The sequence below is a fragment of the Leptospira gomenensis genome, assembly GCF_004770155.1.
GTDB classification, from domain to species: Bacteria; Spirochaetota; Leptospiria; order Leptospirales; family Leptospiraceae; genus Leptospira; species Leptospira gomenensis.
Window position 1 is genome coordinate 288357 of sequence record NZ_RQFA01000080.1, and the last position, 82067, is coordinate 370423.

The window sequence follows — 82067 nt, forward strand, 5'->3', positions numbered from 1 at the left end:
GACGGTTTTTCGGATGTATTGATCGGGGCCCCCTTGACCTCGACGGGAAACGGTTTTGTTACCCTTTCTTTGGGAGCTTCCGGAGTTCCGACCTTGGATTTATCCTCTTCGACGGCGAATTCGATTTTGATCGGCGAAACCGCCAGCGACCAGTTCGGAACATTTGTCTCTCACGGAGATCCAAACGGAGACGGATTTGAGGACGTCTTTGTCGGTGCCTACGGTTATCCGGCCGCAGCCAATCAGGGAAAATTGTACGGATTTTCCGGAGGACCGACGGGGATTTCCAGTTCCCCGGCTTCTGCGGCCCCGATGATTCTAACGGGAGAATCCGGTACGTCCCAATTCGGCTATTCTACCGCGTTTCAAAACGATCCTTTGCGGGGGTACGAATCTTGGAAACGTTTCGATCTACTTTCGAATTTTACAGGATCCGTTTCGAACTTTTTCTTAATTTTAAATTGACGTCAGAAATCGGTACGCGAATCTGACCTCAAGATTCCCGGTGACTATAGAGAGAGGGCCACACCCGTTCCCATCCCGAACACGGAAGTTAAGCCTCTCATCGCTGATGGTACTGTGTGGTTCGCTGCATGGGAGAGTAGGACGTTGCCGGGTTTTCTTATTTTAGGACAGAAAATCGGTTCTGACGGTTTTCCTCCGGTCGTTCGGGCCTTCCCAGGGTCTCCCTGAAACTTTCTCAAGAATAGAAAAACCCGATTTCGACAAATTCACATTCATCTGGAATGTGAAATGGTTGACTTAGACTATTTTCAGAAAGCTCCTGTCAGAAAGAGTTTTGAATTCTTTCTTTAGGAAAGAGTTACGCAATCATTAACGCCAATCAGGGATAATTATGAAAAGAAATTACCAGCCCAGCCGAGTTAAAAGAGCGAGAACACACGGATTTCGCGCGAGAATGGCTACTGCCGGGGGAAGAAAGGTTCTTTCCCGCAGAAGAAAAAAGGGCAGATACAAACTGACTGTTTCCGACGAAAAACTCGGTAAAAAATACTAAGAATTAAGTCATCGAAGAGACATTAAAATCCAAGAAGGAGATTCAATCTCTTTTTAAGGTTGGTAAAAGAGTCTCCCGCTTCCCGATCGTTCTAGTATATCTTTCCAATTCCTCATCGAAAAACCGTTATCTTTATTGTCCGGAACGAACGGTAAAGACGGCGGTTCTGAGAAATCGGATCAAAAGGAAACTAAGAGCGGTCCTACACGAGGAAGAGAAGAACTTTCTGAAAGGCTTTGATATAGCGATATTAGCCAAAAAAGAAATGTTAACTCTCGAGCACGGGGAACTGGTTAAGATTCTGGTCTCTCTGATCCACCGAATCCGATGAACCGACTTGCAATCAAACTGATTCAGCTTTACAAACGGCTAATCTCCCCTTTGCTTCCCCCCGCTTGTCGGTTTACTCCTACTTGTTCCGAATATGCAGCACAAGCGTTTCAAGAATACGGATTCTTCCGAGCGTTACAATTAAGCGTTTGGAGAATTCTGCGGTGTAATCCGCTTTCCAAAGGGTTTGAAGATCCCCTACCACCGAACTTAAAAAGGATGAATCATGGAAGATAGACAAAGTAGATTATTTTTAGCGCTGATTCTCAGCATGGGAATTTGGATGGGGGTGAATTACTTTTTCTTTCCTCCCGCCCCGGCCAAAAAAACTCCCGAGGCGCAAGAAACGACCGCGGGAAAAACTTCCGAAACCAAAAAAACCGATTCCGCGACGGCTCCAAAAAAAGAAGCGCAGATTTCCGCTTCTCCCGTGAAAGAAATTTCCAAAACACAGATTCCCACCGATGTGAAAAAGGCGTTTCTGGTGACCGACTCCTACATCGTGGAATTCAGTTCTTTGGGCGGTAGAATTTCCAAATTTTTCGTAAAAGATTACGTCGGGCCGGACGGACACGTTACGCAAGTCGCCCGCAAAAATCCCGAGACGATCACGATCGACGGCAAAAGTTATCAAGCCGTGGAGCTTTCCCGAGATAACGGATTCGATTTTAATTTTTCGGATTCGTTGGAGGAAGTCTCCGACTCGATGTGGAATCGCATTCAATTTTCCTTAACCGAAGACAAAACCAATCATACGATCGCATTTACGGCGACTTCTCCGGATAAATCGTATCAGTTGAAAAAACAGTTCCGTTTTTTTCCCGGCGAGAATTACTTCAAACTCTCCATCGCTCTCGTAAACCTTAGCAACGAGAAACGCGCCTTCGCTTCTCAAAAAAACGTTCAGTATCTGCGGACGTTCGGAAGTTTGGGACCGTATCCGAAAGACCGCGCTCTTACCGATCGTGATACGGCTAATTTTTTCCGTTTTTACCATTTGGGCGGTTCGTTTCAGGATACTTTGGACGGAAGCTCTTCGGTGGGATTCTGGTCCTCCGTCGGGAATTTTTTTACGGGAAGTTCCGGCTCCGATGAAACCTTCAGCGTAAAAACGAACAAAGACGGGGGGGTTGATTTCGCGGGAACCGGTTCCCGGTATTTTATCGCGGTTGCGGATCCTTTGGATCATAAACCTCAGGGGATCGTTTTGGACAATCGCCCCAAAAACGAAACCGGCGCTGTATTAGTATATGATAATATACTCCTCAATCCCGGAGAAACGTACACTCTCGATTTCGCTTCTTATGTGGGAATCAGAGAAAGCGAAGGTATGGCGTTCCGTAATCCGGAGTTCGATCCGAATCAGGCTAAAAACAGCCCGTTTGCCGGTTTAAGCGCCGATTTGAACAAATCCTTCAACCAAGGAATTACTACTCCGTTTAGAAACGGAATCATCTGGGTTTTAAAGCAGATCTACCGCTTTACGATTCCGAACTACGGTTGGAGTATCATTCTTTTCGCGATCCTTTTTAAACTCGTATTTTATCCGCTCAATCAAAAACAGGCGGACAGTATGAAGAAGATGCAGGAACTGAGTCCTCAGTTAAAAACTATCAATGAAAAATACGCGAACGATCAGAAGATGCGTCAACAAAAGACGATGGAACTCTATAAAAAGAATAACGTCAATCCGGTGGGCGGATGTCTTCCGATGTTGATCCAGATTCCCATCTTTATCGCGTTGTATACGGCGTTTTCCGATACGATCGATCTTTGGAATTCGCCGTTCCTATGGGTTAAGGATCTCAGCGAACCGGACGTGGTCTGGACTTCGCCCGCGATTCCTTATTTCACGCAGACCGGCATCGGTCTCAACCTCCTCGCTCTTTTAATGGTAGGAACCCAGATCTTTCAAACGAGAATGACCTCCGTTTCCATGGATCCGAATCAGAAGGTTCTGCTTTACGTGATGCCCGTGATGATGCTTTACATTTTTTGGAATATGCCTTCCGGCGTAACTCTTTACTGGACGTTCCAGAATATTCTTTCGATCGGCCAACAGTGGATCACCAATCATCTGAAAAAAACCGAAGAAAAGAAAAAGGCCAATGCCTAACCCGATAATCGTTGCGAACTCATAATCGAGGATATACACATGGAAAATTACATCTTTGAAGCCGAAGGAAAATCGAAATCCGAGGCCGAAGAGTACACTCTCAAAACTCTCCGATTGGATTCGGATGAGGTTCGTTTTGAAACCGTCGATTCCGGAAAGGGAGGCTTTTTCGGAATTTCCCAAAAGAAACCTGCGGTCGTACGCACCTACGTGACTTCCCGCGATTTACCCGCGGAAAAGATCATTCACGGAGTCGTTCTTACCGTTCTTAAAAAAATGGGAATCGAGGCGGAAGTGATCGGAATGGGCGACGTGGACGGAAAAATATACGTCGAAATCGCGAGCAAAGAATCCGGTCTCGTCATCGGTAAACGCGGAGCAACGTTAGACGCGCTTCAATTTATCCTCAACTTGATGGTGGATTCCAAAATCAGACACGGAAGAAAAATCGTTCTGGATATCGAATCGTATCGTGATAAGCGAGAATTATCCCTGGTTCGTCTCGGAAAATCCGTGGCCGCAACGGTCGCCAAGTCCGGTAAATCCAAGCTGTTGGAACCGATGAATCCGTTCGAAAGACGGATTATCCACATGGCCTTACAGGAGAACGATAAGGTATTCACCCGTTCGGAAGGAAACGGCACCTACAAAAAGGTAAGAATCATCCCGATGAAGGACAAACACAAATACAAAGACGTCGTCGAAAAAGGTCCGAACAACGACCTTCTCGAAGAAGCAAACTTTGAATGATACGATAGCAGCCGTATCGACCGCTTCCGGATCCGGGGCCATTGGAATCGTCCGGGTTTCCGGACCGGAAGCGCTGAAACTCTCCTCTTCTTTTCTTCATTCCAAAAATCGAATCCTATCTCCCGAAGAAATTCCTCCGAGAAACGCGATCCAATGCGTTTTTCAAGTCGGGGAAAAAAAATTGGATCAGATTCTTTTTTTGTATTTTAAAGGTCCGAACTCCTACACCGGCGAGGATCTTTGTGAATTTCATTTTCACGGAAACCCCATCTTATTACGAGAAGCGTTAGACGCTCTTTTTAGAGCGGGCGCGCGTCCAGCGAAACAAGGAGAATTCTCCCGTAGGGCTTTTTTAAACGAAAAGTTGGATTTAACCGAAGCCGAAGCGATCGGGAGATTGATCTCCGCGCGTTCCCGTTTCGAACTCGAGTTGGCGCAGAAAAACGTATTCGGAGAAGTTTCGCGTTTCACTTCCAATTTGAGAAGTCAGTTAATTTCCCTCAAAGCCGAATGTGAAGCGGAAATCGATTTTTCCACCGAAGATCTTACCTACGAATCTTTGGAGGAGCGGAAGGGGAGAATCGAAACGGTGAAGTCCCTTTGTCAAAGCGTTATTTCCAAATCGGATTCCGCGGAGAAATTGATTCAACAATTGAGGATCGTTCTTTACGGAGAACCGAACACGGGTAAATCGAGTCTGATGAATCGTCTGTTGGGAAAGGATCGTTCCATCATTTCCGAAATTCCGGGAACAACTCGGGATTATATCAGCGAAGAGATTTTGCTCGAAGGAATTCCCGTTCGACTTGTGGACACGGCGGGGGTTCGGGATACCGAAGATAAAATCGAAAAATTAGGAATCGAACGAAGCGAGAAGGAATTTCGAGCCGCGGACATTCGCCTTGTTTTGATCGACGTTTCTCGAAAGGAAAATTGGAAGGAATTCATCAAACGAGGTCGGGATCGTTTGGAGGGTTCCGTTGTCGTAGCGAATAAAATCGATGTTCGTGATTCTTCTTGGGATCGGAACGCGTTTGCGGATCTCAACAATTCGATCGTCTGCGAGATTTCCTGTAAAACGGGGGAGGGAGTTCCCGCACTTCTCGAAACGATCAAGGAAAGGGCTGGTGCCGTAGGACATTCGGAGGATTATGTCCTGTTGGAAGAACGACAGAGATATCATTTCGAAACGATCGTTCGCTCTTTGGAAAATACGCTTCGGCTCCTCACAGAAGGAGCTCCCGCCGAGATTTACATAAAAGAAATCGATTACGCGCTTTCCGAAATCGGAGAGGTCAACGGAAGAGTGGACACGGAGGAGATTCTCGGGAGAATCTTCAGCAAGTTCTGCGTTGGCAAATGAAATGTTATCGTCGCAAGTTCTGATTCAAAAAACATGGGAAAAATCGTATGAGGGAAAAGTCTCTAGAATATCACGCGCTTCATCCTAAGGGAAAAATAGAAGTAGTTCCTACAAAACCGACTCAGGATTCTTTCGATCTTTCCCTCGCTTATTCTCCCGGAGTCGCCTATCCTTGTTTGGAGATCAAGGATGTTCCCGATTTGGCCTACGAATACACCAACAAAGGCAATTTAGTCGGAATCATCACCAACGGAACCGCGATCCTCGGACTCGGTGATATCGGCGCATTGGCCGGCAAACCGGTCATGGAAGGGAAAGCCGTTCTTTTTAAAAAATTCGCGGGTATCGACGTGTTCGATATCGAGGTCAACACTAAGGATCCGGACGAATTCATCAACGCGGTGAAACTTCTCGAACCTACGTTCGGCGGAATCAATCTGGAGGATATCAAGGCTCCGGAAAGTTTTTATATCGAAGAACAACTCATCGAAAAGATGAACATCCCCGTCTTTCACGACGATCAACACGGGACGGCCATCATCACCGTTGCCGGTCTTTTGAATGCCTTTGAAATAACTGGCAAAAAATCCTCCGAAGTGAAAGTTGTCATTTGCGGAGCGGGCGCCGCAGGGATCGCGATCGCGGAACTCATTCAACATATCGGAATCAAAAAGGAACAGATTTTTCTGGTCGATACAAAGGGTGTGATTCATCACAAACGCACCGATCTCAACGATTCCAAACGGAAATACGTTCAAACCACCGAAGATACGACTTTGCGCGACGTCATGAAAAACTCCGACGTATTCATCGGAGTTTCCGTGGAGAATATGGTGGACGAGGATATGGTTCGTTCTATGGCGAAGGATCCGGTCATCTTCGCGCTTGCAAATCCGGATCCGGAAATTCCGTATCACGTAGCTAAGGCCGTACGTTCCGACCTGATTATGGGAACCGGAAGAAGCGATAATCCCAATCAAGTAAACAACGTATTAGGATTTCCTTTTATTTTCCGGGGAGCCTTGGACGTGCGCGCTCGTCATATCACACTCGAGATGAAACTCGCTGCAGCAAAGGCTCTTGCGGAACTGGCCCGTCTGGAAGTTCCGGAAGCCGTAAGCCTGGCCTATGGAGGAGCACGCTTTCAATTCGGTCCGGAATATCTGATTCCGAAACCGTTTGACAAACGGGTTTTGTTTCATGTCGCTCCTGCTGTGGCCGAAGCCGCCGTAGCAAGCGGTTCGGCGAGAATTCCTTATCCCGGCCGGGAAAAATACCTCGGTTTTTTGGAAGGAATTATCCGTAGCTGATTTTTTTTCCTAAGTTCCGAAACCGATATTTATAAAGATAAGTCCATTCCGTAAAAGTCCGTACGTTTCCTCCGAAATCTACGGTTTCTCTTTTTCGTTTGGAAACTTATGATTGAGTATTTTTCGGGAATGGAAATCCGGTTTTGGGACAAACAATATTCGACTTTTCCGATTTTCCGCAGTCTCTTAACAATGTGCCCTTACGGGGCCGGATAATTTATGTCCAAATCTGAAAATCAAATTCCCACCCCAGAAACTTTCGCCGCCGCTCCGGAAGAAACGGAGGATATGATTTCGGACCAGGAGCTCAAAGTCATTATGCTCCAATTCAATCCGGGAGCGTTTAAGGACATCGATTTGGTGGAAAAGGGAGTTGAAAATTATTTCCTTTTCAATCATTCTCCGTTCGCACTTACGAAACTCGAACAACTACAACATCTCAAACTGAACGATCTGAAATTTTTGGAGGAGCGTCGGGGAATCCAATCCTATCAATATCTTCTTTTTCAAAAGGAATCCCGCGAACTTCAGATCGCGAACGTACTCATTCGTCCCGCCTCTTTGAAAGCGGAACAGATCGTAAAGGTGAAACGCGGTTGTCTTTTACAGAGTGTCGCCGCCGTCCTGGAAATGGTTCACGCGAGGGATCAATTCATTCTGAACGTTTCCAAAAATTCGGAGCTCGAAGAATGGGTTCTTCACAACTACGTGAACGTAGACGACAAAGGAACGCCGATCAATCTTGCCGATTCCAAATTTCTGGAAAAGTCCATGCAGAATTTGGAATCTCTTTCTCTTGAAACCTCTTTGGAGAGGCTTCAAGTGCGAGGAGATTTATTCAGTCATATCTTTCAACTTCTCGATCAGAAGCCGGGTGAAATTCTAAATCAACTTTCCGTGATCAAAACCGAGTCCGAGGTTTTGTCCGTTTTGGAAAAAAGAGGATCGCGCTCCCCTTTGTTGCAGCTTCATCCTCGGTTTCATCTTTTTCAACCTTCACTCGAAGAGTTGTTGAGTTTTAGAAATGCGACCAAGGAAGAAGAACCGAAAAAAACGGAACTCGAGATCGTGTTCGATCTTTTTACCGTGATTGCACGTAAGATTCTTCTTCAGATTCTTCCCGGAGAAATTTCCTCCTGGATCGAGTTGACCGGAAACGCACAAGCGGAACGTTACGCCCAGGAATTAAAAAAACATCCGGCGTTTACTTCCGGAAAAAGTTGGAACGGAGGCGGGGATTTTATCAAAGCCTACGAAGTGCTCATCCAAACGATTCGCGCGCTTTCCAATCTTAAACGGGAATCCTTGATCAATCTTATCACCGGAGAAAATCTACTTCGTTTTAAGGAATCGAAAGAGCCGGTTCAATTCGACCTTTCCAACTTTGAGGCGGACGACGGAGCAGTAAAAAGCGCGGGCATGAGTAGGCTTGAACTTTTCCGGGAAGTGCTCGAACGCATTCGTGCACGCGAGGATTTTTTAAAAAAGGAACGTAAAGGTCACGAAGGCGAAACGATCGGACTTTTGATTCTGGCGAAGAATATGATTCTACGTTCTTTTATCGAAGTGCGTCCGAGGAGAACCTCGATCCACAATTTAATCCGACAAAACGGATATACGCGGGGAATCTACGAATTTTTGCGGGAAGTCTCCGACGCCAAAGACGGCCAATCGGCCGTTGACGAACAGATCCGTCTGAGCAAGGCCATCGCCGAATGGGAAGAGGACGTCGAAAAGGAACGGATCCGTGCGGAACGTGCTTCCAAATCCATTTTCGAAAGGATCATCGAATTCATATTGGGGCTTTTCGGAATTTCGATTCCGTCGAAGGAAAAAGAAACTACTTCGAAATTCTCCGCGAAAAAGGAATCGAAATCCTCTGCGGACAACGGGCCTTCCACCGAAACGATTAAACCGAAAAAGAAAACCTCGTTGGGAGTCATCGTCGGTCCGAAGGAAAAGGAGCTGATCGTTCCCGCCCGTCTGCAAAAAGCGATCGACTACGTGGATCGTAAAAATAACGGACTGATCTGGTTGGACGAAGTTGTCGCCGCCGTGTCCTCTCCAGAATTCGGAAAAGACAAAGTGGCCGACCTCATGTACTATGACCAGAAGCGGAGATTTCTGGAAATCAGGGCGATGAACCAGGTTCGACACGTTTTTATCAGAAGGGAATTGGAATCCGATCCTACTTGGATTCAGTCCACTCTGGATTACCTCGATAACGTTTCCGCTAAAAAGCCGGAGTTTTCCGCGTTGGCGGACACTCTGAGACGATTCCAAGACGAATGACGTAATCCGGAAATTCCGAAGCATTCAATACTTTAGAATTTTCTAATTAACGGTTCTTTCCGTTTTGGGTTATAATATTTTAATCACGAATAAATTTTCGGAGGATTCATGAAAACCAGGATCGAAACGGATTCAATGGGCGAAATCGCCGTAGACGATTCCAAATATTGGGGAGCGCAAACGGAAAGATCTTTGCATCACTTTCATATCGGAAACGATCGATTTCCGAGGGAAATGATCCGCGCGCTCGGCGTCTTAAAAAAATCGGCGGCTATCGTAAACGCCGAGCTCGGTCTTTTGAGCGTCGAAAAGAAGGATCTCATAGTTCGAGCTGCGGACGAGGTGATTTCCGGAAAACTGGACGAGCACTTTCCGCTTTCGGTTTGGCAGACCGGTTCCGGAACACAAACCAACATGAATTCCAACGAGGTGATTTCGAATCGCGCGATCGAGATTTCCGGCGGAGTTATGGGTTCCAAAAAGCCGATCCATCCGAATGACGACGTAAACAAGGCCCAGTCCTCCAACGATACTTTTCCGACCGCGATGCATATCGCCGCGGCCGAACAATTGAACCTTAAATTGATTCCTGCTTTGACCCAACTCAAAGACACTCTGAAAAAGAAGGCCGGCGAATTCCAAGATATCATCAAAATCGGGAGAACCCACTTGCAAGACGCCACTCCTCTGACTTTGGGACAGGAGTTTTCGGGATATGTGCAACAATTGGAATATAATATTTCCAGAGTGAAGTCGTCCTTGCCCGCGGTTTACAGACTTGCGTTAGGCGGAACAGCGGTAGGGACCGGTTTGAACACTCATCCGGAATTCGCCGTAAAGGCCGCGGCGCAGATATCCAAAGAAACCGGTCTTCCTTTCGTAAGTGCGGAAAATAAATTCGAAGCGCTCGCGGCTCACGACTCGTTGGTGGAAGTAAGCGGGGTTTTAAAAACCGTCGCCGCTTCCCTGATGAAAATCGCGAATGATATCCGTTGGCTTTCCTCCGGTCCCCGTTGTGGAATCGGTGAAATCAGTATTCCAGAAAACGAACCCGGTTCTTCCATTATGCCGGGAAAGGTGAATCCGACCCAATCCGAACAGATGACGATGGTCGCCGCGCAGGTGATCGCCAACGACGTCGCGGTAAATATCGGAGGTGCTTCCGGGAATTTCGAATTGAACGTGTTTAAACCGTTGATCATTCACAACGTTTTGAATTCGATCCGACTTCTTTCGGATTCCTGCGTTTCTTTCGAGGAACATTGCGCGCGCGGTATTACGCCGAATCTCGAACAGCTCAAAGAACATTTGAACAATTCTTTGATGTTGGTCACCGCTTTGAATCCTCATATCGGATACGATAACGCGGCAAAAATCGCAAAGAACGCGCATAAGAAAGGCACTACCTTGAAGGAATCCGGAATCGAACTGGGCCTTTTGACGAGCGAGCAGTTTGATCAGTGGGTTCTTCCGGAAAAGATGATTTCTCCTTCCGCCGATTAAACGTTTCCGCGAAAAGGGGTTCCGCTTTCGATCGTAAAAGATATACGCGGAAACAATACGGAAAAGCCCGTTCGAAAGAGCGGGCTTTTTTATTCGACAGAAACGACATAGGTAGGTACGAGCGAGTTTCGGAATCGTTCTTACATACGCCTCCCTAAGAATCGGATATCTTTTCGAACCAAGGTAAATCATTTTAAAAAACTGTAATATTTGTTTCGATTTCGTTTTAAGGAAAAGAGAAGAAAACATCGAGGAGGTCGGGTGAGCGACCTACTAACTGGGAAATTTCAGACTCGCGAGAAGGGACAAAAAAGGCGATGATTGCTCATCGCCCCTTTGAATCAGATTTCTGATTGAACGTTTTCGGTTTATTGTTGTGGAGCGGAAGTCGCAAAACGGAAGGTTACTCTTCTGTTTTTGGCGTCCTTAGCGTCCAAACCGGAAACCGGCTCGGAGGATCCTGCACCTTTCGTAACGATACGATTCGCGGGAATTCCTTGTTTGATCAGGGCTTGTTTCACTGCGTTAGCGCGTAATTCGGAATAATAGATATTTCCTTTTTTATCCCCTTCGGCTTGCTCCGGACCGACCGCGTCGGTATGACCCGTGATTTCAAGAGCGAAACTGTCCGGAAGTTTTCCAAGACCTTCTTTGATTACGGGAGTGTTCACTTTCGCCCAGTCGCTGAAATCACCTGCGTTTACGTCCGCTTTTTTGTAGCTGAATCCTGGACGAGTCAGTCCGTCCGGATATCTGAAGTCCTTCAGTTTTTCGTTGAGAGAATCGGCGATCGCTTGCGGAGAATCTACGTCCACACTTCTGTTCGCTGCGGCAGATTGCTCATTTTGAGAAGGCTCCGGAGCGGATTCTTCTTTTTTGTCGGCAGAGGAGCAAAGAGTGAATGAAAATGCAATTGCACCGAGCAGAATCAGATTCAAAATTTTTTTGACCATGTTTCTTTCCTTCCTTAGATCTAAGGGGTTGGGTTTCAATGTGTCATATTAAGTCGTAGGAATGAAAATGGAAACCGTTTTTTTAGAGTGCTAAAATTGGTCTCGATAAAAATCTGGGATCTTCCCCATATTTCCGATGAACTTGGAACTGAAAGCAGAGGTCTTAGAAGAATTTTCGGGAAACCGTCTCGATCGATTTCTCAAACTATCTTTCGGCGATGAGGTTTCCCGGGCGTCGATTCAAAAATGGATCGAGTCGGGATTCGTTCGTAACCAAGACGATCGCATTCAAGACAAAAGTTCGATCAAAGTAAAAGTAGGGGATCGGTATTCCGTTTCCGTTCCTCCTCGACCTCCTCTTAATTTGGAACCGGTGCCCATGGACCTACCGGTAATTTTGGATCGAGAGAATTATCTGATTCTACACAAACCCGCGGGAATCGCAAGCCACAGCGGACCGGGAGATCGTTCTCCGAGTTTGGTCAACGGTTTGCTCTTTCACTTTAAGGAATTATCCAAGGCGGGTGGAGAATCCAGGCCAGGAATCGTACATCGACTGGACAAACCTACGGAAGGTTTGATTCTTATAGCGAAGAACGATCGTGCCCACGGCAAGTTGTCCGAGTTATTTCGAAAACGTGAAATTCAAAAAAAATACTACGCTTGGGTGCAAGGACATCCTCCCGAGGAAGAAGGGACGATCGATCTCCCCATCGCGCGCCATCCGGTCGAACGTTTGAAAATGACGATTTCTCCGAAAGGAAGACGTTCGATAACACATTACAAAGTTCTAAAATATATCAATTCCCGCTCCGGACGAAAATTCAGTTTTGTGGATATAGGATTGGAGACCGGAAGAACCCACCAGATTCGCGTTCATTTTCAAAGTCAAAGATGTCCCGTCGTGGGGGATTTATTGTATTCGAGAGCCGGAGCCCAGTTCGAATCCTACGGATTGCAGCTCTTGTCCTATTTTTTAAAATTCAAGGATCCTTTTACGGGAGAATCGATCGAGGCGAATCTTCCTTTGACGGAACGTTTTCTTAGGTTCGAGAAGAACGCACCGCTGTTCTGACTTCGATACTTTCCGGAGTTCTTCGATCCGATAAAACCGGAAAATTTTCCCTGTATTCCGAGATCCTTTTTTTATCCGCTCTATAAAAAAGAACCGTTTCCACGTTTTCTCCCGCGTCCGTAAAATCGCCGTTCGGTTCGATTGCCAGCGAATGTCCGTTATGCGGAATACTTTTGTTGTAACCGGCGATTCCGATCCGATTGACCCCGAAAACGTACGCCTGATTTTCCACGGCCCTCGTTTTTAGGATCAGCTCCCAGTGATGAATCCTTGGAACGGGCCAGTTTGCGTGAACCGTAAAGATATCCGTTTCCCCGGCCAGTCTTCGGAAGATTTCCGGAAAACGGATATCGTAACAGATAAACGGAGTGATTCGAAATCCGTTTAGATCGTAACTTACGATTTCCGAACCGGCGCTGTAATGACGATCTTCTCCTCCGAACGTGAACGGATGTATTTTAGAATATCTTAATACGATTTCTCCGTCCGGAGCTACGACGCTGACGGTGTTGAACGGTTTTCCCCCGGGATTTTTCCGGATCCAGCCCGCGCATACGTGTGCGCTCGTATCGTTCGCGATTTTTTTGAGGAAGGTTTCGGTAGGACCGCCGTCCGGTTCCGCGATCCGCTCGGATCGCATCGTAAATCCGGTAGCAAACGTTTCCGGCAAAAGAATCAGATCCGTCTGTCCGGGGAATGTTTTCGAGGAATTTTTAAGAAGACTTTCTACACGTTCGTAGTTGGCCTCCTGATTTTCCCAAGATAAATCGCATTGTACGAGTGCGACATTCAATTCGTTCGGATTCATCGTTATTTACGTTCGGTTTACCGCTCCGCTTCCGAATTTCGATTTTTTCTTTGAATCGGTTTTTTGGAAATTTTATGATATCTCGGACGAACTGTGATTTCCATAAAACCGGAATTCTCCTTACCCGAAAACGCGAACTCGAACGCGTTTAAAACGTCCGATACGTTCAAATACGATCCTGGATCGGGATCTTTTTCGAAATCAAGGGTCTCGTAAAATTCGGTGTCCACGACGTCGGGATTGATGCTTATCAGTTTGACTCCCGATTTTCTGATTTCTTCGAATAAATTTAAACCGAAGTGTCGTAGTCCGGCCTTACTTCCGGCGTAAGCCGCTCCTCGGACGGATTCCTTGAGCGCGGTCACCGAATGGATTTGAAAAATCCAACCTTCGTTTTTCTTTAAATCCCGAAGGAATAAACGGGTCAAAAGAACCGGAGTCACGAAGTTCAAAATCAACATCCTTTCCAAATCCTGAACCGGAATTTCCTCGTGCGGGGCAAACGCTCCGATTCCCGCGTTGTTAACCAAGATTTTTACGGGGGGTTCGTTATTTATAATATTATAAACTTCGGATTCGATTTTTTTCGTGTTCGATAAGTCGCAATGAACGTGACGATAAAGTTCCGATGTCGTAAGCGATCGAGATTGCGGGGCGGTCCTGGATATTCCGATTACCTTATATCCTTGCGATACGAGGAATTCCGATATCGCAAGGCCGATTCCCCGGGAGGAGCCGGTTACGATTGCGGATGTGTTTCGGTTTTGTCCGTTTTCGTTCATAGTGGTCGGAGTAGGTTTTCGTTTTTTCAAAGAGTTTCGTTTGCGATCAGTCTGTGAATCTTTTCTTTCGCGACGAAGGATTCCAATTCTTTTTCCAATGCGGAAAACATTTCTTTTTCCAATTCCTCAGGATAGGATTTTACGGAGGAACGGGTTTCCATCGGAAGATAATAGAGGTAGGAATCCGATCTTCTTTTTTTCGAGTTCTTAAAGTATTCCGAGTTCATCCGAAATACTCCTAAACTTATCTCCTTCAACGTATCTCCGGGGATCTCTCGGAAAACGTCGCGGACGAATTCTCCATAGACAGTTTTCCAATCCGGAACGTCCAAAATCGGATCCAAACAAAGTCTCACTTGCCATCCGTTTTCCAAGGCTTGTTTTACGTTTTTAAGTCGGGAGGTCAGCCTCGGGGTCAACGGTTCGTGTTCCTTTATAACCGATTCCGGAGACAACGTCCAGGCAAGAATCACGTTAGGCGTCGGTTGAAGGGAAGCGATCGATTTAAAGTTTGCGCTTTTTGTTCTCAGTTCCAGGATCAGATCCGGACGGGAGCGGGCGAATTCGATCCATTCTTTACAATATCCTAATATATTTTCCAAAGCGAGTAGATCCGTATCGTACGAAATACACAGGTACAACGGTTTGGAAAGTTTCAAGCGCTCGTCGGTTTCACGGAAGTAATCCTCGTTGTTTACGAAAACGACCACGTTTGCGGAAGGATACATCCCTTGTAGGTAACAATAGGAGCAATTGTAAAGACAATTCAGAACCAAGGCGTTATAATAAAAATGACGATAACCGAAATCGGGGGCGATTCCCGATCCCGAATACAAATACTGATCCTTACGTTCGGCGAGTATGAGTTTGGGACTTCTTTTTTGGGCCTGAAAATTTTGAGCGGAGGGGTTAAAAACCTCTTTGTAGGATTCGATTAAAATCACGGAAGATTCGGGAAACTTGGACAAAACCTCCCTAGTTTTCGGATGATTCTCCGCCGATCGTTCGACGTAAATATGAGAGAACCGTTTAGGAGCGATAAAATTTTCGGAGGGCATTCAATCCTTTCTTTCCTTCCTCTCTCGTCCGTACCGTTTCGTAGGAAGGATCTACGATCGGGGTCGCTTTTAAATATTCTACCGCGCGATCGGGCGATAACCCGGTGCGGATCTTATATCCCAACATCCAATCCTTGAGTTGAAGTCGTTCCGTTTCCGATAAACGGAACAACTTCGTAAAAAAAATAAGCGTTTCTATTTCTTTCGGTAAAAGTTCCGGTCCTTGTCCGTTCGGATTAGGAACGGTTAGGATCGAAACTAGATTCGGCAATGAAGTAGTGATCGTTTCGGAAATTTTTTCCGCGGCGTTCGATTCTTCCGTAGTCCGAATCCTTTCGAAATGATCGGAAACGGTTTTTACGATCCGGATTCGTTCGGATGTAAAGAACTTCCGAGAGGTTTGAAAAAAACCGGAGGCTTCCATGTCAACTAACGTGTTCGGTAGTTCGGAAATTTGGTCCGCAAAAACGGGTTTGTCGTATGTGATTAAATCGGATTCCGGAAGATCGGATCGGAAAAGAATGTCAGGAAAATAATTTTTTCCGGTGCTTGCGTCCGTTACCTTGTTTACCAAATAGGATTCTCCCGTTCGAAACGATTCTTTCGGAGCCCCGCAGATTCCGAAATTGAAAATCCAAGATGTCGGTGAGATTTCCTTTTCGTACTTCGCGAGTAGAAACGCGACGGACGCGGCGGAAAAAACCTTCCCGATTCCTGAAACCGTAAGTATATGGGTTTCGTTTCGATAGACGGGAAACACGTTCGATTCCCTCGAAATTTTGAGTCCGAGGATTTGGATCAAAGGTTTTGCTTCCGGGAAAAGAGCGACGGAAATAAAAATCATCTTTCTTTCTTGATACTGAAACGTAGAATTTGGGACAAGAGAGAAATCGTTGAAAATCCGGAAAAGGAGCGATTATGGATCTGATCGAAAAAGTTAAAAAGGAATTCTGGCCTAAATTAAAATCCGTCGTTTCCAAGATTCCGTTTACGGAAGATTTGGTCGCGTTGTATTACGCCATGATGGATTCCGAAACTCCGTTGCGTACGAAGTTGATCATCGCCGGGGCGCTCGCGTATTTTATTTCCCCTTTGGATGCGGTTCCCGATTTTATTCCGGGAGGAGGATTTCTGGATGACGCGGGCGTGATCGCGGCAGTACTGGCTAGTGTTCAATCCGCGATTCGTCCCGAACATCGGGATAAAGCGAGAAAGGCCTTGGAGAAGGAATGAGCTTAGACAACGAAGTCAAAATCCGATACGACCATTTCCTGAACTTCGTTCCGAAGGTGATGGAATTTTTGGCGACGACTCAAGAAGAAAACGATCTCGACGTTTCGTTCAAGGGAGAAATCGAAAGCGACCTTGTCACTAAAGCGGATAAAGGTTCCGAGGAAAGGATCATCTCCGAAATCGAAAGGATGTTTCCTTCGGATTCGATTTTAGGGGAAGAAGGTACGAACAAAACTGGAAGCTCCGTCTTTAAGTGGATCGTGGATCCGTTAGACGGAACCGTCAATTACTCTCATAGACTTCCTTTGTATTGTCTTTGTATCGGACTTGAAAATCAGGAAACGAAAGAAGTTCTAATGGGAATCGTTCCCTTCCCCGGTACGGGCGATGTGTATCACGCAATCAAGGACCAAGGCGCATTCCGCAATAAAAAAAGGATTTACGTTTCCAAAACGAAAGAGTTGAAACAATCCCTCTTGTGCACGGGGTTTCCTTATGATCGGGAAAAAAAAATCGATCGGTTGATGTTCTATTACCGTAATTTTTTGCTTAAATCTAGAGGAGTTCGAAGAACCGGCGCCGCTGGGGTGGATCTTTGTTGGACTGCGGAAGGTAAATTCGACGCCTTTTGGGAAGAAGGATTGAAACCCTGGGATATGGCGGCCCCGTCGGTGATTCTTGCCGAGGCAGGAGGAAGATTGTCCACATACGACGGAAACGTATTCACTCCTTATATTCCTAATTTGATCGCCAGCAACGGGATGCTACACGATAAGATGTTGGAGGGAATGCGTCAATATCTACATGAGCTGATATGACTTTAAAAAAAAAGAATATCTTATTTTTTGAATACATTGGAAACGTTTCGTAGCTCGACGGAATGGATCGAGCAGGCGATTTTCGATTTATAGGTCGGAACCGATCTACGCGGTTCGCTGACAATCACGATCCGACGTATTTTTTTTGAATCGTTTTTTCGATCAATCGGAGCAGTTTTTCGCGAACGGTCCTGGGGTTGAAGTTCAGCCGTACGTATTCTTTACCGTTCTTTCCCATCGCGACCGCGTCTTCCGGGTGATCCAGGATATAACCCAGAGTCGCGAAAAAACTTTTCCGATCCGAATAAAACAATCCTCCGTTACTGCGGAGGCAATGACCTTTGAGAACGTCCGATTTTCCGTTTACCAAAACCGGCTTTTCCATAAGCCAGGCTTCCATCAAAACGATGGAAAAACTTTCCATCGGGGACGAATTGACCAAACAGGAGCATTCGTAAAGTAGATCCAGTTTGGTCGTTTCCTCCACGAAACCCAGAAATTCTATATCATCGTTTTCTAATATTTTTGCGGGAATTTTGGACGCCGTTTTGCCGACGATTTTGAGTTTAAAGGAGGATCCAGATTTTTTTTTCCATTCGAGGAACCATTCGGCCATTTCCAAAAATCCTTTTCCTTGGTCCACGCGGCCGATATAAAGCAGGAACGGATTTTCTTTCGAAATCGGATCGTGGCCGGACTTTCGTTTTTTTCTGTTTTCATATTCCCGATCCGTTTTTTCCAGATCGAGATTCATTCCGACGATCGAATACGAACTCGGTTTATATCCCAGGATATTTTCGAAAACGGATAATTCTTCCGGAGTATTGAACGAATACGAGCTTTGGTCCGTTAGAACTTCCTTATAAATCGGAAGATAGGCCGGAGCTTCGTCGTGAAAGGTCGGGGTGACGATTGATTTTTCGATCACGGAGCCGATTCCGAAAACGAGCGGATAATAAAGGTAACTTACGAAGAGGAAAATCTCGTATTCGCTTTTGTGCGCTTCGATGAATTGTACGAGTTCGGGAACGTACGGTCCTTGTTCCTCCAGCCAAAGATTCACGTTTTCGCGATTTTGAAGGGAAGGTTCTCGGAGAATTTTTTCGGACATACGATTGAAACGATCGATGTTCCTCTGTTTTTCGACCGTGAACTGAAACAGTTTGTATTTCCCGCCGGAAGAGGATCGTCTTTCTTCAAAACGAATCGGCTTGGAGCGTCCGCTCCATTCCTGATAAAGATCGTTTTCGCTTACCGAGATGGAATTTTTCCAAGTAACGTAATCCAGACTTCGAGTGGTGAGTACGGTCACTTCGAAATCTTCGGAGAGGAGTTCCACGAATTGGTAGATAAGTTTTTCCGAACCTCCGGAAACCTTATCCGAAAAAATCGGAGAAACTACAGCGATCTTTTTAAGCGAGGCTTTCAAGCGCGCTCCCAAGAATCGTTTTCGATTCAGTCCGTTTGAATTCCTCCAGACGTTTTTCCTGACCTTCCAAAATCCTAGCTCGAAAGATTTCGTCTTGCGAGAAACGATTTAGTAAAACTGCAAGTTCCGGAAAATTCTTTCGTGAAAACAAAACGCCGGCGCCGTTTAAGGTTTCCGGAACGGCCCCGCCTTTGTACGCAAGGATCGGGATTTTGTGAACCATCGCCTCGATTAAGGGTACACAAAAACCTTCGTGTTCGCTCATCGAAACGAAAACGTCCGCTTCGGAATAGAGATGATTGAGTTCCTGATCGGAAAGAAAGTCGGTGATCAGGACGTTGTTTCTGAGGTCGTAAAAATCCAACATCCGTTCCAACTCCTCTCGATAAAGATAAAGTTCTTTGGAACTGAAACCCGCGAGGTAAAATTGAAATCGATCCGAATATAATGATTTATACGCGTGTGCGAGTCGTATCAAATCGTCCTGTCTTTTGTTCGGAGTGATTCGGCCCACAAACAGGAATTTTTTTATTTCCGATTTCGGTTTTTCCTCCCGTTTAAAAGAAGCGGACGACAATTGATATGTGATCGGAAGAATTTTAACGTTTTGAAATCCGAGTTCCTCCAATTCCTTCCGATTGAATTCCGAGACGGCGAACACTATGTCGAAGCGATCCTTCATCAAGGAAAGTTCCTCCCTTCCTTTTTTCAGTAGGTAACTCATCTTTAGATCGTAGGATTCCAGAAAGTGATGCGGGGTTACGTTGTGATAGATCAAAATTCTCGGCGATCGGAACGTTCTTAGGAATTCGAAAATTCCCGAGTGAATGGAATGATGATATATCAGAACGTCTTTGGAGGAGCGTAGGTATGTTTTGTATTTTTTCACGAAGGGAAGTTTTGCAGCACCGATGTTTTCGGAATAAATGTCTCCTTTATATTCCAAATCCTTTAAGTAGTTTCGGAGCTCCAGCATCTGGTTGCTGATGGCGTCTCCCGGATTAAAACCCGCCGAAAATTGTTGCGCCGATCTCATGCCAGTATTTTCTCCCGGAATACCGTTTCGAAAGGAAAAAAATTATATCCTTCCACCACCTCTCGTTCCGTTTCGATCACGTTTTGCCGAAAGGATTTTTTTTCCAAAAGGGAATCGATCAAAGCGGCGAGCGCGGTCATTGCCGGAGCGGATTTGTCCTTAAATAAAATTCCCCCGTTTTTCATCGTTCCGGGAGTCGCCCCCGCGTAATACGAAAGGACGGGAATTCCCGCGCCGAAAGCCTCTAATACGGGAATGTTGAATCCTTCGTGTTCGCTCATACAAACGTAAAGATCCATAGAGTTCAAAAAATTCTCCATTTCAGAGTCGTTCGGGTCGAGTCTGATTTGGACTTTTCCGGTCAGTCTTTTTTGAAGAATCGACTTCTTTAGAAAAGAATAATATTCTTGAAAAACGGAAGGTATGTTTCCGCAGATCATTAATTGGACGTTTTGTCTGAATCGGGAAACGTGCGAGGTCAGTTCGAGAAGATCCTCCATCCTCTTGTTGGGGGAAATCCTTCCGATAAAACCGATCGTAAATTCGCGTTTGTCCCTAGGAATTGCGGCGCGGATTTTGTATTTTCGAACGATCGGAAGAACGATACGATTTTTAACACCTAACGAATCCAAAAACTCGTCGTTGAACTCGGAAGAAGGAAGAAAAAGGTCCGCCTCGTTTTTAAGCGAATACAACTCCAAGAGGGAACGTTTTTCTTCGAGTTGAAGCGTGTTGTAAATTTCCGAACTTACGAAATTCTTAAAGTAGATTGCCGGGGTAAAACTTTGATATCTGATGATCTTTTTTCCCGGTAGATCGCGAAACCATTCCAAAGGATAACCGCATCCGCCGTAGTTCAGGATGTGAACGTCGTTTTTGAAGAATTCGATCGGAACTGGATGCGTAAAAACCCGAACGTTGTCCTTGGAAAAATTTTTGAGACATACGATCGAATTGGGAATCCCTAAATTCTTCAAAACGGAAGCGATTCCCTTGATGTCGTTTCCGATTCCGTCTCCGTCGCGGAATTCTGTGACGTGTTGATAGACGTTCATTTTCTAAAGGAAAGAATCGTAAAACCGTCTTCCGATTTTTTTTCTATGATGTTTCTAAAGCCGAGTTGTTTGAGATAATCGCGGATCAGAGGTTCCTGGATTTTGGTGAGTCGGAGCGGTAAAAAAGGCGAGGGATAATTCGAATTTTCGTTGGAATAGCGGAATCGGATTTCCGTTCCCGATGAAACGTTCCGGCTCAGCGATCGAAGAGCTTTTTCGATGAGCCAGTGAGGATGGACGGAAAGATTTTCAGATATTATAATTTTAGAATATTCTGAACAATCTTTCGGAATTGAGCCGGGTTCCTCCAGACGGATTTCCGTCGTAACAGAGGTTCGGATAAAATCAGCGCAGGATCGATTCCAACTGACCGCATCGAACCGCGATCCTTGTTTCAAAAGTTGTTTGAGGATTTTTCCCCAACCGGGCGAAAGGACCAGGATTTTTTCCGAAGGATTTACGGATTCCAGCAGAAAGGTTTCGCTTTCTTCCGGATTGTTTTCAGAGTATAAATTCTCATTGGCCCAAAGAAATTCCGGGCGAACTTCCCTGCCGATGGCTTGGTTCCATTCCAAAAATTCGGAATAAAACGCCTCCATCTTTCTTTTTAAATTCTGGTTTTCGGAACGGATGAGGATCAACTCGTGAAGAACGCTGTAAAACGCGCGCGTGCGGTTCTCGGAAAGTTTTTTATCCAGGAAAGAATAAAATTCCGCAAACCGGATCAAAAGCCATTTTAGAGGACCGCGTACGAACCAAAGTTTCGGATTGGTGAATTTCGGAGCGGCGATTCCCTTTTCAAAAAGATGCGCGATTTCGGAAGGATCGAAATCCCGATATCCTTCCGGACCGGGAGGGGAAAATTTCCAATGAGTCAGTTTATCGATTTCTTCTTTTGTGGAAGGATTTTTTTTCAGCTTGGATTCTATTTCTTCCATGATCTCCCGGACGTTGATCCGAGAATCCCTGATTTCGAATAGTTCCTGAAATTTATCTTCCATGCGCGAGGAGAGGGAGAATTTTATTCGATTGTTTTTTATACATTTTCTAAAACAACAGTAATTTTACGGAAAAGCAAGAATTCTATGAAATGCCTTATAACAGGAGCGGCGGGCTTTGTGGGTTTTTATCTGCTCAAAGAGCTCAAGGAATCCTATACGGATTTTTTAGGGATCGGAGTCCATCCCGGACCGAATCCCGATTCGGATCCTGAGCTTCCCCGTTCGTATCGATCCGTTATTTGCGACATCCGAGATCCGGAACAAACCAGAAAATTGATCGCTGACTTTTCACCGGATACGGTATTTCATCTTGCGGCACAACCGTTCGTTCCCAGAGCCGTGGAAGATCCGGGGGAAACTCTGGAAATCAACGTTCACGGAACGTTGAACATTTTGGAATCCCTGCGTTCCTTGAAAAAGAGGGTTCGTTTTGTTTACGTTTCCTCTTCCGACGTTTACGGTAACGTTTCCGAGTCGATGCTTCCCGTATTGGAATCCGTTCCCGTTTCTCCGCTAAATCCGTATTCTTCCTCCAAGGCTTGCGCGGAAATTTATTGCCTGCAATATCATAAATGGATTCCGGATTTGGAAGTTGTAATCGCGAGACCGTTCAATCATACCGGACCGAGACAAAGTCTGAATTTTGTGATCCCCAATTTCTGCGAACAGGTGCTCGGCACTTTTAAACAATCCGCGGAGGAGCGGAAAATTTTAGTAGGGGATCTTTCTTCTACGAGAGATTTTCTGGACGTACGCGACGTGGTTCACGCCTATCGCGTGTTATCCGAAAAAGGATTTCCCGGAGAAGTTTATAATATCTGTTCCGGAAAGGAAATCGCGATCCGGGAAATCTTAAATCGTATCATCTCCGTTTCCGGAGAGAATATTCCCGTGGAAATAGATCCTTCGCGCTTTCGTCCCGCCGAAATGAAACGTCTTAGCGGGAATAACGGCAAATTACGGAAATTGGGTTGGGCTCCCCGTTTCGAATTGGCCGATACGATTCGCGACGTGTACGAATGGGTGGGCGGTCTTTCTCCCCGCTGAGTCCCCGCATTATCGTTTGATCGTTCCTCCGACTTCGGTTTAAAAATTCCGTCTTAAATCCTTTTTATCCATTTAAAATACTGTAATAAATGAATTTTGAATGTGATTTCGAGTCGTTACTTGTTTATCGAATCGTTTTTTATTTTCCGGAACCCGACGAAAAGTCGGTCGTATCTTCGAAATTTCGAAACGGAAATCTCCGAACGAAAATGGAAATTTCCGCCGACTAAAGGACGGAACCTTTCCAGGTTTTAATTCCGCTTCCTTCGATCGGAAACGGGTTTCCTAAATACTTAGGAGTGGTCTTAAAAAGATTCATATCCACCCAAGCGAGCGTACGCGCGAGAAATTCCCGGGATCGGCTGAACGGTCCGCTCGTATAAATTCTCCGGTCCGATTCGAAGGCTTGGAATTGAAGTCCTATTTTTTTCGCGAGAAACGCAGCCCTCGGTTGATACACGCGCTGACTTACAAAAATCATATCCCGCACTCGGAAAATCTCTTTGGCGCGGACCAATGTGTCTAACGTTCTAAAACCCGCGTGATCCACGAATATGTCTCTTTCGTTGACCCCGTTTTTCAAAATATACGTCAACATCGGTTTTACTTCGTTGTAGTAGATGGAGCCGTTGTCTCCGGAAAGGAGAATTTTGCGGACCTTGCCTTGGTGATACAATTCCAAAGCGCAATCCAATCGATCCTTCAGAACGGGAGAAGGTTCGTTTTTATATACGGAGGCGCCGGGAACGACGGCGACGGTGGCCGGTTTCGCAAACCGATAATTTCGATACCGATCGGTTTTCAGATAGGATTCTTCGAAACCGAAATCGATGGCGATCGGAGCCGCGAGAAACAAAATCAAGCCGAAAATCAGCCAAGGCGAAACCTTCGATTTTTTGATGAAATTCAGTTTTAACACCGGCTTTGTTCCGCTTTACAATCGATCCTTTTTTCGATCGTATCGGCGGAATTCAAAGTTAAAATTCCTTTTTTTGTTTTCAAAGGATCGGATTCCGTAAAAATTTCGGAAATAGGAAAACAAAGCCTTGGACTCTAGGTCTTATCATTTGAGCAAAACACTCATGAATCTCCTGAATTCATTTGTCAGAATTACCGTCGCCGGATGTTTTCTAACTCCGGCGGTCGTTTTTTCTCAGGAAGCGATGGGGCTTCGGCCGGGAACCGATTTCAACAATCCTCCGCCGGTTCGACAATTGGCCCCGATCCGTCAGTTGCGAAGTTTCGGACTCGTATTCGGAAACGTGGATACGGTTCGGGAACGTTTTGCGCTTTCGGAAAAACAACTCGATCAAATTTCCAAAATCAACGAAAAACACAAACAGGAACATTTCCGCTGGCTTCAAAAAATTTCTCCGATTGAAATTCAACTCGAAGGTCTTTTGATGGAGCCTAATGTGGATCTTTCCAAGATCCGGAGATTGCTCGTCGAAATCGGAAAATATACCGCAGAGATCCGCATCAATCAGATCTCTCATCGTATCGAATTGGAAAAAATTCTCACCCAGGACCAAAAGTCCAAGATCAAGGAACCGTTGACGCCGTCAGAGCCGGGATTCCCTGTGAATCTTTTTTCTCCCGATAAAATCATACTACCTATACAAGGAATCCTACACTGAGGTAACCATGGATCAGAAAGAATTTACCGACTTGATCGATTCTACGAAACATATCGTACTTTCGGCCATTAAGAAAAACCTTTTCGACGAGTTTCACGATTCGATAGACGACGTAGTGCAGGAAACGTATTTCCGCGCTTACAAAAGTTTAGCGGCCAATAAATTTCGCGGAGATTCCGCAGTTAGTACCTGGTTGTATACGATCGCAAGAAACGAATCTCTGAGGATGAATCAAAAACGTTCCAGACAAACGGCTCTCGCTAGTAAATTGAAGGAGAAAGTCATTCAAGACAACGCGATTCAGGAAAAGGAGGCGGCCGCCGCCAGCTTTACCGATTTCGAGCTGAAGGACATTCTCGCGATGCTTCCTTGGAAGTATAAATCGGTTTTGAGTCTTGTCGGAGAAGGTTACAAGGAACAACAGATCGCGGAAAAATTGAGTATCCCCGAAGGAACGGTTAAGTCCCGTGCCTTTCGAGGAAAACAGATGCTCAAAAAATTATTCGTAGATAAATAAGAAGAACGGTTAGAGTGGTATGAAATCGAACGGACTCGACAAAGAAATATCGGATAGACTCGATTCTAAAATATGGAGCGCTAAAATCTGTGACGCGGTTTATAAACGTCGTAGGTGGAAGTTCATTCAACTGGGCCTTGCCGTTTTTTTCTCCGCGTTTTTTTCCTGCTCTCTCGTATGGATGACTTTCTTCGAGAAAGAAGGGGCGATCGCGAGAAACGAATTGCAGAATTGGGTTCAAGAGCAGATTTACGGAACCGCTTTCGAAGCGGAAACGACCGCGAAAAGCGTATTTTCTCAAGAGGAGGAAACGGCTCGAAATATGTTACCCGGACCTCCTCCTTTTGACGTGGATACCCTGATCGAGGCTTCTTTAGATCGTCGTTAATCCTACCGTTGAACGGCGGTTCGACTGAAGATTTTTTCTCGGCAAAAAAAATTCTTTTTTTTAGAAAACGCCTTCGGGCGTTTTCGGTTCGAGCGTGGGAACTCCCACTTTCGGACAAAACATACAAAACAAAAAAGCGGACTTCCGGGATCGATCGGTAAATCCGCGGTTTCGATTCAGTGTTTCGGCTGGATTCCGGAGTTTTCCGGAAAAATCAAACTTGGAGAATCCCATGTTTTCTTTCCTTTCCAGTCTTTCCCCGCGTAAAAAAAAGCCCGCATACAAAACCCCGCCCGGTTCGTACGGATTGTTCGCTCTCAGGCATCTCTTTCAAATGCGAAGGGACGTGATCGGCTTTTTTCAGGACATGAAGCGGAAATACGGAGACGTTGTACTTTTCGGAATTCGGAAGACGAAAATTTTTATGATTCAGAATCCGGAGGACGTTCGTCACGTACTTCAGGAAAATAGTTCCAACTATCAGAAAAGCGTATTCTATCGCGAACTCAAACGCGTTTTGGGAAAAGGTTTACTTACGTCCGAGGGAGATTTCTGGAAAAAACAAAGAAGGCTCATTCAACCGGCGTTCCATAGACAGAGAATATCAGAATTTACTAATATAATGGCCGAGGAGACTTCCAATCTTTTCCGCGAATGGGATTCCAGAACCGAAAACGGTGTTCTGCGCGCGGATCTTTCCGAGGAGATGATGCGCCTCACGTTCGCCATCGTTGGAAAAACGTTGTTTCGTTCCGACGTAAAGGAATATTCCGAAATCATCGCGGAAAACGTGGAAATCGCCATGGAAGAATTGACGAAACGTCTTACGATGATTTTTCCTCCTCCGATTCATTGGCCTTTGCCGGGGAATCGTCGGCTTTTAAAATCCGTCGATTCGATGAATCGCGTCATCTACGAATTGATCGATCAAAGAAAGAAGAGTCCTTCCAACGATTTGATCAGTATGCTTCTGCAAATTCAGGACGAAGAAAGCGGAGAAACCATGAGTCTCGAACAAGTGCGGGACGAGGCGATTACGTTGCTTCTCGCAGGTCATGAAACCACGGCCAATGCTCTGACTTGGGCGCTTCATCTTTTGGCGGATCATCCGGAAGAATATTCCAAATTACAAAACGAAGCAAGGAACGTGTTAGGTGATAAGTTGCCCGTTTTGGAAACGATCGGAGCTCTTCCCTACGCAAGAATGGTTTTGGAGGAATCGATGCGTTTGTTTCCTCCGGCTTGGACGGTGGAACGTTACGCAGTCGATCACGATACGGTCGGAGGTTACGACGTTCCTCCTGGAACCAACGTTTCGATTTGTATCTACAGCATTCACCGCGATCCGCGTTTTTGGAAGGAGCCGGAAAAATTTCATCCGGAACGTTTTTCCGAGGAGAATTCTAAGGAAAGGCCGAAATACGCGTATATACCGTTCGGCGGCGGTCCGAGAATCTGTATCGGAAACGTTTTTGCGATGACGGAAGGAATTTTGATTTTGAGTATGATCGCCCGAAAATACGATTTACGTAGGGTTTCCGGTCATAAAGTCGAAATGGAACCTTTAGTCACATTACGTCCCAAATACGGAATGACCATGGACTTGGTTTCCACTTGACCAATCTTTCCCCGGAATAGACTCTTTCTTTGGAGTCTATTCCCATGGAAAAAGAAATCCGCAAACGGCTGGATCAAGTTAAGGAAAAAGGTCATCAAAGACTCACCGTCCTTTTGATTCCTCACGGATTCGATAAATCTTTTCATTTTCAAATTTCCATTTTCACGATCGTCTTTTTGTTCGGACTACTCGTTTCCATTTTAGGAATCGCAGTGTTCGGAATCGTAAAATATAACAATACCAGAAAACAGATCAACGCGCTCGCACAAGTTTACGGTAAATACTTCGACGAATACATAGAATATTCGGAACAATTGGAAGGAGTACAGGACGACTTTCTTGCGTTGAGCGAAAGTTTGGAAGAGATCTACTCCTTGATCGACGGAGAACGCGAGGAAATCCTAAAACTTCCGGACGAGTCTGATATAGAATCGATCGCGCTCGCCGAGTTAAAAACGGAGGAATCGGCGGATAAGGATCTTATGTTGGGTCGAAGTTATCTTTCCGAAATTTACGGTTATCGAACGACGCGCGTTTATATGGACAAACATCGTCCTTTGATGGATACGGTTTACGATTTTCTAAATTTACGATATGATACCATGGACGGAATCCCGATGGGAGAACCGGTTCTTTCCTACAATCTGACTTCCTATTACGGAACGAGACGTTCGCCTACTACCGGTTATATGGAGTATCACGACGGAATCGATCTTGCAAACGTACCGGGAACGCCGATTTATGCGACCGGTAACGGAAGGGTTCACCGTGTGGTTTATTCCAACCGAGGTTACGGAAACCACGTCGTCATCCAACACCCGAACGGCTATTATACCCTTTTCGGACATTGTACGAAAATTTTCGTTCGCGACGGACAGATGATCCGCAAAGGATATCCGATCGCCACGGTCGGAGCTACGGGAAACGTGACGGGTCCACATTTGCACTACGAAGTTTGGATCGGAGAATCCAATCGGACCGATCCTATGGATTACCTTAAAGTTTCCGTATATTAAAATTTTCTTATATATGGCGAAAAAGAAAACAAACTCCGAAACGGATCTTGCGGAGAAGGATGCAAAGGCCGAGATCGATAAACTCTCCGAAGAAATCCGTCTTCACCAATATTTATATTACGTAAAAAATAAGGCGAAAATTTCGGATTTAGAGTTCGATCGACTTTTTCGCAGGCTTCAGGATCTGGAGGAGAAATTTCCTCAGTTTAAGGATCCTGCAAGTCCAACGCTCGTGGTCGGTTCCGATCTGGATAAGGACTTCGAAAAGTTTCAGCATAAACTTCCGGTATTATCCCTGATCAACACCTACAACGAAGAGGAACTGTTGGATTGGGTGAATAAGACCGATCCAGAAGGGATTTATTCGGTGGAATGGAAAATCGACGGCGCCTCGATTGTCCTATATTATGAAAACGGAATACTTCGAAACGGAGTCACTCGAGGCTCCGGCGGAATCGGAGACGACGTTACGGATAACGTAAAGACGATCCGAAATATTCCTCTGCGACTGCCCGAGGATTTGACGGTTCATCTTCGCGGTGAAGTTTTTATGACGTTTAAGGATTTCGACGAATACAACGAAAGTTCCTCCGGGAAATACGCTAATCCGCGAAATCTTTCGGCCGGTTCGATCAAACAGAAAAATTCCTCGGAGACCGCGAAACGGCCTCTGCGCATTTTCACCTACGACGCCGTTTTTCCGGATATATCAAAGAAATTTAAAACTCATCAAGAAATTATTTCCAAGCTGGAGAAGCTCACGTTTCCCGTTCCACCGGATACGGTTTTCGTTGTCGGTTCTAAAATCGCGAAAACGATCAAGGACTTCAAAAAGAAAAAGGATAAACTCGGATTTCCTACGGACGGTTTAGTGATCAAGTTGAACGACGTTGCCAAACGCGACGCTCTCGGTTATACTTCGCATTCTCCGCGATGGGCGCGCGCTTATAAATTCGACGCGGTGATGAAGGAAAGTAGGATCGTAGATATCACGTATGCGGTGGGCAGAACCGGAAAGATCACACCGAGGGCCGAGATAGAACCGATAAGTTTGGCCGGTACGACCGTTACCTTCGCAACACTTCACAATCAGGATTATATCGACGAACTCGGTATCGGAATCGGAGCGGTCGTTCGCGTCGCAAAACGCGGAGAAATAATTCCTGCGGTGGAGGAAGTTGTTACTCCGGGAAAGGAGATTTTTAAGATTCCGGATCGATGTCCTTCCTGCAAAACCAAAACGATCAAAAAGGAGAATCTAGTGGATCTGTTTTGCCCCAATCCGGATTGTCCGGATCGGGTAAAAAACGGAATCATCTTCTTTTGTCAAAGAAAGCAGATGGACATCGAAGGGCTTGGCGAAAAACAGGTGGAGTTTTTATACGATCGCGAGTATGTCAAATCCATAGCCGATTTATACGATCTTAAGGATCATAAGGAAAAGCTAATGGAGGAGGAAGGTTTCGGCGAAAAAAGCGTCGCCATAATTTTAGGCGGAATCGAACAATCCAAACAAAAGGATTTTCGATTCGTACTTCCTTCCATCGGATTACCGGAGATCGGCCATAAGGTCACTGAACTTTTGATCGAACACGGAATCGATTCCATGGACCAGATACTTTCCATATCGAAGGACGGAACGAAATTGGAGGCGCTTTTGGAAATTCCGGGTATCGGTCCTTCCACCGTCGAAGCGTTTCGCGAAAATTTCGCCGATAAAAGAATTCTAAAGTTAATCGAACGTCTTAAAAAATCGGGACTAAAACTGAAAGCCGATCCTGTGCGAGTCGCGGATCGTCAACCCTTTGCCGGTCAATCCTGGTGTGTTACCGGATCTTTTGAAAATTTCCAACCGAGGGACAAGGCAATGGATCTGATCGCGTATTACGGCGGAAGAAAGGTCAGTGCCGTGAGTTCCAAAACGACACATCTTTTGGCGGGACCGGGCGCCGGATCTAAATTAGAAAAAGCGAATGAATTGGGGATAGAAATCTACGACGAGCCGCGCTTTTTAGAGCTTCTTAAATCGTTACGAATCGATCCTAAGATATAAATCGCCTTCGATTTCCACGGACTACAGCCGATCTTCGATCGATAAACATATGTTCACATCATGGTGAACACATGTTCCCAAAAGTCATTTTCGTTCGGATTTTCAAAAAGAACTTGATCGGTCGGATTTTATTTCTATTCTTCTTGCCGAATGAGAACAAACGACTGTGAGAGGTTGTGTTTTGGAAACCGGGTTTAAACACTTATACGACTTACTCGCCCTTTCTTCGGAACGATTTCCGGACAAGGAAACTTTTTGTAAACGGACGCCGACAGGAATTCAAGGCAGAACGTTTGCCGTTTTAAAGAAGCAGGTGGACGAAATGACGGCAGGTTGGATTGCGGAAGGAGTCGTCCTGGAAGATAAGATTCTGTTTTTATGCGACTCAAGCACGAATTGGTTTTTCGCGGATCTGTCCATCATCACATCCGGAGCCGCTTGTGTTCCGAGGGGAACCGACGTGGTGGACGAAGATATTCTTTATATCGTAAATCATTCGGAAAGCAGATTCGCGGTCGTTCAGAGAAATCAGGATAAGGAACGTTTGATCCGTCTTGCGGAACGGATTCCTTCCATAGAAAAAATTTTCGTTTTAGAGGACGATCTCGGTGAATTAAATTCGGGCGAGGACGGCGCTCTCGCTTTGATGAAAAAAGGCAGGGAATATCTTATCGAAAATCCGAACGCGATTCCGGATCGTCTACGTCAAACTTCTCCCGATCGATTGGCGACCCTGATTTATACTTCCGGAACTACGGGAGCACCCAAAGGCGTTATGCTCAACCAAACCGGTTGGATCGCCGCAATCGATAACGTGGTCGGCTTCGCGGGTTTATCCTCCGAGGATTCCGGAGTAAGTCTTCTTCCCCCTTGGCACGCGTTCGAACGTGCGATCGAATATTGTACTGTCGCCTTGGGAGTTACATTCTTAATTTCTAATATTACTTCCCTTAGGGACGACCTTCGAGATTTCAGACCGACTTTGTTTCCTTCCGTTCCCCGTATTTGGGAATCCCTCTACAACGGAATCATGACGAAAGTTTCCAAAGAATCAGCGTTAAAGAGAGGGATATTTTCCTTTTTTTTGAAAGTGGGCGAGGTTTGGGCGCATCATAAATCGATTTTTTTCGGATACGATTTTAGAATAGAAAAACCGTCCTCTTTTGTTCGTATTTTTCGCAGGTTGTTTTCTTTATGCACGTTAGTCGCCATTAGTCCTTTGAAACTGGGAGCCGTCGCGGTTTTTTCGAAAGTGCACCAAGCGTTGGGAGGAAGACTTCGGATTTCCGTTTCCGCAGGAAGCGCTTTGCCGAGTTCGGTGGATAAATTTCTTTCCGCCATCGGTTTGATCGTTCTCGAAGGTTACGGGATGACGGAAACCTCCGCGCTAACTTCGATTCGAAAGCCGGATCGCCCGACATCGGGTACGGTCGGAATTCCAGTGGAAGGTTACGAATATCGATTGAAAGACGAAAACGGAAATTCCATTCCGAACGGAAGCGGTGAAAAAGGAACGCTTTGGCTGAAATCGAAACAGATTCTTACCGGCTACTACAAAAGACCGGATCTCAATGAAATCGTTTTCGATCGGGACGGTTTTTTCGATACGGGCGATATCATGCGGATAAATTTCCGCGGGGAGCTTTGTTTCGCCGGTAGGGCAAAGGACACGATCGTACTCGCGGGCGGGGAAAATGTCGAGCCTGTTCCCATAGAAGATCACTTGTTGAACTCACCTTACATCAATCAGGTGATGGTGACCGGTCATGAAAGCAAACATCTTGTCGTTTTAATAGTTCCAGATTTCGATAGAATGAAAACGGAAATACGGGGCCTTCCGGAAGACGTAAAACTTTGGAATCAGGATACGAGGGTTCGCGAGATATTTAGAAAAGAACTTTCTTCGAGAATTTCCAGAAAGAACGGATTTAAGGCTTTTGAACTCGTTCCACAAAACGCGTTTTACGTTCTTCCGCGTCCGTTCGATCCGGATAAGGAAATGACCAGAACATTGAAAATGAAACGAAACGAAATATTAGAAAGTTATAAAAAAGAAATCGCGGAGTTGATAAAATAACATGTCGTTTTTAAACCCTTATTTAAAAGGCGAAGAAGAGGATTTTTACAATACGGTAAAGGACTTCGCCAAAGTGAAAGTTTTTCCCAGTGTCGAACAAAGAGACGAAGAATGTACTTGGGACGACGACCTTTGGAAGGAAATGGGTTCTATGGGACTTCTCGGGATTCCCCTTCCGGAGGAATACGGAGGACAAAGCGGAAGTTGTCTGCAATGTTGTCTCGCTCAGGAAGCGTTTAACGCGGGTTCGCTGGACGGAGGGTTCGGGCTTTCTTGGGGCGCGCATATGATCATCGGAACGCTTCCGATTCTGTTTCAAGGAACGGATGTCCAAAAGCGGAAATATCTTCCCAAACTCGCCTCCGGAGAATGGATCGCAGGTTTAGGTCTGACCGAACCGGATTCGGGATCCGACGCGGCAGGAATGAGAACCTTCGCCGAAAAAACCGAAGGCGGTTTTATTTTAAACGGAAGTAAAATGTATATCACGAACGGCCCGATCGGTCATGTATTCATCATTATGGCTCGAACCACCAAGTCAAGAGGACCTATGGGGGTTTCCGCGTTTATCGTCGAGGCGAATTGGAAAGGATTCCAAGTTTCTAAAGTACTAAAGAAGCTCGGGCACAATACTTCCACAACCGCTGAACTTTCCTTTCACGATATGTTCGTTCCGGATGAAAATCTTTTAGGTCCTTTGAATTCCGGTTTTTTAAGAATCGGAAAAGCTACGTTGGAATGGGAACGGACCGTACTTCTTGCGGCTCTTATGGGAGGCATGGAAAGCGCGGTGGAAAGTTGTATTCAATATGCGTGGACTCGTCAGCAGTTCGGCAAGCCGGTCCTATCCTTCTTTGCTATAAAGGAAAAAATCGCGAGAACTTGGGCGTATCTTTGCGCTTCCAGACGTATTCTTTATTTCGTTTCGCGAAAAAAAGATAACGAACCGAATGTAAGTCTTCCTATGGAGAGCTCCCTTCTTAAGTTGTTCGCTTCCGAAGTCGCCGAGGAAATCGCTTCCGACGCCGTACAAATTTTCGGAGGAATGGGTTATATGCGGGAGGTTCCCGTGAGCCGATTTTATAGGGACGTAAAATTGGGAACCATCGGAGGAGGAACCTCCGAAGTGCAAAGAAACATCGTCTCTTCGACGTACGGCGGTTATGATAAATTTCTTAAAAGTTTAGAAAGCGCGGTTCCTAAGGAAACGAGAAAACTCGCAGACGAAAAAACCGGAGTAAACACGGTCTCCGAATTGATCGATTCGTTGGAAAATTTGATCCGTTCGGTCGGCGACAATCCGGAACGTAGAAAAAAACAATCGTTGGAGTTCGGTTTTGCGGATCTTCTCACAGTAACCGTAACTTTAAAGTTGAGCCTCTGGGATCTTACGGAGCAAAGCGGAAACTACGCGAAAAAAGATAAGGAAAGAGATATTAAAATTTTAGCATATTATATCGTTGCGCGTTATCTCCGCGGAATCGTTTATCTCAAAGAATTGGACAAAGGAGCAGTTTTGAAAATCCTCAACGCATTCGGAAATTTGTCCGTTCCCGAAACGGAGATCGAGGATTGTATCGAATTCCTAAAAGAAGGGATATTGGGTGCGGCGGTTTCGGCGTAAACGATCGGGAGAAATCGGAGAATGTATCAAAAAGGGAAAACCTACGAAGAAATAGAAATCGGGGATAAGGCGAGTTTTTCGAAAACGATTACGGAAACGGACATTTATCTTTTTGCAGGAATTAGCGGAGATTTTAATCCGCTTCACGTCGATGAAGAATATGCTAGAAATACGGTTTTCGGAACGAGGATCGCGCACGGGGGATTGGCGGCTTCTCTTCTGGCGCCGGTATTGGGTATGAAACTTCCGGGACTCGGAACGGTTGCTTTGGAGACGATAACGAAATTCAGGAAACCGGTTTATCCTGGAGATACGATCACTTGTTCCGTGGAAGTGAAAAATAAAATTCCCAAAATGAAACTGGTCGAAATGAAAATCCTTTGGACCAATCAAAAAGGCGATACGATCGGTAAGGGAGAATGTAAGGTTCTTCCGCCCGGATCTTCCGCTCGAAACGAAACATAAATTTAAAATACGGAAATTATAATCATGACAGTCAATCCAGTTTTACTCGGAGTGAGCGATTCGATCGCCTCCGATTTTCCGAACGAATACAAGGAATGGTCCGGAGAAAAAAAAGTATTAGAACATTATAAAAAATCGATTTCTAATCTTCTTGAGTTTATCGGGATGAGTCAGGAAACTCTCCGTGAAACGATCACGGACTTCGTTAGTATAGAACCCGCTTCTTTGGGGAAATCCGGATACGGACACAGCGTTCGTATCGCGAACGAATTGGGTTATACCGGATTCCGTTCCCACCTTATCGATTTGGGCGGAGCGAGCGTAACCGGAGCGATAGGGCAGGCGCGGACCATTCTCCTTTCCGATCCGGAGGCAGTCGTATTAATAGCTGCAGCCGATATTCCGAAGTCGGCGTTCCGTCAAGTTTCCGATCTGAAACGTTTGAACGAAACCGTTTGTCATCCGATACACGAATTGAATTACGGCGCTACTTTGATCGCAATGTACGGCTTGTTGATGAAACGTACGATGTTCGAAACGGGTATCACACAAAAAGATCTGGAGACTATCACGAAAAAATTCAGATCCAACGCGATCTCAAATCCTAGGGCGAACGTTTTCGGACAAGAGATCACCGATAAACAACTTTCGAGAACCGTCGCCGATCCGTATTCCGCTCCTATGATCGCGATCGTAACCGATCACGGTTTTGCTACGCTTTTGATGTCCGAAAAAAAAGCGAAGTCTTTGCAGTCGAAAGGGAAGTTGAAAAAAAATTCGGATCCGATGTTTCTAATCGGAGCGGGTCACGCAGCACATGCGGAATATTTTATTCTTAAAGGAGATTTCGAAACTCCCGCCGGGAAAGCCGGAGAACTCGCTTTCGCTTCCGCGGGAATCGAACGGGAAGAAATCGATTACGCTTGGATTTACGATTGTTTCACCGGAATGGTGATTCTCCAATCCTCGGAGTATTTCGGCATTTCGAAAAAAGATGCGGCCGAACATTTGAAAAACGGAGAACTACGATTGAAAAACGGAAAGACGATTCGAGTGAACGACATGGGCGGAATTTTGAATTACCAAGCCGCGATGTCTATGTCGGCTGCGACCGGTTTGATCGATCTTGCGGCCCATTACGGATTGTATTCCCACTCGGTTCCGGGAATTCAGATCACTCGCCCCGAAAAATCGTTGTTAGGTGGAAACGGCGGCGTGGACAGCATAAACTCGGTTGCGATCTTTTCCTCTTCTCCTTCGGAAACGAAACCTAGAATTCCCGAAACAAAATCCCTTTTTCTCAATCGGATCGGTGCGGAAGAAAACGAAATCGGAATCTTATTCTCCTCCACGACGGTAAACATGAACCCCGGTTCCTTTACGAAGGCGCCGTATTCCCTCGCGCTGGTAAAAATGGATTCGGAACGATACGTAATGGTGAACGTGTTCGATTCGGACGGAGAACTCATAAAGACGGATCGAACGCTGGAAATCGATCGTTCGAAATTAAAAATCCTGAATGAAAAGGGGTTTTTAAAGGGAATTTTATCTTGAACTGAAAGAAATTTTTAAGATCATAAGTCAGTACATTTTCCGAAGATTCCGCGAAAACGATCGTCCAACAAAAGGAAGATTTGCGGAGTTTCGGAAACGAAAAATAAGTTCTAAACTTCTATTCGTCGTTTCAGCGAGACTATCTGAATTTCGGCTCGTTCTTTTTCGTTTTTTTTTGAAGCGGATTCGAGCGCACCGAGAGAGTGAACCTCTCAGGGTTGAATGATCGATGCACATAAAGGCTGAGAATATACAGACCGGTCAAATTCGAATCTTTAACGGTTCTGATTTGATTCTAATCCCGGATTCTTCCAAAGAGGAAGAGCGTGGAACTTTATTTCTACACGGTAGAAAAGTAGAAAATTGTCTCGATCTCAGAAAGTATTCCACCTTTTTCGTCGTTTCCGATTCCGTATCGAAAACCGGATTTCCGGATCAACTCAAACTTCAGGAATTCGGTCCGGACGGTTCCGTTTTGGAAATTTCCGAAAGTAAGATGGATTGTTATCGTGTAATGGGAATATTTTTGGAATAAAAATCGCTTTCTGCTGGATTCGTTCACTGATTCCGTAGAATCCTGCGCACAATTTCCAAAGAGGTAAAGTAAATGGTCCAAAAGAAAAAGGCCAAATCTAAAAATCCCGCGCCGAAGAAAAAACGCGCCTCGACCGCCCCATCGATCCGCAAAAATGATATACGTATTTCCGAAATGATCGATCTTGCAACGGAAGAATTCCTGAAAACGATCGAAATGATGGCTAAGTTATCCGCGGGAAATCGGACCAAACTCAAGAACACCGTAAAAGCCGCGGTTAAGAATATTCTAAAAGACTAAAATTCCAAAAAGTAAAACCGGCCTTAGGTTGTGGGGACGCCTTGCTAAATTTCCGGATTATACGTATGATTTTTCAAAAGTTGCACAGTTTTTTTTAAGTTAACAATTTTTTTCCTTAAAAACTGAGAAATAAAATCCGAAGGGTTTGGAAAAAAATTTCCAAAAAGGATCGATTTTTTTCTAAATCGTAGTCCACTGTACGTATGGAAAACTTATTTCTGATCACGATACTATTCCTAATTCTTTTCGAGCAGTATAAAACCAGGGTTTCCCGGGAGAGAATTCCTATCCGCGCGTTAAAACAATACGTTCATCGTTAGTTCTAAACGTTTTAGGGCCGGGAAGACGGAATCCGTCGCCCGGTTTTTTCTTTTGTATTCCCGCCTTTTTCCCGGATTCAGCCGTAAATCCAGTCTTTAGAGAGTTGAAACAATCCGATTCCGCTGGTACGTTGTCTAAAGACCGAGGAACGTATGTATAAGAAACCGATGACTCCGACTCGAGCGGTGGAAACTTTTATTCGTAATAAAAAGAACGGCGAACCGATTCCGGAAGAAGTATTTTTGGTTTTGGATTCCTTTCCAAGCTGGAACGAAATCGAATTGACGGGGTTGTTGAACGCTTCGTTTTATTTTCCGGATTTATTCTCGGAATTTCGAACCGAGAAGGCGATCAACGATCTTCTCGAAAAATTCAAACAAAGAATCGTGGAAATTCCCATTCAATGAGCTCTTTTACCGAACCTAAAACGTTATACCAAGAAGCCAATCCGTACGGAACGTTTACGGCTTATCTCGAAGACGACGGAAGAACCGTTTATCTTTATCTGCAAGGAGAACAAAATCCCGAATTCGGAATCAAATCCGTATGGATCTGCAATCGTGTCGCCGCACCCGAAAAAAGAAATCGGGAGGACCTTGCGGACGGATTGGCTCCCATTCTCATTCAATCCGAAGTCACCGATCCTAAACCGCATCCCGTCTTCGAAGAAAAGGACATTTATTTTATCTGGACCGAAGAAGGGGACGGGGTGGCGCTTTTTTATAAGGAAACTCTCTACGCATTTCTTCCTCCTTGGTCCGGCGTGGACGGATTTCACGGTTATTCCATCCATGCAAAGATCGACGCGCTAACGGCGTATCCTTTGGGAAATTCCCAATTCGGAGCGATTCCGGATCGTGTCCAGGCTTCGCGAGACTATTGGGAAACCCGTTCTCAAACAGGTGCTTGGAAGAACATCCAAGAAAAACGACTTCATTTTTTGGAATCGAAGTTGGGAAAACACGATAAATATTGGTCGGCCGATGGAGGAAAGTATCCTCAACTCGGAATCGTTCGTTTTCGATCCGAAAAATTTCCGGAGCTTCTGATTTACAGTACGATCGGAATGAGCGCACAAAATATGCCGAGCGTCGAACTCTTCCACAAAAATTACGAGGAATTCGCGAGGATCGAATTGGTTCTCGCGGTAAAAATCGGCTCGGAAGGTTTGGAACGATCCGAGTCTTGGGTTCCACATTTGATCGGAGAATTGATTCGATTCCCCTGGAATATGGCCAAATGGTTCGGTCATGGGCATACGATTTCCATGACGAGAAAGGATCCGGAGGCGTTGTATTTGGATTTCACTTCCGTATTATTCCGGGATTTGTCCAGTTTTTCCGCGGAAACCGCGCCGGATCTTTCCGGGTTGATTTCCGAAAACGGAAAACCGATTCGATTTTTAACCTTATTGCCTTTGAGTGAAGAAGAAAAAGAATACGCGCAAAAAGACGGAATCCGGTCCTTCCTTGAAAATTGGGATCGAAACGGTCTGCCTTGGTATCATGACGCAGAAAGACAATCCCTTGTTTAATTCGAATTCGAATCGAACCGAAGATATCCTCCGTTCGATTCGGAGTTATTCCGGTCGATCCGCGGTATTATCCACGTTAACCGCTCTTGCCGTTGTTTGGATGACTCTTCCTCTTTCCGTTTTGTCGGAAAGTACGGATCCTCTCGCTCAGGAAACGCAGGAGAAGATATGGCAGGAGATTTATAATCGGGATTTTCATTCCTCGAAGAAGTTAGTCCAGCTTGAACTGGCGAGAAGTGGTAAAAATGAGACAATTCCTCTTTTATCATTATTGGAAATTTCTTTAAACGGACTTCAAAGACACAAACAAGCGGACGAGATTCGCAGAAAGATACTTTCGATTTGGGAAAATAAGTTCAAGAAGTCCTTTTTGGATGAGAATTATCCGATCAATCTTTCCACTTGGACGAGAATGGTCGTAGTTAAGCCGGATTCTTTGTTGATAGGAGCCGAATATTTCATTCCGTATCCGATCAACGCTTCGAAAGACGGTTTTTATTATCATAAGTTCACGTTGTACAATCGTTTTTCCAAGAAGCCGTCGCGGTTTTTCAAACTCGAAAAATCCCCTTCCACACAACAAGAATATCGACTTTATGAGATTGAAGCGGACGGTGAATCGAAACAGATCAAGGTTTACGGGGATACTCTACCTGAAATGAAGGATGAGATGAGTTTTCTAAGCGGATTTTTAGGATTCTAAGCGTAAATCCGCCGGATTTAAAGACGAATACGCATTAATTTGAAGTGATTAAAAGAAAAAACCCGCTTCGAAAAGCGGGTTTTAAAGATTCATCCCTTCTTAGAATGAAAGTGTGTTGTTAGAAGCCTTATTTCTTCTTCGCAACTTTCTTTTTAGCTGCTTTTTTCTTCGCAACTTTTTTCTTAGCTGCCTTCTTTGCTGCTTTCTTTTTTGCAACCATTGACTCTTCCTCCGTGTTACTAACATCAAGTTCTGAACGTTGCTCAGAGCTAAATGCCGTGATTAGGGACATAATTAATGGATCAAGATAAAAATGTAAAGTGTTTTAATAAATTTTTACATTTTTTTTTAAAATTTATTTCCGAGTCGTTTTCTTAGAAGTTTTTATTCTCATTCATTCACTTGAAGACATATAAACGAAATGTCATCGCTAGGATCTTTCTTTCCTCGAAAGTTCTGAATCGTTTTTAAAACTAGATCCGCTAAATCTTGTGGATCAAGTTGATGATGTTCCGCGAGAATCTGAATAAACTTTTCATCTCCGAAGATCTCGTCGTTATCGTTGAACGTTTCGGTTACTCCATCGGTGAATAAAATAAGTTTATCTCCTGCATAAATCGGAATCGTTAGGTGTTTATATTCGGTAGGAAGCACGCCTAACACTCTTTGTGTCTCGGTTCTGAGTTCGATTTTTCCGTTTTTTCGAATACAGATCGGAGAGGAATGACCCGCGTTGATGTATCGGAACGTCTCCTCGGAGGAATTATATTCTCCGCAAATGAACGTCATGAACTCGCTTCCTCTGTATCTTTCGATCAGAAACGAGTTGATGACTTTAAATATGGATGATAGATCCGATTTTTTGCGGATTTGATTCTGAATGATGCCGCGTATCGCGCTGACGAGATATCCGGTTCCCAATCCGTGACCCGAAACGTCTCCTAACGCGAGCATCATCCTATTTGAGCTTAATTTTTGGAGGTCGAGATAATCTCCGGAGATTCCCACAGCTGGAATGGAAAAAAAACCGATTTTTATGCCTTTGATCGTTCCTCCCTCGGCCACATGTAGGGTTTTATCGATGATCGAGGCCATATTCAGATCTCGGACGATTCTTTTTTTCTCTACTTCCTCCGCCAACAAAGCGTAATTTTGTAGAAGCATAGAAGCCATTCTCGTGCATTCCTTGAGAAAATGAAGTTCTCCGAGATTGAAATTTTTACGGTTCTTCTTCTCGCCGACTAAAAATACTCCGAGTACTTCTTTTCCTCTGGAATAATTGAAGATCGGATACGCCAGTTGAATTCCGGATCCTTGCAGGAATTTATAAACGGATTCGCGGATTCCCAAACCGTAGGCAAGGTGGGTCGTAACGGTAACTTCCGTGTTTGACGCAAAATACTGCCAGATTTCGGAAGTGGAGGAAATTCGGATGAAATTGATGTTCTTTAAATCCGTCCTCGGAAATTTATCGGCGGGAATGAGAACTAGAATTTTGGTGATCTCGAGACTTTCGGAAACCATTCTCATAAGACTGTTGATCGTTGCACGCATCGAGATCGGAGCGCTGATCATGGACGAAACGGTCTCTAACGCGGAATGTAGTCTTTGATTCCTTTTGAAGCTCCACGTATCGACCAGATTGGAAAGCCTTCGATTGACCGAGCCTAACGTATAAACCGATATCGAAATAAAGAGTAAGTTGAATTCCTGCAGATACTTATCCGCGGCCGCCGGGTTGAATTTGAAAAAGACCGACAAAAGAAAAAGATATCCTCCCGCCAAAATCAGAATCAGGTAAATCGAAGTTAAAGAAGAACTAAACGCGATCTGAACGGGAACGATCGAATACATAAAGGTTCCGTAAATGATCAATGCGGGAAAAATCACGAAAGCCGAAACGATCAGTAGTTTAGAGACGGCGGGAGATATAACTTCCGAAAATTCGACAGAAACGAACGGTATGATCGATATGACGCTGAAGGCCGCGATTAAACTCAACTTTTTGAAAAGACTTTGTAGTGGAAAAAGATTGCGGATCGAATCTGCGATAAGAAATAAAATACAGATCAAGGAGCAGAAAAGGATAAAGTAAACTCCGTTCGTGGCGAGAATTCCGAATATCTGCGGATCCGCCTTTTGAGATTTTCCTACGAAACCCGCTATGAGCGAGAATATGATTTCAGGTGCGAACCAGCGCGTCGGCAGTTCCTTTCCTCTTAAGCGAAACGTAATATTCAAAATAACGAAAGCCGTGAAGTAGAGAAAAAAGAAGAACAAGAAATGGAAATCGTGGAATCCAACTAGGAAAAAATTAAACAGACTTAAACAGGACAAGGATCCGAACAGAAGGACCATATATAGATCCCTTGTGTAGAAGAAAAACCAGATCGCAACGGAAAGATACAAAAGGGAAATCAAGATATCCCGCGTAAAATCGGCAAGAACGGAATACGGGGATTTTGGCGTGAGGATCACCGGGATCGTTTCGCTTACGCCCTTGTCGTACACGTGAATTCCGTTTTCATACGATTGACCCGATTCGGCCAATTTGACGGCAATTTCCAGTTCCAAAAGATCCACCTTTTTGCCGAGAACGCCGGGGAAGTTTTCGTCGCTTTGTATGATCGTTCCGTTGGGATAGTAATAAAACGGAGGACGCAGACTTTCCGACGTCGTCTGAAGAAGTCCGATCAAGAGTGCGATGCTGAACACGATCAGCGAAATGAAAAGAAGAAGGATGTTTCTCACGAAGGAAACCTCAGATCGTAAAACGAAACCATCGGCCGATTTCTCCAGGTTAGTACCAGCGGATCACTTCCGATTTCCTCTTCCACCTCCCAGCCGATGGACAAAAGATTTTTTCCGAAGTTGGAATTACGATGCACCTTGAAGTTTTTTCCGGAACTACGGAGCGAAATCGAACTGTCGGATCTTCGGATCGCTCCGACGAGAAGATCGTATTCCTCGTTCCAGGATATCTCTTTGAGATAGGATTCCACGAGGTTTTTGATGTAGTTTAGGCTTTGGACGGAACGGGAGCTCCTCGAAGAATATAATATTCCTAGCATATAACAAAGCACTAATACCGAAATCTGTGTCGTAATTCCGAGTTTTAGTATGACGAAATAGGTTTCGTCACCGTCGGAATTCAGGAATTCCAGCAATTCTCCCGGCTCGCGCGATAGGATTTCGGTGCGGATATTTCCGATCATCGGAGGTTCGGCGGGTTCCAGAAACTTTCTTATCTTTCCCGCTGTTTCCAATTCCTTTCTGTATTTTTTGTTTTCCGCGACTTGAGAGGAAAGTATATGGTTGTGAACCGCGATTCCGCATTTTCCTGAAAGAAAACTCAAATCCTGTCGTACGGAATCTTTGGGGATGTTGGATACGGCCAAAAATCCGAAAAGGGTTTCGCGGTATACGAACGGCAGGATGAAATTCGCCCGTAAACTCACGAAGTCTTCGTTGATTTCGTGGTTCTGATCCGGTTCGCCTATAATTGCTCCATTCTTTTTATTTAATATATATTTCAGAAGTTTTGCGTCCGGATTGATTCCGTCGTGTGTGATCACTTTTCTCTGTTTTTTTTTGGCGTACGTATACAACTCGAAAGTCCGTAGATCGTTGTTCAAAAGTGCGAGTTTTCCGTAATTGCTTTCGGTGAGTCGCACCAAATCGGGAAATACGTTTTTAATCAAACCTTCGTGATCGAATCGACGGTAGGCGATTCGAGAGGAGCGCGGGTCGTCGCTCAGATATTCCGAAATCAAAACCGACTTCAGCACTCCGCTTAGTTTTTCCTGAAGAGGGAATATTATAAAAACCGCGAAGATCAAAGTGGAAAGAAGACTTACTTCCATATAATATTCGATCGCAGCGGGAATAAAAGATAAAACGACGAAATAAATTCCCAACGCGATCAGGATCGAAATCCCTTTTGCGAAAAGGTTTATGATTCCGGAAATAAGATAATAATCCGTTATCAGAGAACGGAAGTATTCCCGAATTCCGGATCCGGAATCGTCTCTTTCAGGTTGTATAGTAGGCATTCTCTTCTATGTATTTTTCCGTCAGATCGCAACCCCAAAACTTTGCGGAAGTAGTCCCGACATTCAACACCACATTCAAAGAAATTTCAGTATTATTTTTCAGGTATTCCGACAACTTTTTTAGAATTTCAGGCGTTGCCCCCTTTACGGGAAGTTCTCCGAAATAAATTTCCAAACCTTCGAAAGGAATCGGTTCGTCGAAAACTTTACCGATCGCCATCACAAGTCTTCCCCAATTCGGATCTCCTCCGTAAATCGCGGTTTTTACCAAAGGGGAATTGAGAATGGACTTACCGATTTTTTTCGCCTGTATTTCGTCTTTCGCAGAATTCACTGTGAGTTCGATCAGTTTCGTCGCTCCTTCCGCGTCGATCGCGATCTGTTTGGTAAGATCGACGCAGATTTCTTCGAGCGCACGCGAAAATTCCGCTTCATCCGCTTCTCCCGCAAGCCCGTTACAAAGAAGAGCCACCGTGTCGGAAGTGGAAGTGTCGGAATCGATCGTAAGACAGTTGAAACTTTTGTCCACGGAGGATTTCAAAACGGAATATAAGTTCGTATTCTCCGGAAGGGAAACGTCCGAAAGTATATAACAAAGCATAGTCGCCATGTTCGGTTCGATCATTCCCGCGCCTTTTGCGATCCCGAAAATCGAGGCTTCTCCCGATTTCGTTTTAATTTTTCGAAAAGAAATTTTTTTCCGAGTGTCCGTCGTCATGATCGCTTCGGCCACTTCCTCCAGATTTCCCGGTTTTAAAAGTTCCTTTGCATTTTTGCAAGCGGGAAGTATCACCTCCATCTTCAACGGAACTCCTATCACTCCGGTGGAGGAAGGAAGGACTAACGTTTCCGAAATTCCGAGAGATTCTCCGATCGTTCTGCATATTTCCCTGGAATTTTCGACTCCACGTTCTCCGGTCGCTACGTTGGAATTTTTGGAATTGATGACGATCGCCTGTAAAATTCCGGATCGAACGTGTTCTTTTCCCACGATCACCGGGGCGCCCGGGTAATTGTTTTTGGTGAATACGGCGGCGGCCTTACAGGGAACTTCGGAATAGATTACGCCGAAATCCTTCGTTTTATCTTTGATTCCGATATTGATTCCGAAAGAGTAAAAGCCTTTGGGCAAGGTCATAGAATCCCTCAACGAGTTGATTGGATCTATGTTTAGAAAATTCTTTCTGCGGGAAAGAAGAATTCAGGTGGTTTCCGGTTGATACCGTATCGGAATCGTAGCCGAAAAGATCGTTCCGCCTTCCGGATTATCGAAAACCTTCACGGTTCCGTGATGCAGTCGAACGATATGTTTTACGATGGAAAGACCCAAGCCGGTCCCACCTTCCTTTCGGGAACGGTTTTTATCGACTCGGAAAAATCGTTCAAAGATTCTTCCTTTGTCTTCGTCTTGAATTCCGATTCCTTGATCGATGACTTGGAATTGAACCTGATCCGGTTTGACCGGAACGATTTTCAGAGTGATCGTTTTTCCTTCGGGAGAATACGAAGAGGCGTTCGAAATCAGATTCAAAAGCATGTGTTCTAGTAAAACCCAATCCGCGTAGATCATCAAAGACTCCGGCATGTCCACGACGAATTTCTGGTTTTTGGATGAGATCACACCTTCGACGGTATACGTGAGGTTTTCTACGAGTGATTTGAGGGAAAATTCCTCGTCACCGGAGATCGCCGTCTGATTTTCGATCCTCGTAATCGTGAGCATATCTTCCACGATACGAACCATACGATCCGTGTTCCTCGAAATCGCGTCGAGAAATCTTTTTTCGTGGCTGTCCGGAGACAACTTTAAACGATCCAAAAGTGTTTCGGTATATCCTTTGATCGAAGTGATCGGAGTTTTGAGTTCGTGAGACGCGTTTTGAACGAATTGTTCCCGAATTATATGCGACTGTTTTTCCTCGGTGATGTTTCGGATAACGCCGATATACATCAGTATTTTCCCGTTAGTACGCAAAGGATACATTTTGATCGTGTAAAAATTCTGCCCTAAATCGAGTTCCATTTTCGAATCGCCGGAGCCGCTCAAATGACTCAGTACGAATTCCAGAAGTCTCTGATCTCTAGTCGCGTCGCTTACCTTTCTCGATCTCGAGTTGGGTTCTATGAGCGACCCCGGAATACTTTTGTTTTGAAAAAGAATGGACGCGCTTTCCGGATCGATCGCGAATACTCCTTCTTTCAAATTTTGTAATACGGAATCGAATTTTTCCTTTTCGATCGTAAGATCCACGAACTGACTTTTCAATCGCGTGGACATTAAGTTTATGGAAGAGGCAAGATCCGCTAATTCCCTGATGTCGGGTAACGTAAGTTCGGAACCGAAATCTCCCGCGTTGATATCGCCCGTTTTTTTTTCGATCCGGTCCAAAGGTTCCGATACGCTTTTCGCAATCGAGTAAGACATATAAAACGTACCGAACATGGCGAAAAGGATGTAAAACGAAAAAAGGAGGATCTTAAGATCCGGATGAAGAAATTTTTCGACAAAAAGAACCCCTCCCGCCGCGACAAGGAGCACGAGAAGGAGTAACCAGTTGCTTAGGAGCAATTTTGAAAATAAACTACGCCTCATTGAATCTATAGCCGATTCCGCGTATCGTTTCGAGTCTTTCCTTTTCATCCCCGAGTTTATCGCGCAATCTCTTAATATTTACGTCAACCGCTCTGTCCGTGACGTAAATATCTTTTCCCCATACCCGATCCAATAATTTATCCCTCGTAAAGGCCACTCCCGGGTTGGTCATAAAAAGATTCAAAATTTTGTATTCGATTAGGGTGAGATCGACTTCCGAATTATTGATGAAGGCCTTGTGCGCTTTTAGGTTAAGAAAAATATTTCCGATGGTGATGTTTCCTTCGAATTGTTGTTCTTCTTCCCCTTCTTTGGATCTTCTGAGAACCGACCGGACTCTCGCGATCAATTCACGAGTGCTGAACGGTTTTCGAACGTAATCGTCCGCGCCCAATTCCAAACCCAGAACGGCTTCGGTTTCGCCCGATTTGGCGGTGACCATGATGATGGGAATCGAATATTTCTCCTTGATCTTTTTACAAAGGTCCATTCCTCCAATGCCGGGAAGCATCAGATCCAGAATGACGAGATCGGGCGTGTTTTTTTCCAGTTTGGGAAGCACTTCCAATCCGTTTTGACACGTATCGACTTGATAGCCGTTTTCCTCGAGGTGGAATCGTATCAGTTCGGCGATATCCTCTTCGTCATCCACAACGAGAACTTTTTGACCAGGGTTCCCCGATTGATTTTTCATGAATTCTATCTTCCGTTTTATTTCCCGGACCGATCGAAGCCGGTCGCAGCAATTTCACTTTCCGAAGGGAAAACGAAACACAGGTCCGATTCAAACAAAACCTTTATCATTCGACCGGATAAAGTTTATAATCCTTAATATTACAGAAATCCGTTACAATCAGAATACGAAAACGTTACAAACTACAGAAATTCGATTCCATCTCCGCGCTTTCCATGACGGAGAGAAAACAAAAATTATTCCCCGTCATCGAGCCGCGCGTTGATCTTTCGAATCAGAGCCCGTTGTCTAAAAATCGAAAAAACCAAAAATCCTCCGAGTAATAAGGAACCGATCAGATATACTTCGTTTAAACTTTTGAGGCGGGCGTGTTCCTCTTCGATCGCTTTGATCGACTCCAGATGCGAAATCAGAAAGTAAAATTTATCAGAGTCCTTCCAGTTTTTTTTCGCTTCTTCCCGGATTTGAGTGATTAGAATCGCAGCTTCCTCTTTTTTCATCTTTTGAATGACGGGAAACACACGGTCCAGATCCGCTTTGAGATAATCCTCTGCGCTCATCACAGGTTTCGTTTGGGAAGAATCCGCCGCTGCGTCCGCAAAAGCGGTGTTCGGCGAGATCAGGGAGATTAGGAGTAAAAGGGAAAAGATCGAAATTTTAATATTGTTCGGGTTCATTCAAAAAAGCCTAATTTGTTTTTCCATTCTTTCGTATATGGGTTTCTATAATGGACAAGATAGATTCCCGCCAAAATTGCGAAAACACAAAAGAGAACGCTGCTGGTCACCAAAATGGGAGCGAGCAAACCGGTCTGAATCAAAAAATCCAAGTCCAAAAAAAACAAAACGCTCAACGGGGAAAAACCCAAAAGAAACAATCCGGAAAGTATGATTTTAAAATGGCGCACGGGAATGATATGGAACATCACCTTACGTTTTAAATGCGGAGGAACCTGCGCGTTCGTCGGAATATCCGTGGGTTCTCCTTCGAAAAAATGCAGTTTCTCCTCCAACTCCGAAAAATCGGCACGCGAGGAAGGAATCGGAGAAGGGGATTCATTCTTTTTTTTCATTTTCTTCCCTATTCAACCAATCCCTCATGATTTCTTTTCCCCTGAAAATATAACTCTTCAAAGTGTTCATTTTCAAGTTTAATTTTTTTGAAATTTCTTTATAGGACATATTCTCGAAATAATGAAGCGCAATGGGTTTCCGATACAATTCCGGAAGGTTCTGAACTAGGTCGCGGATTTTTTCCGAACTTTCCTGTTTGAGAAGTTTGTTTTCCTGTTCAGAGGAGACTTCGCTTTTTTTTTCCTTTTCTATTTCCGCCAATAAAAGAGCGTCCAAGCCGGAAATTTCGGGGTGTTCCTTGCGATATCTGCGGATGATTTCGTTTCTGGCGATGGTAAAGAGCCAAGTGGAGAATTGGGATCTTCCTTGAAAGGTCGATAAACTTTCGAACGCTTTTAGAAAAATATCCTGCGTAAAATCTTCGGCTTCCGTTTCGTTGCGGAACGCTTTGATCGCTTGGGAATAAACGAGTCCTTGATAACGATTCATCAACTGTTCGAACGAATCGAAATCGCCATGAAGGACTTTTTGAATACAATCCCAATCTTCAGGATTGCATACGATGGGAGAATTTTCCCTCATCGAAAATATTTATAATAGCAGAGCAATCCTAAGCCGGTTCCGAGCGGGACAAGTCCTCCGAGCATCGCGAGTGATTGGCCTAGGACGGAAATGAAACCTATCGATAAAGCGATTCCCACAAAAGTAAGAATCAAACCTAAAAAGAAAGAATACGTTCTAAGATCGAAATGTTCTTTTTTATAAAGTCCGGCTTTGATGATTTCGATCCGTTGTCTATACCACCAATAAAAAACAAAAAACAACAGAGCACAACCGAATACGATTCCGAAAATGGGAACCAAATACAACACCACTTTATAGTCGGAACCCGAGCCGGAACCTTGCTCCTGAAGATGTTTCAGAATCAAATCCAGCGTCTGTAGTAATTTAGTTTTTTCTTCCGGTGTCATCTTGCGATTACTGTCTCTTTTTTATCGGCCGCTTTAGTTTTGAAATAAGGGAATCTTTTTTCGATGCCTGGTCGGTTGATCAGCGATTGATACCATTCTTCTTCTTGAAAACTTTCCTTTAAGAACGAGTTTCTCATTTCCGATTGAAAGAAGTCTTTGAGTCGTTTCATAGTTTTACCTCCTTATAAGATTATGTCCGATATAATTATCGGCGAGATGCGAATATTCCGTCGCATTATTTTATCCACATTCTTGAGACGGGAAACTAACTGAAGAAAAAAAAGTCTTTTTATTTTTTTTTGGAGAATTTACGCAACGGGTCGAAAAAAGGAGGTCCGGCCAGATTCGGTTCAACGGCGACGGGATTTCGTTCGAATCCCACGTACTCGCGTAGAAGTTGTACGATCATTCTTCCCGTAGCTCCCCAAAGTAATCCTTCTTCCAAGTCGAAATAATAAATTTCTATCTCTTTGGCGCTCGTTCTTCGAATTCGGATCGAATAGAACGGTTCGGTTTCCAATCGATGTAAATCCAATAAAATGAAACGTTCCACTTCCGCAGGGTTTGTGTTGAATTCGAAATTGCCTTTGTATCGAGCGACGAACGGTGATATGTGGAAACCCGTATTCGTAAAAAGACCGGAATATTCTCCGAGAATTTCCAATACGGCACTGGATTCCCCCATTTCCTCTTCCCATTCCCGAAGAGCGGTTCGCAATAAATTCTGATCGGAAGAAGAATACGCTCCGCCGGGAAAGGAAATTTGTCCGGGATGCGCTTTGAGGTTGGGGTTCCGCTTTTGGAGAATCAGCCCTTGTGTTCCGTCCTCCTTTTCGTAAATCGGGCAGATCACCGAAGAAGCTCGGGAAATTTCCTCTCCGAAAAAAGGAGGAGGAACTTCCGTGAATTCCTGTTTCGGTTTCGCGAGTTTTTCCTTTAACGTTTGAAAGTCGAATTTCATCGCGAATGTATATGCAAAAGTTGGAATGTTTTTATTCGAACTTTTTATTGATCGGTATCAATCCTTTGATGTTCGATTCGTACGGTACGTTTTGCAAAGCCGCGAGTATGGACGGACCGTAGTGCGCGACTTTCCATTCCGAAAACAGATTCATTTCCTTTAATTCCTCCAACGTTTTCGGATTTTTTTGCGCGAGTTCCGCGATCATTTTGTTGGAAGGCATCATTTGATGACTCATCCTGCGGATGGACATGATCGTTTCTCTCCAGATCCGAAGCCGTTTAAACCGTTCGCCTTCCTCGTCGTTTAGGTTTTCTCCGGGTTTTTTGAAAAGTTCGGATTTTTGTATAGGAGGCCCGCTCGGATTGGCGTAGATTTGGAACAGGGTTTCCGCGTCTTTTTTTCCTAAGACCTCGGTTAACTTCGACATGTCCCTTCTCGCCTTGACGAGTTGAACCACCTTTTCGTTGTTAAAGACTCGAAACGGAGCTTTGTTGAGTTTTCTCGATTTGTCGTCCCGAAAAACAAGTGTATCGTAGATAAAACGTCTCTCATCCGCGCTGAATTCCAGGATTTCCGGGAACTTATCCAGAGATATGGAATTTCCCTCCGAACCCGGTTCCTCAAGCGCGATCTTTTCGAATTCGGAAACGGCCTCCTCGTAGAGATTTCTTTTGGTCAATTCCTCTTTCATCTTTTCCCAAATACTTTCGAGGTAAACCGTATCCAAGGCCGCGTACTGGAGTTGGCTTTTTTCAAGAGGACGTTTTTCCCAGTTGGACTTCTGCTCTTTTTTGGAGAGTTTGATTTTGTGATAATAATCCACGAGGTAGGTTAGGGAATATTGATCGTGATCCAAAAGGCGGGAGCTGAATCCCGTGTCGGCGATATTCTTAAAGCGAAATCCGAAATCTTTTTTCAACGCTTTGATATCGTCTATGGCGGAATGGAAAATTTTCAGGATTTTTTCGTCTTCAAATAACGATCCGAGACCATCTAAGTTTTGTAGCTTTAAGGGATCGATGATGTAATTTTTTCCCTTTGCGGAAATTTGAATCAGACAGACTTTCGAAAAATACGTATAATAGCCGGATGATTCGGTGTCGATCGAGATCGAGTCGGCCTGACTCAAATTAATGAGAACTAATTGTAGGCTTCGAAGAGTGTCTACGACGATGTAATCGGAATTTATTTGCATGAAAAACGCGACCTGAGATTTTAAGCTTAAGAAGGCAGAGAATGAGCTCAATTCCCGATAAATCCAGTGTAAGAAAAAAGGCCCAGGATGACAAACCAAAAGATGAATGTGCGATTTTTGGAATTTTTAACACACCGGAAGCCTCTAATTTCACCTATTTAGGCCTGTATTCCATGCAACATCGAGGTCAGGAATCCAGCGGGATCGTTTCCTCGGACGGAGAACATCTTTATCGTTATGCAGGAATGGGTCTCGTAGCCAATATTTTTACGGAAACCAAGCTCAAGGAACTGCAAGGGAATTCGGCGATCGGACACAATCGATATTCCACGACCGGAGCCAGTTTTTTACGCAACGCTCAGCCGCTTCGTGTAGAATCCCATCTCGGGGCGGTTTCTCTCGCCCACAACGGAAATCTTGTGAATTCTTGGGAACTCAGAAGCCAACTCGAAAAGGAAGGAAGTATTTTTCAGACCACAATCGATTCCGAAGTGATCGTACATCTGATGGCTCGTTCCGGAGAAACCGATTTTCTTTCCGCGCTTTCTTCCGCGCTCAAAAAAGTGCGGGGCGCTTATTCGCTCGTCATTTTAACGAAATCCCAGTTGATCGCCGTCCGTGATCCGAACGGATTCCGTCCTCTCGTGATGGGACGACGGGAAGACGGCTCCATCGTATTCGCTTCGGAAACCTGCGCCTTCGACATTACCGATACGAAGTACGAACGCGACGTGGAACCCGGCGAAATGATCGTCGTGGATAAAAACGGAGTCAATTCGTATTATCCCTTTCCGAAAGCCACTCCGAGTCTTTGTATATTCGAATATATTTATTTTGCAAGACCCGATTCCAATATTTTCGGGGAATCCGTTTATAAGGTCCGCAAGAATCTCGGAAGATTTTTGGCCAGAGAGTTGCCCGTGGAAGCGGACGTGGTCATTCCCGTTCCGGATTCGGCAAGCATCGCCGCCTTGGGTTATGCGGAGGAGTCAGGTATTTCTTATCAATCCGGTTTGATTCGTTCGCATTATATCGGTAGAACGTTCATCGAACCCGATCAAAAGATCCGCGATTTCGGAGCAAAGATAAAATACAACGTCGTGCGTAACGTGGTGGAAGGAAAAAGAGTCATCGTCGTGGACGATTCCATCATGCGCGGAACGACGAGCCGTAAGATCATCAAAATGATCCGCAACGCCGGGGCTAAGGAAATTCATCTTCGCGTTTCCGCGCCTCCCACGATTTCGCCTTGTTATTACGGAATCGATATTCCCACTCACAACGAACTGATCGCCGCAACGCATACCATCGAAGAAATCAGAAAGTATCTTCGTGTGGACAGCATCGCTTATCTTTCGGTGGAATCGATGAATCGCGCCGTTTTGGATCACAAGGGCGGTGGATTTTGCAACGCTTGTTTTACCGCGCAGTATCCCGTGGAGTTTCAGAGCGAACTGGGAAATCAGAAAAGTCTTTTTAAGGAATATCAAGTCGAGGAACGCGTCGTTTATTAAACGAAGTCGTTTATGATTCGGGTGCGGGCCGCTGAACGCGGTGAATCCTTTGATACCTTGGCGTCAAAGGTAAAAGTCGGTTTGCGGTTCGTAAAAACGAAAAATCCGAATCGATAATCGATCGATCCGGATGAAAGCTCGAGTCCATCGAAAGGTTTTTGAGAAGAATTAAACCTTATCCGGAGTAGGGTGTTCCTTATCGAGTTTGATCTTAATATTGTGAAACGGTCTCTCGATGATCAGATATAAAATCCAACAAGATAGAAAAATCTTTAGACAAACGATCGTATAGATCGAAAAAAATCCGGACCAAGAAGTGTTGTCCATTCCCTTTCGAACGAATCGGATCGCCAGAATTCCGTGCCAAAGATAAATCGTATAACTCAATCTTGAAATCGGTCTGAAAAACGGAAGCGCGAAAAATTTATAAATCAGGCTTGCCGGTATCATCGCCGAAATCGTCAGAAGGATGAAAACGAGATGGTATAAATTGTAGCTGATCGTAGTTTCCAAAATCGGATTTCTTCGCAGTAGGACGCCGGAGAAAAAAAGTACTACGGCCGCTAAAAAGGCGCCGAACGCGTGTACGCCGGTCCATTTGGCGAAGTATTTTCTATTAAAAATTTCGAATACGATGATTCCGAGGAACAACGCGTCGAAACGAGTATGTGTCGCGTAATAAATCCCCGCGCCGTCCCCGTTGAACTGATGATAAAACCGGAAAAAAAGCGGTAAAATATAGATTCCCAGAAGAACCAACATTCTCCTTTGAAACGGGAGTTTAAATAAAACGAACAGGCAGAGAAACGGAAGAACGATGTAGAAATGTTGTTCGAGGGAAAGCGACCAACCGAATTCGAACATCCGATCCGAATTGTAATTGGAAACTAGGAAGATATCCGTCCAAGGATTGGAGATCGCGTTCGCCGCACGATTTAAAACGAAGGTTTCTATTTCGTTGGGGTTCGGTTTCGCCTTCATTTCCGAATAGATCACGAGCGAAAAAAGAAACGTAATGATTAGAATCGTATAATATGCCGGATAAATTCTCAGAATTCTTTTGATATAGAATTCCTTGATATTGATCGTGGAATATTTTTCATAAACGCGGAAGAGGCCCGCATAAATCAGAAGTCCGCTTAATAGAAAAAACAGATCCATAAAGTGGATCATGCTCAGGATAGATTCGAGCGCTCCTTCGGTGATTAGGCCGAGTTTTAAAAACTCATGCGTGTTGTTTTCCCATAAGTGAAAAAAGAGAACGAGTAAAATCGCAAAGGCCCGTAAGCCGTTGAGGGATTCGATCTCTTTTGGATCTTTTTTAAAAACGCCGAAAATATAATCGAGGATCTTTGTCTTCATCCGTAATCTTTACCGAAAATCGTCCCTAATTCTTTCTGTGGAAACTTCACCTTGGTCGTTCTAGGATACAGCGTCAACTCCAAACCGGATGGAATTTAAGTGGCCGTATCGGAGCGGATTGACGCCGTTTCGGAAGGAAATAAATTCTCATCGAAACGTTATCGTTGTTTTTACGCGGACATCAAAAAGTATTCTTCAATTGAGCGACTAACTTTCCTAACGTTTTGATTTTTTCCTCCACCTTCGACGTGAATCGAATTGCACCGCTTAAACGAAGGAAGTTTCGGAAGTTGCCGGTTCCGGAAAAGATGGGGCCGGGCGCTATGGAGATATTGTGTTTCCACGCTTCGTTTTGTAAGAGCAAACTGTCTACACGGCTCGGAAGTTCGATCCAAAATACGAGTCCGCCTTGGGGATTGGAAATCGAAGTCGTTTCCGGAAAGTTTTTCAATACGGATTCACGGATCTTTGCGAGGTTGGAAAACAGATTTCTTTTGAGCGTTTTGAGATTTCTTTCATAGGAGGTTTTTAGGAATTCGCTTAACGCGATTTGAGGAACGCTGGGAAGTGCGAGTCTCGCGATTTTGATCTCCTTTTGGATTTCGAGTCCTTTTTTACCGGGAAGAATCCAGCCGATTCTTAAATCCGGAGAAACGATTTTGGAATAGGAGGAGATTTTATATACGTTCTCTTTTTTATCGAAGGATTTTAAGGACATAGGACGGGAAGCGGTAAAATAAAGATCTCCGTAGATATCGTCCTCTATGATCGGGATATTTTTAACCGAACAAAGATCCACGACCTCTTTTTTATCTTCGTCGGAAAGAAGGCTTCCCGTTGGATTTTGGAAGTTCGGATTAACAATTAAACATTTAATCGGATATTGATGGATCGCTTCTTCCAGATGACGAAGGCTGATTCCGCAGATCGGATCGATGGGAATTTCCAGAGCTTTTCTTCCTGATCTTTGTATGCTCTGTAAAATTCCGAAATAAACCGGGGATTCCACCGCGATCAGATCTCCCGGCTTCGTTAAAACTTTGATACACAGATTCAACGCATCCTGACATCCGTTGGTTACGATTATATCGGATTCGTGGGAGGCGATTCCCTGGAAAGAGGCGCGTAACGCAAGTTGTTTTCGTAATTCCGGATATCCCTGCGAATTCTGGTAGTTGTGACCGTCCGCTATGAGGACCGCCTTTTTTAAATTCTTATGAAGCGCCGGAATAGGAAGATATCCTCTTTCGGGAATCGCCGTTCCTAATTGAAGAATATCAGGATTTTGTAATGAATCGATCAAGGATGAAATCCTTTCGTCGATTCCGAAGGACGGGACCAACTTCGGGCGTTTGGCCATTGAGGGAATTTTCGAAGCACCCTTTCTTGCTAAAACGACGTAACCGGATTTCGGTTTGGAACGGATATATCCCTCGTTTTCGAGCAATTCGTACGCTAGTAAAACGGTGGATATGCTCACTTTCTTTTCCACCGATATTTTCCGTAACGAGGGAAGTTTATCCCCGGCGCGGAAGATTCCCGATTCCATCATCGATCTAAATCCCACCGCTATGGATTCGTATTTCGAATTTTCATCTGTACTGGTTGAAAAGTTCATTTCTGTATCTGTTATGATCGTCCTGATTTTGATATAACATAAATCCATACGAAAGGAAATCATTTTTTATGAAACTCAGAATGTTCCAAATCGACGCTTTTGCCGAAACGGTCTTTCAAGGTAACCCCGCCGCCGTTTGTCCTTTGAAAGAATGGATTCCCGAGGAGCTCATGCAAAGGATCGCCGCGGAGAACAACTTGAGCGAAACCGCTTTTTACGTTCAAGAGGGTTCTTTCTATCGAATTCGATGGTTTACTCCGGAAACGGAGGTCGATCTTTGCGGACACGCGACGCTCGCCTCCGCGTTTCAGATTTTTCGCGAATCGGATTCGAAGGAAGAAGTCGTACGTTTTCAATCCAAGTCGGGCGAGTTAATCGTATTCAAAAAAGAGAATATACTTTATCTCGATTTCCCTTCCAGGATGCCGGAACAAGTTCGTGAAATTCCACAGACGATTTTGGAGGCGTTTTCTATTCCTCCGAAAGAAGTCTGGAAGTCCCGAGATTATCTTCTCGTTTACGATAACGAAACGGAACTGAAAGAACTTAAGTATTCCATGGAGGCCGCTTCTAAATTGGATTGTCTAGGTATCATAGCCACTTGTCCCGGAGACGAGCGTTACGATTTTTTTTCCAGATTTTTCGCGCCCCTGGCCGGGATTTACGAGGATCCGGTTACGGGCTCCTCGCATTGTAGTTTGATTCCATTCTGGTCTCGCAAACGAGTCCGGAAAATTATGAACGCGTATCAGGCTTCGCGAAGGGGCGGAAAATTATTCTGCGAAGATTTGGGAGAACGTGTGAGAATCGGAGGAACCTGCGTTCCTTATCTGGAAGGTTGGATAGAAGTATGAGCGAAAATCGAAATCGGTTTTCATCAAGGATTCTAAAATCCAATAAATCATTCATACGCGAAATTCTCAAAGTCACCGGCAATCCGGAAATCATCTCCTTTGCGGGCGGACAGCCGGATCCCGATCTTTTTCCCGTTACGGAGTTGGGTCGGTGTGCGGAATACGTATTTTCAAAGTACGGATCCAAACTTTTTCAATACGGAACCTCGGAAGGTTTCGCGCCTTTGCGGGAATGGATCTTCGAAAAATATTATAAAAATATAAACTATCCAGGTTGGGGACCGGAGAATATTCTGATCACATCCGGTTCACAACAGGCTTTGGATCTGATCGGAAAGATTTTCATCGATTCGGGGGATTCGATTCTCATCGAACGTCCCGGATATTTGGGAGCGATACAAGCCTTTGCCATGTACGAACCCGAATTTGTCGGTATTCCTCTTCGGGATGACGGATTGGATTTCGATTTTTTGGAACGGGAACTTTCTCGTTTGGAACCAAAGTTTCTTTATTCCAATCCGACGTTTCAAAATCCCACAGGCAAAACTCTGGCCGCGCATAAAAGAAGTTTCCTCTCCGAAATTTTGAGAAAACGAAAGGTTCTTTTGATCGAAGACAATCCCTACGGAGAAATTCGCTTCGAATCCGAAGCGATTCCGAGTATGATTTCCTATTATCCGGAAGCGACCGTTTCTCTGGGAACCTTCTCTAAAACCTTGTCTCCCGGTTTGAGACTCGGTTGGATTTTCGCTTCGAAGGAAATCGTAGAACGTTTGGTGGTCGCGAAACAGGCCGGAGACCTTCATTCCGGAACTTTTTCGCAGATTCTACTTCACGAATATCTCGAAACCTACGATTTTGAAACACAAGTAAATCGTATTCGAAATTCATACTTTAAAAAAATGGAATGTATGGAAAAGGCGTTGATCGAAAGTCTTTCCGATTTTGCGGATTGGGTTTCTCCGAAAGGAGGAATGTTTTTCTGGATTCGCCTTAAAAATTCGCTTTCTTCAAAGGATTTGTTCGAAGAAGCGATTCGAAATAAAGTGGCCTTCGTGCCGGGTTTTCCGTTTTATACGGATAATCCGGAAACGGATACGTTGCGATTGAATTTCTCCCATTCCTCCCTTGAAACGATCGAAACCGGGATTTCAAGGATCGGGGATGCGGTGCGGAAGATTTCGAAAATTCACGCTTAGGCGAAAGGGGAAACTTTTCCAGAAAGTTACGGTTTGGATAGGGAAATACGACAATCGGATGGAATATAAATCGTTTACGGCCCGTGATACGTTAACCGACACGGTAAGCAAAGCGGGAAAAGCGCGTTCGTTATCGATTCTTTCTTTTTTCGATTTTTTACTTTATACGGAATATTTCGAAAACGAATTTTCGCTTTCGATTTGACGATTCCGCTTTTTCATATACGTTTCTCGAAGTTTTTCGATTCCAACCTTTTCTTATAAAGCAAAAACGGCTTTTCGATCACAAGATATAATAACCAGGAGAATAGAAAACACCCCGCTACGGCCCCGCTTCCCGCGTAAAAAAAGACGAACGCGTTTATATTCGATGTTTTCGGTAGAATTTTGGATACGACGATTCCTCCGATCAGGATATTCCAGAGATACATAGTATAACTCAGTCGCGCGACCGGTCTGAATAAGGAAACGCCCATTAAAGAGGAAAAAAACGATCCGGGTTTTAGGGCGGAAGCGATCAAAAACCCATATCCTATATTCAAAAAATTGAATCCGATCGTCCTACGAATCCAAGTTTCCAAAGGAAACGAATGGCCTAGTATGAGAAAAACCGTCGCTATCCAGGGATAGAAATTGCTGATGATTAGGGATTCGTTTTCGTTTTTTCGAAAACGTGTTTCTAATTCGGCTAGAATCATACCGGCAATCAAAGCGTCCATTCGAGTATGCGAATATATGAGAACGGAAATATCAGAATTTTGGAATGCGTAGTAGATTCTAAACGCGGACGGAATCAGATATAATAAGATCAAAACCGAAATTCGCAGAATAAAATCGCGGCGTAACAGAAAAAACGAGGAAAAAAAGGGAAGAATCAGATAAAACTGTTCCTCGATGGAAAGGGACCAACCCACCAACGAAAGTCTTCGTTCGGAATAATTGGAAACGTAAAAGAAATCCGCGTACGAATTTTGAAGAATTTCCCGTAAGGACGTCATTTCCGCGATTTGAAATTCGGTCGGGTTCGGGATTTTTCCCAGACGATCGATTTGTATCGTGAAATAGAAATACAATACGAAAAGACAAAAATAATACGCCGGAAAAATCCGTAGGGTTCTAGAAACGAAAAATTTCGTTTTGTCGAAGGAATCGGGATCGTTTTCGTATTTTAGAATTCCTGAATATATTAAAAAGCCGCTTAGGACGAAAAACAGATCCACACCCGAGTTGAAATTGGAAAAGACGATTTTCAAAAAGTCGGGGAAATCCGCGGCGGGAAAAGGAAGCCATACGTGATAGAGAATCACCAAAAGTATCGCGAAAGCGCGAACTCCGTTTAACGCCGGAATTTCGGTTTCGTTTTTTATAAACGGAGAGAAAAGATAAAGCCGGATTTTATCGAACATCGATACGATCGGGTTTTAGAATCGATGGCCTTTTTGTTTCGCGAGAAGTTCCTTGATCAGATTTTTTTCCGACCTTCCCAAAATTCCTTTTTCTTCGAAAATTCCCAAAATCTCCATCGTAATTTCCGGTTCCAATACGGATAAATCCGCGAACAAGGACTGATGATTCAGTTTTCCGGATTGGTATTTTTCCAAAATAACATGCGAGGATTCTATGATCTGTTGTTTTCTCGATACTAATTCCTCCATCGTGGATAGAATCAGAAATATCTCCGGATCGTCTTCGAACAAGTTTAGAATGTGACGGTAAATCCCCGGACTCCGGATCGGAAGTTCGTAGATTCCGTCCTTTAAGGAAAGATAAAGTTCCTTTTCCTCCTCCACGCTGAGACCCGCTAGATGTTTTAGATCGGAAACCGCTTCCGGAGAAAGGATCGTCAGGAACTGAGAGGCGAATTCCGCGTCTTTGACCTCTTGCAGACAATACGCGATAAAACTGCTGATCCGTTTCGGAGAAAGGGATTTCCAATAATCGTTTCCTTTTATGTCCAGAAAGGCGGCGGTTTTTTTCTCCCTTTTTCTCTGGTCTTCCATTTGTTGAAAAATGTTATATTCGTGTATTATAATTTTATAAAGTAATTTATTGCTGAATGCGTCGATTACTTCCTTGATTTTTTCCGGCTCTAATATGGACAAAAAATACCGAAGCACTTCGAAATAAACGTCGCCCTTCGCTATAAAACGTTCGAGCACGAGAGGGTGGGCCTGCAAAAACGCGGACGCTCCCACGTTGATACCGGCCTTTCCTTCCGCGAACGCGTTCATTTTTTCCGCGGCGATACAGGATTCCCGGATTCGGGTACTCCATTCGTTCGGAATCAGATTTTGTCTGCAGTTGGCGGGGCAGGGTTCGTTTAAGGAGGTGCCGACTTGACAACGGATTTTCGAGATATTATCCAGACAGTTTCCTTTCGTTAAGGAACAAGATCTCCACAATCTCTCATTTCAGGAGCGTATGGATTTTCTATTTTGATTCCTTGACTGACCCAAGTTTTTTTGACCATCGGACAATAAAATCTGTTAAAAACACCGTTTCCGCCGGCGAGTTTTACGCTGTCCGCAAGAGTTTCCGAAAACGAGGAATATGCTTGGAAGAATTTTTCGAGGTCTTTGTTCTCCCGGGAGGGAAGGGAATTTGCCATGGTTTCGGCCTGAGACTTCAAACCACCGTTTAATGATGTCAGAGAAGCTAGTTCCGATCGCAATGGTTCGAGATTCGGAATTTTATTCTCCTCTTTCATCAGAAAAGCGTGAATCGTTTGGTTTTCCACGAGAATACGTTGTAACGCATCCTTTTCCCGTTCCGAAATCGGAAGCGAAGATTTCGAACAGGCGGATAAAAGAAGAAAAATCCCGAATGATAATATAAAAGTCCTTCTCATTTCTTTCCTCTCCGGAGGAGTTAAGTCTATGATTCTGGAAAAAACCTTGGTGTAAAGTAAGGAATAGAATAAAATATAAAAAATACTCGTATTCGATGCTGTTGCCGATCGTACTTGGAAAACGCAAATTTCCTAAAAATCGCTCAGAAAGAGAATAGTTTGTACGACGTTACGAATCGCGTTTTCCTTGTAGGAAGAAAGGAAAATCCGCTCCGGAAGAACGAATTTACCCGTAGAAACGGTTGCGTTATTCCACGGAATTGTAATTCTACTGAAAACGAAAATCGAGGTGTTTTTTGAGTTCGAACTTTTACGCCAAACATGTCTTTGTCTGCGAAAACGTGCGCGCGGAAGGGGAACGGATTTCCTGCGGTAGGTCCGGTTCCATTCAACTTCTCGCGTCTCTAAAGAAAAAGATGAAGGATATTTCCGTCCCGGGCAAAATCAGAATTCAAAGAGCCGGTTGTCTGGATCGATGCGAATTGGGACCGGTTCAGGTCAGTTATCCGGAAGGACTCTGGTTTTCCCTGAAAACGGAGGAAGACATAGACATATTCTTAAAATATTATATTCAATCGGAAGAATTCGAAAAAATCCAACATCTTCTTATAAAGGAAAACGCATGAACCTTCCCCAAACATACAAAGCCTTGGAACTGAGAGAATACAGCGAGAATCGGAATCGGGCGGTTCTCGTTGAAAAAAAATTCCGCCCTTTAAAAAAGGGAGAGGTTCTGATCAGGATTCATTCCGCTTCGATCAATCCTTCCGATCTGATGTTTTTACGGGGACTTTACGGTATTAAAAAGAAACTTCCGGTCGTTCCCGGATTCGAAGCGAGCGGAGTCGTCGTGGCGTCCGGCGGCGGTTTGTACGGAAATTATCTCAAAGGAAAAAACGTTGCGTGTACCGCACCGGGACGAGGCGACGGAGTTTATGCGGAATATATGATCACGGATGCGTTCAGTTGTCTTTCTATCGGAAGCCAACTTTCCTTGGAACAAGGAGCTTGTTTGTATGTGAACCCCATCACCGCGATCGCGATGGTGGAACAGGCGCAAAAATACGGAGCCAAGGCCTTGGTGCAAACGGCTGCGGCGAGCGCGCTCGGAAAGATGGTGGTGGGAATCGCCGCCAAAAAAGGAATGAAGGTCATCAACGTAGTACGGAAACCGGAACAGGAAGCCGCACTCAAGGCGATCGGAGCCGAACATATCCTCAACTCCGAGGCGTCCAATTTCGAAAGGCAACTTCGGGTCCTTTCCAACGAATTGAAAGCCACGGTTTGTCTGGACGCCGTCGCGGGAGAATTGACTACGAAGGTTCTCTTGGCGATGCCGTACGGAAGCCGTTGTATCGTCTACGGTGCGTTATCCGAAAAGGAGATTCCTTTGCACGCCGGAATGCTGATTTTTCAGGATAAAAAGTTGGAAGGATTTTGGCTTTCCACATGGGTTCCTCAACAAAGTCCCTATAAAATCTGGAAACTTTCCGGAGAACTGCGCGCGTTGGCGAAGAAGGAATTGAAAACGGATATCGCCGCGAAATTTCCTTTGGAAAAGGCAGTGGAAGCGATCGAAGACTACGCGGCGAATATGACCAGAGGAAAAGTTCTGATTCAACCCCCCTTTGCGGAAGGAAAATAAAAACTTGATACGTTTTTTACCGGAAGTACGGCCGAATAAAATCCTTTCTTTCGCGTTTTGGTTTCTTTCTTTGTCTAGTTTCGTCGTTTGTAGTTCCTTTACGGATAATTACAAAGCATTACAAAAATGTAAATTTCAAGTTTTGTCTTTGGAAGCGCAAAAGGCGGAATTGATCTCGTTTCCTCCGGTGCCTAAAATCGTATTTTTGGCCAAGGTCGAAATCGAAAATCCCAATGAAACGGACGTGACGATCCATAAGTTCGATCTTTCGTTTTACGTTCCGGACGTTTCCTCCCCAAAAGAATCGGAGCTGGCCCGCGTACAATCCGGAGAAAAGTTCGTAATTCCGGCGCTTCAGAAAAAGATCGTGGACCTACAAGTGGAAACGCTTTTCGAAAAAAAGATGGATCGAAATCTTTTACAGATCGCTCTCGGAATTCTGCAGGCGGGTTTGGCGGGAAAGGAATTGAATTTCTCCATCCGGGGAAGTTTCGAATACGAGACGATCTTCGGTTCGGTCCAGATTCCGGTGAACGAAACTGTGCCGTTAAAAACCGGAAAACGAAATTCCATCGGAATTCCGTTTGTGCCGAATCCCTTTGATTCGTCCGGACTTTTATCAATCAAGGAAACGATACGATGAAACGGAAGAATCGCAGTCGGATCGTTTGGATCCTCTTTTTATACGCACTTCTTTCGTTTGTCGCGATCGGTTGTTATCAAAAAAATACGGACGCCGATTTTTACAGTTTCGAAGACGCGAGCACCCGACTCGTCGTGGCATACGCTTCCAAGGACGCGATCTGCAACTCTTCCCGCAGAATTACCGCTTTGGTTCCCGGTCGCGCCAGAAAGAAAGACATCGATTTTTGCGTGAGCGCGGTTATGGCGGTAAGTTGCGAGGCATGGGCTTCGACCGGAGCGGATGCGACACCTGCTACGTGTAAGGCGATCGAGTTTCGATTTTAAGGAAATTCTAATGAAACCCGCGGAATGGTTTTTCGGAATCAGCCTTGTTTTTGCCGGTTTGATTTATCTTTTTCTACTTCTTGTGCGCAAAAAGGAAACGAGCGGAGGAAATTCAGTCGTGAAATATTCGCTCCCCAAGGAAGAGGAAAACTCCCGGTCGAAAATTTCCGAATCCCGCGAAACTCCGAAAAACAAAACGAACATTCTGGAGGTTTTCGATTACAACGGGATTAAGATTCTGCACGAGAACGGTATTTACACGGTGAACGCCGGCGGGGAAATCGAAGTTTATGCGTCCTGGCAAACACTTCCTTCCCGCTATCAAAGAATGGTCAAAGAAATGGATCATCGTGCTACGGGCGAAAAAAAAGCGGGTAAGTATTACATGGAAATTTTAAACGGAGTGTATTACGTTATTTTTCCGGACGGGAAAAAACATAAATACAAACGTTTCGAAGAGATCCCCGAAAAGATTCGGAAAAATCTCGGGTATTGACGGTTAACGTCCCGGTTCGAATGCTTGAACACGCGTTATACGATTTTCGATCCATATCCTAAAATGCGGCGTGTCGTCCGATTAAGGGAGATTTTTTTGAATCATTTCCCTACATGAATTCGATAGGGAGGATTCGTGATCCATAAGGCATTTTAAAATTCGACCGCCTCCGGGAATCACAAAGGCGCAGTATTTACTTCTATCTTCCGAACACGCTTCCGAATGTTTACGGATTTCTTCCTTTTTCTTTGTCAGCCAATTTTTACACGTTTCGGAAAGATCGGATTCTTTTTCCAGTAAACACTGCATTTGGGAAAGTTTTCCACGTTCCTTTTTTTCGGAACAAAGTCGTTCGGCGTCGGTAAAACAACCTTCCGATGTCGGTTTCGATCGGAGTCCGTTAACGAAACAAAAGGAAAATAGGAGAGAAGTATATAATAATTTTATCATATAGTTTTTCCCGTTTTTATCGGATCCGAATCGCTCTTGGAAAGGTGGGACAAGCGGATACACATTGCCCGCATCCGGTGCATCCTTTGGAAAAGGACGGTTTGTTTCCTTTGAAACTTACCACACCTTCTACGGGACAGGCGTCCTTACAATTCGAACACGTTTTTTGTCCGCTTTTTTGATTGAGACAGTATTCGAAGATTCCCTTCGCTTGACCCAGTTTGGGTTTGGAGCCGTCCCTGAACGGGATCAAAGCGTCGTCCTTACAAGCGTTGATACAAGGCCAATCCTTACAAAGCATACACGCGTTCAGATTTACGTCCATACGGGGAACGTGTTTTTCCGAAGTTTCGTCGAAAACCGGAAATAATACGCTGTAAGGACAGGCGTAGATACAATCTCCACAGCCGGTGCACTTTTTTAAAAAATCGGTTTCGTCTAACGCGCCCGGCGGGTATTGTACGTTTTGAATTCTTCTCTTTCGATTCGATTTGATTTCTTGAGGAAGTGCGAACCCCGTTTTACGTTTGGATTTGTTTTTTTTGGCGGGCGGTGCGGAGGAAAGAGAAGGTCGTTCTGGTTCCGTGACTTCCTTAAATCCGGATACGATCTCGGAAGCACTTTCTTGGGCGAGGTCCAACATTCTTGCCAGACCTTTTTTGAAAAAATCCTTACGATTCAATCTTCCCGCACTCTTTCGATTCTGGCGCCTAACGCGCGCAGACGAGTATCTATGTTTTCGAAACCCCGATCGATTTGTCCTATGTTGTGGATATAACTCGTTCCTTCCGCACAAAGGGCCGCTATGATCATCGCCATTCCGGCGCGTATATCGGGGCTTGCCACTTTTTGACCGTAAAGTCTGGAATGTCCGATCACGATCGCGCGATGCGGATCGCAAAGAATGATTTGTGCTCCCATGGCGATGATATTATCCACGAAGAACAGTCTGGATTCGAACATTTTTTCATGAATCAATACCGTGCCCTTACACTGAGTGGCGGTGACCAGGGCGACCGAAGTCATGTCCGCGGGAAATCCCGGCCACGGAGAATCGTCTATCTTCGGGGTCGCTCCGTGGTAATCGGGGATGATTTCCATTTTCTGATCCGCAGGTACAAGAATTCCGTTTTCGTGAGGGCGCACTTCGATTCCGAGACGGGAATAAACCATACGGATCATACGGATGTCCTCCAATTCCACGTCGCGGATCATCAATTCTCCACCGGTAACGGCTGCGAGGCTGATAAAAGAACCCACTTCCAAATAATCGGAACCGATCCTGTGTTCTTTGGCGGGAGGTTTGAGCGAGGCCACACCTTCTATGGTGAGAATGTTGGAACCTATTCCCGAAATTTTCGCGCCGGCAGAGTTTAAAAAATGACAGAGTCGCTGAACGTGGGGCTCGCTTGCGGCGTGGCGAAGGGTCGTGGTGCCTTCGGCAAAAACGGCCGCCATAACCGCGTTTTCCGTTCCCGTGACGGAAGCCTCGTCCATCAGAATATCCGTTCCTCGGAGTCGGTCCGCTTTAATTTCGTATCCGTCCGGAAAAACTTCGATCGTCGCACCTAATGATTGTAATGCGAGAAGGTGCGTATCCAATCTTCTCCTTCCGATTTTATCGCCGCCGGGTTTGGGAAGAAAGACCCTTCCCGTCATTGCAAGGATCGGCCCCGCAAGCGTAACTGCGCCGCGAATTCGGGAACAAAGTTCTTCGGGAAGTTGGTTTTTCAGATTTCCGTCGTGTTTAAAAAGATACGTTCCCGGTTCCTCCTCGACGATCTCCATTCCCAGATGCCGAAGCACTTCCATCAACATCAGTACGTCCGAGATCACGGGTATATTGCTGATACGCACTTCTCCTGGAACCATACATACCGCACCGAGAAGTGGTAGCGCCTCGTTTTTATTTCCTTGCGGAACCACGGTTCCGTGAAGCGGGGTCTTTCCAATGATCTTAAAATACGAAGAACTCATAATGATAAACTGTAGGATCCGTTCTTTCTGGCAATCGAATTGTAGCGACTCTTTCGACTGTGTTTTTAGGTGATAAATTCCCGGTCTTCGATCAAGAACGGTTTCCTAAGATGAATTCTGTTGACTTCCCGTTCCGATCAGGAGATGAACGTTTTATCCATGGACACTTTACATCATCGTTTTCAGCAGTTCCAGAAGACCGTCTGGTTCAATCTATTCTGTTATCTTTGGACAGGGCTTTTTTCTTTTCTGGCGTTTGCGCCGATTTCCCTCAGTCATTTCGTTTGGATCGCTCCGTTCGGTCTTTTTTGGCTGAGTCTGAAATACCACGGAAGTTATAAAAAATTATTCTACCACGGTCTTTTGATCGGAGTCGTTTTTTATTCGATTTCGTTTCATTGGATCATCCACATGTCCATCACCTTCGGAAACTTTCCGTATCCGGTCGCCGTTTTGATCCTTCTCTTTGCGGGACTTCTTTTCAGTTTGAAATTTCCGATCTTTATGCTGAGTTTTTCGTTTCTTTCGGGAAAGATAGGCCGTCATTCGGTTTGGGTTGCGGGTTTTTGCGGGTTGTTGTCCGAATTGATCGGCCCTCAATTGTTTCCTTGGTATTGGGGAAACTTGGCTGCCGGGAATCTGATCCTGGCTCAGAACGTGGAAATCACCGGGGTTTACGGTATCAGTTTTCTAGTGTTTGTGGTTTCTTATACGTTGTTCCAATCGAATCCCTGGCATTGGAAAGAAATATTCCGATCGAAGGAAAAAAGAAATCAATATCTGCGGTTTATCGCCTTTCCTTCGCTCTTGCTTCTTGCGTTCATCGTATCCGGAATCATTCTTTTTAAAAAATGGGAAAACGTAAAGCCGGTCAAATCGTTGAACGTGCTGGTGATCCAGCCGGACGCTCCTCTGAGTTTTCGCGACGGACGAGAGGTAAAAGAATCGATCGAAGCGTTGATGGCGCGTATCGAACGTCTGGCCGAAGAAGGCGTGGTAAGAATGGGGAAAAAGCCGGATCTGATCGTATTACCGGAAGCTGGCGTGCCGTTCTTTTCTGCGCATAACACTCCTGTGACGACGATCGCGAGGCGATTGTATTGGCACCGTTTCGATTCCTTGATGTTCCTTTTGGCGAATAAATACAAGGCGAACGTTTTTTTCAACGAAATCGACGCGGGATACAAGGGAACTCCGGGATCTCGAAATTTAAGATATTATAATAATAACGTATTGTATGATCCTAACGGGGATAGAAGGGACGCGTATCAGAAGAAGTTTCTTCTGATGTTCGGAGAATATATGCCCTTCGATTTTTTATACGATCTGAGTCAACAGACGGGAAGATTCGAGCCGGGTCTGACCCACAATCTAATACGTTATTATACGCCTGAGGATAAAGACAAATCTCCGAAGGGGTTACACTTAGGTTGGATTGATACGGAGAATTTGAATCACGAAACGGTTCGGTCCTATTACGAACCTGCGAAAACGGAACTGAAAGAAGCCGGAAAATTTCTTCCGTTGATCTGTTACGAAGTGATTCTTCCCGAGTTTGTGAGGGAATTTAGGACGGCCGGGAATCCCGAATTTATCGCGAATTTGACCAACGATAAATGGTACGGAACGACTACGGAAAGCGATCAGCATATGGAACTCGGAAGGTTGCGTTCCATCGAGTTGAGACGGTGGATGGTTCGATCCACGAATTCAGGAATTACTGCGAATATAGATCATCTCGGGAGATTCGTAGGCGGCAAAAAAACCGGATTGATGACCGCTGAAACACTTTCTGAAACGATCGATGTGATCGATTCTCCTCCGACGTTTTATACTCAGTATGGGAATTTGATTCCTTGGGTCATGTTGGGTCTGACCGGAATTTATTATCTGAATCTTTTGATCGGGATCAAAAAGGGAAATAAGGGTATTTCTTAATCGTTTCTTTTGGTAACTTGACCGGTTTTTTCAAGGAAAATAGGGAAATGGATTGTTTGGATCTGTGCTGTTTTTCTTGGATTTTTTCGTGGATCAAGGATTTCGTGTGAGTTCCCGCACAAGTTTGACTACAAAAGAAAATTTCTCCGCAAGAAAGTGGATCCGGGTAGAGGTATGAGTTCCCTCATACGCTTCCCCGGAAAAATTTTTTCCCGCGGGGAGCTCCCACACAAAAATATCGGCTCCTTGTAGTTCAGTTACAAGGATTGCAACGAGCCCTGGAGGGTGTGGGAGCTCCCACACCCTCCCTCTCAAATTTACGGATTGATCAGATAGTACGAAAGAATTCCGTGATACGTTTCTTCCGAACCTGAAATGAGTTGTTTGTCGGGACAATGAACGGTCAGGTCCGCCAAAGAATAAATTTGATACGGTTTAGCGAAAAATAACCGGATAAAAAAACGAAGAACAGCGGAAATATTGGAAAGCACGTTGATACTTCCGACAGATCGCCTTCGAATCAGTTCGGCGAAACATCCGTTATCCAAATGGATTTTTTCGCGAAGCGGAAGTTCATATCCGGAAAAAGGTTCTTTCTCCGATTCTAACGTTTCAAAACGAATCACTTTTCCCGATAAAATGGTCTTACCCGCCGGACTCAAAAGAACCGCGGTTCTAAAAAAACCTCCGGGAAACGAATCGTTTCCGATAAATCCCCCCGTATAAAAACGGAATTCTTTCCCGTTGATCGAACGGAAAAGTTCCCAACGTCGGCTGTATTTATAAACTTCATAGTTGGTCAGAAGATGTTCCAATCCACCGGTTCCGAGCAAATCCTTCTTTTTACCGTCCTGAACGAGATAACCCCAAGCCGACTGAAAAGAATAAGCCATATCTGCCTGTACGAATCCGGCCGAATCTTTTACCGGATACTTTCCTCCGGAAAGGGAAACCCCTTGTTTGAGATCGGATTTAAAAGATAAGAATAATTTAATATTCTCCGTTTCCTGTTGGATTTCTATCCCTTCCGAATTGAGATTCATCCTATTGTTTTCGATCTTAAGATCGAACTTTCCCTTTTCCGCGGTCAGTTCTTTGGAGGAAAATTCTTTGGTTACGAATTGGGTCCCTTCCCCCAAAGTGTGAACGACCAAACTGATCCCGCAATTTTTCGTACCCGGACCGAGATTGCTGACTAAAAACGTCGCGTAGATGAACGTCTTGTCGTCCCGATAGGAAAAATTCCAGGCTTGAAAATATCCTTCCTGAGAATGCGGCTGAAAAGAATAATCTTTCAACGACGCCTTTCGCAAGTTCGTAAAATCTTCCGCTTTTACGTCCGAATACGAAAAGAACGAAACTAAAAATAAAACCGATAAAACTCGGATAAGCGGCGGAATCGTCGGAACTTTTGCGGAAGGATTTCCCGGGCGTCTCGAATATAACATGCAGAAAGAACTTACGCCCGGGAGACATTCGATCAAGCAGAATCTTTTTGCGCTTCCGTTTTCGTAATCGAAAGATCGGCTAAAACACAATCGGTTTCATAAAGATCGGAAAGGCAGACGATCTGAAAAATCGGATGATCGTTTTTGCCTTCGAATAAAAACCGTTCCTGTTCCTCCCGGATTCCGTCCAAATGAATCCATGAATCGAAACGGTTTCCGGATTTTAATACTACGGCGAAATCGTAGGTTCCGATCTTTTTGAAGAACACGTCGAAATCATCCGATTCCCGCTTTTCCAACTCGAATCTTAATTTTTGAGAACCGAGTTTTTTCGATTCCGAAACGACGGGCGCGTAGTGTCGATTGAGAGCGGAAAGAATTTTCCTGAATTCGTCTTTCCTTCCCTGCAAACGCATCCATTCTCCGTCGTCCAAATTTACGGTTTCCTTCATGGTTTACCCCTTCGAGATAAACCGGTTCCGAAACGGTTCGACAAGAACGGGATTCCCGCTCTTTTTTTGGAATTCCCCGGAAAAAATCTAATGCGGACGTTCGAAAGAGAATACAATAGAGTCGGGACGTTTTGATTCCTTCCGGACGATCTTCTTTTTAATAAATCTTGCTAAAAAACGGAAAATCAAAATAGTATCTTTCAGAACTATGGAATCCGATCTATTGGGCATATTCTGGACGGAAAAAATCAAGCTGACTCAATATATCATTCATAATACGAAACATTTGAGTTCCGCTCAGCTGGATTTCGCGCCGAAGCCGAAAGAATCCGTTCGTTCCTTTTTGCAAGCGATGGTGGCGGGGGATTTTTTTCTCCGGGTTTCGCTTCCCATTTCCGTCGGAATCAGTTCTTTTCTTCCGATCGCCAGACAATCCGAAGAGGAGATCGAAAAGGATTTAGTCCGGTTTCGGGATCAGTTCGGATCACCGGCGCTTCCCATCGGCCTGAAAGAAGTAATCACCCAAAGCGCCGAAGAGCTTTTTTTCGAAGATTGTAATCCGGAACTTAAACCGCTTTTTTCCCGTTGGAAGCGGATTCTCATCCGTTTGGAAAAGACGATTCTTTCCTTCCGCGCCAAGGATTCGCTTAAATACCGCTACTTTTCGGTGATCGGAATCGTTTCGCTTCCCGTTGCGGTCAATTATTTCGAAATGCAGAATCTGGCTTGGCTTCGGAACGGAATCCTGAAAACGATGGAGAACCCTCGTTTTCCGACCCGATAACTTTGAAACAAAAGAATATTCTACTATTTTAATATTGTAACTATCTAAAGGAGAATTCAATGGCAAAGATCAAGGTAAAAACCCCGCTCGTGGAATTGGACGGGGACGAGATGACCAGGATCATCTGGAAGGAGATCAAGGATCGATTCATCCATCCGTATCTCGATATCGAACTGGACTATTATGATTTAGGAGTGGAATACCGGGATAAAACCGATGATAAGGTGACGGTGGATTCCGCACACGCGATTCAAAAATACGGGGTCGGCGTAAAGTGTGCGACCATCACTCCCAACCAGGACCGCGTTAAAGAATACAATCTCAAACAAGAATGGAAATCCCCCAACGGAACCATTCGTTCGATTCTGGACGGAACCGTTTTCCGTAAACCGATCATCGTGAACAATATTCCCCCAGCGGTTCGCTCCTGGAAAAAACCGATTACGGTGGGACGTCACGCCTACGGAGATCTTTACAAAGACACCGAACTTTATATTCCCGAAGCGGGAAAGGTTGAGTTGGTTTACACCGGAAAAGACGGAAAGGAAAAACAAAGGGCTTTGATCCACGACTTCGACGGCGCGGGTGTGATCATGGGTCAACACAACCTGGACAAATCCATTTTGAGTTTTGCGCAGGCTTGTTTCAATTATGCTATTTCCGAAAAAATCGACCTTTGGTTTGCGACCAAGGATACGATTTCCAAAAAATATCACGCTCGTTTCCGCGCGATTTTCGACGAACTGGCGAAAGCCAAGGAAGCCGATCTCAAAAAAGCGGGAATCGAATATTCGTATTTTTTAATAGATGACGCGGTCGCACAGCTTATGAAGAACGAAGGCGGAATGCTCTGGGCCTTGATGAACTACGACGGGGACGTGATGAGCGATATGGTCGCTTCCGGTTTCGGATCTCTCGGTTTGATGACTTCGGTTCTGGTTTCTCCGGACGGAAAGTTCGAATACGAAGCCGCTCACGGAACCGTCACCAGACACTATCGCAAATATCAGCAAGGAGAAACCACCTCCACAAACTCGGTCGCTTCCATCTTCGCATGGACCGGCGCCTTGATCAAACGAGGCGAATTGGACGGAACTCCGGACGTGGTCGCATTCGGACAAAAGTTGGAAAAAGCCGTGATCGATACGATTCAAGGCGGAGAAATGACCAAGGATTTGACTCTTCTCTGCACCGATCCGAACGCTAAGGCTTTGGATACCTTTCAGTTTATGGAAGCGATTCAAAAACGACTTTAAGTTTCTCGAAAATTCCCGGTTCGGTTTCGGGCCGGGAATTTTAAAAAAGGTTTATGAAGTTCTCGTTCGCATTTCCTTTCCTCAATTTTAGAGTGTTACGCGTCGGAATTCCGTCCTTCTTCGTCTTTCTTCTTTTATTTCTGAGCGATCCGCTCTTTTCCCAAAGATCACCGAAAGAGCCCCTTCCACCGTCCGAACCTACCGTCGGAGGAGATAATCGAAATCAACGGGGAGAAACCTCCAAAGAAACCGGGACCGGCGTGGACGAAAAAGGGGAAAAAAAAGTGAAACTGATCCTTTGTGACGGTCGCGACGTGGAAGGTTATTGGAAAAATCCCTCGTTGGAGTTCAAATTCCAACATAAAAAAGGGGGAATTACATATTCAAAATCCTTAAAGTTAGAGGAGCTTTCAAAAATAAGGGTCCTTTCCTGGAAACTCAAACCGGGAAATAAACGGAAGGAAGGAACTCCGTACCGCGCCGAACCGTATCAAATCCAGATGGTTTCTTTTTCCGGAGAATCTTTTCAGAAGGAGCCTTCTCCCACCGGAGAAATCCAACAGATACGGTTGAACAATCAATTCGGAGAAACTACGTTGTTTTTTTATTGGAACGATCTTCAATATGAAAACGGCCAGTGGTTTTCCGGTTTAAAACCCTTTTTCGGAGAATTCCGCACCGATTGCCATACGGACGTGGTCCGAGAAATTCAGTTTCCCGCAGTAAATTAAATATTTTGAATGTATTCTATAATCTTTCTTTCCGAATACGGTTTGGGAAGAACGTGGATGTTCTTTAACGCAGCGGAATCGCTTAGTTCCGCATCCTCTTCCAAACCGGTCAATACGGCGATCTTAATTTCGTCGTAACGTTTTCGGCTTCGTATCGAGTGTACGAGGTCTTCGCCTGAAAATCCAGGCATGATCCAATCCGTAAAAACGTAGGAAACCGTTTCGTCGGTGGTTTGAAGAAAGTCGAACGCCTTTTTTCCTTCCGTAAACGCTTGGAAGGAATATCCGTTCTTTTTTAGGATTTTACCCAAAAGAAGAAGGTTCAATTCCGAATCGTCCACGATCAGTATTTTTCCCGTTTTGGAACTCGGAGTCGCCGTTTCGTTGGAGACGTACGCGAGATCTATGATTTCCTTAATGACGGTTTTAAAATCCTCTATATCGGAAGGTTTGGGAAAAATTCCGTCAAACCCGTACTCCGCCGATTTGTTCCGATTGGATTCGATGTCTCCGGAAGTAATCAGATATATTTTAGAATTTCTGCATGGACTTTGTCTTTGGTTGAGGAGTCCGCCGCGGATCAGTTTACACACGTCGAAACCGTCGGAGTCCGGAAGAATCATTCCCACGGTGATCACGTCGAAATGCTCCGAAAAGGCGAGCTCCAAACCCGTTTTCGCGGAACCGGCTTCCAAAATCCGAAAGTCCTCCGCCGGAAAAAAGGAGGATATGATTTTTCGAACCGTGGCTCCCGAATCAAGAACGAGGACTTTCAAGTTCCCGATTCTCCCCATCCGACGTCGGTAATTTCCGTTTCGTAAACCGAAACCGCACGTTCCAGTTTTTCCGTAATTTTTTCCATAGGCTGGACGTGTTGTCCGTCCGGTTCGGTCCAAACGAGTTCGTCGGATTCGGCGTCGAAATTCAAGCTGATATAATAAACGGGAGAATTTCCTGCGGCGGATTTGTCGTTTAACGGCAGTAAGGTGAAAGAACCGAAAAGCGAGAAAACGGATCGATACGATCCGTTTTTGAATTCGAAATTAAAGGAACGAGGCCATTCTTGGGATTCGGATTCGGGAGTAAGACGAAACTCCTTTCCCAAAAAAGAAATCAACGTTTCCGTAATACGAATCCTGGCTTGCAGGGAATTTTGATCTTTCATTTCTCTACGGATTTTGCCTCGTTCCAAAGTTCGTCCATCTCTTTCAGGTCGGATTCCGAAACGCTCTTACCGCGCGAACGCAGCTCCGTTTCTATGTGTTCGAATCTTCTTTTGAATTTTGCGTTGGCTCTCGTGAGCGCCGATTCCGCCGAAATTCCCAAATGCCTTCCGAGATTTACGAGGCTAAAAAGCAAATCTCCAAACTCTTCTTCGATTCGAACCTGATTGTTTCCGTCCGTTTTTTCACGGTCCCATTCCGTCAAAAATTCTTCCATTTCCTCGCGGACCTTGTCCTGTACGTCGGAAATATCTTTCCAATCAAAACCCGTCTTTGCGGCTTTCTTTTGATATTTCTCCGCCTTTAAAAGCGAGGAGAAATTTTCCGGAACGCCTGAGAAAATAGACGAGGAACTAGGTTTCTTCTTTTCTTTATCTTTGATTTTTTCCCAATTTTCAATCACTTCCCGGGAAGAGGAAAGACTGAGTTCTTCGGGCCGAAATACGTGGGGATGTCTGAAAATCAATTTATCCGAAATGGCTTTGGCTATGTCGCTTAAATCGAACGCCTTCCTTTCTTCCGCCAATCTTGCGTGAAAGACCACTTGGAAGAGCAGATCTCCCAGCTCCTCTTTGAGAAGTTCGTCGTCCTTTTTTAGAATCGCTTCGATCACTTCCTGCGATTCTTCGATCAGATAGGGAACCAGCGTTTGATGATCCTGTTCCTTGTCCCAAGGACATCCGTTTTCTCCGCGTAAAACCGCAGTCACTTCCTGAAGTTTGTCGATTTCTTCTCTGAGCGAGTTGGCTTTCATCTGGAAATTCCTCCGAATCGTCGGGAAGTTGATATCGTCAATTTTTTCCAACGTTGATCGATTCGCATCCCTTTTCAGCCGTTTCGGGCCGGGATTGGATTGACGGGAGCCGCAAAATTGAAGTATAGTTCTAAAAAATACTTTTTAGGCTCTGTATGATACGTTCAAAAAGTCTTATCGTTCTTTCCCTTATCTTAATCGCGGTCGCAAGCCGTTACTTGCCTCATCCGGCGAACTTCACTCCCGTTCTTGCGATTTCCCTTTTTGCCGGTGCGCGTTTCGTTTCCAAAAAACTTTCTCTTTTGATTCCGGTCGGAGCGCTTTTGATCAGCGACCTTTTGATCGGTTTTCACGATCAAATGTTGGCCGTTTATGCGATAACACTTCTGATGGTCGTTGCGGGTTGGAAACTTCGTGAAACTTCTTCCGCTAAAAAGATCGCCTTGTGGTCGTTAGGCGGTTCCTTTCTCTTTTTCCTCGCGACTAACTTTTATGTTTGGGCTTTGGGATATTATTCCTACGATTTGAACGGCCTTTTACAAAGTTACCTTATGGCGATCCCGTTCTTTCACAATACTCTCCTGGGCGATTTGTTTTACAACGGAATCCTTTTCGGAGGTTTTGCGCTCTTCGAAAGAGCCGGATGGTTTAAACTGGCTCCCGTTACCATAAAGTAACGAGTATTCCTTTTATCCGTTTGATTCGATTCCGGTCTTCCTCGATCGGAATCGAGATTCCGTTTTTTTCCATTTCGACGTAGAATTTCGTTCGTTGTCCGGATCGATCTTCCTTTTTCGTTTTTATTCTTCTTTTTTATTCCCTTGCCTTGTTCCCTGCAAAAAAACGGATTCTATGAAATCGTTGCTCCGTTTTTCGGATTCTCTTTTCCGTAGAGCCGAGGTTCGCAGTATATTCTATTTTTCTGAAGTTGTAAGCGATCAAAGAATCAGGGACACTCCCAGATAAAATCCGTAATACGCGTCCACGACTTCCTTTTCCAGAGCGGGTCTTGTTGCAGCAAGATCCAAAGGTTTGGTGATCGTGTTTAAGGAAGTGGCGCTGATCACGTCCGGTAAAAGTAAGGACGCGTTGTAGTTATATCCGGTCACGTAGGATCGCATCTCCGTATATTGAAATCCGATCGTAAATCGGAGCCAACTTTTTCGGAAAAACGAAATTCCCGAATCCAACTGATATCCGTTCCGTTTTAAGAGGTTTTCTCCCGCCGATCCCGCGGTCTCCGTTATCAGAAAATTTTGAATCCCGTTGTAAGCGGTGGTGGCGTTCGTTTTTAAATGATATTTTCCTAATGTTTGAAAGTAATCCGCGTTTACGTGTACTTGAAAGTAGGAATTGAGTTTTTTTACGATTCTAAAACCGATCTGAGGTCCTAAGCCGCCGCCCTTTTCCTCCATATTTCCGAATCCCAATCCTCCCGGAAGGTTTCCGTATTCTTTGGAATAGATGTCGAGATTTCTAATTCCCAAAGAAGGACCGATCCTTGTACCGGATCCCGTTTGGAAAAAATACAGGAAGTTCAACTGGATATCGGTTCTCCGGAGTTCGGGTTGGTATGTGCTAAAAAATTGATTTAGGTTATCCGGGGTGGGATTGACGTTGATCGAAGAATAGGAAGGTCGGATTCTGAAATCCAGAAAAGAAGCCTCCACTCCGAATTTTTTGGATTCGGTCAAAAATAGAAATCGTATCGGATAAGCCGTCTTCGTATTTCCCTGAGGATTGGAATAATAGTTCCCGTTGGTGTTGAGCAGGTGCGCGTCGAAACCGCCGAGAGAGGCGATCGTGTCCACGTTTCGATAGGCGCCGCTCGTATAAAGAAAGGAATTGATTTCGTTTGCGGCCACGTTTTGTCTTCTTGCGAGCGATTCCGGAACCCAAGTCGCTTGTTGAAATAAGATTCCGATTTCGAACGTGGACCCTTTGGGAACTTGTTCCAATTCCTCTTCGTGTTTTGCGTTTCTTAGTTCCGTCGCTTCGTTTCGTTTGCGACGAACCTCCAAAATCAATCTTTGTCTCGTCACCGGATCCTGGCTTTTGCCGGCCTTGATTTCGAGTTCGTTCGCCTCCGCTTCCAAAACCTCGGGTGTCTTCGAAGCAACGGATCGATTTTGTCCTTCGACTTGTGATTGAAGGAGGACGATAGAAAACAAAAAGGAAACGAATGATTTTAGAAGTAGATTTTTCATATGACTCGGAGTGAGAGTTAAGTAAATCGACGGAATTCGAAATTCAAACATTTTTTTCCATAAGATCGAAAAAGAAAAACGTTTCGGAACATCCCTCCGTATTTTTTCGTTTTTATTAAACGAAAATTTAACGCTCGATAAAACCAAGGAATCGTCCGATTCCAATCAGTAAGGTTTCTAAAAAATAAAATCATGAATGTAAGCAAATCCGCAATTTGCGTTTTTTGCGGTTCCCGTTTGGGAACCGATCCGATTTATGTCGAGACGGCTCGGGAATTAGGTCGTCTTCTTGTGGAAAAAAATTTCGATCTCGTTTTCGGTGGAGCTTCCGTCGGAATCATGGGGACGATCGCCGATGCCGTGATGGAGAAGGGCGGCTCCGTTTCCGGAATCATTCCCGATTTTCTTTCGGTAAAGGAAGTTAAACACGACCGCGTGAAGGATCTTATGATCGTTTCCTCGATGCACGAAAGAAAGTATAGGATGTATGAGCGGTCTTCGGGGTTTATCGCGCTTCCCGGCGGAATCGGGACCTTGGATGAACTCGTGGAAATCACGACTTGGAATCAATTGAAGCTGATCTCCAAACCGTTGGGATTGTTGAACGTCAAAGGATATTTCGATCATCTTCTGGATCAATTGGGAAGAATGGTGAAGGATGGATTTCTGGACGTGGAGACAAAGGAGAATTTGATCGTCTCGGAAAATCCGAACGAACTTTTAGATCGATTGAGCGCAAGATTCGTATGAATGTTTGTTTCGGAAGGTTTTTGTAGAAACGTAGAAACGTAGAAACGTAGAAACGTAGAAACAGTTATTCCTTTTCCGGTTCCGGTTCTAAAAGCGAAATCATTTCTCCGTTTTCCGATTCTTTGGCTAAATCCAACGGTGATTTTCCGTCGAGATTTTTGAGGAACGGAGATGCGTTCGATTCGAGCAAAAGTCTAACCAGAGAAATTCGATCGTTTGCCACCGAGGAATGGAGCGGAGTATTTCCTTCTTTGTCGATCGAGTTCGGGGAAATTCCCAAAGAAATAATTTGTTGGGTTTTTTCTTCGTCCCCTTCCTCGGCCGCCAGGAATAGAAGCTCCGTCAGAACTTTTTTGAGGATTTTAACGACGTGATGATACTTTTGACGGTCCGCTTCCTCCAATCCAGTTTTACCCGAAGCATTTCGTTTTAACGGATCGGCTCCGATTTTCAACAGTCGTTCCAAACATTCCACGCTGTCGTGTGAAGAAGCCAGCAGCAGGGCAGTGTTTCCGTCCGCATCGCGGTTTTCCAAAATGGATTTGGTTTCTTCCTTTTCCAGGAATAGATCCAATATTTCGAAATCGTTGTGAAGCGAAGTAAGATGTAGTACGGTTCTGCCTTCGGAATTCTTTTTTAAAAAATCCGCCTCGCGATTCAAAAAATATTCCACGATGGAAAGATGTCCCAGATCGACCGCTAAAAGAAACGGGGTATAACCTTCTCCGTTTCTTTCTTCCAGATCCGGTGTCGAAGTGGGGTTTTCGTACACCCATTCCACGATCTCCACGTTCCCCGTACTGACCGCTTTCGTTAAGGCGGTATTACCGGAATAGTCCCGGCGACTACAATCCGCTCCGGCTTCCAAAAAGATCCGGATGAGTTCCTCGTTTCCGAGATCCAAACAGGTAAGAAGCGGGGTTTCTCCACGAGAGTTGGTCTCGTTCGGATCGGCGCCCGCTTCGAGTAGAAGTTCCACCGCTTCCCGATCCGTATTTTTTACGGCCCAGGACAATACACCGAATCCATAACTATCCTTATATTCCTTCAGCCATTCGAGAAGAGCCGGTTCTCCTTCCATTTCGGAAAGTAGTCTTTGGATTTCTTCCGTCTTTCCCGTTTTTACGGCGGAAAAAAGATCGATCAGTAAATCAGAGTATTCGGTCAGAAAAAATTCTCCAATAGGAAATAGAGGAACGTCAGCGTCGGAATCGAGAGAATGGTTCCGATTCCGGGAAAGGCTGCAGAAAGGTCGGGACGATATCCCATTTGTAGAGAGACAATGGAAGCTGTGATCATGGGTGCCATTCCTGCCTCCAATACGGAAACTCGCAGATGGTCCGGTTGTACATCAAAAAATCGGTAAACAAGAAGTATGAAACTCGGCGCGAAAAGCAATTTATAAATTAGTCCTAAAGTTAACGGAGAGATCCAGGATTCGGTTTTTGGGGTGAATTTAGAACTAGGATGTTCAAAATTAAGTTGAAACCCGACGGTAAAAAGAGCAATCGGCACCAGCGTTTCTCCTAAGATTTTGAATGCGGAATGAAGCGATTCCGGGATGGTGAAAAGTCTTAGGAAAAACGAAAAAAGTAAAGCAAGAAACGGAGGGAAGGTGAATAGCTTTTTCAAAATGGATGCGATCCAATTCCGATTTGGTTCTTTTTTTTCCGTGGGAGACTCAAGAACCGCAAGGATAAAACCGGGAATCGACAAACACAAAAAGGTTCCGAATTGATCGGCGATCAATACCGAAGGCGTGATTTCCTCGCCGTAGAACATCCTCAAAACGGGAAGTCCTACAAAAGAAGTGTTCCCTAATCCGCAACACAAGATTACCGCGGTTCTAGTGTCGGAAGACCAACGAAAAATACGGGCGGCCGCGTAAAACAGAGGAATGGACATTCCGAAAACCAACCAAGGCATACCAATCAAAAATCCCAGGGAAGGTTTCCAGTGTAAGGAAGGTAAATTTGCGAGGATAAGAGAAGGAAGGGATATATAGATGATGAAATTCCCGAACACCGACGCAGAATTCTCCGGAAAGATCCTTGTCCGTTTAAAAATCCATCCCGCCAAAAAACAGACCGGAATCAGGATCAGTTGCGACATGGGGTCAGATTGGGAACCGGGAAAGAAAGGGCAAGAGTTTTAGAAAACAGCCCGCTGCCGGAATTGAACCGGCGACCTTTTCATTACGAGGGAAATGCTCTACCCCTGAGCTAAGCGGGCGTAAAAATCGAAAAAAGGTTTTTAAGAACCCGCTTTTTTCGACTTCTTAAATTCTTTTACCATCATCGCAGTGATACTGTCAAGATGTTTCACTCGTTCTTTCAGCTCCGGTTTTTCGTGACGGGAAGAAAAGGAATAACAGGAATTTTTGACGCCTCTATCCTTCATCCACCAATGCCTTCCGATTTCACGTCTTTCGCGGGCGGAAAGATCGCCTTCATACATCTTATATTCGTCCAAAGGCGCCGGGAAATTTCTTTCCTTAAGATAAAACGCGTACGCGGAATGAAAATTCATCGCAGCGTTCTGTATCAATTCGTTGATGTGAAGACAACCTAAGGTCTTATCCGCGGGAAAACGATTCATCAATTTGGAGTAAGACATCTCTTCCCCCACCAAATAATCGTAGGTCCGGATCGCCGCGGGACAGGTTTCATACGGAACCCGTTTTTCCTCAACGGCCGATTTTACGATCCTCAAATTGGTAAGATCCACTTCCAAATAAAGAGTCATGTCGTGATAGGGATCGTACTGATTCACTTCTATGATACAAAAAGGAGGTGATTCTTCCGGAAACCAATAATACCTGCTTTCGTAATTTCTTTGGAAGTCCGTGTTTCTAAAACGGATGCGGTCCTTCATTTCCTGCAGAGTATTCATGCGGCGCCTCTCGAGTCCATACGATCAAAACGTTTCTGGGTTTTTATAGGATCATCTTTTTGCGGAACCTCATTTGCTAAAGGACTTTTTGAGGTTATTTTCATTTGCATTTTTTCTAAATTCTGCTAACGTCGGGCGGGTTAAAATTATGACCTCTTTTTTTCTCGAAAAATCGTTTTTGGTTACGGGTGCAAGCTCCGGTATCGGTAAGGCTTTGGTTTTGGAACTCAATCGGAGAGGGGCCTATGTTGGCGCTTCGGCGCGAAGAAAGGATCTTCTTAAGGATTTGAAAGACGAAGCGACTTATCCGGATAAAATCCTTCCGTTTCCAGGAGACGTTTCGGATCTTTCTTATCTTAAAAAAACCGCGGAAGAATTCAGAAAGAAAGTCCGTAGGATCGACGGTTTGATTCACAGCGCCGGAATCAGTATGCGGGCGCTCGCAAAGGAAACCGATATTAAAGTTTACGAAAGTTTAATGAATGTGAACTTCTTCGCGTTAGTCAATCTTTACAGACTTTTGGAGTCGGAATTGAGACAAAACCAAGGACACTTCGTCGCGATTTCCTCGCTTCAAGGAAGATTTGCGACCCAATATCGATCCGGTTACGCGGCAAGCAAACACGCTGTGCAGGCTTTTATGGACAGCGTTCGTCTCGAATCCTTCGACAGCGGAATGCACGTTATGACGGTTTCTCCCGGTTATGTGAGAACGGATATTTCCATCAAAGCTCTGGCCTCGGACGGATCGGCGTACGGAATCATGGACGAGGGAATCAAAAACGGTCTGTCGGTCGAAAAAGTGGCTTTTAAAATTCTAAAAGGAATCGAAGCGAAAAAGAGGGACGTTTATCCTTCGCAAGTGCGGGAATTGTTCGCGTTCTGGATCAGCAGAATTTCCCCTTCACTTTTGGATAAGTTGCTCTATAAGGTCAGAGTCACCTAAATCGGTTTGGAAAGGATCGGCGAACCCGATCGCTTTCGTTTCAGGTTTCGTTTTTTTATTTTCCTTGAGGATCCCAAACGAGGCGGATTCCCGCCCTTCGATCCGTCCTTAAATTCGGAATTCCTCCGAAGGATCGGTGATAGGTTGTTGATTCCTCTTTCGTGGAGGAAAATGATCCACCGCGGATGACTTTGTGCATTTTACCGAACGTATTGCGTTTCAGCGAATGCCCGTTATACGGAAGATAATCGGAACTCGTCCATTCCGCAGCGTTACCGCACATTCCGATCGCGCCGTACGGGCTTGCGGATTTTTTGGGAAGCTCGTAAACCGATATCGTTCCGGCGATTTTACTTTCTAACGTGTTACAAAGCGTCGGATCGAACTCGTTTCCGAAAGGATATTCGAGCGGATTGGGAAAGAAGGAATAGGATTCGTCTTTGTTGATCATCCAAGTAATACCGGTGCCTCGTGCGGTTTTTTCCCATTCCATCTCGGTGGGAAGGCGTTTCCCAGACCATCGGGCGTATCCTTCCGCTTCCCGATAGCTGATCCCGTCCACCGGATGGTGTTCCTTGCCCGCCGGATAAATTCCGTTTTTCCAATGCGGAGGAGGAGGTGTGTTCGTCTCTTTTAGAAATTTATAATATTCTTGATTTGTAACTTCGTATTTGTCTATGTAAAACGAGGATAGGTCCTGGAGATTGCCCCTTTCGGGTCTCAAGTAAAACGGATTGTAGTTGTCTTCGGAAGCGTCCGCGCCCTGTCCGTGCAGGAAAAACCCCATGGATTCATAGAATAATTCCCCGTTCTGTTCGTAACCGCCGGAGACGAAAACCATTTCCTTTCCGTCCTTAGGATGTCGAAGTTGTTTTGCGGGTCGCGTTCTTCTT

The 82067-nt window shown here is 44.9% G+C and carries 84 protein-coding genes, 1 tRNA gene, 1 rRNA gene and 1 pseudogene (1 of these 87 only partly in view); 46 read left to right on the plus strand and 41 right to left on the minus strand.

The features are described from left to right. From EHQ17_RS18870 to fumC, 11 genes are all read left to right on the plus strand, one after another. A protein-coding gene (locus tag EHQ17_RS18870; RefSeq protein WP_135593485.1) for an FG-GAP-like repeat-containing protein crosses the window boundary here: on the plus strand, positions 1-465 show its 3' portion. 1347 nt of this gene lie to the left of the window's left edge; the window shows 465 of its 1812 coding nt (coding positions 1348-1812); the start codon falls outside the window, past its left edge; it ends in the stop codon at positions 463-465. A gap of 36 nt (positions 466-501) precedes the next feature. Further along, positions 502-618 (plus strand): 5S ribosomal RNA (gene rrf, locus EHQ17_RS18875). Between the two features lie 238 nt (positions 619-856). Continuing rightward, on the plus strand, positions 857-1018 hold the full coding sequence (gene rpmH, locus EHQ17_RS18880; protein ID WP_000828326.1) for a 50S ribosomal protein L34: 162 nt from the start codon (positions 857-859) through the stop codon (positions 1016-1018). A 40-nt stretch (positions 1019-1058) separates the two neighbouring features. After that, on the plus strand, positions 1059-1349 hold the full coding sequence (rnpA, locus tag EHQ17_RS18885) for a ribonuclease P protein component (RefSeq protein WP_246057626.1): 291 nt from the start codon (positions 1059-1061) through the stop codon (positions 1347-1349). Continuing rightward, complete coding sequence (yidD, locus tag EHQ17_RS18890; RefSeq protein ID WP_100746243.1) at positions 1346-1585, plus strand: membrane protein insertion efficiency factor YidD; 240 nt, start codon at positions 1346-1348, stop codon at positions 1583-1585. The genes rnpA and yidD overlap by 4 nt, the downstream gene beginning before the upstream one ends. Continuing rightward, positions 1575-3464: a membrane protein insertase YidC gene (gene yidC / locus EHQ17_RS18895; RefSeq protein WP_135736227.1), complete on the plus strand. Its 1890-nt coding sequence runs from the start codon at positions 1575-1577 to the stop codon at positions 3462-3464. Before yidD ends, yidC begins: the two co-directional genes overlap by 11 nt. Before the next feature lie 39 nt (positions 3465-3503). Further along, entirely contained in the window at positions 3504-4214 is a 711-nt protein-coding gene (gene jag / locus EHQ17_RS18900) for an RNA-binding cell elongation regulator Jag/EloR (protein ID WP_135736228.1), read from the plus strand. Continuing rightward, the gene (gene mnmE / locus EHQ17_RS18905; RefSeq protein ID WP_135593483.1) at positions 4207-5577 is read left to right on the plus strand and encodes a tRNA uridine-5-carboxymethylaminomethyl(34) synthesis GTPase MnmE; all 1371 of its coding nucleotides are present in this window, start codon (positions 4207-4209) and stop codon (positions 5575-5577) included. The genes jag and mnmE overlap by 8 nt, the downstream gene beginning before the upstream one ends. A gap of 47 nt (positions 5578-5624) precedes the next feature. After that, the gene (locus tag EHQ17_RS18910; protein ID WP_135593481.1) at positions 5625-6887 is read left to right on the plus strand and encodes a malic enzyme-like NAD(P)-binding protein; all 1263 of its coding nucleotides are present in this window, start codon (positions 5625-5627) and stop codon (positions 6885-6887) included. Between the two features lie 219 nt (positions 6888-7106). After that, positions 7107-9179 (plus strand): hypothetical protein, encoded by a 2073-nt coding sequence (locus EHQ17_RS18915; RefSeq protein WP_135593479.1) that lies wholly within the window; start codon positions 7107-7109, stop codon positions 9177-9179. A 108-nt stretch (positions 9180-9287) separates the two neighbouring features. Then, a complete protein-coding gene (gene fumC, locus EHQ17_RS18920) occupies positions 9288-10682 on the plus strand; it encodes a class II fumarate hydratase (protein WP_135593477.1) in 1395 nt (464 codons plus the stop codon). A 368-nt stretch (positions 10683-11050) separates the two neighbouring features. On the opposite strand, the gene loa22 is transcribed toward fumC, so the two are convergent. Further along, the gene (gene loa22, locus EHQ17_RS18925) at positions 11051-11635 is read right to left on the minus strand and encodes an OmpA family outer membrane lipoprotein Loa22 (protein WP_135593475.1); all 585 of its coding nucleotides are present in this window, start codon (positions 11633-11635) and stop codon (positions 11051-11053) included. 136 nt (positions 11636-11771) lie between these two features. On the opposite strand from loa22, the gene EHQ17_RS18930 reads away from it, so the two are divergent. Next, on the plus strand, positions 11772-12710 hold the full coding sequence (locus EHQ17_RS18930; RefSeq protein ID WP_135593473.1) for an RluA family pseudouridine synthase: 939 nt from the start codon (positions 11772-11774) through the stop codon (positions 12708-12710). Here the strand turns inward: EHQ17_RS18930 and EHQ17_RS18935 are convergent. The 4 genes from EHQ17_RS18935 to EHQ17_RS18950 are packed head-to-tail and all read right to left on the minus strand — an operon-like array spanning position 12679 to position 16202. Continuing rightward, positions 12679-13518: a carbon-nitrogen family hydrolase gene (locus tag EHQ17_RS18935; RefSeq protein ID WP_135593471.1), complete on the minus strand. Its 840-nt coding sequence runs from the start codon at positions 13516-13518 to the stop codon at positions 12679-12681. The two genes, EHQ17_RS18930 and EHQ17_RS18935, sit on opposite strands and share 32 nt — an antisense overlap. Before the next feature lie 17 nt (positions 13519-13535). Next, positions 13536-14300 (minus strand): SDR family oxidoreductase, encoded by a 765-nt coding sequence (locus tag EHQ17_RS18940; protein WP_135593925.1) that lies wholly within the window; start codon positions 14298-14300, stop codon positions 13536-13538. A 26-nt stretch (positions 14301-14326) separates the two neighbouring features. Continuing rightward, a complete protein-coding gene (locus EHQ17_RS18945) occupies positions 14327-15358 on the minus strand; it encodes an SPL family radical SAM protein (RefSeq protein WP_135593469.1) in 1032 nt (343 codons plus the stop codon). Beyond that, a complete protein-coding gene (locus EHQ17_RS18950; protein ID WP_135593467.1) occupies positions 15330-16202 on the minus strand; it encodes a 5'-methylthioadenosine/S-adenosylhomocysteine nucleosidase family protein in 873 nt (290 codons plus the stop codon). The genes EHQ17_RS18945 and EHQ17_RS18950 overlap by 29 nt, the downstream gene beginning before the upstream one ends. Positions 16203-16276: 74 nt before the next feature. Between EHQ17_RS18950 and EHQ17_RS18955 the strand changes: the two genes are divergently transcribed. Further along, complete coding sequence (locus EHQ17_RS18955; RefSeq protein ID WP_135593465.1) at positions 16277-16591, plus strand: YkvA family protein; 315 nt, start codon at positions 16277-16279, stop codon at positions 16589-16591. Further along, positions 16588-17409, plus strand: coding sequence for an inositol monophosphatase family protein (locus tag EHQ17_RS18960; RefSeq protein WP_135593463.1), 822 nt, complete (start codon positions 16588-16590; stop codon positions 17407-17409). Before EHQ17_RS18955 ends, EHQ17_RS18960 begins: the two co-directional genes overlap by 4 nt. A 124-nt stretch (positions 17410-17533) precedes the next feature. Here EHQ17_RS18960 and EHQ17_RS18965 read toward each other — a convergent pair whose 3' ends face one another. The 4 genes from EHQ17_RS18965 to EHQ17_RS18980 are packed head-to-tail and all read right to left on the minus strand — an operon-like array spanning position 17534 to position 21930. Then, on the minus strand, positions 17534-18838 hold the full coding sequence (locus EHQ17_RS18965; protein WP_135593461.1) for a glycosyltransferase family 4 protein: 1305 nt from the start codon (positions 18836-18838) through the stop codon (positions 17534-17536). Next, complete coding sequence (locus EHQ17_RS18970; RefSeq protein ID WP_135593459.1) at positions 18822-19874, minus strand: glycosyltransferase family 4 protein; 1053 nt, start codon at positions 19872-19874, stop codon at positions 18822-18824. Before EHQ17_RS18970 ends, EHQ17_RS18965 begins: the two co-directional genes overlap by 17 nt. Continuing rightward, positions 19871-20929, minus strand: a complete 1059-nt coding sequence (locus EHQ17_RS18975) for a glycosyltransferase (protein WP_135593457.1) — start codon at positions 20927-20929, stop codon at positions 19871-19873. Before EHQ17_RS18975 ends, EHQ17_RS18970 begins: the two co-directional genes overlap by 4 nt. Further along, positions 20926-21930, minus strand: coding sequence for an LIC_10202 family protein (locus EHQ17_RS18980; protein WP_135593455.1), 1005 nt, complete (start codon positions 21928-21930; stop codon positions 20926-20928). Before EHQ17_RS18980 ends, EHQ17_RS18975 begins: the two co-directional genes overlap by 4 nt. Before the next feature lie 84 nt (positions 21931-22014). On the opposite strand from EHQ17_RS18980, the gene EHQ17_RS18985 reads away from it, so the two are divergent. Beyond that, complete coding sequence (locus EHQ17_RS18985; protein WP_135593453.1) at positions 22015-22977, plus strand: GDP-mannose 4,6-dehydratase; 963 nt, start codon at positions 22015-22017, stop codon at positions 22975-22977. A 226-nt stretch (positions 22978-23203) separates the two neighbouring features. Here the strand turns inward: EHQ17_RS18985 and EHQ17_RS18990 are convergent, their stop codons facing one another. Further along, entirely contained in the window at positions 23204-23896 is a 693-nt protein-coding gene (locus tag EHQ17_RS18990; protein WP_135593452.1) for a SanA/YdcF family protein, read from the minus strand. A 163-nt stretch (positions 23897-24059) separates the two neighbouring features. Between EHQ17_RS18990 and EHQ17_RS18995 the strand changes: the two genes are divergently transcribed. The 15 genes from EHQ17_RS18995 (at position 24060) to EHQ17_RS19065 (ending at position 39319) form a co-directional block, all read left to right on the plus strand. After that, positions 24060-24614, plus strand: coding sequence for a Spy/CpxP family protein refolding chaperone (locus EHQ17_RS18995; RefSeq protein ID WP_135593923.1), 555 nt, complete (start codon positions 24060-24062; stop codon positions 24612-24614). A gap of 7 nt (positions 24615-24621) precedes the next feature. Beyond that, the gene (locus EHQ17_RS19000) at positions 24622-25131 is read left to right on the plus strand and encodes an RNA polymerase sigma factor (protein WP_135593450.1); all 510 of its coding nucleotides are present in this window, start codon (positions 24622-24624) and stop codon (positions 25129-25131) included. A 19-nt stretch (positions 25132-25150) separates the two neighbouring features. Beyond that, positions 25151-25519: a hypothetical protein gene (locus EHQ17_RS19005; RefSeq protein ID WP_135593448.1), complete on the plus strand. Its 369-nt coding sequence runs from the start codon at positions 25151-25153 to the stop codon at positions 25517-25519. A 232-nt stretch (positions 25520-25751) separates the two neighbouring features. Then, positions 25752-27137 (plus strand): cytochrome P450, encoded by a 1386-nt coding sequence (locus EHQ17_RS19010; protein ID WP_135593446.1) that lies wholly within the window; start codon positions 25752-25754, stop codon positions 27135-27137. Positions 27138-27181: 44 nt separating this feature from the next. Then, positions 27182-28153, plus strand: a complete 972-nt coding sequence (locus EHQ17_RS19015; protein WP_135593444.1) for a M23 family metallopeptidase — start codon at positions 27182-27184, stop codon at positions 28151-28153. A 13-nt stretch (positions 28154-28166) separates the two neighbouring features. After that, the gene (gene ligA / locus EHQ17_RS19020) at positions 28167-30206 is read left to right on the plus strand and encodes an NAD-dependent DNA ligase LigA (RefSeq protein ID WP_135593442.1); all 2040 of its coding nucleotides are present in this window, start codon (positions 28167-28169) and stop codon (positions 30204-30206) included. A 181-nt stretch (positions 30207-30387) separates the two neighbouring features. Next, positions 30388-32283, plus strand: coding sequence for an AMP-dependent synthetase/ligase (locus tag EHQ17_RS19025; RefSeq protein WP_135593440.1), 1896 nt, complete (start codon positions 30388-30390; stop codon positions 32281-32283). A 1-nt stretch (position 32284) separates the two neighbouring features. Continuing rightward, positions 32285-33907, plus strand: coding sequence for an acyl-CoA dehydrogenase family protein (locus EHQ17_RS19030; RefSeq protein WP_135593438.1), 1623 nt, complete (start codon positions 32285-32287; stop codon positions 33905-33907). A 21-nt stretch (positions 33908-33928) separates the two neighbouring features. Continuing rightward, the gene (locus EHQ17_RS19035) at positions 33929-34372 is read left to right on the plus strand and encodes a MaoC family dehydratase (protein WP_135593436.1); all 444 of its coding nucleotides are present in this window, start codon (positions 33929-33931) and stop codon (positions 34370-34372) included. 24 nt (positions 34373-34396) lie between these two features. Continuing rightward, positions 34397-35926 carry a thiolase family protein gene (locus tag EHQ17_RS19040; protein ID WP_135593434.1) on the plus strand — a complete coding sequence of 510 codons (1530 nt, stop codon included), beginning with the start codon at positions 34397-34399 and terminating at the stop codon, positions 35924-35926. 229 nt (positions 35927-36155) lie between these two features. Beyond that, the gene (locus tag EHQ17_RS19045) at positions 36156-36461 is read left to right on the plus strand and encodes a hypothetical protein (RefSeq protein WP_135593432.1); all 306 of its coding nucleotides are present in this window, start codon (positions 36156-36158) and stop codon (positions 36459-36461) included. Positions 36462-36533: 72 nt separating this feature from the next. Then, positions 36534-36761 (plus strand): hypothetical protein, encoded by a 228-nt coding sequence (locus tag EHQ17_RS19050; RefSeq protein WP_135593431.1) that lies wholly within the window; start codon positions 36534-36536, stop codon positions 36759-36761. A gap of 473 nt (positions 36762-37234) precedes the next feature. Continuing rightward, a complete protein-coding gene (locus EHQ17_RS19055) occupies positions 37235-37489 on the plus strand; it encodes a hypothetical protein (RefSeq protein ID WP_135593429.1) in 255 nt (84 codons plus the stop codon). Then, entirely contained in the window at positions 37486-38616 is a 1131-nt protein-coding gene (locus EHQ17_RS19060) for a suppressor of fused domain protein (RefSeq protein ID WP_135593427.1), read from the plus strand. Before EHQ17_RS19055 ends, EHQ17_RS19060 begins: the two co-directional genes overlap by 4 nt. Before the next feature lie 100 nt (positions 38617-38716). Further along, complete coding sequence (locus EHQ17_RS19065; RefSeq protein ID WP_246057628.1) at positions 38717-39319, plus strand: hypothetical protein; 603 nt, start codon at positions 38717-38719, stop codon at positions 39317-39319. Positions 39320-39709: 390 nt separating this feature from the next. On the opposite strand, the gene EHQ17_RS19070 is transcribed toward EHQ17_RS19065, so the two are convergent. From EHQ17_RS19070 to EHQ17_RS19120, 12 genes are all read right to left on the minus strand, one after another. After that, the gene (locus EHQ17_RS19070; RefSeq protein ID WP_135593423.1) at positions 39710-42070 is read right to left on the minus strand and encodes a PP2C family protein-serine/threonine phosphatase; all 2361 of its coding nucleotides are present in this window, start codon (positions 42068-42070) and stop codon (positions 39710-39712) included. Next, positions 42067-43371 (minus strand): hypothetical protein, encoded by a 1305-nt coding sequence (locus EHQ17_RS19075; protein WP_135593421.1) that lies wholly within the window; start codon positions 43369-43371, stop codon positions 42067-42069. The genes EHQ17_RS19070 and EHQ17_RS19075 overlap by 4 nt, the downstream gene beginning before the upstream one ends. Beyond that, on the minus strand, positions 43352-44503 hold the full coding sequence (argJ, locus tag EHQ17_RS19080; protein ID WP_135593921.1) for a bifunctional glutamate N-acetyltransferase/amino-acid acetyltransferase ArgJ: 1152 nt from the start codon (positions 44501-44503) through the stop codon (positions 43352-43354). The genes EHQ17_RS19075 and argJ overlap by 20 nt, the downstream gene beginning before the upstream one ends. A 69-nt stretch (positions 44504-44572) precedes the next feature. Beyond that, on the minus strand, positions 44573-45964 hold the full coding sequence (locus EHQ17_RS19085) for a HAMP domain-containing sensor histidine kinase (RefSeq protein ID WP_135593419.1): 1392 nt from the start codon (positions 45962-45964) through the stop codon (positions 44573-44575). Beyond that, positions 45954-46658, minus strand: coding sequence for a response regulator (locus EHQ17_RS19090; protein ID WP_135593417.1), 705 nt, complete (start codon positions 46656-46658; stop codon positions 45954-45956). Before EHQ17_RS19090 ends, EHQ17_RS19085 begins: the two co-directional genes overlap by 11 nt. A gap of 236 nt (positions 46659-46894) precedes the next feature. After that, positions 46895-47335, minus strand: coding sequence for a hypothetical protein (locus EHQ17_RS19095; protein WP_135593415.1), 441 nt, complete (start codon positions 47333-47335; stop codon positions 46895-46897). Further along, positions 47332-47730 (minus strand): hypothetical protein, encoded by a 399-nt coding sequence (locus EHQ17_RS19100; RefSeq protein ID WP_135593413.1) that lies wholly within the window; start codon positions 47728-47730, stop codon positions 47332-47334. Before EHQ17_RS19100 ends, EHQ17_RS19095 begins: the two co-directional genes overlap by 4 nt. After that, complete coding sequence (locus tag EHQ17_RS19105; protein ID WP_135593411.1) at positions 47714-48313, minus strand: RNA polymerase sigma factor; 600 nt, start codon at positions 48311-48313, stop codon at positions 47714-47716. The genes EHQ17_RS19100 and EHQ17_RS19105 overlap by 17 nt, the downstream gene beginning before the upstream one ends. Beyond that, positions 48310-48702: a hypothetical protein gene (locus tag EHQ17_RS19110; protein WP_135593409.1), complete on the minus strand. Its 393-nt coding sequence runs from the start codon at positions 48700-48702 to the stop codon at positions 48310-48312. The genes EHQ17_RS19105 and EHQ17_RS19110 overlap by 4 nt, the downstream gene beginning before the upstream one ends. Next, a complete protein-coding gene (locus EHQ17_RS19880) occupies positions 48699-48872 on the minus strand; it encodes an LIMLP_16695 family PerRB-regulated protein (protein ID WP_167881200.1) in 174 nt (57 codons plus the stop codon). The genes EHQ17_RS19110 and EHQ17_RS19880 overlap by 4 nt, the downstream gene beginning before the upstream one ends. Before the next feature lie 119 nt (positions 48873-48991). Further along, on the minus strand, positions 48992-49663 hold the full coding sequence (locus EHQ17_RS19115) for an NUDIX hydrolase (protein WP_135593407.1): 672 nt from the start codon (positions 49661-49663) through the stop codon (positions 48992-48994). Positions 49664-49694: 31 nt separating this feature from the next. Next, positions 49695-50861, minus strand: coding sequence for a ribonuclease D (locus EHQ17_RS19120; protein ID WP_135593404.1), 1167 nt, complete (start codon positions 50859-50861; stop codon positions 49695-49697). 41 nt (positions 50862-50902) lie between these two features. Between EHQ17_RS19120 and purF the strand changes: the two genes are divergently transcribed. Continuing rightward, on the plus strand, positions 50903-52375 hold the full coding sequence (purF, locus tag EHQ17_RS19125; protein WP_135593402.1) for an amidophosphoribosyltransferase: 1473 nt from the start codon (positions 50903-50905) through the stop codon (positions 52373-52375). A 168-nt stretch (positions 52376-52543) separates the two neighbouring features. Here purF and EHQ17_RS19130 read toward each other — a convergent pair whose 3' ends face one another. Beyond that, positions 52544-53737, minus strand: a complete 1194-nt coding sequence (locus EHQ17_RS19130; protein ID WP_135593400.1) for an acyltransferase family protein — start codon at positions 53735-53737, stop codon at positions 52544-52546. Between the two features lie 181 nt (positions 53738-53918). Next, positions 53919-55355, minus strand: coding sequence for an aminotransferase-like domain-containing protein (locus EHQ17_RS19135; RefSeq protein ID WP_167881199.1), 1437 nt, complete (start codon positions 55353-55355; stop codon positions 53919-53921). Positions 55356-55423: 68 nt separating this feature from the next. Between EHQ17_RS19135 and EHQ17_RS19140 the strand changes: the two genes are divergently transcribed. The 3 genes from EHQ17_RS19140 to EHQ17_RS19885 are packed head-to-tail and all read left to right on the plus strand — an operon-like array spanning position 55424 to position 57613. Next, positions 55424-56209 carry a PhzF family phenazine biosynthesis protein gene (locus tag EHQ17_RS19140; RefSeq protein WP_167881198.1) on the plus strand — a complete coding sequence of 262 codons (786 nt, stop codon included), beginning with the start codon at positions 55424-55426 and terminating at the stop codon, positions 56207-56209. Next, the gene (locus EHQ17_RS19145; protein WP_135593396.1) at positions 56206-57408 is read left to right on the plus strand and encodes an aminotransferase-like domain-containing protein; all 1203 of its coding nucleotides are present in this window, start codon (positions 56206-56208) and stop codon (positions 57406-57408) included. Before EHQ17_RS19140 ends, EHQ17_RS19145 begins: the two co-directional genes overlap by 4 nt. A 58-nt stretch (positions 57409-57466) precedes the next feature. Then, positions 57467-57613: a hypothetical protein gene (locus tag EHQ17_RS19885; RefSeq protein WP_167881197.1), complete on the plus strand. Its 147-nt coding sequence runs from the start codon at positions 57467-57469 to the stop codon at positions 57611-57613. Between the two features lie 13 nt (positions 57614-57626). On the opposite strand, the gene EHQ17_RS19150 is transcribed toward EHQ17_RS19885, so the two are convergent. Genes EHQ17_RS19150 through EHQ17_RS19160 form a run of 3 tightly spaced genes read right to left on the minus strand, consistent with a single transcriptional unit; the run spans position 57627 to position 60256 of the window. Then, the gene (locus tag EHQ17_RS19150; protein ID WP_135593394.1) at positions 57627-58814 is read right to left on the minus strand and encodes an acyltransferase family protein; all 1188 of its coding nucleotides are present in this window, start codon (positions 58812-58814) and stop codon (positions 57627-57629) included. Positions 58815-58829: 15 nt separating this feature from the next. Beyond that, positions 58830-59810, minus strand: a complete 981-nt coding sequence (locus EHQ17_RS19155; protein WP_135593392.1) for a hypothetical protein — start codon at positions 59808-59810, stop codon at positions 58830-58832. Then, on the minus strand, positions 59789-60256 hold the full coding sequence (locus EHQ17_RS19160) for an LIC13259/LIC11441 family protein (protein WP_135593390.1): 468 nt from the start codon (positions 60254-60256) through the stop codon (positions 59789-59791). Before EHQ17_RS19160 ends, EHQ17_RS19155 begins: the two co-directional genes overlap by 22 nt. A gap of 296 nt (positions 60257-60552) precedes the next feature. Here EHQ17_RS19160 and EHQ17_RS19165 point away from each other — a divergent pair, with 296 nt between their 5' ends. The 5 genes and pseudogenes from EHQ17_RS19165 (at position 60553) to EHQ17_RS19185 (ending at position 63366) form a co-directional block, all read left to right on the plus strand. Continuing rightward, positions 60553-60882, plus strand: a complete 330-nt coding sequence (locus EHQ17_RS19165) for a (2Fe-2S) ferredoxin domain-containing protein (protein WP_135593388.1) — start codon at positions 60553-60555, stop codon at positions 60880-60882. Then, a complete protein-coding gene (locus EHQ17_RS19170; protein WP_135593386.1) occupies positions 60879-61901 on the plus strand; it encodes a zinc-binding dehydrogenase in 1023 nt (340 codons plus the stop codon). The genes EHQ17_RS19165 and EHQ17_RS19170 overlap by 4 nt, the downstream gene beginning before the upstream one ends. A 40-nt stretch (positions 61902-61941) precedes the next feature. Continuing rightward, positions 61942-62481: pseudogene (locus EHQ17_RS19175) on the plus strand (LEA type 2 family protein); the annotation flags it as partial. 59 nt (positions 62482-62540) lie between these two features. Then, positions 62541-62870, plus strand: a complete 330-nt coding sequence (locus tag EHQ17_RS19180) for an LIC13255 family lipoprotein (protein WP_135593384.1) — start codon at positions 62541-62543, stop codon at positions 62868-62870. A 10-nt stretch (positions 62871-62880) separates the two neighbouring features. Further along, a complete protein-coding gene (locus EHQ17_RS19185) occupies positions 62881-63366 on the plus strand; it encodes a hypothetical protein (RefSeq protein WP_135593382.1) in 486 nt (161 codons plus the stop codon). 81 nt (positions 63367-63447) lie between these two features. Here EHQ17_RS19185 and EHQ17_RS19890 read toward each other — a convergent pair whose 3' ends face one another. The 3 genes from EHQ17_RS19890 to murA are packed head-to-tail and all read right to left on the minus strand — an operon-like array spanning position 63448 to position 65793. After that, complete coding sequence (locus tag EHQ17_RS19890; RefSeq protein ID WP_167881196.1) at positions 63448-63816, minus strand: cysteine rich repeat-containing protein; 369 nt, start codon at positions 63814-63816, stop codon at positions 63448-63450. Positions 63817-63832: 16 nt separating this feature from the next. Further along, entirely contained in the window at positions 63833-64498 is a 666-nt protein-coding gene (locus tag EHQ17_RS19195; RefSeq protein WP_135593380.1) for a 4Fe-4S dicluster domain-containing protein, read from the minus strand. Next, complete coding sequence (gene murA, locus EHQ17_RS19200) at positions 64495-65793, minus strand: UDP-N-acetylglucosamine 1-carboxyvinyltransferase (RefSeq protein WP_135593378.1); 1299 nt, start codon at positions 65791-65793, stop codon at positions 64495-64497. Before murA ends, EHQ17_RS19195 begins: the two co-directional genes overlap by 4 nt. A gap of 117 nt (positions 65794-65910) precedes the next feature. Here murA and EHQ17_RS19205 point away from each other — a divergent pair, with 117 nt between their 5' ends. Continuing rightward, entirely contained in the window at positions 65911-67731 is a 1821-nt protein-coding gene (locus EHQ17_RS19205; protein ID WP_135593376.1) for an apolipoprotein N-acyltransferase, read from the plus strand. A 317-nt stretch (positions 67732-68048) separates the two neighbouring features. Here EHQ17_RS19205 and EHQ17_RS19210 read toward each other — a convergent pair whose 3' ends face one another. Together EHQ17_RS19210 and EHQ17_RS19215 are read right to left on the minus strand one after the other, a co-directional pair. Continuing rightward, positions 68049-69179 (minus strand): hypothetical protein, encoded by a 1131-nt coding sequence (locus tag EHQ17_RS19210; RefSeq protein WP_135593374.1) that lies wholly within the window; start codon positions 69177-69179, stop codon positions 68049-68051. 32 nt (positions 69180-69211) lie between these two features. Further along, positions 69212-69631 carry an LIC_13246 family protein gene (locus EHQ17_RS19215; protein ID WP_246057620.1) on the minus strand — a complete coding sequence of 140 codons (420 nt, stop codon included), beginning with the start codon at positions 69629-69631 and terminating at the stop codon, positions 69212-69214. Between the two features lie 208 nt (positions 69632-69839). On the opposite strand from EHQ17_RS19215, the gene EHQ17_RS19220 reads away from it, so the two are divergent. Genes EHQ17_RS19220 through EHQ17_RS19230 form a run of 3 tightly spaced genes read left to right on the plus strand, consistent with a single transcriptional unit; the run spans position 69840 to position 72402 of the window. Beyond that, positions 69840-70415 (plus strand): hypothetical protein, encoded by a 576-nt coding sequence (locus tag EHQ17_RS19220; protein WP_167881195.1) that lies wholly within the window; start codon positions 69840-69842, stop codon positions 70413-70415. Positions 70416-70474: 59 nt separating this feature from the next. Continuing rightward, positions 70475-71671: an NADP-dependent isocitrate dehydrogenase gene (locus EHQ17_RS19225; RefSeq protein WP_135593370.1), complete on the plus strand. Its 1197-nt coding sequence runs from the start codon at positions 70475-70477 to the stop codon at positions 71669-71671. 53 nt (positions 71672-71724) lie between these two features. After that, positions 71725-72402 carry a hypothetical protein gene (locus EHQ17_RS19230; RefSeq protein ID WP_135593368.1) on the plus strand — a complete coding sequence of 226 codons (678 nt, stop codon included), beginning with the start codon at positions 71725-71727 and terminating at the stop codon, positions 72400-72402. Here the strand turns inward: EHQ17_RS19230 and EHQ17_RS19235 are convergent. Genes EHQ17_RS19235 through mazG form a run of 3 tightly spaced genes read right to left on the minus strand, consistent with a single transcriptional unit; the run spans position 72399 to position 74379 of the window. Continuing rightward, positions 72399-73178, minus strand: a complete 780-nt coding sequence (locus tag EHQ17_RS19235; RefSeq protein WP_135593366.1) for a response regulator — start codon at positions 73176-73178, stop codon at positions 72399-72401. The two genes, EHQ17_RS19230 and EHQ17_RS19235, sit on opposite strands and share 4 nt — an antisense overlap. Beyond that, positions 73175-73567: an LIC_13241 domain-containing protein gene (locus EHQ17_RS19240; protein ID WP_135593364.1), complete on the minus strand. Its 393-nt coding sequence runs from the start codon at positions 73565-73567 to the stop codon at positions 73175-73177. The genes EHQ17_RS19235 and EHQ17_RS19240 overlap by 4 nt, the downstream gene beginning before the upstream one ends. Next, positions 73564-74379, minus strand: coding sequence for a nucleoside triphosphate pyrophosphohydrolase (gene mazG / locus EHQ17_RS19245; RefSeq protein WP_135593362.1), 816 nt, complete (start codon positions 74377-74379; stop codon positions 73564-73566). The genes EHQ17_RS19240 and mazG overlap by 4 nt, the downstream gene beginning before the upstream one ends. Before the next feature lie 155 nt (positions 74380-74534). Here mazG and EHQ17_RS19250 point away from each other — a divergent pair, with 155 nt between their 5' ends. After that, entirely contained in the window at positions 74535-75056 is a 522-nt protein-coding gene (locus EHQ17_RS19250; protein ID WP_135593360.1) for a DUF6580 family putative transport protein, read from the plus strand. A 261-nt stretch (positions 75057-75317) separates the two neighbouring features. Here EHQ17_RS19250 and EHQ17_RS19255 read toward each other — a convergent pair whose 3' ends face one another. After that, a complete protein-coding gene (locus tag EHQ17_RS19255) occupies positions 75318-76637 on the minus strand; it encodes an LA_2444/LA_4059 family outer membrane protein (protein WP_135593358.1) in 1320 nt (439 codons plus the stop codon). 141 nt (positions 76638-76778) lie between these two features. On the opposite strand from EHQ17_RS19255, the gene EHQ17_RS19260 reads away from it, so the two are divergent. Next, positions 76779-77336 carry an LOG family protein gene (locus EHQ17_RS19260; RefSeq protein WP_135593356.1) on the plus strand — a complete coding sequence of 186 codons (558 nt, stop codon included), beginning with the start codon at positions 76779-76781 and terminating at the stop codon, positions 77334-77336. Positions 77337-77400: 64 nt separating this feature from the next. Here EHQ17_RS19260 and EHQ17_RS19265 read toward each other — a convergent pair whose 3' ends face one another. The 4 genes from EHQ17_RS19265 to EHQ17_RS19280 form a co-directional block, all read right to left on the minus strand. Next, positions 77401-78417, minus strand: coding sequence for an ankyrin repeat domain-containing protein (locus EHQ17_RS19265; RefSeq protein WP_135593354.1), 1017 nt, complete (start codon positions 78415-78417; stop codon positions 77401-77403). Positions 78418-78500: 83 nt separating this feature from the next. After that, the gene (locus EHQ17_RS19270) at positions 78501-79448 is read right to left on the minus strand and encodes an AEC family transporter (protein ID WP_135593352.1); all 948 of its coding nucleotides are present in this window, start codon (positions 79446-79448) and stop codon (positions 78501-78503) included. A gap of 48 nt (positions 79449-79496) precedes the next feature. Beyond that, a tRNA-Thr gene (locus EHQ17_RS19275) sits at positions 79497-79568 on the minus strand. A gap of 21 nt (positions 79569-79589) precedes the next feature. Then, the gene (locus EHQ17_RS19280) at positions 79590-80228 is read right to left on the minus strand and encodes a DUF2889 domain-containing protein (protein ID WP_135593350.1); all 639 of its coding nucleotides are present in this window, start codon (positions 80226-80228) and stop codon (positions 79590-79592) included. A 145-nt stretch (positions 80229-80373) separates the two neighbouring features. Here EHQ17_RS19280 and EHQ17_RS19285 point away from each other — a divergent pair, with 145 nt between their 5' ends. Further along, positions 80374-81174, plus strand: coding sequence for an SDR family NAD(P)-dependent oxidoreductase (locus EHQ17_RS19285; protein ID WP_135593907.1), 801 nt, complete (start codon positions 80374-80376; stop codon positions 81172-81174). Positions 81175-81229: 55 nt separating this feature from the next. Here the strand turns inward: EHQ17_RS19285 and EHQ17_RS19290 are convergent. Next, positions 81230-82067, minus strand: an 838-nt coding sequence (locus EHQ17_RS19290) for a formylglycine-generating enzyme family protein (protein ID WP_167882486.1), incomplete at its 5' end; no start/stop codon positions are given.

Excerpts from the sequence above, each read along its gene's own strand:
- EHQ17_RS19265 (WP_135593354.1), bottom strand. The coding sequence starts at position 78,417 with ATGGAAGGAGAACCGGCTCTTCTCGAATGGCTGAAGGAATATAAGGAT.
- EHQ17_RS19270 (WP_135593352.1), bottom strand. The coding sequence starts at position 79,448 with ATGTCGCAACTGATCCTGATTCCGGTCTGTTTTTTGGCGGGATGGATT.
- EHQ17_RS18975 (WP_135593457.1), bottom strand. The coding sequence starts at position 20,929 with ATGAACGTCTATCAACACGTCACAGAATTCCGCGACGGAGACGGAATC.
- EHQ17_RS18935 (WP_135593471.1), bottom strand. The coding sequence starts at position 13,518 with ATGAATCCGAACGAATTGAATGTCGCACTCGTACAATGCGATTTATCT.
- EHQ17_RS19005 (WP_135593448.1), top strand. The coding sequence starts at position 25,151 with ATGAAATCGAACGGACTCGACAAAGAAATATCGGATAGACTCGATTCT.
- EHQ17_RS18940 (WP_135593925.1), bottom strand. The coding sequence starts at position 14,300 with ATGAACGAAAACGGACAAAACCGAAACACATCCGCAATCGTAACCGGC.
- loa22 (WP_135593475.1), bottom strand. The coding sequence starts at position 11,635 with ATGGTCAAAAAAATTTTGAATCTGATTCTGCTCGGTGCAATTGCATTT.
- EHQ17_RS19010 (WP_135593446.1), top strand. The coding sequence starts at position 25,752 with ATGTTTTCTTTCCTTTCCAGTCTTTCCCCGCGTAAAAAAAAGCCCGCA.
- EHQ17_RS19105 (WP_135593411.1), bottom strand. The coding sequence starts at position 48,313 with ATGAGGGAAAATTCTCCCATCGTATGCAATCCTGAAGATTGGGATTGT.
- EHQ17_RS19035 (WP_135593436.1), top strand. The coding sequence starts at position 33,929 with ATGTATCAAAAAGGGAAAACCTACGAAGAAATAGAAATCGGGGATAAG.
- EHQ17_RS19090 (WP_135593417.1), bottom strand. The coding sequence starts at position 46,658 with ATGAAAAATCAATCGGGGAACCCTGGTCAAAAAGTTCTCGTTGTGGAT.
- EHQ17_RS19250 (WP_135593360.1), top strand. The coding sequence starts at position 74,535 with ATGATACGTTCAAAAAGTCTTATCGTTCTTTCCCTTATCTTAATCGCG.
- EHQ17_RS19885 (WP_167881197.1), top strand. The coding sequence starts at position 57,467 with ATGGAATATAAATCGTTTACGGCCCGTGATACGTTAACCGACACGGTA.
- fumC (WP_135593477.1), top strand. The coding sequence starts at position 9,288 with ATGAAAACCAGGATCGAAACGGATTCAATGGGCGAAATCGCCGTAGAC.
- EHQ17_RS19075 (WP_135593421.1), bottom strand. The coding sequence starts at position 43,371 with ATGCCTACTATACAACCTGAAAGAGACGATTCCGGATCCGGAATTCGG.
- EHQ17_RS19160 (WP_135593390.1), bottom strand. The coding sequence starts at position 60,256 with ATGAGAAGGACTTTTATATTATCATTCGGGATTTTTCTTCTTTTATCC.
- EHQ17_RS18930 (WP_135593473.1), top strand. The coding sequence starts at position 11,772 with ATGAACTTGGAACTGAAAGCAGAGGTCTTAGAAGAATTTTCGGGAAAC.
- EHQ17_RS18960 (WP_135593463.1), top strand. The coding sequence starts at position 16,588 with ATGAGCTTAGACAACGAAGTCAAAATCCGATACGACCATTTCCTGAAC.
- EHQ17_RS18995 (WP_135593923.1), top strand. The coding sequence starts at position 24,060 with ATGAATCTCCTGAATTCATTTGTCAGAATTACCGTCGCCGGATGTTTT.
- EHQ17_RS18980 (WP_135593455.1), bottom strand. The coding sequence starts at position 21,930 with ATGGAAGATAAATTTCAGGAACTATTCGAAATCAGGGATTCTCGGATC.
- EHQ17_RS18910 (WP_135593481.1), top strand. The coding sequence starts at position 5,625 with ATGAGGGAAAAGTCTCTAGAATATCACGCGCTTCATCCTAAGGGAAAA.
- EHQ17_RS18985 (WP_135593453.1), top strand. The coding sequence starts at position 22,015 with ATGAAATGCCTTATAACAGGAGCGGCGGGCTTTGTGGGTTTTTATCTG.
- EHQ17_RS19100 (WP_135593413.1), bottom strand. The coding sequence starts at position 47,730 with ATGAAAAAAAAGAATGAATCCCCTTCTCCGATTCCTTCCTCGCGTGCC.
- ligA (WP_135593442.1), top strand. The coding sequence starts at position 28,167 with ATGGCGAAAAAGAAAACAAACTCCGAAACGGATCTTGCGGAGAAGGAT.
- EHQ17_RS19015 (WP_135593444.1), top strand. The coding sequence starts at position 27,182 with ATGGAAAAAGAAATCCGCAAACGGCTGGATCAAGTTAAGGAAAAAGGT.
- EHQ17_RS19135 (WP_167881199.1), bottom strand. The coding sequence starts at position 55,355 with ATGAACTTTTCAACCAGTACAGATGAAAATTCGAAATACGAATCCATA.
- EHQ17_RS19030 (WP_135593438.1), top strand. The coding sequence starts at position 32,285 with ATGTCGTTTTTAAACCCTTATTTAAAAGGCGAAGAAGAGGATTTTTAC.
- EHQ17_RS19000 (WP_135593450.1), top strand. The coding sequence starts at position 24,622 with ATGGATCAGAAAGAATTTACCGACTTGATCGATTCTACGAAACATATC.
- EHQ17_RS19255 (WP_135593358.1), bottom strand. The coding sequence starts at position 76,637 with ATGTTTGAATTTCGAATTCCGTCGATTTACTTAACTCTCACTCCGAGT.
- EHQ17_RS19045 (WP_135593432.1), top strand. The coding sequence starts at position 36,156 with ATGCACATAAAGGCTGAGAATATACAGACCGGTCAAATTCGAATCTTT.
- EHQ17_RS19890 (WP_167881196.1), bottom strand. The coding sequence starts at position 63,816 with ATGATAAAATTATTATATACTTCTCTCCTATTTTCCTTTTGTTTCGTT.
- EHQ17_RS19215 (WP_246057620.1), bottom strand. The coding sequence starts at position 69,631 with ATGAAGGAAACCGTAAATTTGGACGACGGAGAATGGATGCGTTTGCAG.
- murA (WP_135593378.1), bottom strand. The coding sequence starts at position 65,793 with ATGAGTTCTTCGTATTTTAAGATCATTGGAAAGACCCCGCTTCACGGA.
- yidC (WP_135736227.1), top strand. The coding sequence starts at position 1,575 with ATGGAAGATAGACAAAGTAGATTATTTTTAGCGCTGATTCTCAGCATG.
- rpmH (WP_000828326.1), top strand. The coding sequence starts at position 857 with ATGAAAAGAAATTACCAGCCCAGCCGAGTTAAAAGAGCGAGAACACAC.
- EHQ17_RS19145 (WP_135593396.1), top strand. The coding sequence starts at position 56,206 with ATGAGCGAAAATCGAAATCGGTTTTCATCAAGGATTCTAAAATCCAAT.
- EHQ17_RS18915 (WP_135593479.1), top strand. The coding sequence starts at position 7,107 with ATGTCCAAATCTGAAAATCAAATTCCCACCCCAGAAACTTTCGCCGCC.
- EHQ17_RS19120 (WP_135593404.1), bottom strand. The coding sequence starts at position 50,861 with ATGCAAATAAATTCCGATTACATCGTCGTAGACACTCTTCGAAGCCTA.
- EHQ17_RS19170 (WP_135593386.1), top strand. The coding sequence starts at position 60,879 with ATGAACCTTCCCCAAACATACAAAGCCTTGGAACTGAGAGAATACAGC.
- EHQ17_RS19085 (WP_135593419.1), bottom strand. The coding sequence starts at position 45,964 with ATGAGGCGTAGTTTATTTTCAAAATTGCTCCTAAGCAACTGGTTACTC.
- EHQ17_RS19115 (WP_135593407.1), bottom strand. The coding sequence starts at position 49,663 with ATGAAATTCGACTTTCAAACGTTAAAGGAAAAACTCGCGAAACCGAAA.
- EHQ17_RS19130 (WP_135593400.1), bottom strand. The coding sequence starts at position 53,737 with ATGAAGACAAAGATCCTCGATTATATTTTCGGCGTTTTTAAAAAAGAT.
- EHQ17_RS19185 (WP_135593382.1), top strand. The coding sequence starts at position 62,881 with ATGAAACCCGCGGAATGGTTTTTCGGAATCAGCCTTGTTTTTGCCGGT.
- EHQ17_RS19110 (WP_135593409.1), bottom strand. The coding sequence starts at position 48,702 with ATGACACCGGAAGAAAAAACTAAATTACTACAGACGCTGGATTTGATT.
- EHQ17_RS19140 (WP_167881198.1), top strand. The coding sequence starts at position 55,424 with ATGAAACTCAGAATGTTCCAAATCGACGCTTTTGCCGAAACGGTCTTT.
- EHQ17_RS19240 (WP_135593364.1), bottom strand. The coding sequence starts at position 73,567 with ATGAAAGATCAAAATTCCCTGCAAGCCAGGATTCGTATTACGGAAACG.
- yidD (WP_100746243.1), top strand. The coding sequence starts at position 1,346 with ATGAACCGACTTGCAATCAAACTGATTCAGCTTTACAAACGGCTAATC.
- EHQ17_RS19260 (WP_135593356.1), top strand. The coding sequence starts at position 76,779 with ATGAATGTAAGCAAATCCGCAATTTGCGTTTTTTGCGGTTCCCGTTTG.
- EHQ17_RS19880 (WP_167881200.1), bottom strand. The coding sequence starts at position 48,872 with ATGAAACGACTCAAAGACTTCTTTCAATCGGAAATGAGAAACTCGTTC.
- EHQ17_RS19150 (WP_135593394.1), bottom strand. The coding sequence starts at position 58,814 with ATGTTCGATAAAATCCGGCTTTATCTTTTCTCTCCGTTTATAAAAAAC.
- mazG (WP_135593362.1), bottom strand. The coding sequence starts at position 74,379 with ATGAAAGCCAACTCGCTCAGAGAAGAAATCGACAAACTTCAGGAAGTG.
- EHQ17_RS18970 (WP_135593459.1), bottom strand. The coding sequence starts at position 19,874 with ATGAGATCGGCGCAACAATTTTCGGCGGGTTTTAATCCGGGAGACGCC.
- EHQ17_RS18950 (WP_135593467.1), bottom strand. The coding sequence starts at position 16,202 with ATGATTTTTATTTCCGTCGCTCTTTTCCCGGAAGCAAAACCTTTGATC.
- EHQ17_RS19055 (WP_135593429.1), top strand. The coding sequence starts at position 37,235 with ATGTATAAGAAACCGATGACTCCGACTCGAGCGGTGGAAACTTTTATT.
- EHQ17_RS19180 (WP_135593384.1), top strand. The coding sequence starts at position 62,541 with ATGAAACGGAAGAATCGCAGTCGGATCGTTTGGATCCTCTTTTTATAC.
- EHQ17_RS18945 (WP_135593469.1), bottom strand. The coding sequence starts at position 15,358 with ATGCCCTCCGAAAATTTTATCGCTCCTAAACGGTTCTCTCATATTTAC.
- EHQ17_RS19050 (WP_135593431.1), top strand. The coding sequence starts at position 36,534 with ATGGTCCAAAAGAAAAAGGCCAAATCTAAAAATCCCGCGCCGAAGAAA.
- EHQ17_RS19280 (WP_135593350.1), bottom strand. The coding sequence starts at position 80,228 with ATGAATACTCTGCAGGAAATGAAGGACCGCATCCGTTTTAGAAACACG.
- EHQ17_RS19095 (WP_135593415.1), bottom strand. The coding sequence starts at position 47,335 with ATGAACCCGAACAATATTAAAATTTCGATCTTTTCCCTTTTACTCCTA.
- EHQ17_RS18955 (WP_135593465.1), top strand. The coding sequence starts at position 16,277 with ATGGATCTGATCGAAAAAGTTAAAAAGGAATTCTGGCCTAAATTAAAA.
- EHQ17_RS19040 (WP_135593434.1), top strand. The coding sequence starts at position 34,397 with ATGACAGTCAATCCAGTTTTACTCGGAGTGAGCGATTCGATCGCCTCC.
- EHQ17_RS19230 (WP_135593368.1), top strand. The coding sequence starts at position 71,725 with ATGAAGTTCTCGTTCGCATTTCCTTTCCTCAATTTTAGAGTGTTACGC.
- EHQ17_RS19220 (WP_167881195.1), top strand. The coding sequence starts at position 69,840 with ATGGAATCCGATCTATTGGGCATATTCTGGACGGAAAAAATCAAGCTG.
- EHQ17_RS19225 (WP_135593370.1), top strand. The coding sequence starts at position 70,475 with ATGGCAAAGATCAAGGTAAAAACCCCGCTCGTGGAATTGGACGGGGAC.
- EHQ17_RS19210 (WP_135593374.1), bottom strand. The coding sequence starts at position 69,179 with ATGTTATATTCGAGACGCCCGGGAAATCCTTCCGCAAAAGTTCCGACG.
- EHQ17_RS19065 (WP_246057628.1), top strand. The coding sequence starts at position 38,717 with ATGACTCTTCCTCTTTCCGTTTTGTCGGAAAGTACGGATCCTCTCGCT.
- EHQ17_RS19060 (WP_135593427.1), top strand. The coding sequence starts at position 37,486 with ATGAGCTCTTTTACCGAACCTAAAACGTTATACCAAGAAGCCAATCCG.
- jag (WP_135736228.1), top strand. The coding sequence starts at position 3,504 with ATGGAAAATTACATCTTTGAAGCCGAAGGAAAATCGAAATCCGAGGCC.
- purF (WP_135593402.1), top strand. The coding sequence starts at position 50,903 with ATGAGCTCAATTCCCGATAAATCCAGTGTAAGAAAAAAGGCCCAGGAT.